This window comes from uncultured Endozoicomonas sp. (assembly GCF_947495845.1).
Taxonomy (GTDB): Bacteria; Pseudomonadota; Gammaproteobacteria; order Pseudomonadales; family Endozoicomonadaceae; genus Endozoicomonas.
The window spans coordinates 1-115,343 of record NZ_CANMAO010000005.1 but is presented as its reverse complement, the minus strand read 5'-3'; the positions used below and the strand labels follow the sequence as shown (position 1 = coordinate 115,343).

Annotated in this window: 101 protein-coding genes and 4 tRNA genes (1 of these 105 running past the window's edge); 66 read left to right on the top strand and 39 right to left on the bottom strand. The window is 48.3% G+C overall.

Translation table 11 applies throughout. The annotated features are described in order from the left end of the window. From trpA to folC, 3 genes are all read left to right on the top strand, one after another. Positions 1 to 20: the end of a tryptophan synthase subunit alpha gene (gene trpA / locus Q1B11_RS05990; RefSeq protein WP_299729126.1), read on the top strand. Its footprint begins 790 nt before the window's first position; the window shows 20 of its 810 coding nt (coding positions 791–810); its start codon lies off the left edge, out of view; the stop codon is at positions 18 to 20. After that, complete coding sequence (gene accD, locus Q1B11_RS05985; RefSeq protein WP_299729123.1) at positions 21 to 935, top strand: acetyl-CoA carboxylase, carboxyltransferase subunit beta; 915 nt, start codon at positions 21 to 23, stop codon at positions 933 to 935. 314 nt (positions 936 to 1,249) lie between these two features. Then, a complete protein-coding gene (gene folC / locus Q1B11_RS05980; protein WP_299729120.1) occupies positions 1,250 to 2,551 on the top strand; it encodes a bifunctional tetrahydrofolate synthase/dihydrofolate synthase in 1,302 nt (433 codons plus the stop codon). Between the two features lie 155 nt (positions 2,552 to 2,706). Here the strand turns inward: folC and xerD are convergent, their stop codons facing one another. The 5 genes from xerD to Q1B11_RS05955 form a co-directional block, all read right to left on the bottom strand. Continuing rightward, a complete protein-coding gene (gene xerD, locus Q1B11_RS05975; RefSeq protein WP_299729117.1) occupies positions 2,707 to 3,603 on the bottom strand; it encodes a site-specific tyrosine recombinase XerD in 897 nt (298 codons plus the stop codon). Positions 3,604 to 3,713: 110 nt separating this feature from the next. Then, positions 3,714 to 4,193 (bottom strand): hypothetical protein, encoded by a 480-nt coding sequence (locus tag Q1B11_RS05970; protein ID WP_299729114.1) that lies wholly within the window; start codon positions 4,191 to 4,193, stop codon positions 3,714 to 3,716. 178 nt (positions 4,194 to 4,371) lie between these two features. Next, positions 4,372 to 7,227, bottom strand: coding sequence for a valine--tRNA ligase (locus tag Q1B11_RS05965; RefSeq protein ID WP_299729111.1), 2,856 nt, complete (start codon positions 7,225 to 7,227; stop codon positions 4,372 to 4,374). A 254-nt stretch (positions 7,228 to 7,481) separates the two neighbouring features. Further along, positions 7,482 to 7,934: a DNA polymerase III subunit chi gene (locus Q1B11_RS05960; RefSeq protein WP_299729308.1), complete on the bottom strand. Its 453-nt coding sequence runs from the start codon at positions 7,932 to 7,934 to the stop codon at positions 7,482 to 7,484. 140 nt (positions 7,935 to 8,074) lie between these two features. Beyond that, the gene (locus Q1B11_RS05955) at positions 8,075 to 9,562 is read right to left on the bottom strand and encodes a leucyl aminopeptidase (protein ID WP_299729108.1); all 1,488 of its coding nucleotides are present in this window, start codon (positions 9,560 to 9,562) and stop codon (positions 8,075 to 8,077) included. A gap of 206 nt (positions 9,563 to 9,768) precedes the next feature. Here Q1B11_RS05955 and lptF point away from each other — a divergent pair, with 206 nt between their 5' ends. Both lptF and lptG read left to right on the top strand, forming a co-directional pair. Beyond that, positions 9,769 to 10,884: an LPS export ABC transporter permease LptF gene (gene lptF, locus Q1B11_RS05950; RefSeq protein ID WP_067520929.1), complete on the top strand. Its 1,116-nt coding sequence runs from the start codon at positions 9,769 to 9,771 to the stop codon at positions 10,882 to 10,884. Continuing rightward, on the top strand, positions 10,877 to 11,935 hold the full coding sequence (gene lptG / locus Q1B11_RS05945) for an LPS export ABC transporter permease LptG (protein WP_067520933.1): 1,059 nt from the start codon (positions 10,877 to 10,879) through the stop codon (positions 11,933 to 11,935). The genes lptF and lptG overlap by 8 nt, the downstream gene beginning before the upstream one ends. Before the next feature lie 92 nt (positions 11,936 to 12,027). Here lptG and Q1B11_RS05940 read toward each other — a convergent pair whose 3' ends face one another. Both Q1B11_RS05940 and Q1B11_RS05935 read right to left on the bottom strand, forming a co-directional pair. Beyond that, positions 12,028 to 12,177, bottom strand: a complete 150-nt coding sequence (locus Q1B11_RS05940; protein WP_157674243.1) for a hypothetical protein — start codon at positions 12,175 to 12,177, stop codon at positions 12,028 to 12,030. 155 nt (positions 12,178 to 12,332) lie between these two features. Next, a complete protein-coding gene (locus tag Q1B11_RS05935; protein WP_299729093.1) occupies positions 12,333 to 12,803 on the bottom strand; it encodes an RDD family protein in 471 nt (156 codons plus the stop codon). Positions 12,804 to 12,985: 182 nt separating this feature from the next. On the opposite strand from Q1B11_RS05935, the gene Q1B11_RS05930 reads away from it, so the two are divergent. Both Q1B11_RS05930 and Q1B11_RS05925 read left to right on the top strand, forming a co-directional pair. Next, complete coding sequence (locus Q1B11_RS05930; protein WP_299729090.1) at positions 12,986 to 14,284, top strand: anaerobic C4-dicarboxylate transporter; 1,299 nt, start codon at positions 12,986 to 12,988, stop codon at positions 14,282 to 14,284. A gap of 87 nt (positions 14,285 to 14,371) precedes the next feature. Continuing rightward, positions 14,372 to 14,911 carry a hydrolase gene (locus tag Q1B11_RS05925; RefSeq protein WP_299729087.1) on the top strand — a complete coding sequence of 180 codons (540 nt, stop codon included), beginning with the start codon at positions 14,372 to 14,374 and terminating at the stop codon, positions 14,909 to 14,911. Positions 14,912 to 14,987: 76 nt separating this feature from the next. Here the strand turns inward: Q1B11_RS05925 and Q1B11_RS05920 are convergent, their stop codons facing one another. From Q1B11_RS05920 to Q1B11_RS05905, 4 genes are all read right to left on the bottom strand, one after another. Beyond that, positions 14,988 to 16,358, bottom strand: a complete 1,371-nt coding sequence (locus Q1B11_RS05920; protein ID WP_299729084.1) for a YjiH family protein — start codon at positions 16,356 to 16,358, stop codon at positions 14,988 to 14,990. Positions 16,359 to 16,635: 277 nt separating this feature from the next. After that, on the bottom strand, positions 16,636 to 17,757 hold the full coding sequence (gene gcvT, locus Q1B11_RS05915; protein WP_299729081.1) for a glycine cleavage system aminomethyltransferase GcvT: 1,122 nt from the start codon (positions 17,755 to 17,757) through the stop codon (positions 16,636 to 16,638). A gap of 3 nt (positions 17,758 to 17,760) precedes the next feature. Beyond that, on the bottom strand, positions 17,761 to 20,712 hold the full coding sequence (gene gcvP, locus Q1B11_RS05910; RefSeq protein ID WP_299729078.1) for an aminomethyl-transferring glycine dehydrogenase: 2,952 nt from the start codon (positions 20,710 to 20,712) through the stop codon (positions 17,761 to 17,763). 94 nt (positions 20,713 to 20,806) lie between these two features. Next, positions 20,807 to 22,186 (bottom strand): L-serine ammonia-lyase, encoded by a 1,380-nt coding sequence (locus Q1B11_RS05905; protein ID WP_299729075.1) that lies wholly within the window; start codon positions 22,184 to 22,186, stop codon positions 20,807 to 20,809. 287 nt (positions 22,187 to 22,473) lie between these two features. Between Q1B11_RS05905 and Q1B11_RS05900 the strand changes: the two genes are divergently transcribed. The 4 genes from Q1B11_RS05900 (at position 22,474) to sthA (ending at position 26,073) form a co-directional block, all read left to right on the top strand. Then, complete coding sequence (locus Q1B11_RS05900) at positions 22,474 to 23,142, top strand: XRE family transcriptional regulator (RefSeq protein ID WP_299729072.1); 669 nt, start codon at positions 22,474 to 22,476, stop codon at positions 23,140 to 23,142. Between the two features lie 66 nt (positions 23,143 to 23,208). Beyond that, positions 23,209 to 24,309: an FAD:protein FMN transferase gene (locus Q1B11_RS05895; RefSeq protein ID WP_299729069.1), complete on the top strand. Its 1,101-nt coding sequence runs from the start codon at positions 23,209 to 23,211 to the stop codon at positions 24,307 to 24,309. A 14-nt stretch (positions 24,310 to 24,323) separates the two neighbouring features. Further along, on the top strand, positions 24,324 to 24,557 hold the full coding sequence (gene nqrM, locus Q1B11_RS05890; RefSeq protein ID WP_067521393.1) for a (Na+)-NQR maturation NqrM: 234 nt from the start codon (positions 24,324 to 24,326) through the stop codon (positions 24,555 to 24,557). A gap of 121 nt (positions 24,558 to 24,678) precedes the next feature. Continuing rightward, positions 24,679 to 26,073, top strand: coding sequence for a Si-specific NAD(P)(+) transhydrogenase (gene sthA / locus Q1B11_RS05885; protein ID WP_067520957.1), 1,395 nt, complete (start codon positions 24,679 to 24,681; stop codon positions 26,071 to 26,073). 43 nt (positions 26,074 to 26,116) lie between these two features. Here the strand turns inward: sthA and Q1B11_RS05880 are convergent, their stop codons facing one another. Further along, positions 26,117 to 26,419 carry a hypothetical protein gene (locus Q1B11_RS05880; protein ID WP_299729060.1) on the bottom strand — a complete coding sequence of 101 codons (303 nt, stop codon included), beginning with the start codon at positions 26,417 to 26,419 and terminating at the stop codon, positions 26,117 to 26,119. A gap of 29 nt (positions 26,420 to 26,448) precedes the next feature. Next, a complete protein-coding gene (locus tag Q1B11_RS05875) occupies positions 26,449 to 26,982 on the bottom strand; it encodes a DUF2062 domain-containing protein (RefSeq protein WP_299729057.1) in 534 nt (177 codons plus the stop codon). 297 nt (positions 26,983 to 27,279) lie between these two features. On the opposite strand from Q1B11_RS05875, the gene Q1B11_RS05870 reads away from it, so the two are divergent. From Q1B11_RS05870 to murB, 8 genes are all read left to right on the top strand, one after another. Continuing rightward, a complete protein-coding gene (locus Q1B11_RS05870) occupies positions 27,280 to 29,577 on the top strand; it encodes a DNA internalization-related competence protein ComEC/Rec2 (protein WP_299729054.1) in 2,298 nt (765 codons plus the stop codon). Between the two features lie 108 nt (positions 29,578 to 29,685). Further along, positions 29,686 to 30,327, top strand: a complete 642-nt coding sequence (locus Q1B11_RS05865) for a MotA/TolQ/ExbB proton channel family protein (protein ID WP_299729051.1) — start codon at positions 29,686 to 29,688, stop codon at positions 30,325 to 30,327. Next, positions 30,324 to 30,752 carry a biopolymer transporter ExbD gene (locus Q1B11_RS05860; protein WP_299729047.1) on the top strand — a complete coding sequence of 143 codons (429 nt, stop codon included), beginning with the start codon at positions 30,324 to 30,326 and terminating at the stop codon, positions 30,750 to 30,752. The genes Q1B11_RS05865 and Q1B11_RS05860 overlap by 4 nt, the downstream gene beginning before the upstream one ends. Then, positions 30,749 to 31,789 (top strand): tetraacyldisaccharide 4'-kinase, encoded by a 1,041-nt coding sequence (gene lpxK / locus Q1B11_RS05855; protein ID WP_299729044.1) that lies wholly within the window; start codon positions 30,749 to 30,751, stop codon positions 31,787 to 31,789. Before Q1B11_RS05860 ends, lpxK begins: the two co-directional genes overlap by 4 nt. A 6-nt stretch (positions 31,790 to 31,795) precedes the next feature. Then, complete coding sequence (locus Q1B11_RS05850) at positions 31,796 to 31,987, top strand: Trm112 family protein (protein WP_299729041.1); 192 nt, start codon at positions 31,796 to 31,798, stop codon at positions 31,985 to 31,987. Next, complete coding sequence (kdsB, locus tag Q1B11_RS05845; protein ID WP_299729038.1) at positions 31,987 to 32,769, top strand: 3-deoxy-manno-octulosonate cytidylyltransferase; 783 nt, start codon at positions 31,987 to 31,989, stop codon at positions 32,767 to 32,769. Before Q1B11_RS05850 ends, kdsB begins: the two co-directional genes overlap by 1 nt. A 30-nt stretch (positions 32,770 to 32,799) precedes the next feature. Continuing rightward, entirely contained in the window at positions 32,800 to 33,270 is a 471-nt protein-coding gene (locus tag Q1B11_RS05840) for a low molecular weight protein-tyrosine-phosphatase (RefSeq protein WP_299729034.1), read from the top strand. An 82-nt stretch (positions 33,271 to 33,352) separates the two neighbouring features. Continuing rightward, positions 33,353 to 34,384 carry a UDP-N-acetylmuramate dehydrogenase gene (gene murB / locus Q1B11_RS05835; RefSeq protein WP_299729031.1) on the top strand — a complete coding sequence of 344 codons (1,032 nt, stop codon included), beginning with the start codon at positions 33,353 to 33,355 and terminating at the stop codon, positions 34,382 to 34,384. 85 nt (positions 34,385 to 34,469) lie between these two features. Here the strand turns inward: murB and Q1B11_RS05830 are convergent, their stop codons facing one another. Both Q1B11_RS05830 and rne read right to left on the bottom strand, forming a co-directional pair. After that, positions 34,470 to 34,814 carry a hypothetical protein gene (locus tag Q1B11_RS05830; RefSeq protein ID WP_299729028.1) on the bottom strand — a complete coding sequence of 115 codons (345 nt, stop codon included), beginning with the start codon at positions 34,812 to 34,814 and terminating at the stop codon, positions 34,470 to 34,472. 197 nt (positions 34,815 to 35,011) lie between these two features. After that, positions 35,012 to 38,209 (bottom strand): ribonuclease E, encoded by a 3,198-nt coding sequence (rne, locus tag Q1B11_RS05825; RefSeq protein WP_299729025.1) that lies wholly within the window; start codon positions 38,207 to 38,209, stop codon positions 35,012 to 35,014. An 845-nt stretch (positions 38,210 to 39,054) separates the two neighbouring features. Between rne and rluC the strand changes: the two genes are divergently transcribed. After that, entirely contained in the window at positions 39,055 to 40,185 is a 1,131-nt protein-coding gene (gene rluC / locus Q1B11_RS05820) for a 23S rRNA pseudouridine(955/2504/2580) synthase RluC (RefSeq protein WP_299729022.1), read from the top strand. 22 nt (positions 40,186 to 40,207) lie between these two features. Beyond that, positions 40,208 to 41,191: a S49 family peptidase gene (locus Q1B11_RS05815; protein ID WP_299729019.1), complete on the top strand. Its 984-nt coding sequence runs from the start codon at positions 40,208 to 40,210 to the stop codon at positions 41,189 to 41,191. 36 nt (positions 41,192 to 41,227) lie between these two features. On the opposite strand, the gene Q1B11_RS05810 is transcribed toward Q1B11_RS05815, so the two are convergent. Continuing rightward, the gene (locus tag Q1B11_RS05810) at positions 41,228 to 41,809 is read right to left on the bottom strand and encodes a Maf family protein (RefSeq protein WP_299729016.1); all 582 of its coding nucleotides are present in this window, start codon (positions 41,807 to 41,809) and stop codon (positions 41,228 to 41,230) included. Positions 41,810 to 42,004: 195 nt separating this feature from the next. On the opposite strand from Q1B11_RS05810, the gene Q1B11_RS05805 reads away from it, so the two are divergent. From Q1B11_RS05805 to nqrF, 19 genes are all read left to right on the top strand, one after another. Beyond that, complete coding sequence (locus tag Q1B11_RS05805; protein WP_299729012.1) at positions 42,005 to 42,562, top strand: YceD family protein; 558 nt, start codon at positions 42,005 to 42,007, stop codon at positions 42,560 to 42,562. A gap of 45 nt (positions 42,563 to 42,607) precedes the next feature. Continuing rightward, positions 42,608 to 42,781 (top strand): 50S ribosomal protein L32, encoded by a 174-nt coding sequence (gene rpmF, locus Q1B11_RS05800; RefSeq protein ID WP_067521010.1) that lies wholly within the window; start codon positions 42,608 to 42,610, stop codon positions 42,779 to 42,781. Between the two features lie 17 nt (positions 42,782 to 42,798). Beyond that, complete coding sequence (gene plsX, locus Q1B11_RS05795; RefSeq protein WP_299729004.1) at positions 42,799 to 43,848, top strand: phosphate acyltransferase PlsX; 1,050 nt, start codon at positions 42,799 to 42,801, stop codon at positions 43,846 to 43,848. A gap of 246 nt (positions 43,849 to 44,094) precedes the next feature. Further along, entirely contained in the window at positions 44,095 to 45,030 is a 936-nt protein-coding gene (fabD, locus tag Q1B11_RS05790; RefSeq protein ID WP_299729001.1) for an ACP S-malonyltransferase, read from the top strand. A gap of 17 nt (positions 45,031 to 45,047) precedes the next feature. Continuing rightward, positions 45,048 to 45,809, top strand: coding sequence for a 3-oxoacyl-ACP reductase FabG (fabG, locus tag Q1B11_RS05785; protein WP_299729305.1), 762 nt, complete (start codon positions 45,048 to 45,050; stop codon positions 45,807 to 45,809). A gap of 202 nt (positions 45,810 to 46,011) precedes the next feature. Further along, positions 46,012 to 46,245, top strand: a complete 234-nt coding sequence (gene acpP, locus Q1B11_RS05780) for an acyl carrier protein (protein ID WP_020582918.1) — start codon at positions 46,012 to 46,014, stop codon at positions 46,243 to 46,245. A gap of 283 nt (positions 46,246 to 46,528) precedes the next feature. Next, entirely contained in the window at positions 46,529 to 47,776 is a 1,248-nt protein-coding gene (fabF, locus tag Q1B11_RS05775) for a beta-ketoacyl-ACP synthase II (RefSeq protein ID WP_299729302.1), read from the top strand. A 4-nt stretch (positions 47,777 to 47,780) separates the two neighbouring features. Next, on the top strand, positions 47,781 to 48,614 hold the full coding sequence (pabC, locus tag Q1B11_RS05770; protein WP_299728990.1) for an aminodeoxychorismate lyase: 834 nt from the start codon (positions 47,781 to 47,783) through the stop codon (positions 48,612 to 48,614). After that, positions 48,607 to 49,680, top strand: coding sequence for an endolytic transglycosylase MltG (gene mltG / locus Q1B11_RS05765; RefSeq protein WP_299728987.1), 1,074 nt, complete (start codon positions 48,607 to 48,609; stop codon positions 49,678 to 49,680). The genes pabC and mltG overlap by 8 nt, the downstream gene beginning before the upstream one ends. Positions 49,681 to 49,702: 22 nt before the next feature. Further along, on the top strand, positions 49,703 to 50,344 hold the full coding sequence (gene tmk / locus Q1B11_RS05760; RefSeq protein WP_299728984.1) for a dTMP kinase: 642 nt from the start codon (positions 49,703 to 49,705) through the stop codon (positions 50,342 to 50,344). A gap of 12 nt (positions 50,345 to 50,356) precedes the next feature. Further along, positions 50,357 to 51,376, top strand: coding sequence for a DNA polymerase III subunit delta' (locus tag Q1B11_RS05755; RefSeq protein WP_299728981.1), 1,020 nt, complete (start codon positions 50,357 to 50,359; stop codon positions 51,374 to 51,376). Between the two features lie 20 nt (positions 51,377 to 51,396). Then, positions 51,397 to 51,738: a PilZ domain-containing protein gene (locus tag Q1B11_RS05750; protein WP_299728978.1), complete on the top strand. Its 342-nt coding sequence runs from the start codon at positions 51,397 to 51,399 to the stop codon at positions 51,736 to 51,738. A 102-nt stretch (positions 51,739 to 51,840) separates the two neighbouring features. Next, positions 51,841 to 52,623: a TatD family hydrolase gene (locus Q1B11_RS05745; RefSeq protein ID WP_299728975.1), complete on the top strand. Its 783-nt coding sequence runs from the start codon at positions 51,841 to 51,843 to the stop codon at positions 52,621 to 52,623. A gap of 643 nt (positions 52,624 to 53,266) precedes the next feature. Beyond that, positions 53,267 to 54,616, top strand: coding sequence for a Na(+)-translocating NADH-quinone reductase subunit A (locus Q1B11_RS05740; RefSeq protein WP_299728972.1), 1,350 nt, complete (start codon positions 53,267 to 53,269; stop codon positions 54,614 to 54,616). A 3-nt stretch (positions 54,617 to 54,619) separates the two neighbouring features. Further along, positions 54,620 to 55,819, top strand: coding sequence for an NADH:ubiquinone reductase (Na(+)-transporting) subunit B (locus tag Q1B11_RS05735; protein WP_299728969.1), 1,200 nt, complete (start codon positions 54,620 to 54,622; stop codon positions 55,817 to 55,819). Further along, a complete protein-coding gene (locus Q1B11_RS05730) occupies positions 55,819 to 56,616 on the top strand; it encodes a Na(+)-translocating NADH-quinone reductase subunit C (protein WP_299728966.1) in 798 nt (265 codons plus the stop codon). Before Q1B11_RS05735 ends, Q1B11_RS05730 begins: the two co-directional genes overlap by 1 nt. Then, positions 56,616 to 57,281, top strand: coding sequence for an NADH:ubiquinone reductase (Na(+)-transporting) subunit D (locus Q1B11_RS05725; protein WP_299728963.1), 666 nt, complete (start codon positions 56,616 to 56,618; stop codon positions 57,279 to 57,281). Before Q1B11_RS05730 ends, Q1B11_RS05725 begins: the two co-directional genes overlap by 1 nt. 3 nt (positions 57,282 to 57,284) lie before the next feature. Then, positions 57,285 to 57,881 (top strand): NADH:ubiquinone reductase (Na(+)-transporting) subunit E, encoded by a 597-nt coding sequence (nqrE, locus tag Q1B11_RS05720; protein ID WP_067521063.1) that lies wholly within the window; start codon positions 57,285 to 57,287, stop codon positions 57,879 to 57,881. Between the two features lie 15 nt (positions 57,882 to 57,896). Further along, entirely contained in the window at positions 57,897 to 59,123 is a 1,227-nt protein-coding gene (gene nqrF, locus Q1B11_RS05715) for an NADH:ubiquinone reductase (Na(+)-transporting) subunit F (RefSeq protein ID WP_299728956.1), read from the top strand. 401 nt (positions 59,124 to 59,524) lie between these two features. On the opposite strand, the gene Q1B11_RS05710 is transcribed toward nqrF, so the two are convergent. Further along, positions 59,525 to 59,998 carry a hypothetical protein gene (locus tag Q1B11_RS05710; RefSeq protein ID WP_299728953.1) on the bottom strand — a complete coding sequence of 158 codons (474 nt, stop codon included), beginning with the start codon at positions 59,996 to 59,998 and terminating at the stop codon, positions 59,525 to 59,527. Between the two features lie 170 nt (positions 59,999 to 60,168). Then, on the bottom strand, positions 60,169 to 60,387 hold the full coding sequence (locus tag Q1B11_RS05705) for a hypothetical protein (protein ID WP_299728950.1): 219 nt from the start codon (positions 60,385 to 60,387) through the stop codon (positions 60,169 to 60,171). A gap of 212 nt (positions 60,388 to 60,599) precedes the next feature. Between Q1B11_RS05705 and Q1B11_RS05700 the strand changes: the two genes are divergently transcribed. Next, positions 60,600 to 62,327, top strand: a complete 1,728-nt coding sequence (locus Q1B11_RS05700) for a ShET2/EspL2 family type III secretion system effector toxin (RefSeq protein WP_299728947.1) — start codon at positions 60,600 to 60,602, stop codon at positions 62,325 to 62,327. 211 nt (positions 62,328 to 62,538) lie between these two features. Here the strand turns inward: Q1B11_RS05700 and Q1B11_RS05695 are convergent, their stop codons facing one another. The 4 genes from Q1B11_RS05695 to Q1B11_RS05680 form a co-directional block, all read right to left on the bottom strand. Then, positions 62,539 to 63,432 carry an ABC transporter permease subunit gene (locus Q1B11_RS05695; RefSeq protein WP_299728944.1) on the bottom strand — a complete coding sequence of 298 codons (894 nt, stop codon included), beginning with the start codon at positions 63,430 to 63,432 and terminating at the stop codon, positions 62,539 to 62,541. A 2-nt stretch (positions 63,433 to 63,434) separates the two neighbouring features. Beyond that, positions 63,435 to 64,286, bottom strand: coding sequence for a taurine ABC transporter ATP-binding protein (locus Q1B11_RS05690; protein WP_366139435.1), 852 nt, complete (start codon positions 64,284 to 64,286; stop codon positions 63,435 to 63,437). 77 nt (positions 64,287 to 64,363) lie between these two features. Continuing rightward, positions 64,364 to 65,392: a taurine ABC transporter substrate-binding protein gene (tauA, locus tag Q1B11_RS05685; protein WP_299728941.1), complete on the bottom strand. Its 1,029-nt coding sequence runs from the start codon at positions 65,390 to 65,392 to the stop codon at positions 64,364 to 64,366. Between the two features lie 116 nt (positions 65,393 to 65,508). Beyond that, on the bottom strand, positions 65,509 to 66,861 hold the full coding sequence (locus Q1B11_RS05680; protein WP_299728938.1) for an aminotransferase class III-fold pyridoxal phosphate-dependent enzyme: 1,353 nt from the start codon (positions 66,859 to 66,861) through the stop codon (positions 65,509 to 65,511). A 204-nt stretch (positions 66,862 to 67,065) separates the two neighbouring features. On the opposite strand from Q1B11_RS05680, the gene Q1B11_RS05675 reads away from it, so the two are divergent. The 3 genes from Q1B11_RS05675 to Q1B11_RS05665 all read left to right on the top strand — a co-directional run bounded on the left by Q1B11_RS05675 (position 67,066) and on the right by Q1B11_RS05665 (position 70,217). Then, positions 67,066 to 68,571 carry a PLP-dependent aminotransferase family protein gene (locus Q1B11_RS05675; protein WP_299728921.1) on the top strand — a complete coding sequence of 502 codons (1,506 nt, stop codon included), beginning with the start codon at positions 67,066 to 67,068 and terminating at the stop codon, positions 68,569 to 68,571. A gap of 107 nt (positions 68,572 to 68,678) precedes the next feature. Then, positions 68,679 to 69,413, top strand: coding sequence for a sulfite exporter TauE/SafE family protein (locus tag Q1B11_RS05670; protein ID WP_299728918.1), 735 nt, complete (start codon positions 68,679 to 68,681; stop codon positions 69,411 to 69,413). A 39-nt stretch (positions 69,414 to 69,452) separates the two neighbouring features. Next, entirely contained in the window at positions 69,453 to 70,217 is a 765-nt protein-coding gene (locus tag Q1B11_RS05665; RefSeq protein WP_299728915.1) for an SDR family oxidoreductase, read from the top strand. 59 nt (positions 70,218 to 70,276) lie between these two features. On the opposite strand, the gene Q1B11_RS05660 is transcribed toward Q1B11_RS05665, so the two are convergent. Beyond that, positions 70,277 to 71,044, bottom strand: a complete 768-nt coding sequence (locus Q1B11_RS05660) for a DsbC family protein (protein ID WP_299728912.1) — start codon at positions 71,042 to 71,044, stop codon at positions 70,277 to 70,279. 246 nt (positions 71,045 to 71,290) lie between these two features. Between Q1B11_RS05660 and Q1B11_RS05655 the strand changes: the two genes are divergently transcribed. From Q1B11_RS05655 to purF, 3 genes are all read left to right on the top strand, one after another. After that, the gene (locus tag Q1B11_RS05655) at positions 71,291 to 71,809 is read left to right on the top strand and encodes an SPOR domain-containing protein (RefSeq protein WP_299728909.1); all 519 of its coding nucleotides are present in this window, start codon (positions 71,291 to 71,293) and stop codon (positions 71,807 to 71,809) included. Between the two features lie 107 nt (positions 71,810 to 71,916). Then, positions 71,917 to 72,411 (top strand): CvpA family protein, encoded by a 495-nt coding sequence (locus Q1B11_RS05650; protein WP_299728906.1) that lies wholly within the window; start codon positions 71,917 to 71,919, stop codon positions 72,409 to 72,411. Between the two features lie 342 nt (positions 72,412 to 72,753). Next, the gene (gene purF / locus Q1B11_RS05645; protein WP_299728903.1) at positions 72,754 to 74,256 is read left to right on the top strand and encodes an amidophosphoribosyltransferase; all 1,503 of its coding nucleotides are present in this window, start codon (positions 72,754 to 72,756) and stop codon (positions 74,254 to 74,256) included. Positions 74,257 to 74,298: 42 nt separating this feature from the next. Here the strand turns inward: purF and Q1B11_RS05640 are convergent, their stop codons facing one another. Next, positions 74,299 to 75,105 carry a 5'-3' exonuclease H3TH domain-containing protein gene (locus Q1B11_RS05640; protein WP_299728900.1) on the bottom strand — a complete coding sequence of 269 codons (807 nt, stop codon included), beginning with the start codon at positions 75,103 to 75,105 and terminating at the stop codon, positions 74,299 to 74,301. A 145-nt stretch (positions 75,106 to 75,250) separates the two neighbouring features. On the opposite strand from Q1B11_RS05640, the gene Q1B11_RS05635 reads away from it, so the two are divergent. From Q1B11_RS05635 to Q1B11_RS05620, 4 genes are read left to right on the top strand one after another with little or no spacing between them, the layout of a single operon-like run. Further along, positions 75,251 to 76,486 (top strand): O-succinylhomoserine sulfhydrylase, encoded by a 1,236-nt coding sequence (locus Q1B11_RS05635; RefSeq protein ID WP_299728897.1) that lies wholly within the window; start codon positions 75,251 to 75,253, stop codon positions 76,484 to 76,486. A 33-nt stretch (positions 76,487 to 76,519) separates the two neighbouring features. Next, positions 76,520 to 77,422 (top strand): AAA family ATPase, encoded by a 903-nt coding sequence (locus tag Q1B11_RS05630; protein ID WP_299728894.1) that lies wholly within the window; start codon positions 76,520 to 76,522, stop codon positions 77,420 to 77,422. Between the two features lie 4 nt (positions 77,423 to 77,426). Next, the gene (locus Q1B11_RS05625; RefSeq protein WP_299728891.1) at positions 77,427 to 78,419 is read left to right on the top strand and encodes a DUF58 domain-containing protein; all 993 of its coding nucleotides are present in this window, start codon (positions 77,427 to 77,429) and stop codon (positions 78,417 to 78,419) included. Then, positions 78,409 to 80,454 (top strand): DUF3488 and transglutaminase-like domain-containing protein, encoded by a 2,046-nt coding sequence (locus Q1B11_RS05620; RefSeq protein WP_299728888.1) that lies wholly within the window; start codon positions 78,409 to 78,411, stop codon positions 80,452 to 80,454. The genes Q1B11_RS05625 and Q1B11_RS05620 overlap by 11 nt, the downstream gene beginning before the upstream one ends. A gap of 13 nt (positions 80,455 to 80,467) precedes the next feature. On the opposite strand, the gene Q1B11_RS05615 is transcribed toward Q1B11_RS05620, so the two are convergent. Together Q1B11_RS05615 and acnB are read right to left on the bottom strand one after the other, a co-directional pair. Then, complete coding sequence (locus tag Q1B11_RS05615; RefSeq protein ID WP_299728885.1) at positions 80,468 to 80,932, bottom strand: YiiD C-terminal domain-containing protein; 465 nt, start codon at positions 80,930 to 80,932, stop codon at positions 80,468 to 80,470. Between the two features lie 97 nt (positions 80,933 to 81,029). Next, complete coding sequence (gene acnB / locus Q1B11_RS05610; protein WP_299728882.1) at positions 81,030 to 83,621, bottom strand: bifunctional aconitate hydratase 2/2-methylisocitrate dehydratase; 2,592 nt, start codon at positions 83,619 to 83,621, stop codon at positions 81,030 to 81,032. 395 nt (positions 83,622 to 84,016) lie between these two features. Between acnB and Q1B11_RS05605 the strand changes: the two genes are divergently transcribed. After that, positions 84,017 to 85,522, top strand: a complete 1,506-nt coding sequence (locus Q1B11_RS05605; protein WP_299728879.1) for a hypothetical protein — start codon at positions 84,017 to 84,019, stop codon at positions 85,520 to 85,522. Between the two features lie 96 nt (positions 85,523 to 85,618). Here the strand turns inward: Q1B11_RS05605 and ppnN are convergent, their stop codons facing one another. Beyond that, a complete protein-coding gene (ppnN, locus tag Q1B11_RS05600) occupies positions 85,619 to 86,998 on the bottom strand; it encodes a nucleotide 5'-monophosphate nucleosidase PpnN (RefSeq protein ID WP_299728876.1) in 1,380 nt (459 codons plus the stop codon). Positions 86,999 to 87,341: 343 nt separating this feature from the next. On the opposite strand from ppnN, the gene yfcD reads away from it, so the two are divergent. Both yfcD and Q1B11_RS05590 read left to right on the top strand, forming a co-directional pair. Beyond that, positions 87,342 to 87,899, top strand: a complete 558-nt coding sequence (yfcD, locus tag Q1B11_RS05595) for an NUDIX hydrolase YfcD (protein WP_299728873.1) — start codon at positions 87,342 to 87,344, stop codon at positions 87,897 to 87,899. Positions 87,900 to 87,928: 29 nt separating this feature from the next. Next, complete coding sequence (locus Q1B11_RS05590; RefSeq protein WP_299728870.1) at positions 87,929 to 88,534, top strand: riboflavin synthase subunit alpha; 606 nt, start codon at positions 87,929 to 87,931, stop codon at positions 88,532 to 88,534. Positions 88,535 to 88,891: 357 nt separating this feature from the next. On the opposite strand, the gene lon is transcribed toward Q1B11_RS05590, so the two are convergent. Next, a complete protein-coding gene (lon, locus tag Q1B11_RS05585; protein WP_299728867.1) occupies positions 88,892 to 91,333 on the bottom strand; it encodes an endopeptidase La in 2,442 nt (813 codons plus the stop codon). A 343-nt stretch (positions 91,334 to 91,676) separates the two neighbouring features. On the opposite strand from lon, the gene Q1B11_RS05580 reads away from it, so the two are divergent. The 3 genes from Q1B11_RS05580 to rarD all read left to right on the top strand — a co-directional run bounded on the left by Q1B11_RS05580 (position 91,677) and on the right by rarD (position 93,830). Further along, positions 91,677 to 92,279: a chalcone isomerase family protein gene (locus Q1B11_RS05580; RefSeq protein ID WP_299728864.1), complete on the top strand. Its 603-nt coding sequence runs from the start codon at positions 91,677 to 91,679 to the stop codon at positions 92,277 to 92,279. Positions 92,280 to 92,428: 149 nt separating this feature from the next. Next, positions 92,429 to 92,713, top strand: a complete 285-nt coding sequence (locus Q1B11_RS05575) for a helix-hairpin-helix domain-containing protein (protein WP_067521149.1) — start codon at positions 92,429 to 92,431, stop codon at positions 92,711 to 92,713. 199 nt (positions 92,714 to 92,912) lie between these two features. Further along, positions 92,913 to 93,830 (top strand): EamA family transporter RarD, encoded by a 918-nt coding sequence (rarD, locus tag Q1B11_RS05570; protein ID WP_299728855.1) that lies wholly within the window; start codon positions 92,913 to 92,915, stop codon positions 93,828 to 93,830. Positions 93,831 to 93,835: 5 nt separating this feature from the next. Here the strand turns inward: rarD and Q1B11_RS05565 are convergent, their stop codons facing one another. Beyond that, entirely contained in the window at positions 93,836 to 94,039 is a 204-nt protein-coding gene (locus tag Q1B11_RS05565) for a hypothetical protein (protein ID WP_299728852.1), read from the bottom strand. A 613-nt stretch (positions 94,040 to 94,652) separates the two neighbouring features. Between Q1B11_RS05565 and Q1B11_RS05560 the strand changes: the two genes are divergently transcribed. Beyond that, positions 94,653 to 96,140 (top strand): MATE family efflux transporter, encoded by a 1,488-nt coding sequence (locus Q1B11_RS05560; protein WP_299728849.1) that lies wholly within the window; start codon positions 94,653 to 94,655, stop codon positions 96,138 to 96,140. A 54-nt stretch (positions 96,141 to 96,194) separates the two neighbouring features. Here the strand turns inward: Q1B11_RS05560 and folD are convergent, their stop codons facing one another. After that, positions 96,195 to 97,049, bottom strand: coding sequence for a bifunctional methylenetetrahydrofolate dehydrogenase/methenyltetrahydrofolate cyclohydrolase FolD (gene folD, locus Q1B11_RS05555; protein ID WP_299728846.1), 855 nt, complete (start codon positions 97,047 to 97,049; stop codon positions 96,195 to 96,197). A gap of 561 nt (positions 97,050 to 97,610) precedes the next feature. Here folD and Q1B11_RS05550 point away from each other — a divergent pair. The 7 genes from Q1B11_RS05550 to clpX all read left to right on the top strand — a co-directional run bounded on the left by Q1B11_RS05550 (position 97,611) and on the right by clpX (position 102,378). Next, positions 97,611 to 97,687, top strand: a tRNA-Pro gene (locus tag Q1B11_RS05550). 14 nt (positions 97,688 to 97,701) lie between these two features. Beyond that, positions 97,702 to 97,778: transfer RNA gene (locus Q1B11_RS05545), tRNA-Arg, on the top strand. A gap of 82 nt (positions 97,779 to 97,860) precedes the next feature. Next, positions 97,861 to 97,936, top strand: a tRNA-His gene (locus tag Q1B11_RS05540). An 86-nt stretch (positions 97,937 to 98,022) separates the two neighbouring features. Then, positions 98,023 to 98,107, top strand: a tRNA-Leu gene (locus tag Q1B11_RS05535). A 437-nt stretch (positions 98,108 to 98,544) separates the two neighbouring features. After that, positions 98,545 to 99,888 (top strand): trigger factor, encoded by a 1,344-nt coding sequence (tig, locus tag Q1B11_RS05530; protein ID WP_299728843.1) that lies wholly within the window; start codon positions 98,545 to 98,547, stop codon positions 99,886 to 99,888. 193 nt (positions 99,889 to 100,081) lie between these two features. Beyond that, entirely contained in the window at positions 100,082 to 100,729 is a 648-nt protein-coding gene (gene clpP, locus Q1B11_RS05525; protein ID WP_299728840.1) for an ATP-dependent Clp endopeptidase proteolytic subunit ClpP, read from the top strand. Positions 100,730 to 101,076: 347 nt separating this feature from the next. Beyond that, positions 101,077 to 102,378, top strand: coding sequence for an ATP-dependent Clp protease ATP-binding subunit ClpX (gene clpX / locus Q1B11_RS05520; protein ID WP_299728837.1), 1,302 nt, complete (start codon positions 101,077 to 101,079; stop codon positions 102,376 to 102,378). A gap of 804 nt (positions 102,379 to 103,182) precedes the next feature. Here clpX and Q1B11_RS05515 read toward each other — a convergent pair. The 9 genes from Q1B11_RS05515 to Q1B11_RS05475 all read right to left on the bottom strand — a co-directional run bounded on the left by Q1B11_RS05515 (position 103,183) and on the right by Q1B11_RS05475 (position 114,047). Then, positions 103,183 to 108,444 (bottom strand): RecQ family ATP-dependent DNA helicase, encoded by a 5,262-nt coding sequence (locus Q1B11_RS05515; protein ID WP_299728834.1) that lies wholly within the window; start codon positions 108,442 to 108,444, stop codon positions 103,183 to 103,185. Next, positions 108,431 to 108,808 (bottom strand): hypothetical protein, encoded by a 378-nt coding sequence (locus tag Q1B11_RS05510; RefSeq protein ID WP_299728831.1) that lies wholly within the window; start codon positions 108,806 to 108,808, stop codon positions 108,431 to 108,433. The genes Q1B11_RS05515 and Q1B11_RS05510 overlap by 14 nt, the downstream gene beginning before the upstream one ends. Continuing rightward, on the bottom strand, positions 108,805 to 109,998 hold the full coding sequence (locus Q1B11_RS05505) for a PcfJ domain-containing protein (RefSeq protein ID WP_299728828.1): 1,194 nt from the start codon (positions 109,996 to 109,998) through the stop codon (positions 108,805 to 108,807). The genes Q1B11_RS05510 and Q1B11_RS05505 overlap by 4 nt, the downstream gene beginning before the upstream one ends. Before the next feature lie 164 nt (positions 109,999 to 110,162). Next, positions 110,163 to 110,738: an AAA family ATPase gene (locus tag Q1B11_RS05500; protein WP_299728825.1), complete on the bottom strand. Its 576-nt coding sequence runs from the start codon at positions 110,736 to 110,738 to the stop codon at positions 110,163 to 110,165. Continuing rightward, the gene (locus Q1B11_RS05495; protein ID WP_299728822.1) at positions 110,738 to 111,994 is read right to left on the bottom strand and encodes a radical SAM protein; all 1,257 of its coding nucleotides are present in this window, start codon (positions 111,992 to 111,994) and stop codon (positions 110,738 to 110,740) included. Before Q1B11_RS05495 ends, Q1B11_RS05500 begins: the two co-directional genes overlap by 1 nt. Before the next feature lie 274 nt (positions 111,995 to 112,268). Beyond that, complete coding sequence (locus Q1B11_RS05490) at positions 112,269 to 112,511, bottom strand: hypothetical protein (protein ID WP_299728818.1); 243 nt, start codon at positions 112,509 to 112,511, stop codon at positions 112,269 to 112,271. A gap of 79 nt (positions 112,512 to 112,590) precedes the next feature. After that, positions 112,591 to 113,268: a hypothetical protein gene (locus Q1B11_RS05485; RefSeq protein ID WP_299728815.1), complete on the bottom strand. Its 678-nt coding sequence runs from the start codon at positions 113,266 to 113,268 to the stop codon at positions 112,591 to 112,593. A gap of 4 nt (positions 113,269 to 113,272) precedes the next feature. Continuing rightward, positions 113,273 to 113,596 (bottom strand): hypothetical protein, encoded by a 324-nt coding sequence (locus Q1B11_RS05480; RefSeq protein ID WP_299728812.1) that lies wholly within the window; start codon positions 113,594 to 113,596, stop codon positions 113,273 to 113,275. Further along, the gene (locus tag Q1B11_RS05475) at positions 113,589 to 114,047 is read right to left on the bottom strand and encodes a hypothetical protein (RefSeq protein ID WP_299728809.1); all 459 of its coding nucleotides are present in this window, start codon (positions 114,045 to 114,047) and stop codon (positions 113,589 to 113,591) included. The genes Q1B11_RS05480 and Q1B11_RS05475 overlap by 8 nt, the downstream gene beginning before the upstream one ends. A gap of 296 nt (positions 114,048 to 114,343) precedes the next feature. Between Q1B11_RS05475 and Q1B11_RS05470 the strand changes: the two genes are divergently transcribed. After that, positions 114,344 to 115,141 carry a hypothetical protein gene (locus tag Q1B11_RS05470; protein ID WP_299728806.1) on the top strand — a complete coding sequence of 266 codons (798 nt, stop codon included), beginning with the start codon at positions 114,344 to 114,346 and terminating at the stop codon, positions 115,139 to 115,141. Positions 115,142 to 115,343: the final 202 nt, after the last annotated feature.

Below are 115,343 nucleotides of genomic sequence, written 5' to 3'. Positions count from 1 at the left end.
ATAGTTTACAGGATAAATGAATGAGCAACTGGCTAGTCAATAAACTGATTCCGTCGCTTTCTCGCTCTGCTGCTGAGCAGAAGAGCAGTAGTGTGCCGGAAGGTCTCTGGCGCAAGTGCGTGAAGTGCGAAGCCGTGCTTTATCGTCCTGAATTGGATCGTAACCTTGGGGTGTGTCCGAAATGTCAGCATCATATGCGGATTTCAGCGCGCACCCGGTTGGATTACTTTTTTGATAAAGAAGAACGTGAAGAGCTTTTCACTGATCTTGAACCTGTAGATTTGTTGAAGTTCAAAGACACCAAGAAATACAAAGATCGCCTGGCAGCAGCCCAGAAGCAGACCGGTGAAAAAGATGCTCTGATCGCCATGCGTGGTACGGTGGAAGCCTTACCAATGGTGGCCGTGGCCTTTGAATTTTCGTTCATGGGTGGTTCCATGGGCTCGGTGGTGGGCGAGAAGTTTGCCCGTGCGGCGGAGTTGGCTTTGGCTGAGCGCATCCCGTTGGTGTGTTTCTCTGCCAGTGGCGGCGCCCGTATGCAGGAAGCGCTGTTTTCTCTGATGCAGATGGCAAAAACCAGTGCTGCGTTGGAGCGAATGAAGCAGGCCGGGATTCCTTATATCTCCATGATGACGGATCCGGTTTACGGTGGTGTGTCTGCCAGTCTGGCCATGTTGGGTGATATCAATATGGCGGAACCTGGTGCGTTGATCGGTTTCGCCGGCCCTCGTGTTATTGAGCAGACCGTTCGTGAAAAGCTGCCGGAAGGTTTTCAGCGCAGTGAGTTTCTGCTGGATCACGGTGCGATTGATATGATCGTGGCACGATCTGACATCCGTTCTACCATTGGTCGATTGTGTCGCAAGATGCAGTATCAGCCGCAGCCGGATACCCAGTTTCCGGATGAGGTGACGAGTGAGGCAGTGGTTGCCTGATAACCCATAAGGGGCACGGAAATTAAGATTATATCTTCATCTTGTTCCTGCGCTTTTATGCCTTTTGCGTATTTTTAAGTTGTGTCAAAACTCTCAAACCACCTCGTTCCCACGTAGAACGAGGTTGTCGCGAAACCTGTAGGTCGGTAATTCTGTAAGAATTGCCGACATTCCGAAGGCCTCTAGGTGCTGATTGTCGGCAACCCTTTGGGTTACCGACCTACGATATCTGCTTTTAATGGTCTTTTGCGACACCCTCAAAGCATGGGAACCAGGGATTTTTCGACAGCCTCAGAACCATGGGAACGAGATGCTTGGCTTTCATTGGAGAGATGTCGTTGAAGTCTGAAAAAAACCTCGAACAATGGCTTAAGTGGCTGGAAGAAACCCGTCCTGAGCATGAAATTGATTTTGGCCTGGATCGTATTCGTCTGGTGGGCGAAAAGCTGAACCTGCTAAAGCCAGCGCCTTTTGTCCTTATGGTGGGCGGGACAAATGGCAAAGGATCAACCTTGGCGGTGCTTGAGTCTATATTGCTGGCTGCTGGCTACAAGGTTGGTCTCTTCACATCACCGCATCTATTGAAGTTTAATGAACGCATTCGGATTAATGGGCAGCAGGTCTCTGATGAATGGCTTTGCGACGCTTTCGAAAAACTGAATGAAGGGCGGCAGACCACATGGTTAACTTATTTTGAGTTTGCCACTTTAGCTGCCGTTGATTGCTTCCAAAGAGCAGAAGTCGATTTTGCCCTGATGGAAGTGGGCATGGGCGGGCGCCTTGATGCGACCAATGTCGTTGATCCTGATATTTCCATTATCACGACGGTGGGTTTGGATCATCAAGAGTACCTGGGCTTCAGCATTGAAGCGATTGCCAAAGAAAAAGCAGGGATAATGCGATCAGGAAAACCTGTGATTTTTGGCAGTGATCCGGTTCCAGACTCTGTGGTGGAAGCAGCGTCGCGTCTTGAGAGCCAACTGTATCGACGTTCCGTTGATTTCGATCTAAACAAGAGTGATAAAAGCTGGAGCTGGTCTGGTTTGACTCGAGCGGGTGAGGCTTTGCACGTCGATGATTTACCGCTTCCAGATGTAGTGATTGATAATGCTGCCACGGCACTTCAGGCACTACAGTTTGTACCAGAAGCTATTAGCATCGAGGCAATTCGCAAAGGTTTGTCTAGCGCGGCAGTGAAAGGGCGATTTCAGCGGGTCACAATGAAAAACGACGCTGGTAATGACATCGAGTTGGTTCTGGATGTCGCTCACAATCCTCAGGCCGCAGAGAAACTAAGCCAGCGATTGCAAGAGAATCCAGCTGCTGGTGTTACTCGCGCAGTCATTGCCATGTGCAAAGACAAAGATTATATGACGGTGGCAGACTGTCTAAGTGCTCATGTTGATGAATGGCGGGTGTCTGAATTTGTTTCGCCAAGAACATTGAATACCGCAGAGTTTGCCGAAAAGCTAAAAGCCAGAGACTTTGTTGTCTTTGAGTTTTCGTCAATTCACGAAGCGCTGAATGATGCGTTGAATCACTCTAAGCCCGGTGACCGCATATTGGTCACCGGCTCATTTATGACCGTATCAGCGGTGCTTGCGTTAGTGGCTTAGGGTTTGTCCTGAAATAATATCCGTTGTCCGTTGTCCGTTGTCCGTTGTCCGTTGTCCGTTGTCCGTTGTCCGTTGTCCGTTGTCCGAAAAAGCTTGAGCCACTCGGGCTTTTTCGGATCACGGATTACGGACTACGGATAGCGGTGGCTTAAGGGTCAGCCTCGGGGATGATGTTCTTTATGTAACTCAGTCAGGCGATGGTTGGCAATATGGGTATAAATCTGTGTTGTTGACAGGTCGCTATGACCGAGTAGTAACTGCACAACTCGAAGATCCGCTCCGTGATTTAATAGATGGGTCGCAAAGGCATGGCGAAGCACATGGGGTGATACATCGGACTTTATTCCAGCAATGGTGTTGTACTGTTTGATACGGTGCCAGAAGGTTTGTCGCGTCATTGGTCGCCCATAACGGCCGGGAAACAGAGTTCTGCTTTCATAGTTGTTTAACAATTCACCGCGAGCCTGTTTCAGGTAACTTGCCAGCCAGTCGATGGCTTCCTGCCCCATGGGAACCAGCCTTTCCTTACTGCCTTTTCCTGTCACGCGAATCACGCCCTGACGTAGGTTGATGTTATCCAGATTCAGATTGACCAGTTCGGATATTCGCAAACCGCAGGCGTAGAGCAGTTCCAGCATGGTTCGATCCCGCAGGCCGATGGTGGTGTCTGTGTCCGGGCTGTTCAGCAGTGCATTGACATCGTCTTCTGATAAGGTTTTGGGTAGAGCTTTGCCTTGGCGGGGCATTTCTATGTTGGCAGTGATATCAGTGAGTATTTGATGATTTTGCAGCATGTGGCGATAGAATGCCCGGAGGCTTGAGATCTGACGAGCCGTGGAACGAGGATGATATTTTTGGTCGAAACGCCAACCAAGGAACGCTCGAAGGTCATCTTCTGAAGCGTCCAATAAATCATTTTCCTGTTCTTTCAGCCAGTTGCTGAAAAGCAATATGTCTCTTTGATAAGCCTCCCGGGTGTTTTTACTCAACCCTCTTTCCAGCCAGAGATGTTGAAGGAATTCCTGAATGATGGGCGATGAAGGGGAGGGCATATGTCTGAATGGTCTCTCAAATTTCTCCAGATAGTGTATTCGCTTTGGACGTGTAAACGAAAGGTTTAAGGGTGCTTCTTGTAATCGAATTTCTCACAGATGGTCGCTGCCTAAATCTTGGCAGCCGTCCATTGAGTCAGAAATTGTCCCGCGTTATAAGCGATATTTTCCAATCGATCGCAAGTGCCCACGGTCATATAGGAAGCAATGGACTTGGTGATCACTTGAGGTGGCTCATTGTTATAATGCAGTGTGGCTGTGAAAGTCGCGACGGAGCCTGGTCTTATTGCTTTGGAGCGCCAGTGATGAGAAATGACATCGATAAAATCCACGGTAATGCGGGCATTTTTAAGGGTCGGCTGGTGGTTAGCTGAGTCGTTAGTTTTCAGGTTGTTTGATTGTGCAGCAAACAAAACACTTCTTTCCATGCTGTCGGACATTTTGCATTCAGATTGCATGCGCTTACTAAAGTTGCTTGCGCTGTAGCTAATGGATTCCAGTTCAATGTCTGGCGTGTGCTGGCTGGGTTTTGTTTTGAGGGCTAATGAGTGAGACTCGCTATTTTTATGATTGTCTGAAAAGCTGCTCATTAATAAAGCTAATGGGAAAGCAGATATTCCTTTTAGTATCACTATGTTGTCTCTTTTATTTTTATGGTTGGTGTTATTAAATGTTTCACGAACAGTGCGGCCAATAAACAAGGATGTGTTGTACTTGAATCACACCTCAGACTCAGTAGAAGTCTGAGGTGTGATTATCCACTGATGTTTATAGCGCTTTGATAGCCTCCAGTTGCTCTTCCAGTTTGGCTTTTGCTGCCTGTGCTTCAGCCAGTTTGGCTTTTTCACTGTCAACGACGGCGGCAGGTGCTTTGCTGATAAACTTCTCGTTATTCAGCTTCCCTTCAAAACGAGCGACTTCTTTACCGTATTTCTCAACCTCTTTGGACAGTCGGGCTATTTCTTTATCCTTGTCGATTAAGCCAGCCATAGGTACCAGAACTTCCATAGAGCCCACTAGTGCCGTGGTTGCCATTGGTGCTTCTTCACCGGCTTCCAGAATACGGATATCGTCCAGTTTGGCCAATGATTTCAGGAAGGTCAGATTGTCTTCCAGGCGAGCGATGTCGTCTGTAGATGTATTACGCAGCAGCACATTCAAAGGCTTGCCCGGGCCAATGTTCAGCTCGGCACGAATATTTCGGATGCCGGAAATAAACGACTTCAGCCATTCAATGTCGCGCTCTGCGGTTTCATCAATTTTGCTGGCGTCAGAAACCGGATAGTTTTGCAGCATCAGGGTTTCGCCTTCTACGCCGGCACTCTGCTTGATGTTCTGCCAGATCTCTTCGGTGAGGTAAGGCATGAACGGATGAGCCAGACGCATAATGCTTTCCAGTACTCTCACCAGCGTGCGACGGGTGCCCCGCTGGCGTTCAGCCGGTGCGTTCTCATCCCACAGTACAGGCTTGGAGAGCTCCAAATACCAGGCGCAGTACTCATTCCAGATAAAGTCATAGAGATTCTGGGAAGCGTGATCCAGTCGGAAGTCTGCCAGGTTCTTCTCGATCTGGGCTTCTACCCGCTGCAGGCGTGAGATGATCCAGCGGTCAGCCAGGGTCAGATCAACCGGCTCATCATTTAATCCGGTGTCCTGACCATCAATGTTCATTTTTACATAGTTGGCAGCGTTCCAGATCTTGTTGCAGAAGTTCCGGTAACCTTCCAGACGATTCATATCCCAGTTGATATCACGACCGGTGGATGCCAACGAGTACAGGGTGTAGCGAAGGGCATCTGTACCGTGGGCAGCAATGCCTTCCGGGAACGCTGCGCGGGTACGTTTTTCAATCTTGGCAGCCAGCTGAGGTTGCATCATATTGCCGCAGCGTTTCTCAACTAGCGATTCCAGATCGATACCGTCGATCATGTCCAGCGGGTCAAGGACGTTACCCTTGGACTTGGACATCTTGTCGCCGTTTTCGTCGCGAATCAGGCCGGTGACGTATACATGTTTGAATGGTACTTGCGCCTTACCGTCTTCATCTTTCATGAAGTGCATGGTCATCATGATCATCCGGGCTACCCAGAAGAAAATAATGTCAAAACCGGTCACTAGAACATCTGTTGGATGGAAGGTGTTCAGGCGATCCGTCTGTTCTGGCCAGCCCAGAGTACCGAATGTCCAGAGTGCTGAGGAGAACCAGGTATCCAGCACATCCGCATCCTGTTTCAGAACCACTGGGGATGGGATGTTGTGTTTCTCGCGAACTTCTTCTTCGTCACGGCCCACATAAACATTGCCAGCATCGTCATACCAGGCTGGAATACGATGACCCCACCAGAGCTGGCGGGAGATGCACCAGTCCTGAATATCGCGCATCCAGGAGAAGTACATGTTTTCGTATTGCTTTGGTACGAATTGAATACGGCCATCTTCGACTGCTTCAATCGCCGGTTCCGCCAGAGGCGCTGCGCGAACAAACCATTGGTCGGTCAGTAGCGGTTCGATAACGACACCGGAACGGTCGCCGTAAGGCACCATTAACGTGTGGTCGTCTATTTTTTCCAACAGACCCAGTGCATCAAAGTCGGCAACAATCTGTTTGCGAGCCGCGAAACGTTCCATGCCGTGATAGGCTTCAGGAATAACGGTGTCGACGGTTTGGTTCACGGTGCCGTCATGGTTGAAAGCTTCGCCTTGCTGACGAATATCACCGTTCAGGGTCATGATGTTAATCATGGGCAGGTTACATCGTTTGCCCACTTCGTTGTCATTAAAGTCGTGGGCTGGTGTGATTTTTACACAACCGGTGCCTTTTTCCATGTCCGCGTGTTCATCGCCCACAATAGGAATACGACGGTTGACCAATGGCAGGATGATCTCTTTGCCAATCAGCGCTTTATAGCGCTCATCTTCAGGGTTAACCGCAACGCCGGTGTCGCCCAGCATGGTTTCCGGACGGGTGGTGGCGACCACAATGTAATCTTTGCCTTCAGCGGTTTTCTCACCGTCGGCCAGCGGATAACGCAGGTGCCACATGTTGCCTTTGATTTCTTTGTTTTCCACTTCCAAGTCAGAAATGGCGGTGTGCAGTTTTGGGTCCCAGTTGACCAGACGTTTGCCGCGATAAATCAGATCGTCTTCGTACAGACGAACAAACACTTCCTGAACGGCGGCATAAAAGCCTTTGTCCATGGTGAAGCGTTCGGTATCCCAATCCACAGATGCACCCAAACGACGAAGCTGGCGGGTGATGGTGTCGCCAGACTCTTCTTTCCATTCCCAGATTTTGTCGGTGAAGGCTTCGCGGCCATAGTCGTGACGGGTTTTGCCTTCTTCAGCCAGGATTTTTCGTTCAACCACCATTTGGGTTGCGATGCCTGCGTGGTCCGTTCCTACCTGCCACAGGGTGTTATGACCTTTCATGCGATGGTAGCGGGTCAGGGCGTCCATAATGGAATCCTGGAACGCATGACCCATGTGCAGGCTGCCGGTGACATTCGGAGGCGGGATCATGATGGAGTAAGGCTGACCTTCTCCGGAAGGTGAAAAATAACCTTTCTCTTCCCAGTTTTGATACAGGGTGCGTTCGATGGCTTGGGGGTTGAACGTCTTTTCCATAACTGCTGTCCAGTCAGTATTCGATCATTAACCTGAGCGGTTGCACTTTCTCACTTTCTTGGAGTCTTGGAGAATGTGCCGTTGCTTACGGTTTGGATATGGGCAAACCGAACATTATACACGGCGAGCGTTTATCTCGTAAGCGGGGATGTGTCGATAAATTTGGATTAAAGTGCACCCTCAGGCGATCTCTAGTGGATGGGCATAAGGAGGGAACTCAGGGTGCTCTGTGGTTTCATGATGGGTATGAGTGGTCAGGTTTTCATGTTGTGCATTTCAGGCTCGATACCCTGTTGGCGGTAAGCACGAAATTTGGCTCTTGATATCTCTTTTTGTTCAGGAGTGACCATCACCACTTCACACACGCGGTCAAATCGGGTGAAAAATTGCGGAACTTCTGAATTCAGATTGATTAATAGGCGATTTTGCGGAATGGAGGGGGTGTCAAAGCCCAGTGTGATGGGAAGGTTGTTTATTGAGGTTGAATTGTCTTCAGAGTCAGCGGTTCCCGTAACTATCCCGTGAGGCAGGAAACTGTCCTCCCGCCAGACCCACAATAATTTGTCCATTGCAATACAACTGCTTTCATCTTCTGTGTGAATATGCATTGGCAATCCACCACGCCATGCTTTTTCAACCAGTTTGCAGGCAAATTGTTCAGCGCTTTGCTGGCTGTTTTCAAGAAGATAGAAAGTGACTCGAGTCATTGGCTGCAAGTGTATCTCTGAGAGTGGAGAAGTTGATGAGACAAATGTTATCAGCCAAATAAAATTTCGGATAGAGATGGGTGGGAAATAAGGTAGGAAACAATCCGGCATTTGCTAATGCCGGATTGAAGATTTGATGATTACTGGTTGATACGGTTCAGCAGGAATTGCACCAGCATTGGCACCGGACGACCGGTAGCTCCTTTGTCTTTACCAGATTTCCAGGCGGTACCCGCAATATCCAGATGCGCCCAGGGGTAGGCTTCTGCAAACTTGGCCAGGAAGCAACCTGCGGTGATGGTGCCAGCACCTGGGCCACCAATGTTGGCGAGATCGGCAAAGTTACTGTCCAGCTGTTGGGCATACTCCTCGCCCATTGGCAGTTGCCATGCTTTATCCATGGAACCTTTGGAGGCATCCAGCAATTCTTCCGCTAATGCATCATTGTTACTGAGCAGGCCGGTAGTGTGATGACCAAGTGCAACAATGCAGGCGCCGGTCAGGGTGGCGATATCAACCACGGCTTCCGGCTTGTAGCGTTCTGCGTAGGTGAGTGCATCACACAATACCAGACGGCCTTCCGCATCGGTGTTCAGAATTTCGATGGTTTTGCCAGACATGGAGGTAACGATGTCTCCAGGGCGGGTCGCTTTGCCACTTGGCATGTTTTCCGCTGCAGCCACCATACCAATGACGTTTAATGGCAGATCCAGATCGATAATGGCATTCATAACGCCAAATACACTGGCAGCGCCGCACATATCGAATTTCATTTCGTCCATGGCAGCGCCCGGTTTCAAAGAGATGCCACCGGTATCAAAAGTAATGCCTTTGCCAAGGAGAACAAGTGGCTTGGCGCCGCGCTTACCGTTTTTGAATTCCATGCAGATCAAGCGGGCTTCCTGTTCGGAACCGGCGCTGACGGACAGCAGGGAGCTCATGCCCAGATCGGACATTTGCTTTTCATTGAGGATTTTGGTGGTCAGCTTAGCGTGACGTTTGGCCAGTGCTTTGGCTTCATCGGCCAGATAGGTTGGATGACAAATATTGCCGGGAAGGTTGCCCAGCGTTCTGGCTACGTTTCGACCGCTGCCAATGGCTTGACCTTCTGCAAGTCCAGCTTTTACTTCGTCAGCGTTTTTACGATCGGTTAAAAGTACTACTTTTTTCAGTGCCGGATCTTTACCACCGTCGTTTTTGTACTGGGAGAATTGATAGAATGCGTATTCGACGGCTTCCACCAATTGACGAGTGACCCATTGATGAGATTTTTCAGCAACCGCAAGTTCGTCAATGGCGATGGTAATGTCTTTGGATTTGATCGCTTTAAGCTGTCCAGTCAGGTTGGCAAGCAGTTTACGGAAGTCGGCTTCGGACAGAGGAGTATTCTTTTCACCGAGAGCAACTAATAGTAAGCGCTCAAAAGGCGCATGATGCGTATGCAGCAGCATGAGCGAATGACCGGCTTTGAACTCCAGGTCGCCTCGCTTTAATAGGCCGGCCAGATACCCTTCGGTCAGGGTGTCAATGGCCGTGGCGGAGGCGGGTAATTCTTTTTTTGAGACGGCAATAGCAAGACAGCCGGTTTTCTGTTTTTCTGCGGCGCCGCTTTTAACTACAAATTCCATAGTCTCTCCGGGAGGACAAGTTATCCGATTTCATGGATAATAATACGGTTGAGCCATTTCAACCAGAGTCATAGTGCAATTGCATCACTGTTTTGATACTGAATTCAAGTCTTACGACGATGATCGTTCAGTTGGTATTCTGGTGCTGTGCCGGGGGTTACGGCTTATTTCGACTTTTTTGTGACTTTTATAAATAGTGTCAGGGCATGCCTTTAATTATCTATCGCTACCTCTCACGCCAGATGCTGCAGGTGATGCTGGCCATCACTGCTGTCGTGTTATTGATCATCATGAGCGGCCGCTTTGCCAATTATGTGGCTCAGGCGGCAACCGGCACTCTGAAGGCTGAGTTTCTCTTTGCCATCATGGGCTATCGAATTCCGGAATTCCTGGTGATGATTCTCCCTCTGGGTTTGTTTCTGGGAATTATTCTGGCCTATGGTCGTCTTTATGTAGACAACGAGATGACGGTGCTCAGCGCCTGTGGGCTAAGTCGCAATCAACTGTTTGGCATGACATTGCTGCCATCGCTGATGGTGATGGTGGTGGTGGGGGTTTTAAGCCTCTGGATTGCACCGGCCGGGGTCATGAAAGTTGGGCAGATTTTTGATCAACAGGACTCATTAACCGAGTTTGATACACTGGTTCCCGGCCGGTTTCAAAATATAGGTAAGGGGCAGAGAGTGACCTACGCTGAGTCACTGTCCGATGATAAACAGCAAATGAATCAGGTGTTTATCGCAAACCGCAACACCGACAGTAATAATGTTGGCGCGATGACGATTCTGGTTTCTGAGTCGGGCAAGTTAGAAGAAAACGTGGGGCAGGATGGGCGGCGCTATTTGTTGTTAAAAGATGGCTATCGTTACGATTTGACGCCGGGTATTCTGCCAATCAGAGAGACTTTGTTCAGCAGTTATGGTTTTCGAATGGAGCAGAAGAGTGCTGCCAAATGGTCAGGGAAGGAGCAGGCGTTACCAACTGCCCAGCTGATAAACTCTGACAAATTAGCTTATCGTGCCGAGCTGCAATGGCGGTTGTCTTTGCCGCTGTTGATTCCGGTGATTGTTTTGCTGGCGTTGCCTCTCGCTCAAGTGAATCCAAGGCAGGGGCGTTATGTGAAATTATTGCCCGGTATTCTGCTGTATCTTTTTTATCTGTCGTTGTTGATGAGCGGGCGAGGGGCTATTGAAGATGGGCGGTTACCTGTAAATATTGGTCTCTGGCCGATTCATGGCTTGTTTTTGTTGATTGCTTTGACGTTGTATTTCTTTGAGCCGGGCAAGCTCTGGCTGTCACGCCGGAGGGCTCGCCATGCGTAAGCTCGATCGTTATATTTCCCGCAATGTACTGGGTTCTACGGTTCTTGTTCTGCTGATACTGGTGTTTCTGGAAGCGTTGTTTTCGTTTTTGGGGCAGCTGGAAAATGTCCGTGGTAATTATCAGTCCGTGGACGCCTTACTCTATACGCTGTTGATGATCCCGCGAAAATTGTATGAACTGATCCCGGTTTCGGCATTGGTTGGTTGTCTGGTTGGGCTTGGCTCCATGGCATCGAACAGTGAACTGGTGGTGATGAGGGCGGCAGGTATCTCTCTCTGGCGGATGCTGGCTTCTGTTATGAAACCCGCGCTGCTACTGATTTTGACCGGACTGCTGTTGGGTGAATATCTGGCACCGATGACTGAACAGATTGCTGAAACTCGCAGAGCCATCGCCCGTTCCGTTGATGGTTCTTATTCCGGTGAAGGCTTCTGGCATCGGGAAGGCAATGAATACATGTACTTCAATGCGGTTGAACCCAACGGTGTATTGTATGGTGTCAGTCGCTATGAGTTTGATGAGGATATGGTGCTGCAGGAAAGCTCTTTTGCCAAGCGAGCTATTTATCAGGCAGATCATTGGTTGCTGGAAGAAGTAACTACCCTTAAGCGGGATGGAGATCGCTTTGTGACCGAGCAGCAGTTGATCGAACCCTGGGAAACCAATCTGACCACTACGTTGCTAAAGGTCGTGGTGGTTAAACCGGAAGCGTTGTCTATTTCGGGCTTGATGACCTATTCGGACTATCTGGCGCAGCAGGGTTTGAATTCTGGAGAGTATAGCCTGGCCTTCTGGGAGAAGGTGCTTCAGCCTTTGTCTATTCTTTCTTTGGTGCTGGTGGGTATCTCGTTTGTTTTCGGTCCTTTGCGCTCGGTAAGCATGGGGTACCGGGTGTTTGCCGGAGTGATTACCGGTGTCGTCTTTATGGTCGTGCAAAACCTCATGGGGCCATCGAGCCTTGTGTTTGGCTTTCCGCCAGCGATCTCTGTGTTGATGCCCATTGTCGTCTGTTTGGTGATTGGTGCTGTGATGTTGAAAAAGGCCGCCTGATCGTTATCAGGTTGAGCCTGAAAGCAAAAAGCCATCCGATTGATACAACCGGATGGCTTTTTCATTTTGAACATTGCAAAACAATGAAATGATTAGCGGCGAATTCTGCGCTCTCTTTCCGCAGGGTGCTGAGTTTCAACTTTCACCGGGCAGTACAATCTGCTCTCTTCCTGTTGGCCACACAGGCGACGAAATGTCTCCGTAAGCTGTAACAGAATTTGTTCAAATAATTGGGTGTTCATACTGACATCTCCTCTCGTCGTGCATGACCTGATATGCGCTCATGGTTATTGAGCGTTCTCATGAGGGGCATATGTGACCCGCATACTTATTCTAATACGGATAGGTATAAATACCAATCCGTTTTCGTTTATTGTCTATTCGTACATAAAGTTTACTACTTTGCTTTTTTAGGTAGCAGTATGACTTTTGATCGAGAAGCCATGTCTTGCCAGCTTCGTTTGTCCTTGTCCAGGATCGCCCAGGCGAGCCCAACGCCACCCATTAGCAATGAGGGTATAGCAACGATAAAGCGTAGTAGGCTTTGACCGGGTGATATTAATTGATTGTGCTCGCTCACGACTTTTATTCGCCATGCCAGCATGCCGAGAGTCTGTCCATTTCGGGTCCAGAAAAAGCCATAAAAACCATAGATCAGCACCAATAGCGTGGTGTAATAAAACGGGCCACCCAGGCTGTAGCCTTCTGACGTCATTTGTCGTAATTGTTCATCGCCGTATATCTGAATCTGGATAAACAGGTTGATGAACCCCACCAGAAAGAGAAGAGCAAGGATCAGAAAAGAATCATAGAGCATAGAAGCAACTCTTCTCCAAAGAGGCGCTGGAGTGACGTTTATGGCGTCCATTGTGTTTTAGCCTTGTTATTTCAACAGAGCCTAGTTTATCTGGAAATGAGATATGAATGAAATGAAGTTGTTGTCTATGCTTTGACCAGTGGTTGTCCAGTTGTACACAGTTTTTCCATTCGTTGGTCGATACTTCTCCAAGATTACCTTTTCCTTTTGCAAATAGCTTTGTGAGGTCCATTATGATGTGGCTTGAGCTCTGTGTGGTGCTGGGTTTTATCTATCTGGGGGCCAGATTGGGCAGTATTGGTATTGGGTTTGCCGGTGCTGCCGGAGTCATAGTGCTGACTCTTGGTTTTGGGCTCGAGCCCGGGTCCATTCCGGTGGATGTTATTTTGATTATCATGTCGGTCATTGGTGCCGTGGCAGCCATGCAGGTGGCCGGTGGATTGGGTTATCTGGTGCAGCTGGCGGACGGCCTGCTCCGCAAACAGCCAAAACAAGTGACTTTCTTCGCGCCTTTGATTAGCTATTTTATGACGCTCTTGGCGGGCACCGGGCATACTGCCTATTCAACATTGCCAGTGATTTCTGCGGTTGCTCAGGAAAATGGTGTTCGACCTTCTCGCCCTTTAAGTATCTCTGTCATTGCATCACAGGTTGCAATCACCGCATCACCGGTGTCTGCAGCGGTTGTCGTATTCAGTGGTCTCCTTGAGCCGTTGGGAGTGGGTTACCTTGATCTGCTTTTTATCTGTATACCCACAACACTGGCTGCGGTGATGCTGACGTCGCTGGTTTGCAATTACATGGGGTGTGAACTTAAGGATGATGAGGTGTATCAGCAGAGATTGGCAGAGGGGTTGATCAAAACCCATGGTAAGGTTGAGCAACGTGTCTCCTCCGGAGCCAAATACTCAGTGCTCATTTTTCTATTAAGTATTATTGCAGTGGTTATTTATGCAACACTCATCAGCGACAAAGTAGGCATTATTCAGGACCCGATTTTACCCAGAGACAGTGCAATTATTTCCATTATGCTGACGGCGGGTTGTCTAATTACGTTGGTGTCGGGAATCAATACCGGAGATATTCTTAATGCCCAGACGTTTAAATCCGGTATGAGCGCCTGTATTTGTGTGCTGGGAGTTGCATGGTTGGGGAATACGTTTGTAGGCGCATATCTTGATGATATCAAGATGGTGGCTGGTGATCTTCTTCAGCGTTTGCCGTGGCTGTTGTCCGTCGCTTTGTTTTTTGCTTCCATGCTGCTTTATTCTCAGGCGGCAACCACCAGAGCGTTGATGCCAGCTGCACTGATGCTGGTGGATCCGGTCACGGCCATTGCTTCTTTTGCCGCAGTCAGTGCCTTGTTTGTTCTGCCAACGTACCCAACGTTACTGGCGGCGGTGGAAATGGATGAGACCGGATCAACCCGTATTGGTCGTTACGTATTTAATCATCCATTTTTTCTTCCTGGCGTGATCTGCCTGACGCTGTCCGTTACGCTCGGATTTTTCTGGGCACCGGTTATTTTGTAATTCAGCGATTAAAAAAGAAGGCTTGGCTAAATTTTAAGATCCTCTGTTATGCTGGAACGATAAAAATAACAGTGACAGGGGATCGGTATGCTGACAACGGACAACACTCTGCTGGTTATTGTGGATGTTCAGGGAAAGCTGGCCACATTGATGCATGACCATGAGGCGCTGTTTAAAAACTTGCAGGCTTTGGCTAAAGGCTCGGTGTTGCTGGATATCCCCATTCTCTGGCTCGAGCAACTTCCTGAAAAACTGGGCTCTACCATTCCGGAACTTCAAGATATTCTTTCTGATCTTACACCTATCGAAAAATCATCATTCAGTGGTTGTGGTGCCCAGGCGTTTACTTCGGCTCTAAGAGCCAGCGGACGACAAAAGATTCTACTGGCAGGTATTGAGGCGCATATTTGTGTGTATCAGACAGCAGCAGATCTATTGCTTCAGGCGTATGAGGTTGAGGTGGTGGTTGATGCGGTGTCATCCAGAACGCTGCAAAGCAAGGACGTAGCCCTGGATAAAATGTCGGCGTTGGGTGCGGATTTAACAACGGTGGAAATGGCGTTGTTTGAGTTGATGGAAACCGCTGAAGCACCGCAGTTTCGGGAGATTGCCCGCTTGATTAAATAGGCCTGATTAAATAGACCTGGTTAAATAGCGCTGAGCGAGTGACGGTCTCTCTGGAAAACCGTCACGTTAAGTCTCATCAGAACAGTATATGAGCGACACCGGCGATCACTGGAAGGGTAACCAGTGTTCTCAGAATGAAGATGATAAACAGCTCCAAAAGGGTGACAGGGATTTTGCTGCCCAGCAGCAGCGCACCCACTTCAGAAAGGTAAATCAGCTGTGTTAAAGAGAGCGCGGCAACCACAAAGCGGGTCATTTCATTTTCAATTGAAGCGGCAAGAATAGAAGGCACGAACATATCGGTAAAGCCGATCATCATCGTGGTTGATGCGTCCTGAGCTTCAGGGATTTGCAGTAGATTCAACAGCGGCACAAAGGGCATGCCTAAATACTGAAACACCGGCGTGTATTCCGCAATCATAAGTGCAATGGTACCGACGCCCATAACCACTGGTAAAACACCAAATACCATATCAACGGCATTTTTTATGCCTTCCTGAAAAACAGTGATTGGATTTTTGATCTTTGCCGCTTTTTCCAGAGCCATTTCCATGCCCCAGCTAAAGGCGGTGCTACCTTCAGGAATGACTTCACCATCTTCGGTGCGTGCTTTGCCGCAGATGAAAATATCTTTCTTGCGGGATAGTGGTGGCAACTTTGGAACAATCATGGCGGCAACGATACCTGCCAGACATACGGTCAGGTAGAACTGGGCAAACATATATTCCAGCCCAACTTGAGCAGCAACCACCAGAGAAAATGTGATAGATACCACTGAGAAGGTGGTGCCAATAATGGCCGCCTCTCTCTGAGTGTAATAGGAGTTTTCGTACTGTTTGCTGGTCATCAGAATGCCAACACTGCCATCACCCAGCCAAGAAGCAATACAGTTGATGGAGGAGCGACCTGGCAGATTGAACAATGGACGCATGACCTTTGTCATGAGCGCGCCAAGCAGCTCCAGTAAGCCAAAGTCCATCAGCAGTGGTAACAGAAGACCAGCAAAAATAAAGACAGAGAACAGGGTGGGCATTAAGTCATTCAATACCATGCCTCCGGTGGCGCTGGACCAGATCGCTTGGGGGCCTGCGTTGAAATAGGTGGCCAGTATAAAAATCATTCCTATCACTCGAACCAGGCACCATGGTGCTGAAACGTTCAGCAGAGAAGCAATAAATGGGTATCGGTTAAGCCAGCGAGGCTCAATGGCTTTGATAAGGAGTGTCATGACGCCGGTAATGGTAACCGCAATAGTGATAATCGTGGTGAGTTCATCTTGCAGGGTGGATTTCAGGCCGTTGGCAAGGATGGCCACAGGAATGGTGAAATCGCCATTGTAGCTGACGGGAGTAATGAACAGCAGAATGCCAGTCAAAGAGGGGACAAGAAAGGTGAGCCAGTCTGTCAGACTGAGTTCTTTTTTGGGTATAGCGGTAAACTGCTTCATAACACGCCTTGGGTTTGGAGTTATATCCAAAAATCGTATTCAGACAGTGTAGATTTTCTGCCTAATAAGTAAACAAAGGAATATGTTCGGTAAATAACTACGCATATCTGTATATGTCACAAACAAGTTGGTGATATATATAACGATATATTGAATTAATATGCATTTTAATTCAATAAATAATAAGCTTTGGGGAAGGTGTTTTGTACTTGATAGTTTTGTACTTGATAAATAACGCCTTGCCGGTATTCATTACCAGCAAGGCTCGGTAGATCACTTAGCCTCTGTGATAACGTTGTTCTACAAAAGGCATTTTACTTACCGTCATTGCCAGCTTTTTACCCCGAACAACAGCATATACTTCCGTATCCATTTTGGCGAAACCGGAATTAATTAATGCCATGGCAATTGGAGATCCAATCGTTGGTCCGAAAGTACCTGAAGTAACCCTGCCAATGACCTCATCCTGCTCATTGACCAGCTCGGCGCCTTCACGAACCGGTGCCCGGCTATTACCAATCAAGCCGACACGGCGTGTTGAAACATCTTTGGTGTCAATCTGATGGAGTACGTGGGCGTGACCAATAAATCCACCGGCTCTTTCCCCGCCGGTACGGCGGCATTTGCTGATGGCCCAAATCAGACCACCTTCGATAGGAGTGGTGTTTTCATTGATGTCGTGTCCGTACAGGCAAAGACCCGATTCAAGGCGCAAGGAGTCACGAGCGCCAAGGCCGGTCAGTTCTACTTCTGGCTGATCCAGTAGGAGCTGGGTGACTTTCTCGGCATCCTTTTCCGGAATGGATATTTCAAAACCGTCTTCGCCGGTGTAGCCGGAACGACTGATAAAACAGGTGATGCCATCAATGTCCAGATGCAGTGAATCCATAAACACCATATTGGCTACTTCTGGCACCAATCGTTGTAAAGCTGTCACAGCTTCAGGCCCTTGAATGGCAATCAAGGCGCGATCGTCCAGACGCTCCAGAGTGACATCATCGGGAAGGTGCGCTTGAATATGAGCAATGTCCTGTTCTTTGCAGGCTGCATTGACGACTAAGTACAGGTATTGCTCATAACGGGTGATCATCAAGTCATCGAGAATGCCACCGTTCTCGTTGGTGAACACTGCATAACGCTGTTTGCCCACTGGTAGATCAATAACATCAACCGGAACCAGTGTTTCCAGGAACTGATCGGCTTTTTTGCCAGTCAGTGTTAACTGTCCCATATGAGAAACATCAAACAGTCCGGCTTTATCGCGAGTGTGCAGATGCTCACCTTTAACGCCCAGAGGATATTGAACCGGCATTTCATAGCCCGCAAACGGCACCATCTTGCCTTGGTTGGCTACGTGGAGGTCAAACAACGGTGTTCGTTTAAGTGTCTCGGTTGACATGAATCAGTCCTCCATATCCTGATAGCTTTCGATGCTCGGGCATGAGCAGATTAAGTGACGGTCGCCGTACACGTTATCAACGCGATTGGCAGCAGGCCAGTACTTACTGAGTTTGGTGGCCTCGGATGGGAAGGCGGCCACTGTTCTGCTGTAGGGGCGTTCCCACTGGTCATCAGCAATGTCTGCTTGAGTGTGTGGGGCATTGACCAATGGGTTGTTATCGGCTGGCCAGGCACCGCTTTGCACCTGATCAATCTCGTTTTTGATAGAAATCATGGCTTCGATAAAGCGATCAATTTCTTCTTTGGATTCGGACTCTGTGGGTTCAATCATCAGGGTGCCCGCCACGGGGAACGACATGGTGGGAGCGTGGAAGCCGTAATCCATTAAACGTTTGGCAATATCTTCTTCAGAAATACCGCTGGCTGCTTTGATGGGACGAATATCAATTATGCATTCGTGAGCAACCCGATTGTTGCGACCCTGATATAGAATATCGTAATGGCCTGCCAATTGGTTGGCCATGTAGTTCGCGTGCAGGATGGCTTCTTCCGTTGATCTTCTCAGCCCACGGCTGCCCAGCAGAGTGATGTACATCCAGCTGATTGGCAGAATGGAAGAGCTGCCGAAAGGCGCGGCAGATACAGCGCCAATGTCGTTTTCACGTTCTTTGATCGGACTGATTTTATGGTTGGGCAGATAAGGCGCCAGATGACTTTTAACACCGATGGGGCCCATGCCCGGACCACCGCCGCCATGAGGAATGGCAAAGGTTTTGTGCAGGTTCAGGTGAGAAACATCGGAACCAATATCCCCTGGCCGTGAAACGCCCACCATGGCGTTCATATTGGCGCCATCCATATACACCTGACCGCCATGGTCGTGAATGATCTGACAGATGACTTTTATTTCTTCTTCGTAGACACCGTGGGTTGATGGATAAGTAACCATCAGCGCCGACAGGTTGTCACTGTGCTCTTCGGCTTTGGCTTTCAGGTCTTCCACATCCACGTTACCGCTGTCGTCACAAGCCACAATGATGATTTTCATGCCCAGCATGGCAGCGGATGCCGGGTTAGTGCCGTGGGCAGAGGATGGGATCAGGCAGATGTTGCGGTGACTCTGACCGTTGGCTTTCTGATAGTTACGAATGGCCAGAAGACCGGTGTATTCGCCTTGGGCACCAGAGTTTGGTTGCATTGAGATGGTGTCATAACCGGTGATCTCAACGAGGGAGGCTTCCAGTTGACGGATCATGGTCAGATAGCCCTGCACCTGATCGCTGGGGGCAAATGGGTGAATGCTGGAAAATTCTGGCCATGACACCGGCAGCATTTCGGCAACGGCGTTCAGTTTCATGGTGCAGGAACCCAGGGGAATCATACCGTGAACCAGTGAGTAGTCTTTGTTCTCCAGACGTTTCAGGTAGCGCATCATGTCGGTTTCTGAATGATGGGTATTGAACACTGGGTGGGTAAGAATGTCATCTGTACGACGATGATCTTCTGAGAGGCCTGAGGCAGGCTTGCAGTGAGTGCTTTGATGGTTGTTGCTGGCGATTTGGCGATCGATTGAATCAATGTTCAACTCTTTACCTTCACCCATAAAGATATTGAACAGTTCGATCAGATCGGCTGAAGTCGTCGTTTCATCCAGACTGACGCCGATACGATTACGGCCAATTTGTCGTACATTGCAGCCTTGTTTTAAAGCTCTTTTTACCACTTTTTCCTGATCGCTACCCACTTTGACGGCCAGAGTATCGAAGAAGGTGTCGTTGCAGCTGAAGCCCATTTCAGTCAGGCCGTGATGCAGGATTCGGGTCAAACGGTGAACCCGTTCAGCAATGGTTTTCAGACCTTCCGCTCCGTGATAAACCACATAGCTGGCGGCCATATTTGCCAACAGAGCCTGTGCCGTACAAATATTGGACGTGGCCTTTTCCCGGCGAATGTGTTGCTCACGGGTTTGCATGGCCATGCGTAATGCCTGATTGCCACGGCTGTCTTTGGAAACACCGATGATGCGCCCGGGAATGGAGCGTTTCAGTTTTGCGGTGGTGGCAAAGAACGCAGCGTGCGGGCCACCAAAGCCCATTGGGACACCAAAACGCTGACTGTTACCCAGTACGATATCGGCACCCAGTTCGCCCGGGGATTTCAATAAAGTCAGTGCCAGTAAGTCGGAAGCCACAGAAACCATAGCGCCTTGCTGTTTGGCGAGAGCGGTGATGGATTCGACGTTAGTGATTGAGCCATAAGTGCCTGGGTATTGGATTTGTACCCCGAACACATCGTGGTTATCGAGGTCGGTCAGTGGGTTACCAACAATGACGTTGATGCCTATCCACTCTGCACGGGTTTTGATCACATCAATGGTTTGTGGGTGAACGTCATCGGCAACGAAGAAAGCGTTGGATTTGGCTTTTTGGCGGCCAACGCTGCGCAGACAAAGTGTCATGGCTTCTGCGGCCGCTGTCGCTTCATCAAGCAGAGAGGCGTTGGCGATTTCCATGCCGGTGAGATCCATCACCATTTGCTGATAGTTCAGCAGCATTTCCAGTCGGCCCTGGGAGATTTCTGGCTGGTAGGGGGTGTAGGCCGTGTACCAACCTGGGTTTTCCAGCAGGTTTCTCAGGATGACATTGGGCACGTGGGTGTTGTAATAGCCCATGCCAATATACGACTTGTTAACGGTGTTTTGTTTTGCCAGAGCCTGGAGTTCAGCCAGTGCTTGCGGTTCTGTCTTTTCACCGGGCAGGTCAAGCTCTCTGCCAAGTCGAATTCTGCCCGGTACCGTTTCATCAATCAGTTCTGATAGGTGTTGGTGACCAAGCACTTCCAGCATCGCATGCTGTTCTGCAGAGTCAGAGCCAAGGTGTCGGTGAGTGAACTGTTCGTTGTTTTCCAGTTCAGCCAATGTTGGCAAGGTGACAGGTTCTTTATTAACGGCCATGTTGCTGTCCTGTTTTAGTCTTACGTTGGTCTTAATGTTGTTGCGGTTTTAATGTTTAAAACTTGCGTTTGAATCCGGTGTCAGTGGGCCTGGATCAGCAGGCCACGACGTTCACCGCCAGTCCGCCCATGGCGGTTTCTTTGTATTTATCCTGCATATCCATACCGGTCTGGCGCATGGTTTCGATCACATGATCTAAATGAACGTGATGAATGCCATCACCCTTCATGGCAAGACGCGCTGCATTGATTGCCTTGATGGCGCCCATGGTGTTGCGCTCGATGCAGGGGACTTGAACCAGTCCGGCGATTGGATCGCAGGTCAGGCCAAGGTTGTGTTCCATGCCAATTTCAGCGGCATTCTCGATCTGTCGGTTATCGCCACCCATCACCGCACACAATGCGCCAGCGGCCATGGAGCAGGCGACACCTATTTCTCCCTGGCAACCCACTTCAGCGGCCGAAATCGATGCGTTCTTTTTGTACAGCATGCCGATGGCGGAAGCGGTGGTGAGGAACGTGCAAATACCGTCTTCATTACTACCGGGCACAAAGCGATCATAATAGGCCAGTACAGCGGGTATCACGCCGGCAGCGCCGTTGGTGGGTGCTGTGACGACTCGACCGCCCACCGCATTTTCCTCATTCACTGCGATGGCGAACAGGCTGACCCAATCCATCACTTCCAAATGGTCTTTCTGTTCTTCAGGCTTGTTTAATAATTCCTGATGTAACTGATGAGCACGGCGGGGGACGTTCAATCCGCCGGGGAGAATACCGGTTTGCTGGCAGCCTCGGTTAATGCTGCTTTCCATAACGTGCCAGATGTTGAGCAGATCGGCCTTGATGTCTGTCGTTCTGCCCAGGTGCTTTTCATTTTCAGACACAATTTCAGCGATGGACAAGTGAGTTCTGTCGCCAATATCAAGAAGGTCTTGTGCGTTTTGGAATGGGTGAGGAATGGTGGTTGTCGAAGTGGTGGGCTGACTTTTCTGTTCCGTTTCTTGTTCATTGAGAACAAAGCCGCCACCAACAGAGTAAAAATGGTTTTGATAAAGCTCTATGCCGGCTTCATCCAAGGCTCTCAGCGTCATACCGTTGGGGTGTTTGGGGAGCGATTGGCCTTTTAAAAAGAGCAGGTGTTGATCTTCGATAAAAGCAATGGTTTTTTCTTTACCAAGGTTTAACAGGCCGGATGATCGAATGTTATCAATAATGACCGGAGCCGCATCAGGATCGATCAGGTCTGGTTGTTCGCCGGACAGCCCCAGCATGATGGCGGTATCCGTGGCATGGCCATGACCGGTCATGGCAAGGGAGCCGTAAAGCTCAATCCGAATTTGTTGAGTTTTATCGAACACAGCCTCAGCTTTGAGTTCAGCCAGAAAGCGATTGCCAGCCACCATGGGGCCAACCGTATGGGATGACGAGGGACCAATACCGATTTTAAACAGGTCGAGAATACTGAGGGGCATCACCAAGACTCCATTTTCCAAATCCTTCATTTATTTTGTTAGCATTTGTACTTTTGTTATAAATTATTACGGGGAAACGGTTATATGCGGCAGATTTATTTAGAAGGATTTGTTATATCTGCTGGTGCTGCGTTTGTGTTTCCTTATAAAAAGCGTAACAAGAGCCAATGGTTGCTTCAATAGAAAAGTTTCCAATAAGAAACAAAGTCTCACATTGAGTGCTTCCTGCTGATTGTAGTGTATTATGGATTTCTCGCTGTGTGATGCGAATGGAACAGGGGCAGGGTATGGCAGAGTCAACGGAATTTCTCAAACAAAATCAATATAATAAGCCATCAGTCGTGATTAATAGACGGGTTGGGGTGGATCACCCTGGTGAGGGGAAACCTGAGTCAAAAGTCACGCCGCTTGAGCTGGGCAAGCGAGTGAGAGACATTCGTTTAAGCCAGAGTTTAACCTTGGAAGAAGCCAGTTTGAAAACCGGGTTGGCTCGCTCGACCCTGTCAAAAATTGAAAATGAGCAAATATCCCCCACCTTTGCGGCAGTGACCAAGCTGGTGGATGGGCTTGGGGTTGATTTGCCGCAGCTTTTTTCCCCGGCACCGGAAAACAGTGGTGCAGGCGGCCGTCGTGATATCACCCGAAAGGGTGAGGGTAAGATTCATCCAACCACCACTTACGAACATGAGCTGCTGGCGACTGAGCTCTCTGGGAAGAGAATAATTCCTTATCGAACCACGGTGAAAGCCCGTTCTTTCGATGAATACGGTGAATGGGTTCGACACGATGGGGAAGAGTTTTTGCTGGTGCTTTCAGGCAGCCTCGAACTCTATACGGAACATTATCAGCCCGTAGAGCTGTTTGAGGGGGACAGTGTTTATTACGATGCCCAGATGGGGCATGCCCTGGTATCGACCAGTGAATCCGATGCGGTCATTCTCTGGGTAACCGCTTGAATCCCTGATGAAAATAGTGGCTTTAGGTGGTAGAATTCTCCGGCTTTTTACCGGGAGGTTGTTCGCTTGCTGTCACACTCACTGAAACGATATGTGTTCCCGGCCGTAGTACTGGTTATTGCGGTGCTGGCTGTACTGGGAACCCGCCCAAGGCTTAACAGCTTTCAGGGGCAGATCATGGGGACAACCTATAACGTCAGTTATGTGTCTGACCTGTTCAGCCATCCGGTGGATGACATTTCGAAAAAAGTCCATGCTGCGCTGGTGGATGTGGATCAGAGAATGTCCACCTATAAACCCGATTCAGAATTGATGCAGTTCAACCGTTCGGAAGTTGGGCAGCCTTTTAAGGTATCGCCGGATCTGGTTGATTTGATTGTTCAGGCGAAAGCCATTTCGGTGATGTCTGATGGTGAGTATGACGTCACCATCGGCCCGCTGGTTAATCTCTGGGGGTTTGGGCCTTCCGGAGACGTATTGGATCAGACAGAAACGGTTAAAGATGCCATTAATTCTACACAGTTCCAGGCGTGGGTAAGAACTCAGTATGGCGAGCTTCCCAGTGAAAACGCTATTAATGAAGCACTGGCAACGGTGGGTTACCAGCATCTTGTAGCCAATACGCAGGATTCAACGTTAACCCGCGAGTTACCACTGTTTGTGGATTTAAGCTCAATTGCCAAAGGTTATGGGGTCGACAAGGCGGCTGAAACACTTCGTAAAGAAGGGATTGATGACTATTTGGTGGAAGTGGGTGGAGAGGTTGCCGTCCACGGTATGAAACCCAATGGTCTGCCCTGGCGGCTGGCAGTGATTGGGCCGGAAATGGGCAAAAACGGGGTTTCTGCCCTGGTGGAGCCCGGCGATAAATCGCTGGCAACTTCCGGTGATTATTTGAATTTTTTTGAAGTGGATGGTCAGCGCTATTCACATACGATTAACCCGTTAACGGGCTGGCCAGAAGCCAAGCGAGTGGCGGAAGTGGCGGTCATTGCAGACACCACAGCCCGGGCCGACGCTCTGGCGACCATGTTTATGGTGCTAGGGGATGAAAAAGGCCTCGAACTGGCGAACCAACTGGGTATTGCAGCCCGTTTTGCCTATTATACGGGTGAAGGATTTGAAACCGTGACCAGTGAGGCGTTCAAGCCTTATCTGGTCCACTAATGGAGGAATCAGCAATGACGATGATGCTGATTACATTCGGCGTATTTTTAACCCTGATTGCTGCCATGTCGGTGGGAGTGATTTTTGCCAACAAACCCATCAAAGGTTCTTGCGGTGGTTTAAGCACGCTTGGCTTGAAAGACGGTTGTGTTATTTGTGGAGGCGGCGATAAAACCGATCCACTGTCTGAAATGAATGAAGACCTGTTTTATGACGCCTCAGCCGCGGGCGATAAAACCAAAGCGTAAAACCAAAGCGTAAAAAATTGTTCAGCACAAAAGAATGCAGTCCGGAATAAAAGACGCCTTATGGATTTTTCATCAAGGCGTTGGCCAATAAAGCTGATAATCAGCCGGGGGAATCCAATGTATGGGTGTCAATAAATACGACCTGGTCATTCTTGGGTCAGGGCCAGCAGGTGAAGGGGCGGCGATGAACGCCGTCAAGCTGGGCAAAAAAGTGGCTGTGGTTGAGCAGTATAATTTTGTCGGTGGTGGTTGTACTCACCTTGGCACCATTCCTTCCAAAGCGCTTCGCCATTCCGTTAAACAGATCATGGATTTCAACACTAACCCCATGTTTCGGGAGATTGGTGACCCGCGCTGGTTCAGTTTCCCAAAAGTATTGAAGCGGGCGGAGTCGGTGATTCAGAAACAGGTGCAGTCTCGCACCATGTATTATGCCCGCAACCGGATCGATCTTTATTTTGGTCGTGGTGTCTTTCTGGATGAGCATGTTCTGGAGGTCACTGAGTCTAACGGCAATACTGAAAAACTCTATGGTGCCAATTTTCTGATTGCCACCGGTTCTCGACCTTACCATCCACCGGGTGTGGATTTTCATCATCCGCGAGTCTTTGATAGCGATACTATTCTTGAGCTGTCGTCTACACCGCGGCGCATGATTATTTACGGAGCTGGTGTTATTGGTTCCGAGTACGCATCCATTTTCTCCGGCCTTGGTGTGCTGGTGGATCTGGTGGATACGCGGGAACGGTTGTTGTCGTTCCTTGATAAAGAAATTTCCGATGCGCTGGGTTATCAGCTGCGGAAAATGAACGTGATTATCCGTCACAATGAAGAATTCCAGAAACTGGAAACCTTGGATGACGGTGTTGTGTTGCACCTGAAATCGGGCAAAAAGCTGAAAGCAGATATGCTGCTCTGGGCCAACGGCCGAACCGGCAATACTCAGGCCATGGGGCTGGAAATGCTTGGCTTGAACCCCGATGGTCGAGGTCAGTTAGCGGTAAACGAAAGCTATCAAACGGCACTGCCTCATATTTATGCGGCGGGGGATGTGGTTGGCTGGCCAAGCCTTGCCAGTGCAGCATACGACCAAGGACGTTCAGCAGCTGCCCACTTGTGTGGCAGTCAAGACTGGCACTTTGTCAATGAGGTGCCCACGGGGATCTATACCATTCCTGAGATCAGTTCGCTTGGTAAAACGGAAGAAGAGTTAACGGCAGATGCGGTGCCTTACGAAGTCGGTAAAGCGTTTTTCTCCCGGTTAGCCCGGGCGCAAATCACCGGCGAAGTGGTGGGTATGCTGAAGATTCTCTTTCATCGGGATACTTTGGAAGTGCTGGGCATTCACTGCTTTGGTGACCAGGCTTCTGAGATTGTGCACATCGGCCAGGCCGTTATGCGACAGAAAGGCGATGCCAATTCGTTGCGCTATTTTCTGAATACCACATTCAACTATCCGACCATGGCAGAAGCTTATCGTGTGGCCTCGCTGGATGGTTTGAATCGTTTATTTTAAGCCCAATCATCACCGGAGAGCTTTCTCCGGTGGCTTTTAAAGATTAGTTATTCTGCATGTACTGGCTTGGGTCGATGTAAATGCCCAGGGAGCGTTTATCAATACGTTTCTCTTTCTTCTCGGTTTTTCCCACTTCCTGGTATCTGAACACCACGGTATCCCCGACGCCAACGTCGAGTTTGCTGTCAGCGGATAAGTACTTAAATTCGTCGCCAGCAACGGTCAGGGTGTGGATGTAATAGTCCGGCATACCTAACCAGTCACTGTGTGGCCCCTCACTGTTGACCGCTTCAAGCAGGCCACGGCCTTCCAGCTTAGGCTGGCGCTTTTGAAAGTTTCTTTGCATAGGACTTTTCTCAGGATGAGTGTGTGCGGTTAGTTGGTTTGATTGGATCTTGAACGGCGTTTGTTGCGTTGACGCCAGTTAACAATCACATTCCAGCGCCAGGCAATCCGAATCATCGTGTAGCTAATAAAGCCAAGAACGACACCGGAGACCGCAGATCCAAGATAAAGCGGCTTCCAGATCCTCGCCAACCCTGAACCAAGCCCCTGCAGGGTGAGTTCAAAGGAAGACTCGCTCACCGGTACCTGAAGGATAAGACAGCCTATTTTATAAGTAAAATAGAATATGGCGGGCATGGTCAGAGGGTTTGTGATCCAGACCAGGGCAACAGAGAGTGGTAAGTTACAACGAAACAAAATGGCCAGACAGGCCGCCAGTACCATTTGAAATGGCATGGGAATAAAGGCAACAAAGATGCCTACAAAAAAAGCAGTTGCAGCGGATCGACGATTCAGTTGCCAAAGGTTTGCGTTGTGAAGCGCGCTGCCCAGAAACCGGAGGTAACGGTTTTCTTTAATCGTATGGGGTTCGGGCAAATACCTTTGAATCAGTTTTTTCGCCATGGGTTACCAATTGGGTTACATCATAAAATCAGACTGGAATGCTATGACTTTAGATCATGGTCGATGAAAGTTACCAATTTTCTTCCAACGCTTGATCAATCATTTCAGGCACTGCCAGACAGGCAAATCCATTCACTTCAACTAAGCTTGCATCTTTATCGACCCCATCAAAAAGAATTTACAGGGTCAGGCGGCGATAAGTTTTCCGCAACTGTGTGCGGGAACTTTGTGCGGGAGCTCACGCTTTAAGCAAAGCCAAAGTCGGCAATTATGCACTGAAAGAACTATCAACACCACGTGGAAAATACATCCTTTACGTTTAATACAACCTGCGGTGCTTTGGTTACGAGTATCGCGTTGATGGTTGCTTCTATTGCGATCGACGGATCTGAGTGGTCGATGGTGCTGATGTTGCTATCAATGCTCGGAATAGTGGTGCTCGTTCGTCGTTATCTGCGTGCTTTATTCCCCTACTGCTTTATGGCGCTGGCAGGTTGTGTGATCGCCGTTGTTGCGATTAAGCACTTTCAACAAACACATATTCATCCAATTCCTGGGGGAGATCTTGAATTGATCGGGGAGGTTGTCAGTGCGCCATTGCAGCGTGGAGAATCCACCCGGTTTGATTTTGAGGCGAATAAGGGTGTTGCAAGGGATGAGTTTATCGGAAGGGTCAGGCTCAGTTGGTATGATGCGCCGGCGTTGCAGGTGGGGCAGCGTTGGTCTTTGGTCGTTCGGCTCAGAGAGCCCCATGGTTTTGCCAGTGCCGGTGCTTTTGATTATGAGGCGTGGTTGGTTCGTGAGGGAGTTCATGGCGTCGGTTATGTTCGCGAAGCGACGTTGTTGGGCGAAAGTGAGTATTGGGGGTATCGGTTTCAGCAATTAAAACAGAGGTTAAAGCATTGGTTGGTTACTGAGTTGTCAGAAGATGTCTCAGGTGTTTTTTCGGCACTGCTGCTTGGCGATAAATCGGGCGTGCCCTCTGATCTCTGGGATTTGTATAACCGGACAGGCACGACGCATCTGTTGGTAATCTCCGGATTGCATATTGGATTAATGGCATGGCTTGGTTTTAACCTGGCGTCACTGTTGGCAATATCGGGCATGCTTCCGTTAAAGCGCATTCCGCTGATTTGGTTTAAATCGTTTTTTGGTATTGGTCTGGCCATGGTTTATGCGCTGCTGGCCGGTTTTAGCATTCCTGTGCAGCGGGCGTTGGTGATGACGGTGGTTGCCTTGCTCTCCTGCTGTTTTGGATTAAGGGCTTCATTGATAACGTTATGGGTGTTTGCGCTCACAATTGTACTTATGCTGGACACGTTGGCGTTTACCAGTGTCGGGTTCTGGTATTCGTTTATTGCGGTGGCGGCATTGTGCATTGGTTTATCCGGCAGGCCGGGCATTCCCTCTAAGTGGCAACGAATACTGAAGCCTCAGTGGCTGGTGTTTGTGGTGCTGCTTCCTTTATTGCTTACGAATGGGCAATCGGTTTCTTTGCTGTCTCCTCTGGTGAATTTAATAGCGATTCCGGTGGTGGGTGTGGTGATTGTTCCGTCACTGTTGTTAGCTGGAGGTCTGTTTATATTTGTGCCAGATATCGCTACTCAGATAATTCATTTTTCTGGAGCGCTATTAGAATTTTTGCATCAGTTTTTGCAATGGATAGATCATTGGCGTTTGTTAATTCCACCAAGACCAACCGTGCAAACCGCAGAAATGGTTCTGGCGATGTTGGGTGTGTTGTTACTGATACTGCCAGCAGCTTTGAGGCTTCGCTGGCTTTCTGTATTTATGTTGTTGCCACTGATATTCACCCGCGAGCGAATTCCGGAATATGGCGTCGCTGAAGTATCGGTATTGGATGTCGGGCAGGGTCTGGCCGTGGTGATCAGAACGAATCAACACGTCATGGTCTACGATACTGGTGATCGATTTTCGGAAAGCTTTACGGCTGCAGACAGTGTGATGATTCCGCTATTAAATCGCCTCGGTGTGCGAACTCTCGATAAGGTGATGATTTCCCATGGCGATCGTGATCATGCTGGCGGCGTTGGTGCGTTGATTCAACGGTACGGTGAATTTGATTTGATCGCTGGTTCAGAGTTGCCTGCCTATAACAACAAAGCCAGAGCATGCGGCAAGGGTGAAACATGGAGTTGGGATGGTGTTGAGTTTCAGGTACTTTCCGGTGGTAATCAACGGCGCAGCAACGATGCATCCTGTGTGCTGAAAGTCACTGCCGGCGATAAAAGCATGTTATTGCCGGGGGATATCAGTCATCGAATTGAACGACAGCTGATGGATGAAAGTTATGAATGGTTGAAATCGGATGTATTGCTCGCTGCGCATCATGGTAGCCGCTATTCATCCGGAGATGGTTTTCTGGCGGCGGTGAAGCCAGAGGCGGTTATTTTTTCCGCCGGCTTTGCCAATCGATTTAATCATCCCTCGCCGGAAACCGTCAGTCGGGCAGTGGCGGCTGGAGCGAATACGTTCAATACTGCTGAAGATGGGACGCTGAGCTTTCATTTGAGTACTGATTCATTGATCATCTCCGCCTATCGAAAAACACACGATCGTTACTGGTGGCGATAATGGCGTCGCAAAAATGGTACTGAAGTATGTTTTTGTTGCTTAAACGGTGCAGATCTCTGTGATAAAGTCATGCCGTAATTATGATTCTTCACTTTAAGGGAAATAACTGTGTTCGAACTGGTGAAATCCGGCGGTTGGTTGATGTTGCCTATCCTGCTGTCTTCAGTCATTGCCATGGCCATTATTTTCGAGCGCCTCTGGACCCTCAGGCCTTCACGCATCACGCCCAAAAATACCTTGTCGACGGTCTGGAAGTGGATCAAGAACAATAATCTCAGCAGCAAAAAACTGGAGCAGCTGAAAGAAGGTTCACCGTTGGGTGAAATTCTGGCCGCTGGCTTGAGTAATGCCGGCAGTGGTCGTGAGATCATGAAAGAGAGTATTGAAGAGCAGGCCGGTAAGGTTGTTCATGACCTTGAAAAGTATCTGAACACTTTGGGTACCGTAGCTGCCATTGCGCCACTATTGGGTTTGCTGGGTACGGTTATCGGTATGATCGATGTGTTTACCGTGATTATGCTGGAAGGTACGGGTAATGCCGGTGTTCTGGCTGGCGGTATTTCCAAGGCGCTGATTACCACGGCAGCCGGTTTGACTGTGGCGATTCCAGCCCTGATTTTCCATCGTTACTTTACCCGCCGTATTGATGAACTGGTGGTGAGTATGGAACAGGATGCCATCAAACTGGTCGAAGTGATGCAGGGCGATCGCAAAGACGCCGGTTACAAAAGTCATGAGGTTCGGAAATGAATTTCCGTCGACAGATGAACCAGCAGGAGGTTTCCATCAATCTGACGCCTCTGATTGATGTGGTTTTCCTGTTGCTGATTTTCTTTATGGTATCCACCACGTTTACCAAAGAAACCCATCTGGCCATCGATTTACCGCAATCCAGCGGTGAGCAGCGGGCAGAGCGTCCACAGCAAATTGAAATCACCATCAGCAAAGCCGGTGATTTTGCGGTGGCGGGGCAAAGCCTGGTTAATGGTCAGCTGGAAACATTGAAAAACGCCCTGAGCAAAGTCAGTGATGGCGATAGCCAGTTACCCCTGATTATTACTGCGGATGCTAACACACCGTATCAATCGGTCGTGACGGCAATGGATGCGGCGGGGCAGCTCGGGTTTGTCAACCTGAGTATGACAACCCGCAAAGAGTCTGAGTCTGATCAGTGAGCCTTCGACAACGCTTCAATCAATCGGTGATTGATTCCTGGTATAACCCAGGCGGTGGCTGGACGCTCTGGCTTAAGCCGCTGAGCTCTATTTTCTCGATGCTGGCGGAGTATAGAAAGCATCGCTATCTCGACAGCGTGAGATGGACGCCGCCAGTGCCCGTGATTGTGGTGGGAAACATCACTGTGGGCGGTACCGGGAAAACGCCGGTGGTCTCTGCGCTGATTCACCTGTTGAAAGAGCAGGGTTATCGACCCGGCATTATCAGTCGTGGATACGGCACTGAGCATCAAGAAGATTCCGTGGTGGTGACGGTTGATTCAGATCCTGCCATGGTGGGAGATGAGCCGGTCATGCTGGCAAAGCTGCAAGTGCCATTGGTGGTGGATTCTGATCGGGTTCGTGGGGCAAAACATCTTTGCACGCATTTCGATTGTGATGTCATGGTCGCTGATGATGGTTTGCAGCACTATAATCTTCAGCGGCATATAGAACTGGCGGTTTTGGATGGTCAGCGTTTGCTGGGTAACGGTTTTTGTTTACCTGTAGGTCCTTTAAGAGAGCCGCAAAGCCGATTAAATACTGTCGACTTTGTGCTTGTGAACCGTCCGGAAACTGTTTCCTGTGAAGTGTATGAGCAAAGGCTGGAACGGTCGGATTTGATTTGCTTTTCACTGGTACCTTCCCGGTTAAGGCGTGTGAGTGATGACCATGAGGGCGCAGCGTTCTCTGGTAGAGTGCATGCGGTGGCGGGTATTGGTAATCCGGATCGATTTTTCAGTACCTTGAAATCGCTTGGATACGATGTGATCCCGCACCCGTTTGCGGATCATCACGGTTTTACTGCAGAAGACTTAAATTTCGAAGATGATTTGCCGGTTATTATGACGGAAAAAGACGCGGTGAAGTGTCGCTCTTTTGCCGGTGATCATCATTGGTATTTGCCGGTGACCACTGAGTTGCCGGATGAGCTAATTGACTCGTTGTTGCAAATGATTGAAGCCCGTAAACCTATAGCGCCTGACAATAAAGGCTGAATAAATATGGACAAAACATTGTTTGAAATTCTGGCCTGCCCTTTGTGTAAGGGACAGGTTCGTATGGATAAAGAGCGTCAGGAACTGGTGTGCCGCCCTTGCGGCGTTGCATACCCTGTTCGTGATGGTATCCCGGTGATGCTGGAAGGGGAAGCCCGCACGCTTAGCGCAGAAGAGCGATTAAACGAGGCTTCCTGATGTCCCAGCTATCTACGGGTTTTACAGTAGTGATTCCCGCCCGTTTTGCGTCAACACGTTTGCCTGGTAAACCGTTGGCGGATATCTGCGGCAAACCGATGATACAGCACGTTTACGAGCGGGCTAAGCAGTCGGATGCTCAAAGGGTGATTATTGCCACGGACGACCAACGCATCCAGACGATTGCTGAAAGCTTTGGTGCTGAGGTGTGTATGACGTCGCCGGAGCATCCGTCAGGCACTGACCGTTTGCAGGAAGTGGCGGCGCACTATGGTATGGCGGATGATCATATCATTGTCAATGTTCAGGGCGATGAACCATTGATTCCGCCGGCGGTGATCAATCAGGTGGCTGAAAACTTAAGTGCAGCTCAGGAAGCAGGCGCCGCTACGTTGTCGAATCCGCTGAGTGATTTGGATCAGATCTTTGATCCTAACGTGGTCAAGGTGGTTGCTGATGCCAATGGTTATGGGATGTATTTCAGTCGTGCGCCGATTCCCTGGGCAAGAGACGCCTTCGCCGGTGAGCAGAAAACGCTCCCAGAAGGCGTGGACTTTCAAAGGCATATTGGCATTTATGCCTATCGAGTTGCTTTGCTGAATCGATATGTGACCTGGGGTGTGAGTCCCGTTGAGCAATTGGAATCTTTAGAGCAGCTTCGCTTGATGTGGAATGGTCACCGAATCCATGTGGCGCAGGCGGTTGAAACACCACCTCATGGTGTTGATACTGAGCAGGATTTGAACGCTGTGAGAGCCATACTCTCCAAGAGATCTGAATAAAGAGGGGTTGTAATATGAGTAGGAGGAGCCATGGTTAACGTTCTGTTTGTTTGTCTCGGTAATATTTGCCGATCACCAACAGCCCATGGCGTCTTCGCTCATCAGGTGGCCGAATCTGGGCTTTCATCTACCATCCGAGTGGATTCTGCGGGCACCAGCGGCTGGCATAACGGTGCAAAACCGGACAGCCGCTCCATGGCTTATGCTGCGCAGAATGGATACGATTTGTCGTTTATTCGTTCTCGTCAGGTGTCGGAAGATGATTTTATCCGGCAGGATTTAATTCTTGCCATGGATGCAGAAAATTTTGAAAATCTGAAATCTATCTGTCCCCCAAAGCATCTCCATAAGGTGAAGCTGTTTCTGAATTATGCGGATTTACCCGTTAATGAAGTACCAGACCCTTATTATGGTGGCGATGATGGTTTTCATCGCGTGTTAAACCTTGTGGAGCTCGGCGGCATCGCTTTGCTGGAGCACATCAAACAAGGGTTGGAGTGATTGTCTTTGATTTATTGCTTTGATTTATTACCTAGATTGTTGAACCTTACGTTATCCAATTACTGTCGTTTTTAAGGCTTACATGACTTTGCCGGTTACCATTCACCAGAATTACTCACTGATTCACCAGAACACCCTTGGGCTTCCGTCCATTGCCCGATATTACGCAGAAGTGAATACGGTTGAAGGATTGCAGGAAGCCCTTACTTTTGCCAAAGAAAATGGCTTGGTCATTCTTCCGCTGGGAGGTGGCAGTAATGTGGTTTTGGGTGATGTACTTGATGCATTGGTGATTCACATTAACTTGAAAGGCCTGTCAGTTGTTCGTCGTGATGAGCGACAGGTGACTGTCACTGCCCAGGCTGGCGAAAACTGGCATGAGTTTGTGCTCTGGACCATTCATCAAGAGGCCTACGGTCTTGAAAATCTATCACTGATTCCGGGTTGTGTTGGAGCGGCACCGATTCAGAATATTGGTGCCTACGGTGTTGAGATAAAAGATTATTTTGTCTCCCTCGATGCGGTCAATATTTCTACTGGAAACGTAGAGCAATTCGATAACCTTGATTGCTGTTTTGGCTACCGTGACTCAGTCTTCAAAGGTGAGAAAAAAGATCAATATATCATTATCTCTGTGACGTTTGCGCTGGATGCTGTACTGAGCCCCAGGTTGGGTTATGGGCAGCTTGCGGATAGTTTGTCGAAAGAGCATGGAGATTCAGTGCTGACAGCATTGCAAATCAGTCAGGCAGTGTGTGACATTCGACAGGAAAAATTGCCGGACCCAAAAACCATCGGAAATGCCGGAAGCTTTTTCAAAAATCCGGAAGTGGATCAGCAAACCATGGAGCGCCTGAAAAAGGAATATCCAGACATTGTTGCTTATCCAGTGGGTGAAAAGTGGAAACTGGCCGCTGGCTGGTTAATTGATCGCGCCGGATTGCGTGGTGTTCAACAGGGTAGTGTAGGGACTTACCAAAAGCAGGCGCTGGTGTTGATCAACCACGGTGGCGCAACCGGTTCGGATATTATGGCTTTTTCTCAATACGTTTTGGAAAAAGTGAAAAATCAGTTTGGGGTTGAGCTGGAAAGAGAGCCCAGGGTTTACCGTTGATCATTGGTTTCTATAAACAATGGGTTTCAGAGTCTTGAAGATCCTGAAACCTTTATGATTAATTTTCAATTCCCTGTCTTTTACATCATGAGATGATTTCTATCGGTCCATGATCATCACAATGGTCGCCATGTACATGGTGCAGGCGGCCATCCACCAGATAATCAAAATGATCCCCATGGGGTACGATTTCGTGCCCACAATCCGGTCCATGTTTGTGCCCATTTTGGTGGCAGGTTTTTAGCGGGCTGCACTCGGCAGGGTTGGTGGCGCTGACTTCAATGACGTGTTCGTCGTAGTGACCTTCATGGGGGTGATGCAAGTGGCCGTCATGGATGTAATCAATGTGGTCGTTATGTTTTATGGCTGTGTGACCACAGTCTTTCCCGTGGGTGTGTTCAGGATGTGAGTGAGTTTCATGTTTGCTCATTATCATGCTCTGTCTCATGAGATGGAGTATTTAACATATACAGTCATCTTCATATAAACAAATATTGATAATGAATATCGTTAAATGATGCGCTTGGAAATGGCTATAAGGAGTATGGATTTATTGTTTTTTAGATAAAGAAAAGCCGGGTAAGGTCACCCTTTCCCGGCTTTTTTGATGATTAAATCATCCGCTGTTTACAGATTGCTTTCTTCAGTGTGTGACGGTTCGGTCTTTTCACTGGTTTCAATATTGCTATCTGCTTTTGCTTCTGAGCTTTGCTCTGCCTGCTGAGCTTTGCGTCTTGCTCTTGGGTCGTTATGAGCGCGACTGCGGCGCCGGCGAGGCGCTTCTACAGCAGCAACCTCAACCGTGGTGGCTTCTACTTCAGCAGTCTCCGGCTTTGCTTCTGCAGATACTTCGGCAGGTGCAGGGTCAGCTAGAAGCTTAGGCAGAGAAGGTTCAGGTTGTCTCGCCGGTTTTGTCGCTCTTGGGGTTTCAGTCTTTGGCGCAACAGGTTCCGCCTTTTCAGCTTCAGGTTTAACCGTTGCTGTTTCTTCGTTTTGGTTCAGCGCCTTTACCAGCATTTCTTCTGCTTCGCTGGCGGTAACAGACGTCGCTGCTTCCTGCGGCTCAGGCGTTACTTCTTTCTTCTCAAACGGAGGAATTGAGTTGAACGAAGGTTTTTCCAGGTTGTGAGATGCCGCAACGGCTTTAGCCATTTCGGTCATTTGAGGGCGGCCATGGGATTTGGCTGGCTCAAACGCTTTTTCTGGCTGTTCGTCGCGCTGGTTCGTGTCGGTTGGATTTCCGGCAGGCTGATCAGCATGAGTCGCAGGTGTTTCACTGGTGGCCGGTGTTTCTTCAGAAGCGGCTGCTTCTTGTACTGGCGCTGGATTTTTCTGCTCTTCTCTCTGACGACGCGGGTCGTTTTTAATGCGACGTGAGCGGCGTGGTCTTTGAGCGTCTTCAGTTTTTTCTACTGTTGTTTCCCGAGTTGTTTCCTGAGTCGCTTCAGCGGTTACTGTTTCTGCTTTTTCTTCAGAAGCGGCAGGTGTTGGCTGCTTAACTTCTGGAGCGTTTGCTTCCGCAATGACCGGTGCTGATTCAACAGCGGCAGGCTTTGTTGCGTTTTCCTGAGCAATTTCAGTCGGCTGCTGTTCTTGCTTGGCAGTGACCTCGGTAGCGACTTCTTCTTTAACAGGCGCCTGAGGTGCTGCTGTTCTGCTATTTTCTGGTAGCAATGGCTGCAGCTGCGGCTCGCCCTGAGGCTGACGCTGGGATTGACGATTGTTGCGACGACGTGGTGCAGAGTTTGGGCGACGGCGACGATCACCGTTCTGTTCAGTCTCCTGATCCTGCTGACGATCCAGGTTGTTGTCCAGATCCTGATTGTCTGTTTTCTCCCGCGGACGACGCTCCTGTTTCTCGAAGCGGTTGTCAGTGCGATTGTCGGAACGATTGTCGCGATCAGAGCGTTCTTTCTGATTGCGAGGTTTACGATCTTTCTGATTGCGCTCACGGTTTTCGCGGTTATCACGACTCTCGTTGTTGCGAGTCTCATTGCGATTGTCGTTACGACCATCGCGACGTTGTGCATCGGAGCGTGGTTTTTTGTTGCGGTTCTGGTTTCTGTCCTGATTTCTATCATTGCCGCGACGATTTCCAGACTGCTGGCCAGAGCGTTCACGCTGGGCTGGTTTTTCGTCGTTATCAGAACTGAACAGGTTGCCAATGGATTTCAGCAGGCCGCCAATAAAGCCGGGCTTGGCTTCGGCTTGCTTAACCGGCGCTGGTTGAGCGGGGGCAACGTTACGAACGGCAGCTTGTGGTCTCTGGACTTGAGGCTTGGAGGCTGTGGTGTATTCTTCCACCGCTGCTTCTTCGTTTTCCAGAATGATTTCGTAGCTGCTACCAACTTCCTGAGGGTTATCGTCACGCAGACGCTGAACATCGTAATGAGGTGTTTCCAGATTGGCATTTGGAATCACGACAATGCGAGCGTTATTGCGCTTTTCGATTTTGGCAATGTTTTTGCGTTTTTCGTTGAGCAGGAATGCAGCAACAGAAACCGGTACCTGGGCACGGATTTCAGAGGTCTTGTCTTTCATAGCCTCCTCTTCCATTAAGCGCAGGATGGAAAGAGCCAGAGATTCGATATCCCGGATGGTGCCTTGACCAGAGCATCGTGGGCAAACGACACCACTGGTTTCACCCAGAGATGGCCGCAGGCGCTGACGGGACATTTCCAGCAAACCAAAGCGGGAAATACGACCGGTTTGCACCCGGGCGCGATCCACCGACAGTGCTTGGCGAATGCGGTTTTCCACTTCGCGCTGGTTGCGGTTGTTGCTCATATCGATAAAGTCGATAACGATCAGGCCGCCGATATCACGCAGACGCAGCTGGCGAGCGATTTCGTCCGCCGCTTCCAGATTGGTGTTGAAGGCGGTTTCTTCGATATCACCACCACGGGTTGCCCGGGCAGAGTTGATGTCGATGGAAACCAATGCTTCTGTTGGATCGATAACAATGGAGCCGCCTGAAGGCAGTTTTACTTCACGCTGGAACGCCGTTTCGATCTGGCTTTCAATCTGGAAGCGGTTAAACATGGGCACGGTGTCACGATACAGCTTCAGCTTATTCTGATACTGCGGCATGACCTGATTAACGAAGTCCAGAGCTTCTTCGTAGACAGCCGTTTTATCGATGAGCACTTCGCCGATGTCCTGGCGCAGGTAGTCACGGATCGCGCGGATAATGACGTTGCTTTCTTGATACAACAGAGCTGGAGCCTGACTTTTGCCGGAGGCTTCTTTGATGGAGTTCCAGAGGTGTAGGAGGTAATCCAAATCCCATTGAAGATCTTCGGCGGAGCGTCCAAGGCCAGCGGTACGGACAATAACACCCATTTCGGAAGGGATGTCCAGCTTGCTCATGGCTTCACGAAGCTCGGCACGCTCATCGCCTTCAATGCGGCGGGAAATACCGCCGGCACGAGGGTTGTTTGGCATCAATACCAGATAGCGGCCGGCAAGACTGACCAGTGTGGTGAGAGCCGCGCCTTTATTGCCGCGTTCTTCCTTGTCCACCTGGACAATGACTTCAGTGCCTTCTTTGATGACATCTTTGATGTTCGGGCGGCCGCCACTGTGACCCGTAAAGTACTCACGGGAGATTTCTTTCAGGGGGAGGAAGCCATGACGCTCTGCGCCGAAGTCAACAAACGCTGCTTCGAGGCTGGGCTCAACACGGGTGATTTTGGCTTTATAGATGTTGGCTTTCTTCTGTTCGCGGGCTCCGGATTCAATATCCAGATCGAACAGGCGCTGCCCATCAACGAGTGCAACTCTCAGCTCTTCTTGCTGGGTCGCATTGATTAACATTCTCTTCATAGAGTTCCAAATTGCTAATGGCTACTCTAATCAGTCAGAGTTGTTTGTACGTTTGGCTTTCCGGTGCATCCTTTACGGGCAGGCAGCGCATTATTCATGCGAGTCAGGCCTGGCTTTCTGGCAGAGCGTCAGACCGGGGAGTGTTTAGCCTCGGCGGTCGGTCGGTCTTTTGTGCACCGGGTTTCCTTCGGTGTTTTACAAACTCTTTTGTTGCCTGCGTTAACAGGCCGAATGCCGTGTGTTTCAGGCGGTTCGGCTGCTGCGCTCATTGGCTGGCAGTCGGTTTTGTAATAAGCCGAATCTGCTGCTTGTAGCGTAATCATCCGCGGTATTGTCTGACGGATGTTTTGCAGGAGGAGGTTGCATAAATCAGGCGCCCTCTTGGCTGACTGCCGATAAACTCTGGGCAGTTCAGACCGTATACTGGCATATGACCTGTTCGCTTGTCCTCGACCCATTAACGGGCACGCAACCACTGATTAAATGTGGCACTGTTTATTTATCGCGACCATTGTCGCGGTCTTTCGTTCTTCAATACCCACGTTCAGAGACCGGTGCATTGTTGTTCAGCAAGGGTGTCTAACGTGAAATATGCCTGAATATGTCTTGCTGATAATGTACAACCCTTCACAGTATATCGGGTAATACGAACATCATCAGTCTATTCTTCGGACCGGTTGAAAGGAATTTAAGTGGAATCCACTCTTGTTGCGTCTTTCCAGTCTTACTCAGGCGTAGTAAATCGTGCTGTCTTCTCGGTAGTTAGCAAGACAGTCTTGCAACTATATCAGTAAACTATGAGTGCTTCAAACCGTTGAAAGCTGGTAGTATTCGGCTAGTTGCTCATGGTATGTGAGAAGGCATTGGAAGGTATTAATAGTGTTGTGGATAATCGATTGAAGCAAAGACGTAATGTGAAACGCTCCGGCTCTGCCGGTACAAAATCTCAACGTGTGCAGGCGCGTCGGCCAGAAACCGTGCGTGAAAATATCGTGCGTGCGAAAAAAGCAGCGCCTGCGGAAGTGGTTGAGGTTGTGCCCACGGTTCAATGGTTGGATATTGATGACGACACCGCTGGCCAGCGCATTGATAACTTTTTACTGCGGATTCTCAAAGGCGTCCCGAAAACCCGCATTTACCGCATTCTTCGTAAGGGTGAAGTGCGGGTCAATAAAAAACGCATTACCGCGGATTATCGTTTGCAGTCTGGGGATGTGGTTCGGGTGCCGCCGGTTCGGGTAGCTGAAGCCAATGCGCCAGTCAGACCGTCTGGCAATGTGATTGAACAGCTTGAGCAAGCAGTGCTGTATGAAGATGAATTGTTGCTGATTATCAACAAACCCTCTGGCCTTGCGGTGCACGGCGGCAGTGGTCTTTCTTACGGTGTGATTGAAGCGTTGCGGCAGTTGCGCCCCGATAATAAAACCCTTGAGTTGGTGCATCGATTGGATCGTGATACCTCTGGCTGTCTGGTGATTGCCAAGCGCCGCAGTATGCTGAGGCATATTCACAACCAGCTGCAGCAACGAGATAAAGTGGAAAAACTGTATCAGGCGCTGGTGATCGGCAAATGGCCGACCAGAAAGCAGTTGGTTAATGCGCCGTTACAGAAGAATGTGTTGCAATCCGGTGAGCGGATGGTGCGAGTGCATGTAGATGGTAAAAAGTCTCGCACCGCGTTCCGTGTTCTGGAACGATATCCCAATATGACATTGGTTGAGGCGTACCCAATTACTGGTCGAACCCATCAGATTCGTGTTCACTGTTTGCATGCGGGTCACGCCATTGCTGGTGATGATAAATACGCGCTGGACGAAGATAATCAACGATTTAAGGCGTTTGGTTTGAATCGCCTGTTCCTCCATGCGGCCAGTATTCAGTTTGAGTTACTGGATGGAAAGACGTTGAAGGTAGAAGCGCCGCTACCGAAAGAATTGCAGGATGTCTTAACAACATTAAAGCAATCCAGTCATTAATGACCATAAGTTAGGAGTGAGTATGCAGGATAACTGGCAAGAGCCTTCAGCGGATGAAAAGCAGCCGGAAAATGATCGTGCCTGGGGGTTGGTAGAAACGCTGGCAAAAGGCGCGTTGCTGGAGCAGCGGCGAGCCCGCCGCTGGGGGATCTTTTTCAAGTGCCTGACCTTCGGCTGGTTGTTTTTCTCCGTGGCGGTCTTTTATAAGGCGACGAATATTGCGGACGCTGAAGTGTCCTCCAGCAGTGGAGAGCACACGGCTCTGGTGGATATTGATGGCCAGATTGGTGGTGGCGAAGTAGAGGCGGATGCGGTGATTACCGGCCTGCGCTCAGCTTTTGAGGATGAAAACACCAAAGCTGTGATTCTGCGGATTAATAGTCCCGGTGGTAGTCCGGTTCAATCTGGCTATATCTATGACGAAATCCGCCGGCTTCGTGATATCCATGAAGAGATTCCGCTCTATGCCGTGATTATGGATATTGGAGCGTCCGGAGGTTATTACATTGCTGCGGCAGCGGATGAAATCTATGCGGATAAAGCCAGTCTGGTCGGCTCTATTGGTGTTATTTCTGCGGGTTTTGGCTTTGTCGGCACTATGGAAAAGCTAGGCGTTACCCGACGTGTTTATCATGCGGGTGAGGATAAAGCGTTTCTGGACCCGTTCCAGCCTGTTGATAAAGAGTCTGCTGCCAAGTGGCAGGTTCAGTTGAACACCATTCATCAGCAATTTATTGAGGTGGTTAAAGCTGGGCGTGGTGATCGACTGCAAGATTCTCCAGATATTTTCTCCGGCATGGTTTGGTCAGGTGAGCAGGCAGAAAAGCTTGGCTTGATCGATGGGTTGGGCAGTGCGGGTTATGTGGCTCGGGAAGTGATTGGTGAAGAAGAAATCGTCGATTATACTTTCCGCCTAAGCCCTCTTGAAAAATTTGCCCGTGATTTTGGTGCGGGTGTCAGTTCCACCTTTGTTGAAGCGATGGATGGCGGGCTTCAATTAATGTAACCCTTTAAAGGCTTCCAATCGGAAGCCTTTTTCTTGTCAGTTTCCTAAAGAGAAGATTCCTTCGTTTATCAGCATATTGGTTAGCGCAATCAAAGGTAGGCCGATCAGACTGTTAGGATCATCTCCACTCATTTTTTCAAACAATGTCACCCCAAGTCCTTCGCATTTGAAGCTACCGGCGCAATCCAGCGGGCTTTCTGCATCTATATAGTAAGTGATTTGTGATGGGGTGAGTTGTCGAAACCAGACGGAATACTCGATGCACTCCAGTTGGAATTGTCCGCTGGCGGTGTTTAGAAGGCAAAGACCTGTATAAAAGGTCACTTGTTTTCCGCTGCAGCTTGAGAGTTGTGCAATGGCTTTTTCACGAGTGCCGGGTTTGCCCAGGATCTTATCATGCAGTGAGGCGGCCTGGTCTGATGCGATGATCAGAGTGTTTGGGTGCTCATTGGTCAGTGCTTGTGCTTTTTCCAGCGAGAGGCGTGTCGCCAGCTGCTGGGCGGTTTCATGGCTTAGTGGTGTTTCATTAATGTCGGGTGATTGTTGTTGGAAGGTCAGGTTTAATCGCTCAAGCAGCTGTTTGCGATAGAGTGAGCTGGAGGCTAAGAGGATCTTCATGGTTATATCGTGGTCCGGATGTGAAGGATGCGAAGGGTGCGATGCTTTCTACATAACCCGGATTCGGTCTTTTTCGTGATCCGGGAGAGTTTTGTGTAAAGTACGGTCTTGTATGAAGATTATCACGGTGTTGTTTGAAATCCGATGCAAAGGGTGTTTGACAGTCAGTGTTCATCCCCCTATGATTGCGCGCTTATGTTATCAGGGCAATTACCCAAAACTTTTGACCCCCGTAAATTGGCGCGTCAAGGGTTGCAGTTTGAAGGTACACTGGCACTCAATAAATTTGAGCAGCTGGTGGCCAGCCTCGCTGATGATCAGGGTGAGGTGAAGATTTCTCTTCATTTCTATATGAGTGAAGACCATCGGGTGGTTTTGCAGGGGCATGTTGAAGCAAATCTGAAATTGATTTGCCAGCGGTGTCTCGATTTAGCAGAGCTGCCTGTGCGTGTTGATCTCAACCTGATGGGTGTACTGACGGATGAGCAGGCAAAAATGTTGCCGGAGGAATTTGAACCCTTGATGCTCCAAGAGGAGCCGATGGAGTTGATCCCTCTGCTAGAGGAAGAGCTTTTATTAAGTCTTCCTATTGTGGCCTATCATCCACCTGAGGCCTGTCAGGTTCAGCAGAGTTACACTACTGAGTCTGATGAAGAGTTACGGGATTCTGATGCACAAGCAGAAGAAGAGCGTAAACGCCGTAACCCATTCAGTGTTCTGGCTGGTTTGAAAAAAGACATCGAACCGGAATAGATTCAGATAGAAACTTCTGGTTATAGAATAGAGGAGAGTTGACACATGGCTGTTCAACAAAATCGTAAAACCCGTTCCAAGCGTGACATGCGCCGTTCCCACGACAGTCTGACTGCTGGCCAGTTGTCTGTTGATGCGACTTCCGGTGAAACTCACCGTCGTCATCACATGACTGCTGACGGTTTCTACCGTGGTCGTAAAGTGCTGGAAGGCAAATAATCTGAGTGATTTTGTCGATGCCAGGACGGTCACCCAATTCAGGGCAGGCAGCTCCAGGACGGAGAATATCGCTTGATATCATGAGCGGGGACGAAAGTCCCCGTTCTCGTATCCGGGCGGCGCTTCGTGCATTGGATGCTTATTCAGATCTTCATCTCATTCTGGTGGGTAATCAAAAACTGATTACAGAACACCTGTCTTCTGCTTCTTTCGATCAATCAAGACTCCATATTGTTCATGCTGAGAAAACCATTGGTATGGATGATAAGCCTTCGGCTGCCTTACGAGGTCGTGAGGGCAGTTCCATGTGGCTGGCGCTTGAGCAAGTGGCAGATAGTCATGCGGCGGCCTGTGTCAGCTCTGGTAATACCGGTGCGTTGATGGCAATGGGTCGCTTTGCCTTGAAAACCTTTGTGGGTATTGATCGTCCTGCTATTGCTGCGGCAGTTCCCTGTAAAGGTGGGAGTGCGCTGCTGCTGGATATGGGGGCGAATGTGGATTGCTCGGCAACCAACCTTTATCAGTTTGCTGTGATGGGCTCGCAGTTAGTCGCTTCGGTCAACGAGTTAGATGCCCCGAGAGTGGGTTTGCTCAATGTTGGTACGGAAGACATTAAAGGCAATGAGCAGGTTCGTCTGGCGGATCGCTTGTTAAAGGAAGATGGCCGGCTGAACTACATCGGTTATATCGAAGGTCACGATGTCTTTGCTGGTAAGGCGGATGTGGTGGTTTGCGACGGCTTTGTTGGTAATGTCACTCTGAAGACTGGTGAGGGTGTGGCCAGCCTGATTCGAGATACGTTACTGGATGCCTTTCAACAGACGCTCTGGCGTCGCTTTCTTGCTCTGATTGTTGCGCCGGTATTGCGCAAGGTTTACCGCAGTATTGATCCGGTGGTTTATAACGGCGCCAGTTTTCTTGGGTTGCAGGGTATTGTGGTAAAAAGCCATGGCCATTCCGATGAAGAAGGGTTTTATCGGGCAATTCAGGAGGCGGTTCGTGAGGTGGATAGTGATGTTGCCGGGCGGCTTTCAGAAGAAGTTGAGTCCATGCTTAAAGGCGACTAATTGATAAAACAATCGATAAATTAGTACGATTGTTTTCCTGATTTTGCCATCGGAAACATAATTTTACTTACCTTGTTGTCTGTTTTTTCTATAATTGCCCCGATTTTCTAAGGAAGCGTAGTTCTGCGCAGGCATAATTCATGAATTATTTCGGAATATGCTGTTGTGCTCTGGCTCGCTTTGACTCCGGTAGAATTGTGGGCTTTGTTGTTGATTGTGCGAAGCCAAAGGAAAGAGCGAGTAATCATGTCGAGCAAGCTAGCTTTTGTATTTCCCGGGCAGGGATCCCAGCAGGTTGGCATGCTGGCAGACTATCTTTCTGAGCCATTGGTTCAGTCTACGTTGAAAGAGGCTTCAGATGTACTCGGTTACGATCTTCAGGCGCTGATTTCAGAAGGTCCGGCGGATCAGCTGAATCGTACGGAAAATGCCCAGCCTGCGCTGTTGGCTGCCAGTGTCGCCCTGTGGCGCCTCTGGTGTGATCGTCAGGGTGAGGCGCCGGCGGTGATGGCGGGCCATAGCTTGGGTGAGTACTCCGCGCTGACCTGTGCGGGCGCCATTAATTTTGCAGATGCTATTAAGTTGGTGCATCTTCGCGGTCTTTATATGCAGGAAGCAGTCGCAGCTGGCGAAGGTGCCATGGCTGCGATTCTTGGTCTTGATGATGCGGACGTTGTCGCTGTCTGTGAGAAAGTAGCTGCAGAAGATGTGGTCGAGGCGGTTAACTTTAATGCGCCAGGCCAGGTTGTTATTGCAGGGCGGGTGGTGGCTGTGCAGCGTGCTATCGAAGAAGCAAAGGCGATGGGTGCGAAAAGAGCAATTGAGCTGCCTGTCAGCGTCCCTTCTCACTGTGCTTTAATGCGGCCTGCTGCAGAAAAACTGAAAAATGAATTGGCCGGTATTCAAGTAGTTGCGCCGATGATTCCCGTGGTGCAAAACGTATCCGCAGACTTTTGTTCTGATCCTGAGCAGCTAAAAGCAAATTTGGTGGCACAGCTTTACAGCCCTGTTCGCTGGGTTGAATCTATTGAAGCAATTATTGCTACGGGTGTTGGTCGCTTTGCAGAGTGCGGTCCGGGTAAAGTACTGGCCGGCCTGAATAAGCGCATTGCACGACGTGCACCGATAGCCACTCTTGAGTCCGCAGATGTCATGGCTCAATGGCTGGCTGAAGCTAATTAATAGAAACCGGTTTGGAGATAACAGCTTTGACAGTAAAGCATCTGGAAGGAAAGGTTGCTCTGGTGACCGGGGCGAGCCGCGGTATCGGCAAGGCGATTGCCTTTGCCCTGGGTCATGCGGGTGCGACGGTGATCGGAACAGCGACCACGGACTCTGGCGCTGAAGCCATTACCGAAGCGCTGAAGGCGGAAGGTATTCAAGGTCAGGGGATGGCGCTGAACGTCACCTCTAATGATGCCTGTCAGGCGGTGGTAAAAGCAGTGGCTGATCAATACGGTGCGCCGTTGATTCTGATCAACAATGCAGGTATCACCCGCGACAATATTCTGATGCGCATGAAAGTGGATGAGTGGGATGATGTGGTGAATACCAATCTCAGCTCTATCTTCCGCATGAGTAAAGCCGTTATGCGCGGTATGACCAAGGCGCGTGAAGGTCGTATCGTTAATATCAGCTCTGTGGTTGGCTCTATGGGCAATCAGGGGCAGGCAAACTATGCTGCAGCGAAAGCCGGTGTTGAAGGTTTTACCCGTGCTATGGCCCGTGAAGTGGGTTCCAGAAACCTGACGGTGAATACGGTTGCCCCCGGTTTTATCGAAACCGATATGACTAATGAGTTGCCCGAAGCACAGCGTGAGTTTCTGCTGGGGCAGATTCCTCTGGCAAGACTTGGTCAGCCAGAAGAGATTGCAGCGGCCGTGCTGTTTTTAGTGAGTGAGCCTGCGGGTTACATCACTGGCGAAACATTGCATGTCAATGGCGGCATGTACATGAACTGATTGCCCGTTTCCACGGTTCAGAAACTTGAAAAAGTGTTGTGAAAGTGGAATGGATTTTGTTTGTTTTTTATAACTGATGTCCGTTTTCGAGGTTTCTCTCCGGTTTTCAAATAACCGGCTTGAAATTCTTATAAATGACCATATAAACTAGTTCACCTGTAGCCTCAGGCTGCACTGAATATCGACAGGAGCACAACACGGTATGAGCACCATTGAAGAGCGCGTTAAGAAGATTGTTTGCGAACAGCTTGGCGTGAAGGAAGACGAAGTTACTAACAGTGCGTCATTCGTAGAGGATCTCGGCGCGGACTCTCTGGACACTGTAGAGTTGGTGATGGCTCTGGAAGAGGAATTCGAAACCGAAATTCCTGATGAAGAAGCTGAGAAGATCACCACCGTTCAGGAAGCTATTGACTACGTCGTTGCTCACTCCTGATTCTGACTGGCCTCTTTTCACTTTGTGACATTCTCATTCTGAAAGGTAGGGGCTTGCAGGACTTTGTAAAATCACAAAAGCCGTATGACGTCAGTCTACGGCTTTTGTTGTATATAGGTTTTGGCAACGCATCTTGGGCGCTTTTTACTCTTGTTTTAAACGCCTGTGTTGATAGAAGAATGGATGACAGTGCTACAATAATGCCTCATGTCATTTATACGACAGGCTACTAGGAGCTTCCGTCTTGTCGGATACAAAGAATACAGGCAGATCGCAGCAGCGGATGCGCAGAAGAGTGGTTGTCACTGGAATGGGGGCGGTAACTCCGGTTGGCAACAATGTGAAAACCAGTTGGTCCTCTCTTTTGGAGGGCGTTAGTGGTATCCATCCAATTACACACCTTGAAGCAGACAAGTTCGGTGTACGCATTTGCGGTGCCATTAAGGACTTTGATCCATCAGAGTGCATGGATTCAAAAGATGCCCGGAAAATGGATGGCTTTATTCAGTATGGTTTTGCTGCAGCGGCAGAAGCCATCTCTGATGCGGGGCTGATAGTGCCTGACGAAGACGCTCATCGTTATGGTGTTGCGATTGGTTCGGGGGTTGGTGGTCTTACCACGATTGAACAGAATCATGAAACGTTGCTAAAAAGCGGCTCTCGACGTATATCTCCGTTCTTTATTCCAGCGGCGGTTATCAATATGGCGGCAGGTTGGGTGTCCATGAAGTTCAATTTTCAGGGGCCGAACTTTGCTACCTCAACAGCCTGCGCCACAGGGAGTCATGCCATTGCCATGGCTGCTCGCATTATCGCTTATGGCGATGCCGATGTAATGGTGGCTGGCGGCGCAGAAAAGGGGTCTTCAGCTCTCGGCATTACTGGTTTTGCTGCCGCCAGAGCGTTGTCTGCACGCAATGAGGCGCCAGAGAAAGCCAGTCGCCCCTGGGATGCGGATCGCGATGGATTTGTGTTGGGTGATGGTGCGGGTATTCTGGTGTTGGAAGAGTACGAACATGCGGTTGCCCGTGGCGCAAAAATATACGCAGAGCTCAGCGGCATTGGTATGAGTGGCGATGCCTGGCACATTACATCGCCACCGGAAGATGGTCGTGGTGCAGCTCGTGCCATGCAGTCCGCTATTGAAGATGCGGGTTTGGCACCGCAAGATGTGGATTATATTAATGCTCACGGTACATCAACGCCCACCGGTGACGTTGCAGAAACCCGGGCTATTCACACTGTCTTTGGTGCACACGCTAATCATCTTGCCGTGAGTTCAACAAAGTCCATGACCGGGCATTTGCTGGGCGCTGCTGGTGCTGTGGAGGCTGTGTTCAGTATTCAATCATTGATGGATCAAGTGGCACCGCCAACGATTAATCTCGATACGCCTGGAGAAGGGTGTGATTTGGATTACGTTCCCCATGTGGCCAGGCCGATGGTGATTAATCACGTACTTTCTAACTCTTTCGGCTTCGGCGGAACCAATGTCACATTGGCGTTCTCCAAGCTGGAAAATCAGGGGTAAGCTTTTGAGTACTCCGCTGATATGGGTTAATGGCCAGCCTCAATCCGAACTCTCGGTATCGGATCGTGGATTGGCCTATGGCGATGGGCTTTTCGAAACAATCAGGGTATCTGGCGGGTTGCCAACTCTGGCGGGATTACACTGGGAGCGTTTGGTTCAGGGTTGCCGTCGTCTAACTATCAATCTGAATCTGGCTGAGTTAACTCGTGAGGTGGATGCTTTTCTGGCGTCGTCATCAGTGGAGACTGGTGTGTTAAAAGTGACGGTCACTCGTGGCAGCGGTGGAAGAGGGTATAATCCGGAAGATTGTCATGATATAAGGCGAATTTTGTCTATTCATCCTCTTCCGATTAGAGATCCAGATCCATCCATTTGTGGCGCAAAGCTGTTTGCTTGCGAGCTCCGGCTTGGTCAAAGCGCGCTGGCGGGTATAAAACATTTGAATCGTCTTGAGCAGGTGATGGCAAGAAGTGAGTGGTCGGGCACCGCTTACGATGAAGGTTTGGTGTGTGATTTTTCCGGCCATGTCATTGAAGGCACAATGAGCAACCTGTTTGTAGTGACTCACGATGGCGAACTTATTACACCAGATTTGTCGTTTAGTGGTGTAAAAGGCGTGTGTCGTCAGCTTATTATGAATATCGCCCATGAAATGGGATTATTGGTTTCGGAGCAGCATCTGGCAGAGAGTCGTTTGGCGGACATTGCGGCAGAGTTGTTTCTTTGTAATAGCGTGAATGGTGTCTGGCCGGTAGTGGAATATAATCAGATAAACTGGGAAATGGGGCCGGTTACCCTTGAGATACGTCGTCGGGTTCAGGAAGAATTGAATGCTTAAAAAGTTATTGTTACTGGCTGCTGTTGCTCTGTTGCTGGCCATGATGGCTGCGGGAGCTGGCTGGTATGGAATGAGCTGGTACAGTCAACAGAAAGTATTGTCCACCGCTGATTCTGAATTTGTGGTTGAACGGGGAGACTCTCTGGGGCGAATTGTGCGACGCCTGACTAATGATCGGGTGATCAAGTATCCGGGGTTGTTTGAGTTGTTGGCGCGAGTGCGTGGTGTGGCCACGGATATTCATGCGGGTGAGTACTTGATCGCACCGGATATCAGTAATGGTGAGCTGTTGACCATGCTCGTGCAGGGCGATGTGCATTATTATAATGTCACGCTGGTGGAAGGTTTTACGTTGAAGGAGTTGCTCGCTGACTTAAATCAGCAGCCGAAACTGAGTAACCCTGTTCAGTTGAATGAGTTGGCTACTGTGATTTCAGATTCTATCGAGGGGGCATCGAAAGGCAGTCACCTTGAAGGGCAGTTTTACGCGGATACTTACAGTTTTGAATCGGGCGCTTCTGTCGCTTCTATTTTGCAGCGCGCTAATAAAAAATTGAATGCGGTATTGCAGGAAGAGTGGCAGGCTCGGGTCAAAGGGGTACCTTATAAGACACCTTATGAAGCGCTGATTATGGCCTCCATTATTGAGAAGGAAACTGGTGTGCCTTCTGAGCGGCCTGATATTGCGGGTGTGTTTGTTCGTCGTCTTAATAAAGGCATGCGTTTGCAAACAGATCCTACCGTTATTTACGGTATGGGCGATCGTTATCAGGGTGGGTTAAGTCGTCGTCATCTGCGGGAGGCAACGGATTACAATACCTATGTGATTCATGGACTACCACCGACGCCTATTGCCACCGTTGGGCGTGAAGCGATTCAGGCGGCGTTAAATCCATCCGATGGCAGTGCATTGTATTTTGTTGCCCGGGGAGACGGTACGCATCAATTCTCGAACACTTTGGTTGAACATAACCGAGCTGTTAGAAAGTACCAAATTACCGAGCGGCGCAAGGATTACCGTTCCTCGGTGCAAGAGCTAACGCAAGACACTACCATCGATCAATAAATTGAGTGTATAAGAGAATTTAATGGGTTTTTTTCTGACCATAGAAGGCTGCGAAGGCGCTGGTAAAACCACGGCCAAAGGTGTGGTGCTGGAGTGGCTGGCCAAGGCGGGGCATGATTTTATTGAAACCCGCGAACCGGGCGGTACACTGTTGGCGGAGCAGTTGAGAAGTCTGGTGCTGGCGGAGCACGATGAGCGAGTGAGCGATACCACAGAGCTGTTAATGGTGTTTGCCGCACGTTGTCAAAATCTGAATGAGAATATTGAGCCGGCTTTAGCCAGTGGCAAAGTGGTGGTGTGTGATCGTTTCACCGATGCCACTTATGCCTATCAGGGTGGTGGTCGTGGTATTGATGCGTCACGCATAGCGACATTGGAACAATTAGTACAAGGCGATCGTCGTCCGGATATGACCTTGCTGCTGGATATTGAGCCAGAAGTAGGGTTGGCTCGCGCCAGAGGGCGGGCAGAGCAGCAGGGTGGATCACTTGATCGTATTGAGCAGGAAGCCATCGACTTCTTTTATCGGGTGCGTCAGGTTTACCTGGATCGTGCCAGGCGATTTCCAGAACAGTACATTGTGATCAATGGTGGTGAGTCCATTGCCCAGGTACGTGAACAGATTATCCGGGCATTAAGTGTACGATTGGCTGGTCGCGAATAAAGGTTATTGGTCTTGAGTAAAGATAAAGCAGAAGCCGTCAGTTACTTTGCGCAGAAGCCGCTGCCCTGGCAGGAAAGTCAGTGGAAGTCGCTGTTGCGCAGAATGCGATCAGACGCATTGCCTCACGCCTTGTTATTGAAAGGGGCTTTGGGTGTGGGCAAAGGTGCTTTTTCTCAGGCATTGATGTCGCGGGTTTTATGTCATACACCTTCTGGCGGCTACGCTTGTGGACATTGCAAAAGCTGCGACCTGTTGCAAGCGGGCACTCACCCGGATGTTTTGGTAATTGAACCAGAGTCTTCTGGTAAGCCCATAAAAATTGACCAGATCCGATGTATTAACGAGTTTGCCAGAAAAACGGCTCAGCAAGGTGGGCGACGGGTGATTATTATTAATCCGGCAGAAGCCATGAATGTGAACGCTGCCAATGCGTTGCTAAAAAGCCTTGAGGAGCCGGGCGATAATACACTGTTTCTTCTGGTCAGTGCCCGAGCCGGGGATATGCTGGCCACCATTCGCAGCCGCTGCCAGCTGGTGATGTTTCCAGTGCCGGATCTATCTCTGGCAAAACAGTGGCTGAGTGATCATATTGCAGATGCTCAAACTATTGATCAGCTATTGTCGTTGTCCTGTGGTTCGCCGGTGCTGGCGAGAAATATGTTCGACCAGAATGTACTTGAGCTTCGCGGGCACCTGATCAATGTTATGCCTGAGCTGTTTCGTGGTAATTTAACGCCGGTGGAACTGGCCAAAGAGCAGCATGCCGGTGACCTTATTTCATTGCTTGGCTGGCTCGGAAGTTGGCTGGATGATGCTGTAAAACTGAAGCTGACGGCCGATGAGAGCCTTGTCAGGAATCGTGACGTAAATCGGATGATTGGTTATCTCGCTAAAAAGGCAGATGCGCCGAGGCTGGTTAAGGTTCGAGATCGTATTATGCTGCAGCGGCAGCAATTGCAGGAAGGCGCTAACCTCAACAGCCAGATGCTGCTGGAGGGCGTGTTCAGTGATTATCTGGAATTGGCACTTTAAGGTTAAAGAGGAGAGGGGAGATGGGAAAAGGAATGCAGGGGTTGATGTCGCTGACCATCAGAGACACGGCATCACTTTATGAATCGTATATGCCATATATCACCGGTGGTGGTCTGTTTGTACCCACAGCCAAGCGCTATGCATTGGGGGACGATGTTTTTATTCGTCTGACTCTGATGGACGAAGCGGAAAAGATTCCGGTGCCGGGTAAAGTGGTGTGGATTACACCGGCGGGGGCTCAGAGTGGCCGTCAGGCGGGTGTGGGTATTCAGTTTAATGACCCTACTGATAACGTCAGAACTAAGATTGAGACGTATATTGCTGGTGCTCTGAATTCGGATCGTCCTACCAATACCATGTGATTTCGGACCCTTCTCATGCCTTGGGCTTTTATCTATTGTGGTAAAAGCTCAATTCTCCTTTATTAGTCAGCTAACCGACCGTGTTTTTCATTAGGATTCATTATGTATATCGATTCCCATTGTCACCTTGATCGTCTGGATCTCACTGCTTACAACGGTGATCTGGATCTTGCTGTGCAGGCAGCAAGAGATGCAGGTGTCAGTCGGATGCTTTGTATCGGTATTGATCTGGAAAATGCACCAACAGTGGTTGCTTTGGCTGAACAATACGACGATGTATTTGCTTCCGTGGGGGTTCACCCTCTGGATTGCAAAGAGTTGGTACCCGATATAGAGGTAGTAAAAAAACTGGCCACTCATAAAAAAGTGGTGGCAATTGGTGAGACCGGGCTTGATTACTACTACGCCGACAGCGAAGGTTTGCAGGCTATTCAGCGGCAGTCGTTTATTAATCACTTACAACTGGCGTCGGAACTGAAGCTGCCCGTGGTTGTTCATACTCGGGATGCCAGAGAGGATACCATCGACTTTATTCGAGAGCATGGCTCAAGAGAGAGTGCTGGCGTTTTGCATTGCTTTACGGAAAGTCTTGAAATGGCCACTGCTGCGCTGGACTTGGGTTACTATATTTCCATATCTGGTATTGCAACGTTTCGAAATGCGTCAGAACTAAGAGAGGTTGTGAAATATCTTCCTATGGATCGTCTTTTGATAGAAACAGACTCACCCTATCTCGCGCCAGTGCCTCATCGTGGGAAGCCTAATGAGCCAAAGTTTGTTGTTGAAGTTGCTCGCTATATCGCTGAGTTGAAAGGTGTTGATGAAAGAGAGTTAGGGCGAGTGACGAGTGAGAATTTCTTTAACCTCTTCAATACTGCAGTCTAAAAATGTGTTTATGTCTTGACGTTGGTGTGCGGTGTGGTAAACGTGTTTCGTTGCAAGGCTTTCGAAAAATGTCCTCAGAATATAAGTGTCTGTGTAAATAAGTACTGCAGGTGAAATAACCTGTCACTCAGTATGGCATATCCTCTCCAGTCTCTTTATAATTGCGCCACCAATTTCATCGGTGATGTTGCGAATTACGGCTCAGATACGGAATTTCCGATCATGTTTCCACTAAAGATAAGGAACATAAGTTCTAAATTGCGGTGCATGTCTATCTGATTGCCAATAGAGACCTGCTGCTTTGTGGCGGGTTTTGTTATGTCTGTACGGATGGTCAGTGGCTTTCCGGTATGGCCGCGCAGCAGTAGCCTTGAGAAAGGGTATAGAGATGGCACTGCTGTAGTCCCTGTCGTAATTCAGGGTTTGATATTGCCTGTAAACTCTTCTCCCATTTCTCAAGCCTACTTCTGACGACGTCCCCCGGAATTACTCTGATTTTGTGACGCAAGTTCTATTCGTGGTTGAGCGCTTATTGAGCACACTCAATACACAGAACACCTGTCGTAAAACCCTGTATGGCAGTTCCAGCACACCGGAGAGACGGGTTACTCCTGACCTCAACTTGATTGATTAGGCGAAAGGTATGATCAAAATCAAACAGGGGCTGGATCTCCCGATCTCAGGATCGCCTGAGCAGATTATCTCGGAAGGCAGAACAGCACGTTCTGTCGCCGTAATCGGCTCGGACTACGTAGGCATGAAGCCTACGATGGCGGTTGCTGTGGGAGATCGAGTTAAAAAAGGGCAACTGCTCTTTACCGACAAGAAAACACCGGGTATCCGGTACACCGCCTTGGCTGGCGGTACAGTTGCTGCCATAAATCGTGGCGAGAAACGGATTTTGCAGTCCGTGGTGATCGACGTAGAGTCCTCAGAAAGCGGCCAGGAAGAAGAGGAAACTTTCACTTCCTATAAAACAGAAGAACTGGCTGGCTTAACGGCTGAGCAGGTTGAAGCGCTGCTGAACGAAGCCGGTCTCTGGACTGCTCTGCGCACCCGCCCTTTTAGTAAGGTGCCTGCGCTGGAATCTCGTCCTTCTTCTATTTTTGTGACCGCGATTGATACTCATCCGCTGGCGGCAAACCCGGAAGTGGTGATTAAAGAGCACGCAGAAGCCTTCGAACAGGGTATCAATATCCTGGGCAAACTGAGCGGTGGCAAAATCTTCCTGTGTAAAGCACCGGGCGCCAGCATTCCTGCCGGTATTGCCAACAGCGAAGAGTTTGCGGGACCACACCCTGCCGGTTTGCCAAGCACGCACATCCATTTCCTGGATCCAGTGTCTGCCACCAAAACCGTATGGCAGATTGGTTATCAGGACGTGATTGCCATCGGCAAATTGTTCACTACCGGTAAACTGTTTACGGATCGTGTTGTTGCTCTGGCCGGTCCTCAGGTTGAGAAGCCTCGTCTGGTTCGCACTCGTCTGGGTGCTAATACTGATGAACTGACTGCGGGTGAATTGAAGTCAGGTACTAGCCGGGTCATTTCCGGTTCCGTATTTGGTGGTCGTACTGCCAGTGGTGCGTTTGCGTATCTGAGCCGCTATCACAACCAGCTGTCTGTTCTCGAAGAGAGCGATGAGCGTTTGTTCCTGGGCTGGGTGAATCCAACGGTTGATCGTTTCTCCATTCTGCGAGTAATGACGTCTGGCCTGAGCAAGAGCCGTCTGTTCAACTTCTCTACTACGACTAACGGTGGTGAGCGTGCCATGGTGCCAGTGGGTAACTATGAGAAGGTGATGCCTCTGGATATTCTGGCCACGCAATTGCTGCGCGCCATTATCGTTGGCGACACTGAAGTTGCTCAAAAACTCGGCGCACTGGAGCTGGAAGAAGAAGATCTGGCTCTGTGTACTTTCGTTTGTGCAGGTAAATACGAGTACGGCCCCTTGCTGCGTGACAACCTGACCCGAATTGAGCTGGAGGGGTAATCTGTGAAGCCATTAAGAAAACTCCTTGACTCGATGGAACCCCATTTCGTCAAGGGCGGTAAATACGAAAAGTTCTACGCGCTGTTTGAAGCCGCAGACACACTTTTCTACACGCCGCTGGATAAAACACACACCACCAGTCACGTGCGCGATGCGGTTGACCTCAAGCGCATGATGGGTATCGTTTGGTTGTGTACTTTCCCGGCCATGTTCTTCGGTATGTGGAACGTGGGTTATCAGGCGAACACGGCCATTGCCGGTGGTCTTTCTGCACCTGCAGACTGGCACGGTATGCTGATCGCCATGCTGGCAGGTAATGATCCGGCCAGTATCTGGGACAACCTGATCTACGGCGCGGTTTACTTCCTGCCTATATATGCAGTCACCTTCTTTGTGGGTGGTTTCTGGGAAGTGCTTTTTGCCATAGTGCGTAAGCACGAAGTGAACGAAGGTTTCTTCGTAACGTCGGTGTTGTTCGCCCTGATCGTTCCGCCTTCAATTCCTCTGTGGCAGGTGGCTCTGGGTATTTCCTTCGGTGTTGTCATCGGTAAGGAAGTGTTCGGTGGTACCGGTAAGAACTTCCTCAACCCGGCATTGACGGGTCGTGCGTTCCTCTTCTTCGCCTACCCAGCGCAAATCTCTGGTGACCTGGTGTGGACCGCCGTTGACGGTTTCTCCGGTGCCACCATGCTGAGCATGGCGCAACAGGGCGGCGTTGAAGCACTGCAACAGACCATGAGCTGGATGCAGGCCTTCGTCGGTGTGATGCAAGGTTCTGTGGGTGAAACCTCCACTCTGGCTATTTTTGCCGGCGGTGCGGTTCTACTGTTTACCGGAATTGCTTCCTGGAGAATCGTTGCAGGCACCATGATCGGTATGATCGCGCTGTCGACCCTGTTCAACATGATTGGTTCTGACACCAACATGATGTTCCAGCTGCCGTGGTACTGGCACATGGTTCTGGGTGGTTTTGCCTTCGGTTTGATCTTCATGACCACTGACCCGGTATCCGCGTCCATGACCAACACCGGTCGTTGGTTCTACGGTATCCTGATCGGCATCATGGTCGTTCTGATTCGTGTGGTAAACCCTGCATATCCAGAAGGGATGATGCTGGCCATTCTGTTTGCCAACCTGTTTGCGCCGCTGATTGACCACTTTGTGGTTGAGGCCAATATCAAGCGTCGGGAGGCTCGTGCCTGATGGGAAACGATTCGATTAAAAAGACGCTGCTGGTCACGGTGGTACTGTCACTGATCTGTTCAGTGCTGGTGTCTGCGGCGGCAGTGTTCCTGAAGCCGATTCAGGATCAGAACGTCAAGCTGGACGTTCAGCGTAACATTCTGGCTATTTCCGGTCTGACTCAGGACGCGAAAGCCCTGAGCGTGGATGAAGTGGCTGAACTGTACAAACAGATCAAACCGCGTCTGGTGGATCTGAAAACCGGTAAGTTCATCACTGAAACTGCCGAAGGCAAAAACGTTGATCAATACGATCAGCGTACCGCCGCGAAAGACCCGAAAGTGTCCAAGGCTCTGGCTGGCAGCGACGACATCGCTGGCATCAAACGTCAGGCTAACGTGGCTAAAGTTTACCTGGTAGAAAAAGACGGCAAGATGGATACCCTGATCCTGCCGGTACACGGCTACGGTCTGTGGTCTACCATGTATGGTTTCCTGGCGCTGGAAAACAACCTGAACACGGTGAAAGGTTTTGGTTTCTTCGAGCAGGCAGAAACCCCGGGGCTGGGTGGCGAAGTCAGCAACCCGATCTGGAAAGCCAAGTGGAGCGGCAAAGAAATTTACGGTGTTAATGGTCAGGTTGCTCTGCAAGTGATCAAAGGCGCTGTGGACACTTCCAGCCCGAAAGCGGCAAACCAGATCGATGGTCTGGCTGGCGCAACACTGACGTCTAATGGTGTCACGAACCTGATTAAATTCTGGCTGTCAGACGCTGGTTTTAAACAGTTCCTGACTAACTTGAAAGCGGGGAATGCATAATGTCTGTTAAGACCAAAGATATCCTGCTGGAACCGGTAGTAAAGAATAACCCCATTACCCTGCAGATCCTCGGTATCTGCTCGGCACTGGCGGTGACCACCAGCATGCAGGTTAGCCTGGTAATGGCCCTGGCTGTTATCGGCGTAACCACTTGTTCCAACTTTGCTGTATCCCTGATTCGCAAGCAGATTCCAAACAGCATTCGTATCATCTGTCAGATGACCGTTATTGCTTCTTTGGTAATCGTGGTGGATCAGATTCTGAAAGCTTACGCCTTTGACATCTCCAAGCAGTTGTCAGTATTCGTAGGCCTGATTATTACCAACTGTATCGTTATGGGTCGTGCAGAAGCCTTCGCCATGAAGAACGGCCCTGCTATGTCGGCGCTGGATGGTTTCGGTAACGGTCTGGGTTACGGTGCGGTTCTGATGGTTGTGGCTTTCTTCCGTGAGCTGTTCGGTGCGGGCAACCTGTTCGGTATCGAAATTCTGAAAACCGTGAACAACGGTGGCTGGTATCTGCCTAATGGTTTGATGCTGCTGGCGCCTTCTGCCTTCTTCCTGATCGGCTTACTGATCTGGGCGATTCGCAGCTGGAAAGTTGACCAGGTGGAAGCGGCAGAATTCAAAATTGCCCCGAACACCAAATTCAGTGAGGCTCACTAAGTCATGGAACATTTTATTTCGCTTTTTGTGAAAGCAGTGTTCGTGGAAAACATGGCGCTGGCTTTCTTCCTGGGTATGTGTACCTTCCTGGCGGTGTCCAAGCAGGTAAAAACAGCCATGGGTCTGGGTGTGGCGGTGGTTGCAGTACTGACCATCACCGTGCCGATCAACAACGTTATCTATCAGAATATTCTGAAAGACGGTGCCCTGGTACCCGGTGTTGACCTGAGTTTTCTCGGCCTGATCACCTACATTGGCGTTATCGCGGCACTGGTACAGATTCTGGAAATGTTTCTGGATAAATTTGTACCTTCGCTCTACAACGCGCTGGGGGTCTTCCTGCCACTGATCACAGTAAACTGTGCCATCATGGGTGCGTCCCTGTTCATGGTTCAGCGTGACTACAACTTCGGTGAGTCTGTGGTTTACGGTTTTGGTGCAGGCATGGGTTGGGCACTGGCGATTGCTGCTCTGGCGGGCATTCGTGAAAAGCTCAAGTACAGCGATGTACCTGCGGGGCTGCAAGGTCTGGGCATTACCTTCATTACAGTGGGTTTGATGTCTCTGGGCTTTCTGTCGTTCTCTGGCGTACAGCTGTAAGGGGATAGGAACGATATGGATTTAAATATTATCTATGGCGTTGCCATGTTTACCATCATCGTGCTTGCGCTGGTGATGGTCATTCTGGCAGCCCGATCAAAGCTGGTGAGTACCGGCGATGTGACCATCGGTATCAACGAAGATCCGGGCAAAGCAGTCACCACTGCGGCCGGCGGCAAACTGTTGAACACTCTGTCCAGCGCTGGCGTATTCCTGCCATCGGCCTGTGGCGGTGGTGGTACCTGTGCTCAGTGTAAGTGTAAGATTCTGTCCGGCGGTGGCGAAATGCTGCCAACCGAACGCTCTCACTTCACCAAGCGTGAAGAGAAAGAAGGCTGGCGTCTGTCCTGTCAGGTGGCTGTTAAGCAGGACATGGAAATTGAAGTTGAAGAAGAACTCTTCGGCGTCAAGAAGTGGGAATGTGAAGTCATTTCCAACGACAACCAGGCCACCTTCATCAAAGAGCTGGTACTGAAGTTGCCAGAAGGCGAAGACGTTAACTTCCGCGCGGGTGGTTACGTTCAGCTGGAATGTCCTCCTCACACCGTTGAGTACAAAAACTTCGATATCGCTGAAGAATATCGCGGCGATTGGGACAAGTTTAACCAGTGGCAGTATGTGTCTACGGTGACTGAAGACACCATCCGTGCGTACTCCATGGCGAACTACCCAGAAGAGAAGGGCGTGTTGAAGTTCAATATCCGTATTGCTTCACCACCTCCGGGCACTGACTTTGCGCCAGGTATCATGTCGTCCTACGTCTTTAACCTGAAGCCAGGTGACAAGATTGCTGTGTACGGTCCATTTGGTGAATTCTTTGCCAAAGATACCGACAACGAGATGATCTTTGTGGGCGGTGGTGCTGGTATGGCGCCAATGCGTTCTCACATCTTTGATCAGTTGAAGCGTTTGTCTTCCAAGCGGAAGATCTCTTTCTGGTACGGTGCACGTTCATTGCGTGAAGCATTCTACGTAGAAGAGTTCGACAAGCTGGCAGAAGAAAACGAAAACTTCACCTGGCATCTGGCGCTGTCTGATCCACAGCCAGAAGATAACTGGACCGGTAAAACCGGCTTTATCCATCAGGTACTGTTCGATAACTACCTGAAGGATCATCCGGCTCCGGAAGACTGCGAATTCTACATGTGTGGACCACCCATGATGAACGCAGCGGTGATCAAACTGCTGGAAGACCAGGGCGTAGAACCAGAGAACATCCTGCTGGATGACTTTGGCGGTTGATGCATTAGTCCCATGTTAAAAAAAGCGGCACCTCAGGGTGCCGTTTTTTTTAAGGGTTGGTATTGAAGCTTTACTGTCTAGCTTTAACAGCGTTATACAATCAATGAATAGTTCACTTCAGTGAAACCATCATCTTTCTTTATTTCTGTTTTTGTAAAACCGTACTGAGTTAATACGTTTGATAACTCGGGTTTACCGTTAGCTGAATTTTGTACTGGTACACCCCAAAATACATTATCTTCGTAGGTGCTACAGCCCTCAATTGGGGCTTCCCTAATCTCTACTTTAGGGAAGTCAGTATCACCATAAATAGTGCATTGATCGATTTTTACATTAGATTGTTTAAGGAAAGGGATCAGTCCTTGTCTGACACAGGCAGCGATCTCATGCGTATACTTTCCTCATTGCTCAGGAATTTCGCTAATACCACTGAAATCACGATGTAAACAACCTGAAATACTACAGAGAGAATGAGTGTTGTCTTTATTACCGGAATATACTGTTGGTGGCCCGGAAACATCGATATATCCAATAAAACCACTATCTTCTGCCATGATAGAATAACCTGAAATCAGGTTTTGCTCTTTCCATTTCTGTAACATCTTTCGCCATGAACGCTCAAGGTCACCTTCATTAATCTTGGGTATTTCTAGTGAAACCTCTCGGTCAAACAGTTTAACAGTATGGTGTCCGGGGGTTACTTCTTCTGAGTGATAGCTTTCAGACATTAAAACATAGTTTTGCAGGTCCTCTAAGTCTGCAGTTTGTATCCGTACATTTTTTGAGTGGATAAAAAGCTTTCCACCATCTTTTATGGCATCTGCACTAATATCGACACTACCGCGGTAAGCAGGGCGGTGGACTGTTGTAAACATTACAAAGGAACCGTTCTAAGCAAAACTTTTTAGAGTCTTTTCTGATAGAAAGTTCAAATAATTTTCATTTTTGATATTACGACCCGCAATCGCAATATCAGACGGTTAGAGTTTTATGAAAGAGTGGGTGCTTGAAAGACCATTCATTAATAGCCTTTCCATGGAACCAATCATTTTTCCAGATAGTGCATAAAAAGCTCAAAGCTGTAGTCAATCAAACCAATAATGATAATGCCTGCAATGGCAACATTAGTGACCATGAATTCAGTGGTATTAAGAACCATAAACCGAATGCCAGCTTCTGCTACGGCCATTTCAGATGCCACCAGGGTTGTCCAGCCAAGCGCGGTGGCTATTAGCCACAGAAGCAGATAGGCAATGGTGGTCATGACAATAATCAGCTGACTCCGAAAGACTGCGAATTCATCATGTGTGGAGCACCCATGATGAACGCAGCGGTTTTTAAATTGTTTGAAAATCACGGTGTTGAACCAGAGAACACCCTGCTGGATGACTTTGCCAGATAACCTATTGACTTCTATTTGTGAATAATAGGGGAACTTTTATGGTTCTTCAGTACTCATTTAAATAAGTTCTTTGAATGTCTGCAATTTTAAAAAATTGGCCAGGCCTATTGTTAACGGTGAAGGTTTCTTATATGGATGCAATTCAGCTTGGCGTATTACCGGCCATGTCCCACTCATGGCACAGGCATGAACAGTCGATGTTGATTGTTCGTGTAGCTAAGACTCTGGTTAATGGCGCTAAAGCATTGTTTGGCTCTTACACTGTAAATGCCGTGGATGCTGTTACACCCCGCCTAGTTTGTGCGCATAAAAATGCCAGGTTCTCGCAAGCACTTCAAAAGCCGCTGACTTTATATAAGGTTGACAGCCTGACTGAACGACTGGTGTCACCTTATGTAGCCAATAAGCTCCGAAAACTGATTGACGATAAGAGAACGGTTCAGTGCAGGCTGGTTTTTAATGATGATAATGTGAGTTTGTTACCTTCGTATCGATCTAAAGAAGGATTCGCAGCTGATTTAAATGGTCAGGTAGAACGAGCTGATAAGAAAGAAACGATTGTGTGTAGGCATTTGGCTCAAGCCTATTTGGACGGAGCCTTTGGTCGTGGTAAATCGTCATTTTCAAAGCTTAATAGTCATTCAAAGCTTAAAGCATTTTCTGCTCATATACCTAATGATGATACCATTATTGAAAGTTTGAAAAATATTCTTTCAGATGAGGCTTATTACTTTAGCATTGACTCTATTCAGGATGCTATTAAGAAAATTGCCGTAAAGTACTGGGGGATGCGAAATGGACAGGAAAAATGTTTTTATTTCTGTACTGATTCCCATCTAATGGCTCTGCGTTTTAAAAAGCAAAAAGAATGTCTTAAAGTGATTTTCTATGACCCTAATTTAACAGATGTGCATTGTACATACTCCTTATCTTCTCCGTCGGATGCTCATGGGCTTACGATAAATTGTCTAATGAGTCGTAGGGATTCTAGGGATTACTTTGAAAAGTCGAAAACTGCATGTATACGGAGTTTGTCGGATGTCAAAGATGGACAGCCTTCAGTACATTTATTTGGGAAGCTTGATGCAAATGTAATCTACAGCTCTATGATGTTTAGTCATTTTGGTTATGGTGCTTTATCAACAAAGGACATTTTAGATATGGTAAAGGGGATGTCATATGAAAAAAAGCTCAATTTAATAATAGCTAGAAACTCGGTAGGCGTAACTGCTATTCAGCATAGCGTTACATGCAGATATGCTCATTCTTTCATAAGTTACCTTGATTTTATTGATAAGGTAGGATTATCGTCTTCGGATTTTGAGCGGCTGTTAGATATAGGTGTAGATCTAAACGGTGTCAGTATTTTTGATGTTTTATTTATTGGGTTTAAACGTTTTGATCTAGGTGTTCAGTATATTAAGAAAGTTTTGGAATGTAATTCGCTGGATTTGTTGTCTAAAAAAAATATTCTTAAAGGTTTCAGTGATGGTAAGCCATTGATGTGCAAGTTTGAGATTCCACTTTCGCTTAGTGATATTAGTGTTGATGAGGCAATGAAAATAATTGAATGTTATGCTCAAGTCATTGCAGATAGCCATTTACCTTATAGCTATAAACAAGAATTATTATTGTCTGTTTTTCCTAAAGATGCTCAATATGATCTATGTAAGCGAGTTGAATTAAGCGGTGCCTTTATAAAGGCTGTGGAAAAAAGTTCTTTGGAAGGACGACAGCAGCAGGAGGTTATCATGAAGGTTCCAGCTATAATCAAAACTCAAGGTGCGGCTGCAGGCGGCTAATGCTGTTTGAACTACTTAGCCTTGGTAATCAGCCGCTATTCTATTTTTGGGGGAAAGCAAACCTTCGGGTTAAGTGCTTTCGAGAAATCCATTGTATGCTTATCATCTTTTTAAGATAGTGCCATTTGACTGAGCTTGGTGGAAGTCACTGCTTTGTCTGAACCACTTCGATCAATTGCTTATAGCAATTGATCGAACATCGCTTCATATATTAATAACCTTTCCAAGGTACCAGTTTCGTTTCTAAGTGTCGCATCAACATATCAAAGCTGTAGGCAATCAAACCAATAATAATGATCCCAGCAATCACAACATCCGTCACCATAAATTCAGCGGCATTAAGAACCATAAACCCAATACCGGCTTCAGCCGCCACCATTTCTGAGGCGACAAGTGTCGTCCAGCCAAAACCAATACCAATTCTCAGGCCGGTCAGTATTTCAGGCATGGCGCTTTTGATAATCACATGGTAGAGCACCTGCAATTTGGTGGCGCCCATGGAGTAGGCTGCTTGTATCTGTTCACTTCTCGCCGCACTGACACCCGCTCTGGCGCTGAGCGCAATGGGGGCAAACATGGCCAGATAAATCAACGTCACCTTACTTGCTTCATCAATGCCCAGCCAGATGATAATCAAGGGCAGGTACGCCAGAGGAGGCAATGGTCGGTAAAATTCAATGATGGGGTCAAATATGCCTCGAAACCAGACATTGCAACCGATCATAATACCCACAGGTATCGCTGTTAATGCGGCCAGAAAGAAAGCGCCGAATACACGACCAAGGCTTGCGGTCATATGTTCAGTCAGAGACGCACCGGCAAAACCATCACTGGCAAGATCACCCATTCGCAGAATGACATCTACCGGGGAGGGCAGAAACAGCGGTTTGATCCAGCCGAGCTCGGTGGCTATTAGCCACAGAATTAGACAGGCAATGGTGGTCATCACAGCAATCAGCCGGCTATCCCCCTGACCTGGTTCTCCGTAGTAACTGCCCGGTTTCACGGTACTGGCGATGATTCTTTGTTTCACTCGTGTCAGTAGAGGAGGCTTTTGTTCATTTGTTTGAGGTTGGCTGGTGATGGCCGAAGTGTTGGTATCCATGATTAAATTGCCTCCCTGAGATCGTCCTGATGGATAATGGACAGTACTTTTTCTCGCATCGCGATGAAATCCGGCTCGGATTTCACGGCTCGGGCATCTCGGGACTTTAAAAAGCGGTGATTGAAGTTCAGGTCAAATGAGTGAGTAATACGCCCTGGACGGGGTGACATAACAATCAGTCTGGATGCCATAAACAAGGCTTCTTCCACACTGTGAGTGATAAAAAACATCATCTTGCTGGTGGCCTGCCAGGCATCCAGTAGCAGTTCCTGAAGGGTTTCTCTGGTTAATGAATCCAGGGCACCCAAAGGCTCGTCGAGTAATAGAATGCTGGGGTCGTTCGTTAATGCCCTGGCAATACCTACCCGCTGTTGCATACCGCCAGACAGTTGGTAGACCTTGTGATCATGAAAGTCTTCCAGCCCGACCAGTGCAAGGTATTTTGCCGCTCGCTGCCGACGTTCTTTTTTCTGGATGCCCTGCAGCTTTAACCCGAACTCGGTATTTTCGATCACATTCATCCAGGGAAACAGAGCGTTTTTCTGGAACACCACGCCTCGCTCTGCGCTGGGGCCTACGATTTGATCACCAATCTCTTTCCCCATGGTAACCCTCGGGATTCCCGTGAGGGTTGAGCTGCCCAGAGTCAGATATCCTGCCGTTGGCTGGATAAAACCGGCAATTAGATTTAACAGAGTGGTTTTGCCACAGCCCGAAGCCCCCAGAGCGACCACCAGTTCCCCCTGTTGAATATCCAGATTGACGCCAGACAGGGCGGTGACCGGAGTGCCTCCCTGTAACCCGGGGTACTCCACAGAGACATCCCGGATTTTCAATACCTTGTCCATACTCATTATTATCTCCTGGGCTGAAACCGATGTCTGAACCCGATAGGGCTCAGACATTGTCGTTTAGCAATTGTTGTTCCAGATCAGTTGGTAAGGGTAAGGGCCATGTTGGCGTAGGCGGGATTAACAAACGCACTGTAGTCTTCCTGCAGGGCGTTGATTTTTTTCTCTTCCAGCAAAAACTCAGAGGTATAGAGCAATGCTTTTGCGGCACCACCTTCCATTTTACAGCCTAACCACTGACAGGAAACCTGAGTAGGAATCGTAGGGAAATCGTAAAGTGCCATGGCTTCGACCACCTGCTCTGGTTCGCCCCCTACAACCTTATTGACGGACTTGGCAATAGGGTGGTCTACGGAGAAAGTTACGCCAGCCTGACGATACATTTCATCAGTTTCCGCAATGATTTTGATCAGTTTGGCTACAAATTCAGGAGACTCGCTGGTGAACTCTTTGCTGGCAATGAGTCCATCAAAAGTGGGCTTACCCCAGCTGCTGAGTTCTTTTGAAGATATCAGTACGGAGCCGTCTTTCTTAATGCTGCCCAGAACCGGATCCCAGATGAAAGCGCCGTCTATATCGCCTCGTGCCCAGGCGGCATTGATTGCATTAGGCTGCATATTGACCAGTTTGACGTCTTTCTCCGTAAGGCCAAATTCCTTCAGGGCGAAGAGCATGTGATAGTGGGTTGTGGATACAAACGGCACGGCAATGCGTTTTCCTTTCAGGTCTGAAGGGGATTTGATCCCACTGCCGTCACGAACCACCAAGGCTTCTGCTTCGGCTATGTTTTCCATAATCCACACCAGCTCCACATCCACGCCACGGCTGACGGCCGTTGCAATAGGGCTGGAGCCTGCAACAGTAAGATCCACACTGCCTGAGGCAATGGCGGATATGGCTTTGGCGCCGGAATCAAATTTGCGCCATTTGATCTCAACGCCGGTTTCTTTTTCGACCAGTTCCTGATCAATGGCGTACTTCCAGGGGTTGAACATGCCTTGGTAGCCAATGGTGACTTCTTTAGCAAAGCTCGCTCCGGATGCAATAGTCAGCCCAATGGATAATGCGGTCATACCCAATGTGCGTTTTAATGATGGACGTTTACTCATGACGGATTCCTTTTTATTGTGGTTATTTCTCGTTGCACCAAGACAGTGCTTTAATGACGACGTTCGTCTTGTAATGCACCGTTTGAATACGGTGTCTTCTAATTAGTGCCTTCAAATTAAATGGATATTTCTGCAAATGCCTCATTGAGAGTGTTCAGAATCTGCTCGACCTCTGATTGTTTAATGGTTAGAGCAGGGCTCAGGCAAAGTGTGTTATTAAAATGGGTCATTGAGCGGTTCGTGCGACCAATAAGCAGGCCTTTTTCAGTACACAGTGATGCTACTTTTATGGTCACACTTTCATCCACAGGCTCTTTAGTGGTGAGATCTTTGACCAGTTCAATGCCAAGGAAAAGGCCTTTCCCTCGAACATCACCAATGACCGGGTATTGGTTTTTGAGGTTTTGTAATCCGGCCATGAGGATTTCACCCATGTGGCTGGCATTTTCCAACAAGTGCTCGTCTTCCAGAATACGAAGGTTTTCCAGAGCTGCGGCTGGGCCTGCCGTGCAACCTGCAAAAGTACTGATATCCCGGAAGTAATCTTCTCGCTCGCCAGGGTTTTCCTTAAACAGGTTGAAAACGGCTTCAGTCGTCACGGTGCAGGAGATAGCGGCGTACCCTGAGGCAACCCCTTTTGCCATGGTGACAATGTCCGGTTGAATACCGTAGTGCTGATAACCAAACCATGTGCCGGTTCTGCCCATGCCACACACCACTTCATCAATATGGAGCAGGATGTCGTATTTACGACAGATTTTTTCTACCTTTTTCAGGTAGTTTTCCGGTGGAGGGATCACACCACCACCGGCAGTGATCGGCTCAATGACAATAGCTCCCACAGTGTCTGCTCCTTCACGGAGAATGACTTCCTCCATCGCTTCAGCGGCTCGGGTACCGTAATCATCGATATCGCCGAACTGGCTGCGGTATTCACAGCAATGGGGAAACTCAACAAAACCCGGGGTAAAAGGTCCGTACTGGGAGCGGCGTTCATTTTGGCCGGTAGAGCTTAAACAGGTGATTGTCGTTCCGTGATAGTCACGCTCACGGTATAGGATTTTGTATTTCTTGCCGTTGTATTTCTTATGGGCAATTTGTCGTACGATTTTGTAAGCCTTTTCATTAGCTTCAGAACCAGAGTTTGAAAAATAGACTCGTCCCATACCGGGCATCTTTTCCAGTAACCGTTTACTGAACTCTGCAGCAACCGGTGTGCCAGTTGTTGAGGCAAAGAAATTTAGTGTCTCTATCTGTTTTTTCACCGCATCCGCAATGGACGTTCTGCCATAACCCACATTGACCGTCCAGACACCACCAGCAGAAGCATCCAGGTACTCTTTGCCGTTAATATCCCAAACCTTAAGTCCTTCACCTTTCACCATGACAGGTGGCGCTTTATCGCCATAACTGGCGTGTTGAGTCAGATGGAGCCAGATGTTCTGTCGGCTTAGTTCTGCAATATCCATTAGTGGGTTACCTTTTGTTTTGCGCTTATTTTCAACATATGAAATTACGAGCAGGCAGTTGTAGGGACAGATTTGATTTTTTTTCAGGCCAGCAAAATATAATGATTGGCAGAAAAATTGCAGGGAGTAATTTTAGTAGGGAATTTATGCGTCCGTGCTGAGATTGAGAATCTTTGCACTGGAAAAAGATAGGGCAGATGTCTTATGACTGACCATTTACTTCACATTGACTTTGCCAAAGGCCGAAGCTTGCAAGTTCAACTGCGAGAACATCTGGTGACCATGATCCTTGGGCAGCACTTCAGCGACCAGGCCCTGCCATCCTGTCGAAAACTATCCGACATGCTTCAGGTGTCCAGAAATACGGTGGTGCTTGTCTATGAGAAACTGGTAGACGAGGGGTATCTTGTTTCACGCGAACGAAGTGGCTATTTTGTGAGCCCGCACTATGTTGAGCAAGATTCTCACCTTTATTCGACTAAATGTTCTCTGTATCCGGCAGCTGAAAATGTCAGACATTCCCTGAACTGGTCATCCCGTTTGCAAAGTGACCTAAGTCATTATCGAAATATACAAAAGCCTGAAAATTGGCAGGGCTTTCCTTACCCTTTTGTTTTCGGGCAAACCGATCACTCTTTATTTCCGATCAGCCAGTGGCGAGAGTGCAGTCGTTTAGCTCAGAGCCAGCATGAAATAAATACATGGATGCCCGATCTGATAGACAGTGATGATGAGTTTCTTGTTGAGCAACTGAGAAAACGGGTGTTGATCAAGCGGGGTATCAATGTTCGGAATGATGAAATATTGATCACAGTAGGCACACAAAACTCGTTGTATCTACTTGCTTCACTGTTGGCTGGTAAGAATACTCGACTGGGTATGGAAGAACCCGGATATCCGGATGTTAGAAATATTTTCACCCATCATGGTGCAGATGTTGTGCCTCTGCACCTTGATGGTGATGGCGTTACATTGTCTGATACGATGGGTAGCTGTGACTATGTGTATGTCACGCCCAGTCATCAAGTGCCGACCAATGCCACCATGCCTATGGCGCGTCGTAAAGCTTTACTCAAAAGAGCAAATGAACAAGATTTCGTGATCATCGAAGATGATTATGACAGTGAGGTGAACCTTCAGGAACGCCCTCACCCGGCGCTGAAAAGTCTGGATGCCCATGGTCGTGTTATTTATGTGGGCAGCCTGTCAAAATCCCTTTCTCATGGTTTAAGGCTTGGTTATCTGGTGGCTGATGCAGAGGTGATTACCCAGGCCCGAATGCTTCGGCGCATGATGTACCGTCACCCGCCTGCAAATAATCAACGGACAGCAGCCTTGTTTATTTCCATGGGGTATTTTGACAGTTATCTGCAACGATTACGAAAAAGCTATTTTGAGAAATGGCAGATAATGAAGGCATCACTGAATTGCTATTTGCCAGATATGTTGGTCAATCCGGAAGCGGGTGGTTCTTCTTTCTGGCTGAGGCTGCCGGACACGGTAAACTTATCGGAGCTTGTCAGCCGCTCTATGGACGATGGCGTTATTATTGAACCGGGTGACGTCCATTTTATGGATGAAAAATCTACGCGGCCATTCATCCGTTTAGGTTTTTCAGCCATAGAGAAAGAACAGATCGAGCCTGGTATAAGAAAACTGGCTTTTCATGTTGAGCATTCTGCAAGATCGGGCATTGCTGTCGCGGTTTAATTGATCAAACCCTCTCTGTCACCATCGAAAACGTCAACTGTGTCTAAATACGTTCTTCATAGTGAGTTACACTGTCATCAGTCTTCAATGGTGGCGCTGTAATTTTGATGGAATGGTATCTGGTTTCTCCCGTTTTTTTGGCGGCATTGATTCGTGGTTATACCGGCTTTGGTTTTGCTGCTATTGCCATACTTGTACTTGGTCAAAGTTATTCAGTGGCTGAGTCGGTACCTGCTGTGTTGATGCTGGATGCAGTTGCTGGTTTACCGCTGTTATTAGGCAGCTGGCGGCATTGTTGTCCTAAAACGCTGAACTCATTGTTGATAGCCAGCAGCGTAGGCATTCCCATTGGTCTTTTCTTACTGTTTACCCTGGATGAACCAGCGTTGCGGCTGCTGGTGGCTGTTGTGATATTGGCTATGGGATTGCTCAGTTATTTGCCATCTCAGCGTGCCATACTATTAACTCGTTCGCGTTGGCTCTGTGGTGTGATGTCAGGTTGGACAACGAGTGCCGTATCAGCCGGTGGTATTCCGGTTATTATGTACATGATGAGTTCGTCACTTTCCCTTGAAAAGCAACGTGCGACGTTAATCGTTTACTTTATTTTGACGTCTATACTCTGTGCCACCTTAATTCTGTCGGGTGCTACTGATCTCGATGCCGTGTTTAGTCTCTTTTTTATGCTGCTACCATTTTGCATCGTAGGGGCTTTGGCCGGTAAAGTGCTTTTTCATCTGTATACTACAGCGATAGTTCAACAAGTTGCGTTTTTGACTATGATGCTGCTTGCATTTTTTTCGCTGATCAATACTCTGCAGACGATGATAACGACTGCTTAGAAGCTGCTCACAATAAATGAAGAAACGGAGTGACAGGGTATGAGTTCAACCACAGTATTGATTACGGGCGCCACGTCAGGATTTGGTCTGGCCAGTGCCAGATTGTTTGCCCAGAATGGATACTCGTTAATTATCACCGGTCGACGTGCTGAGCGGCTACAACAATTGGCGGATGAGCTTAAGGCGATGGTGCCTGTCCATTGTGTGACTCTGGATGTCAGAGACGCAGAGGCAGTGAGTGCCATGGTGACAGAGTTGCCAGAAGCGTTTCGGAACATTGAAGTGCTGGTCAATAATGCAGGGCTGGCATTGGGCACTGAGCCCGCCTGGGAAGCCAGCCTTGACGATTGGCATACCATGATTGACACCAATGTCACCGGATTGGTAAACGTCACTCACAAACTGCTGCCCATTCTTCGTGAACAACCAAAGGCGTCTATTATCAATTTGGCATCGGTGGCCTCTAACTGGTCTTATCCCGGTGCCAGTGTTTATGGCGGAAGTAAGGCGTTTGTCGCACAATTTTCCCGTAACCTTCGCTCGGATCTTGCGGGAAGCGGTGTTCGTGTGACCAGCCTTGAGCCGGGTATGTGTGAGACTGAATTTTCAGTCGTGCGATTCAAAGGGGATCAGGATAAGAGTGATAACCTTTATAAAGGGGTGAATCCATTATTGCCGGAAGACATTGCCAATATTATCTTCTGGATTGCACAACAGCCGGCGCACATTAATATTAATAGTCTTGAGGTGATGCCAAGCAGTCAGGCGTGGGATAATTTCAAGGTGGTTCGTCAAGCAGATTGAAGGTTGGATTGAGCTGTTAAGAAAATAGCCTGAATGTATTTCAGGCTATTTTTTATGGGCTATTTAATGTTCAGCATCTGGGCAATTGCATCTGCCGGGCGGTATCCGGGAATGACCTGTCCGTTTTCCAGAACCATGGCAGGGGTGCCGGTTACACCCATCTGCATTCCCAGCATGTACTGGTTGTTGATGATCTGTTCGCAGGCGGCTTTATCGCCTTGAACCTCAATACTGATGCTGCGACCGGATTTTAAATCGGTCATGGCTTGTTTACGGTCCGCAGTGCACCAGGCATCGGTCATTTTTCGAAATGCCGGTGATTGTTCACCGCCACGGGGAAAGGCCAGATAACGAAGTTCGATACCTAACTTATTCATTTGGCCAACTTCCTGATGCAATTTGCGACAGTAGCCACAGTCAACATCGGTAAATGCGTAGACGACGCCTTTGGTTTCGCCTTCAGGAGAGAAGACGATCATGTCTTCTTTATCCAAAGCGGCCAGGAGTTCAGCGTTAGCGTTGCTTTTCACTTCTTCTGTCAGGTTGACCAGCTGGTTGTCACGAATTTCCAGCATTTCACCTTTGATCAAATGTTTGCCAGAAGCACTGCTGTAAAGTACGAACCCACCTTTAAGGACGACTTCATAAAGGCCTGAGATAGGGCTTGGGGCAATAGACTCTACAGGAATGTTGCTGTCCAAAGTCATCAGTTCCTTTAGGATGACCGTTTCAGCATTCTTGTTGGCTGTGGCATCTGGCTCAGCTACCGCCCCCACAGAAATTGCGCTCAGCAGGCCGGTAATAAGCAGGGCGGAGAGTTTTTGCATAGGGGTTCCTCAAAATAAATAGCTCATGACCACTTCATTGAGCTATCGGCCAGTAAGTTTCTGGCTGGAAAGTCGTGTTTGAAACTTGGAAAAACAACGAGTTTAGCTTGATTTTTTCTGATTGTATTGAAGGTTATTGTCAATTGAACTTTACGTTTGCCTGATGAAGGTCATTCCCTGCTTGACCGGAAACGGCACACTTGGAATGATGTGGAGTATTAAGCCTTAATTTTCCTGGAGAATGCCTTGGGCGAAGGATTGAAACAACGGCTGTTTGGAGCTGTCGTATTATTGGCATTATTGATTATTCTTGCGCCAGCCCTGTTTAAGGGTGGAGAAAGCCACCCAATGCTGGCCTCAGACAATGATGCAGTGCCTTTACAGGCGCCATCAGTGCCGGTGTTTGTTGAGCAGCTTGATGTGCCGGCGGAACCGGTATCGGTTGCCGTCAGAGACGAGGCACAAGAGGTTGAGCCCGACCCGATCCCGACACAGAATACCGGCACTGATGAAAAAGGTCACTTGAAAGCCTGGTCTCTCAGGTTGGCTACGTTCTCTGATAAAAGCAATGCTGACAATCTTGTGAAAAATCTCAAGAAGAAAGGACATAGCGCTTATATCAATAAAGTGACAACGGACAACGGCAGTTATTTTTATCGGGTTTACATCGGGCCTGAAGCTCGCCCGGATGATTTCCAGCGGTTAAAGGCATCATTGAAGAAAGAGATGGGCTTGGATGGAATGATCGTTCGATTTCAGCCTTAGTCTTATGTCAGCCTCCTGACTTTAATTTGCTCAGCTCTCTGTCCGTCAGCCTTGTATATTCGCTATAATCTCTGGTTTTTCCTGCTTATCGTCGTGGAGAAGTTTGTTTGTCTTTTACCTGGATTGACTGGCTGATAGCCGGAATTATTATTATCTCAGCATTGCTCAGCTTAAAAAGGGGCTTTTTTAAAGAGGTACTGTCCCTCGTTACCTGGATCGCCGCTATCTTTGTGGCCTGGTCTTTTGGCGGAGCGCTGTCTGAACGATTCACTGATTACATCGCCACACCTTCCATTCGGGTTATGGCGGCCTGTGCTCTGTTGTTTGTGGTGACATTAATGCTGGGTGCACTGGTTAACCGCATTATTGCTGAGCTGGTTCAGGCCACTGGTTTGACGGGCACGGATCGTATGCTGGGCATGGTGTTTGGGGGGCTTCGTGGTTGTTTGCTGGTGACGGTGTTGTTGGGCTTGATGACGTTGGCGCCGCTGGAGCAGGATCAAGCCTGGCAGCAGTCGGTGTTATTGCCTCACTTCCTGCTGCTGGCGGACTGGTCAAAAGAAACGGTGGTGGGTTTGATGGGGCCGCTGATGCGTGGTTGACTATACCCGTCGCCTTTCAAGTTACTACCAAGTTACTACCAAGTTACTACTTTGTTGGCTGCATTCGCTCACCCCAGTCATCTACTATTCGTAGGCTCTTGCGCTTATTGTATTACTCCAGCCTTACTTGCCGCCGCGTAGAAACTTGAAATCCTTTTGGTATAGATCCGAAATTTTTTACATCTGAGCACTGAGACCGATTTCGGAATACCGTAATTTCACGTATGATTCGCCCCACACGGGTTATCAGGAAATGGATCTTCAGACAGGGAACAGGCAAATTCTTCATCTGGTCGGTCTTTTTGATAACACGCTTTACTGATCAATCCTGAGGGTGAGTACATGTGTGGAATCGTCGGTATTTCGGCAACGGTGAATGTTAACCAGCTGTTGTTCGATGCGCTGACTGTGCTACAACACAGGGGGCAGGACGCGGCAGGAATGGTAACACTGGACAATAACCGGTTCTTCCTGCGAAAAGACAACGGTCTGGTGAAGGATGTATTTCGCACCCGACACATGACACGGCTCAGTGGCGCTTCCGGCCTTGGCCATGTTCGATATCCCACCGCGGGTACTTCCAGTTCCGCAGAAGCCCAACCCTTTTACGTCAACTCTCCCTACGGCATCGCGCTCGCTCATAACGGCAATATCACCAATGCGGAAGAGATCAAACAATCACTGTTTGAGGCGGATTTACGCCATATCAACACCCATTCAGACTCTGAAATTCTGCTGAACGTCCTTGCTCACGAGCTGGCCAAAGCTGGCAAGCTCAAGCCTCAGGCCGAAGACTTTTTCAGCGCTGTGAAAGGGGTTTATGAGCGTTGCGAAGGCGGTTTTGCGGTGGTTGTGCTGGTGAACGGGCAGGGCATGCTGGGCTTTCGTGATCCCAACGGTATACGACCATTAGTGTACGGTAAACGGGAAACGGAGCAGGGCACTGAATACATGCTGGCATCGGAGTCTGTGGCGCTGGACGCTCTGGGTTTTACGCTGATAAGAGATGTGGCGCCAGGTGAAGCGATCTATATTGATGAGCAGCGGCAGTTGCACAGTTTCCAGTGTGTGCCCGGCAAGCTAACCCCTTGTATGTTTGAGTATGTCTATCTGGCGCGACCCGATTCAACAGTGGACGGTATTTCTGTTTACCAATCCCGTTTGCGCATGGGGCAAACGCTGGCGAATAAAATTCTGCGGGAATGGGGGGATCATGACATTGATGTGGTGATGCCCATTCCAGACACCAGTCGCAACTCTGCGTTGGAGCTGGCGACTCGTCTTGGCTTGCCATATCGGGAAGGGTTTGTGAAGAATCGCTACATCGGCAGAACCTTTATTATGCCGGGTCAGGCGATTCGCAAGAAATCCGTACGACAAAAGCTGAACGCCATCGGTCAGGAGTTCGCCGGAAAGAATGTACTGCTGGTGGATGATTCCATTGTTCGCGGTACTACCTGTGAACAGATTATTGAAATGGCGCGGGAAGCGGGGGCGAAGAAAGTGTATTTCTGCTCTGCGGCACCGGCGATTCGTTTCCCTAATGTCTATGGCATTGATATGCCCACCAGTGAAGAGTTGATTGCCTTCGATCGGACGATTGAGGAAATCAGCCAGCAGATCGGTGCGGATAAGCTGATTTTTCAGGAGCTGGATGAGCTGAAAAAATCCGTGGCGGCGTTAAATCCAGAGATCGAAGATTTCGATTGCTCGGTATTTGATGGCTGTTATCTGGCGGGGAATATTGATGATACGTATCTGGCTAAACTGGCTTCCCATCGGAATGACAGCAGCCGGGCAGCGGATAGCGATATTATCGATCTTCACAATGAGGATGATCTGTAATCGATCGGTTTGCCAAGGTTGGTAACCCATCGGGTTGCCGACCTACTTGTTCAGATACCTCATTTCTTTCAAGCTCATGCCCAAGTCAATATCCTCTTTAAGCGTTGCCATCTGCAGAGATAGTAAAGCGTGTTCTTTCTGATTCAGTACCTTTTTTAGAGGCCCTTTCGGTGCTTCAACGTTTGAACCTTCACTGAACAGGTTTTGCAGATTGCCAAATTGAGCCAGCAAATCACCAGCACCTTTTTTGCCAACCCCGTCGACGCCCGGGATATCACCGACCCCTGCCATACTCCAGTAATCCAGCAGCTGTTCTGGTTGAATGCCGAACTCTTTCATCACTTCTGCGCGGTCAAAATCAAGCTTCTGGAAATGATCTCTCTGGATGACCAGAGGCGATTGAAGCAGTTGGCGGTAAGCTTTGTCCGTCGACAGAATAATCGTGTTGATCTTTCCGGCAATAGCTTTATGGGTGATAGCACCAATTACATCGTCAGCTTCCACGCCATTACGGCGAAAAGTCATTAGCCCCATTTCGCGAAATGCTTTATTGAAGTCAGACAGTCGTCTTCGTAATGCGTCGGGCATCGGTTTGCGTTTGGCTTTGTAGTCCGGCAGTAATTCGTGACGCCAGGTGGGCGGATCACCATCAAACACGACTAATGCATGAGTCGGGTTGCACTCTTTAATGGCTCGCTGCACAGAGGACACGGTTGCCGACAGTGCGCCCTCAACCTGCTGAGCTTCATCATCATGATTGTCTTGGTTAGGGGCTTCTCTGCCGGGAACTGCTGCATGAATTCGGCGTATCAGGTTCAGGGCATCAATTAACAATAAGGTGGGGGCCATAGTGTGCGTTTATTCAGCAATCGTGTTGACGGTTCGACCATGATAACGAAAATTGGTTCAAGGCTGTGGATTTTGTTTGGCTTCTGTTATGTTTAGCTCCTCAAACAGGTATAACTCTCAAAAAAAAGCTGTCCCGGAATTACCCATGAAAAATCAAGACGTGAACGATCAACTTCCAGACATTGATGAAGCGCTGGGTTTCGCCACTCAGTCAATCCGGGGCGGTTCTTTTCGCAGCGATATGCGGGAGCACAGTGAAGCGCTGTATTTAACCTCCAGCTTTGTTTATGACAGCGCCGCCCAAGCTCAGGCCGTGTTTGCGGGTGATGAGCCCGGTAATGTCTACTCCCGCTACACCAACCCTTCTGTGCAGATGTTTGAAGAGCGCATGGCCACTCTCGAAGCCGGCGGCATGGAAGATATTATTGGCTGTGCAACGTCGTCCGGTATGGCGGCGATTTTGGGTAGCTGTATGGCGTTGCTGAAAAACGGTGACCATGTCATCTGTTCCCGCAATGTGTTTGGTACGACGTTTACGATTTTTGCCAAATACTTTGAAAAGTTCGGTGTGAAAACCACCTTTGTGGATCTGACCGATTATCAGCAATGGCAGGAGGCCATGACGCCGGAAACCCGTCTTCTATTTTTGGAAACGCCGTCGAATCCTCTGAGCGACGTCGCTGATATACAACGACTGGCAGATATTGCCCACAATACCTATAACAAGAGCGCACTATTAATGGTGGATAACTGTTTCTGTACGCCAGCATTACAAAAGCCGCTCCTTTTTGGAGCCGATCTGATTATTCATTCTGCCACCAAATATATCGATGGTCAGGGGCGTTGCCTTGGGGGCATGGTGGTGGGCAGAAAAGAACTGGTGAATGAAGTTCATTTGTGGCAACGGGCAGCCGGCGCCACGCTCAGCGCGTTTAATGCGTGGGTTCTGTTTAAAGGGTTGGAAACGCTCTCCATCAGAATGGAAGGCCACTGTCGTAATGCCGCCGCTTTGGCGAAATGGCTGGATGAACATCCGGCAGTAGACAAGGTGCATTACTCTGGACTGAGTTCCCATCGAAGTCATGAGCTGGCCAAAAAACAACAGTCGGCCTTTGGTGGTGTGCTGGCCTTTGAAGTGAAGGGTGGCCGAGCGTCTGCCTGGAAAGTCATCGACAGTGTCGCCATTATGTCCCGAACCGCCAATCTCGGTGATACCCGAACCACCATTACTCACCCCGCAACCACCACGCATTGTCGTCTTTCGGATGACGACAAACAGCGCTCTGGCATTACAGAAGGCTTGGTTCGTGTTGCTGTGGGGTTAGAAGATATTGAAGATCTCAAGCGGGATCTCGATAAAGGACTACAACAGTTGCTTTGATAGCACTGCCTATTATTCAATAATCAGGTTGATATGGACTCAATAATCAAGAACTGCCTGGAATCCATGTCGGGCGTTATTCGGGGGAAGGATAACGAAGTACGACTGGCGATTTGCTGTTTTCTTGCCCGTGGGCATTTGTTGATCGAAGATTTACCCGGCATGGGAAAGACGGCCATGGCGCTTTCTTTCTCTCGTCTGTTGGGTCTGGAATATCAGCGGATTCAATTTACCAGCGATTTATTGCCAGCGGATATTCTCGGTGTCTCGATCTTTGATCAGTCTGCCAGTGACTTTCAATTTAAACCGGGCCCGGTGTTTACCGGGATGCTGCTGGCCGATGAGGTCAACAGAGCATCACCCAGAACCCAGAGTGCATTGCTGGAAGCCATGGAAGAACGTCAGGTGACTGTTGATGGTGAGGCCAGAATGCTGCCAAAGCCGTTTATCGTTATTGCGACCCAGAACCCGGTATTTCAGGAAGGTACCTTTGCGCTTCCGGAATCTCAGCAGGATCGCTTTTTAATGCAGATTCATATGGGGTATCCCGATACCGAATCTGAAAAAGCCATCTTGAAAGGCGAGGCTGGTCGTCTTTGTCTCAATAGTCTTGAGCAGGCGATGACTGCAGAAGAGCTTCTGTTGCTGCAGGAAGAAGTGGACAAGGTCAGCGCCAGTGATTTGCTGTTGGATTACATTCTTCGATTGTTAAAAGCCACGCGCAGTGAAGAGCATTTTGAGGTTGGCCTGTCGCCACGGGCTGGCCTTGCTCTGCTTCAGGCTGCAAAAGCCTGGGCCCGTATTGACGGTCGAACTTACGTGGTGCCGGAAGATGTTCAAACGGTATTTCTGCCCGTGGCAAGGCACCGTTTGACCACCAGTAAGCATGGGATTTCACCTGGCGAATTACTGGCCCGTGTTAACGTGATGGTTTAAACGGATGCGCTCTCACAGTATGAGTGAAGGTCTGAAATCACCGGGGACGTGGCTATCGGAACGGTTTCGCCGCTGGATTGACAGCCGAAGCCCTCGCTCCCATCGCATCAGATTAAACCAGCGTCGTATTTATATTGTGCCCACAGGCTACGGTTTTTTCTGGCTGTTGATGGTGTTGTTGGTCTTTCTGGTGGCCACAAACTATTCCAACTCATTAGCATTTGGGCTGTGTTTTTTCATGCTCAGTCTTTTTCAGATTTCCATGATTCATACGTGGCGAAACCTGGCCGGTATTACGTTGGTGGTGCGGGGCGCTGAGTCGGTTTATGCGGGCGAACCGGTGCCGGTGAATTTGGAATGCCTGACCGAAGGTCGCCAGCGCTTTTCCATTTTGATGGGCTGGCCAGAGTCCGAAATGGTGTCTGCCAGTTTTTCCCATGATCATGAGCAGTCACTGTTGGCGCCAGAAGAGCAAAGAGGGCGATTTCGACCGGGCAGGATGCTCATCAAAAGCATTTATCCATTGGGTTTTTTTCGTGCCTGGACTTGGGTTCGGTTGGATTACCACTCGTTGATTTATCCCGCGCCGGAGGAAGATGTACCATTACCAGAGGGGAGCTCCGGTAAGGACGGTGAAAGATCGCTGGTGAAATCCGGTATTGATGATTTTCATGGTTTTCGCGGTTATCAGGAAACCGACAGCCCTTCCCATGTTTACTGGCAGGGTTTTGCTAAAACGGGGGAACTGCTGACCAAGCAGTTTGATCAGCCCGTTGGTAGAGAGTTGTGGTTTTCTTTGGATCAGGTTGCTGGTTACGACCTTGAAAAACAATTGTCGATTTTGACCGGCTGGTGCCTTCATTGTGAACGACAGCGTTTCAGTTATGGCTTAACCCTGGGTACACAGAAGCTGTCGCCTGCCAACGGCGCAGCCCATCTGCATAAAGCATTGGAATTGCTGGCACTTTACAACGTTGATGACAGTGATGAACGCTAAAAAGAAAAAAGTCATGAGCCCGGCGGTATCGCGCTACGCCACGTTGTGGTTGCTGTTGGCTCAGGTTATGGTGGCGCTGCCGGTGTTTGATGTGTTGCCCGCAACGGTGCTACCGCTGATTGCTCTGACGCTATTGTGGCGCGTGTTGATTTGGTTTGGTCGTGGCTTCTGGCCGAATGTTGTTATCAGAATAGTGCTGGTGGCCTGTTCTTTTGGGTTAATTATTACCGGTTTAGGTTGGACGTTTAGCCTGGAGATGGCGGTGACTGTTTTGGTCACCGGCTACGCATTGAAAATGCTGGAAATGGTTACTCGACGAGACGCCATGATTGTGGCGTTTATTGGCTTCTTTGTGACCGGTGCCGCAGGTTTGTATTCTCAATCGTTGTCACAGGCCGCTTATCTGGTGCTTTGCATTGGTGTGTTGGTGGCGGCAGTTCATGCTATCTATTCATCGCCTGATCAACGTTCAATAAAAGTCAGTGGTCGCTTTGCTGGATTGATGGTGCTTCAGACGTTGCCATTAACCATTGTACTGTTTGTCTTTGTGCCTCGATTGGGACCCTTGTGGGCGGTGACCTGGCCGGACTCCTCAAAGCAAACCGGTCTTTCCGATACCTTAAAGCCTGGTGATGTTGCCAGCTTGAGCCAATCCTACGAGTTAGCATTCAGAGCGCAGTTTAAGGGGGGAATGCCTTTACCGGATCAACGTTACTGGCGAGCTCTGGTTTTTGATCAATACAATGATGGTCAGTGGTCGCAAACCAAACTGGATACAGTGCGCCGTCAATACCCTGATGTTGTCGTTAGTGATAGCGACTGGCAAGTAAAGAAGAGTTCCGCGGTCAGCTGGTGGCAGAATCAGCCAGACGGATATGATTACGAAATTTTACTGGAACCCAGTGGCAGTGAGTGGTTGCCTACTCTGGGGCCGGCTGCCAGTGCAATAGCTGATAGTACCTTGTTTCGTACCATGCGGATTGAGGCAGAACGCCCCGTGTTCGAAAGGAAGCTCTATCGTCCTTCATCGGAGCAAATTGATCCGGTATCCGTATCCATGCCAGCGTGGCTAAGAGAAGTGAACACAACATTACCTGACACAGGTAATGAAGAGAGTCGCTATTTTGCACGACAGTTGTTTGAGGAATCGGAGGGTGATCCTCTTGTTATGGGTTGGAGTATTTTGAAGTTCTTCAATCAGTCCACGTTTTATTACACTCTATCGCCGCCGCTGATGGGGCGGGATGAAGTGGATGATTTTATGTTCCGTTATCAAAAAGGTTTCTGTGAGCATTATGCCAGCAGTTTTGTCTTTATGATGCGCTCAGTTGGTGTGCCGGCTCGTATTGTTACGGGTTATCAGGGCGGTGATTTATTACCGGAAGACAATGTTATTCGGGTATTACAGAGAGATGCTCATGCCTGGGCAGAAATCTGGGTGGATGGTGAAGGTTGGATTCGTTTTGATCCAACGACAGCGGTCGCTCCTGAAAGGGTAGAGCTGGGCATTGATGAGATGATTTCCCGAGGACGGCTTGAGCAGACAGAGTTGCCATTGGCCTACCATTTGAGAAATACCCAAGTTCTGAAGTTTTTGAGAAACCAGTGGGAAGGATTGGAGTATCGCTGGCAGAAATCAGTTATCCAGTATCAAGAGGACACTCAGGAAGATTATATGCGTCAGTTGTTTGGTACTGCAGCTTATTATTGGCACCAGATGACAGTACTGGGTGGACTGATGGTTATCTTCCTTTCACTGTATGGTGTTTTCTTTTTGTTGAGCAAAAAGTCAGCGTTGAGCGTACATCAAAAATTATGGCTGTCATTAGAGAAAAAGCTAGCGCGCAAAGGCTATCACCGAGAACCCGGAGAAGGGCCGGCGGCGTTTGCTGATCGTATCTGTTTAGAAAATCCTGCTCTGGGGGAAAAGTTGAAGCCAGTTATTAGTCGATATATCCGCTCGGCTTATGGGAAAACGGACGATTTGGATAAGGCTGAATTTCAATCTCTCAAAAGTGCCATAAGCCAGATATGAATTGTTGTGGTAATCATGGGATTGCCACATAGAGCCCTTTGTAAGTCGCGATATGAATCTCATCCGAGAGCAGTGTGATGGTTAACTCCAGTTTGGCTTTACGCTGTTCGCCTAATCGCTCATAAAACGTTTCTGGAACCTGAGCCTGGCACTTTGCGATGATTCTGTCTGTGCCGGGCGCGTGATAGGTCATTTGTGAATCAGCAATCACGGCAGCGCATTCTTTTACTATTGTGCGTGCGTAAAGTGTCGTGTAAAGCCAGCCGCAAATGGTGGCCAGTGCAGCAATGCTTCCGCCAAAAGCAGTGCCTTTGTCGTTAATATTGGGCTCTAGCGGGCAGCTGATGGTTAGCTCTCCATCCTGAAACTGATCAAAGCTGACATCCATATTGTTCAGTAGTGGAATATTGTCTTTGATCCACCGAGTCAACTCCGGGGTAAAGAGTGATTCTGGTGTGGGTTTTTGGGTGTTGTTCATAAATGCTCTGTAATAAAAAGCTCTGCAATAAAAAGCGCTGTAATAAAAAGCCCCTGAAGATCAGGGGCTTTGGATTTACATTGACATCGTTGTCTGATTAACCAGCTTTGGCAATAATGTCATCTGCCGCTTTCTGATAAGACTCAACACGGTCAAAGTTCAGGTACTGATAGATGTCCGCAGACATGGATTTCAGATTGCTGGCGTATTCCATGTACTCTTCAGTAGTCGGAATCTTGCCCATAATCGCGCCCACAGAAGCCAGCTCTGCAGAGCAGAGGTATACGTTAGCGCCATCACCCAAACGGTTCGGGAAGTTACGGGTAGAGGTAGACAGTACAGTCGCACCGGGCTCTACGCGAGCCTGGTTACCCATGCACAGTGAACAACCCGGAATTTCTGTGCGAACACCGTTGTCGTTGTAGATTTCGTAGTAACCTTCTTCTTCCAGCTGCGCCTTGTCCATCTTAGTAGGAGGAGACATCCAGAAGCGGGTCTTCAGCGGCTCGTGATTCTGCTCCAGCAGTTTACCGGCAGCTCGGAAATGACCAATGTTGGTCATGCAGGAGCCCAGGAAGACTTCGTCCACTTTGTCACCGGCAACATCAGACAGTGTACGTGCGTCGTCTGGATCGTTTGGTGCGCAGAGGATTGGCTCTTTGATGTCGGCCAGATCGATTTCGACGATTTCAGCGTACTCGGCATCTTTATCTGCCCGCATCATGGTTGGGTTCGCCAGCCATTCTTCCATCTTACGTGCACGACGCTCAATGGTACGACGATCGCCATAACCTTCGCTGATCATCCAGCGCAGCATGGTGATGTTGGAGTTCAGATATTCCGTGATGGATTCTTCAGACAGGGTGATGGTACAACCCGCTGCAGAACGCTCTGCGGAAGCATCAGACAGTTCAAATGCCTGCTCAACAGTAAGGCTTTCAAGACCTTCGATTTCCAGTACACGACCAGAGAAGGCGTTCTTCTTGCCTTTTTTCTCGACGGTGAGCAGACCTTGCTTGATGCCGTACAGTGGAATGGCATGAACTAGATCACGGAGGGTGATGCCCGGCTGCATTTCACCTTTGAAGCGAACCAGAATGGATTCTGGCATATCCAGTGGCATAACACCGGTAGCCGCTGCAAAAGCAACCAGACCAGAACCCGCCGGGAAGGAAATACCCAGTGGGAAACGGGTGTGCGAGTCACCGCCAGTACCAACAGTATCCGGCAGCAGCATACGGTTCAGCCAACTGTGGATGATGCCGTCGCCAGGGCGCAGGGCAACACCGCCACGGTTCATGATGAAGTCGGGCAGTGTGTGGTGAGTTTCCACGTCCACTGGTTTTGGATAAGCAGCCGTGTGACAGAAAGACTGCATCACCAGATCAGAAGAGAAGCCCAGACACGCCAGATCTTTCAGTTCATCACGGGTCATTGGGCCAGTGGTGTCCTGAGAGCCAACGGTGGTCATCTTAGGTTCGCAGTATTGACCAGGACGAACGCCTTCAACACCGCAGGCCTTACCAACCATTTTCTGAGCAAGGGTAAAGCCGTGAGTGGACTCTTTTGGTGCCACTGGACGACGGAAGATGTCTGAATGACCTAACTTCAGCGCTTCACGGGCTTTGTCAGTGAGACCACGACCGATGATCAGGTTTATCCGGCCGCCTGCCTGAACTTCGTCCAGAATGACGTCGGATTTAAAGGTGAATTCGGACAGAACTTCGCCGGACTCAGATAGAATCTTGCCGTCGTATGGACGGATTTCAATCACGTCACCCATGTTCACTTTGTCTACGGGTGCTTCGAAAACCAGTGCGCCAGCATCTTCCATGGTGTTGAAGAAGATAGGAGCTACTTTGGCACCGATGCAGATACCGCCAGCACGCTTGTTGGGTACGCCAGGCATATCATCGCCGAAGAACCACAGTACAGAGTTAGTGGCGGACTTACGGGAAGAACCGGTACCCACAACGTCGCCCACAAAAGCAACGGGCAGACCTTTGCTCTTGATCTCTTCGATTTGCTTCAGAGGGCCGGTCACGCCGTGTTCTTCTGGCTCAAGACCATCGCGGGTCATTTTGTAAGCAGCGCGAGCGTGCAGAGGGATATCTGGGCGGGACCAGGCGTCTGGAGCAGGGGACAGATCGTCCGTGTTGGTTTCGCCGGTGACTTTGAATACCGCCACTTTGATGCTTTCTGGCACCGCGTCACGCTTGGTGAACCATTCAGCGTCCGCCCAGGATTGCAATACTGCTTGAGCGTGCTGGTTACCGGCTTTGGCTTTTTCTTCCACATCGTGGAAAGAATCGAATACCAATAGTGTGCTCTTTAACTGTTCTGCAGCCAGTTCTGCCAGTTCGGCGTTGTCCAGCAGTTCAATCAGAGTTTCGATGTTGTAACCGCCCAGCATCATGCCCAGTAATTCAACGGCTTTTTTATTGTCGACCAGTGGGGATTCTGTTTCGCCCTTGACGATGGCGGACAGGAAACCGGCTTTTACGTAAGCGGCTTCATCAACACCGGGAGGAATACGGTTTTCCAGCAGGTCAAGAAGGTACGCTTCTTCACCGGCGGGTGGGGTTTTCAGCAGTTCAACCAGGCCTTGTACCTGTTCTGCGCTCAGGGGCTTAGGTGGGACACCTTCCTGTGCACGCTCTTCGACGTGTTTTCTGTATGCTTCTAACACGAGTTCTACCCTCATCATCTGTGGCAGGCTCTTGGGCGATCCTTCGACGAACCATTGTGATTATTGGGTAGGCTCGTCAGACGTTCCAAGGTGAAATCTTGGCCAGTGCTCACGCAATGATGTTGATAATTATCAGGCAGTTAAAGCACTGGCGGCGCGGGCAGTATAGCGGAACGTACATTTCAAGTTAAGTAAAGACCGAAATAACCACTATTTTTTTAGTGAATGGGGTGTCAGCCAGCGTCTGGTCTGATAGTTACGAGTATTGTTGATGAAAGGTGGCCAAACGGGGAACTTGTTTCTGATCATCTGATCAATATAGAAGATATTAATGCCGGTTTAAACAATTTGAACCAGTCAATAGAGAGGTCAAAACTGAAATGCTAGTAAGTTTGATGGGTAATCATTCGTCTTTTGGTATTGCCTATACCTCGCCCCCAAAGAAATTTACGACTGGTGATCCAATAAATCCAAAGGGTAAGTGTTTAGGTGATAAGTACTTTTCAATTGCCACCTTTGATGTGCCTAAAGATCAGGCTTATTTCGTTAATGTGGTACATATATCGGGATCCAGGATAGAAAGAGGTGCGTTGTCATTTGGTGATGTGGTAAAAATAAGAGGTCAGACTTTATCTTGTTTGAATTCTGAGATCCAATTTATAGATGAAAATGAACTCCCAAAGTATGGGCGATTGCCTATCAAAGAATTGAAGGATAGAAATATAGCTGTAATCCATAGCGAAGAGGGGCATAAAACGGTTGGTGATCTTGGTGTGAAGGCGCGACAGGATTCATTCTACTGCGAGCAAGTTGCTTTTCACCCGGATTTGTCTGATCAAACGATCAGAGAGCTGGCTGAACAGGGATATTTCAGAGCTCCAAATCTGAATGGACAATATCCAGAAAAAGATAATAGGCTAAAAGCGTATGGCGCTACTGGGTATTCGGTGACTAGCTTAAATATGATGTCAGGCGCTAGCGAAAGCGTTGGGTGGCTTAAAAACGAAGGCTCCGAGGGAGAGCTTTCATTGGGTTTGCATCAAAGTGAGATCGTGCGATTTCATGACACGTCAGAGAATAGTAAGTCCGTTCAGGCTCTGAATTCTCCTTTTATTTCATTGGGTAAAACTTCGCCGTGCTCGGGTATTTTGTCAAAGATTTATTCCCCAGATGCGGGTAATTTTTTAATGTTAATGCGTCACCCTGATACAAAGCTACCGCTTTTGTCTAAAGAGAGGGCGGTCAGTGAGCTGCGGTTGGCGTATCTGGAGAATTATAAAAAGTTTCCGGAAAACCTGTCTGCTTCTTCTCGGTTAGCCTTGGGTATAAAAGATGCGATTCTATATAATGAGCCTTATAAAGAGGCTAGTGACTTCTGTAAAGATGCCGTTGATCAATTGAAAAAATATCAAACCGGAGCAGAAGCTGGTGAAAGTAATGACGTGATATCTGGAGAAGCTTCTTCAAATGCTGGCAGTGAAATAGTGGTGAAATCTATAAAGACGTTAGAGTTTGCCGGAGAATACCTTGACCAGATGCGTGAACCTGTAAGCGAAGTTATTTATGCAGACACATTGGCAGCTCAGGGTGGCTCAGCTAATAAAGAAGAAACGGCGCTTGATAAGATGAACAAAGAACGTAAATTGAAAAGAAATATTCTTGAGTGTGAGAGAGATCTTGTGAGGAAGGGAATTGAACAAGATGTTATTACAGAAAAAGGGGATCACTTTCCTCTTTTCAATCATATGCTGATTTGTGTGGCACTAGTGCCATTAAGGTCTATTGGCGGGTTAGAGGTTTCTGCTCTTTCTAAGCAGGCTGATGGCATATGCAGCAAAATCAATGAAAACCAAACGAAAACTTTGAAAGTATTAGCTGGTAATTCATTTTATATCGGTTAATGCTGTCGGCTCTCCTTGGTTAATTTGTCAGGCTGTTTTTTCAGGGAGTCTTGCGCTGCCTGAAAAAACAGCAAATATTTTACAAGATATTTTGTATCACCCTTCAACTATTTCGTAGCAGGGTTCGTAGTGGCTGCCCGGTAGCTTCATACGATGCTGGTCTACAAACGACTGTAGAAGCTTATCCATTTGCTTCATCAGCTCTGGTTCGCCGCTCAGTCGATAAGGTCCTTTTTGTCGAATCAGATTGACCCCGTCTTCTTTTATATTGCCGGCAACAATGCCGGACATCACACGGCGAAGATTGGCCGCCAGTTGGTGTGGTGGCAGGTTGCTGTGTAAATCCAGTGCGGCCATGTTCTCATGGGTTGGATCAAAAGGATGTTGGAATTCCTGATCCACCTTTAACAGCCAGTTGAAGTAATAGGCATCGTTCTGGCTTCGGCGGAAGCGGGTGACTTTTTCCAGTCCTTTGGCCATAAGAGTTGCCACTTTAGCAGGATCGTTAACGATGATTTCGTATTTGTTCTGGGCTGCAACGCCGAGGGTGTTGCCAATAAATTCATCGATCTGTTCAAAATAGGCTTCAGAGCCTGCCGGGCCAGTGAGTATCAGGGTGAGGGGGATATCCTGATTATCCGGATGTAAGAGGATTCCCAGCAGGTAGAGGATTTCTTCGCAGGTGCCCGGGCCACCGGGAAATACAATGATGCCATGGCCGAGACGGACAAAGGCTTCCAGACGTTTTTCAATGTCCGGCATAATGATCAGTTCGTTAACGATGGGATTCGGAGATTCAGCCGCGATGATGCCCGGCTCCGTTAAACCGATAAAACGGCCTCTGCTGATGCGTTGTTTCGCATGGCCAATATAAGCACCTTTCATTGGGCCTTTCATGGCACCGGGGCCACAACCTGTGCAGATATTCATTCTGCGCAGCCCCAGCTGATAGCCAACCAGTTTGGTGTATTTGTACTCGTCTCGACCGATGGAGTGACCGCCCCAGCAGACAACAATATCCGGCGTCTGTTTGGTGATAAAGGCATTGGCGTGACGAAGGACCTCAAACACCTGGTGAGTGATATCGGAGGAGCTGACGGCTTCATCGTTCTCTTTGTGCGGTACCAGCGAGGAGACGTAGAGAATGTCTCGCAGAACAGAAAACAGGTTTTCTCTGACGCCGCGAATCAGTTTGTTATCGACAAAGGCGGAAGCGGGGGCGTTGATCAGTTCGAGCTTAAGCCCGCGGTGTTCCTGAATAATGCGAATATCAAAATCGGTATAGGATTGCAGCAGCTCTTCAGCGCTGTCGCCTTCCATTTCATCACTTAACACGGCCAGAGCACACTGGCGAAACAGTCGGTGCAAGCCCGCTTTGGAGTTATCCTGCAGGCTGTGAACTTCCCGGCTCGATAGCACGCGCATGGTGCCAACCGGATTGACGGTGGTGGAGACTACATTATTGGTTTGGCTCATTCTGCCCCCTTTGGAGATGCTGAATCAATCATTCTGCCGTCTGATAAATGTAGAGTGCAGAACGTAGTTTGTATCGGTTCCTTTGCGCTGTTGTGGAGTAAATTGTGGAGTAAGTCGTGGAGTAAAGTGTGCAGTAAATGATGCACTTGCCTGTTTTATCATACTGTTTTTATTGGGTGTTGGTCAGTCTTGAATATGATCCGTTACTCTGTCATCTTCATAGGGATCAACGTTAATCGAGCCATCAGGCCAATTTTTCTTCTTAATTTCTCTTTCCGCTCAATATTCCCTTGATATAAGATGTTGTCATAATAAAAAACGATGACAGCAACAGGAGATCTCGATGCCTGGTCAGCAAGAGGTACAACCGTCTGTGGAAACGTCTGTAGACTCTTTAGTAGAGAGTGTGGTGGTCGTAGATGATCACAATTTTGTCTTAGGGGCGGTGCCCAGAGGGCAAATGCGAGAAGAGGCGCTTTGTCATCGAGCAACATACGTGTTCGTGTTTAACAGCGAAGGTCAGTTGTATGTTCAGGAACGCACTCTGAACAAAGATATCTACCCGGGCTACTATGATCCGGCAACTGGCGGAGTGGTCACCGAAGGGGAGAGCTATGATCTGGCTGCCTCCCGGGAATTGTCTGAAGAGATGGGGATTGAAGGTGTCAAGATTACTCCCCACTTCCACTTTTATTTTCAGAATGATGATTGTCAGGTCTGGGGCAGGGTGTACACCTGCTGCTATGATGGGCCTCTGGTGTTGCAGGAAGAAGAAGTGGCCAGTGTGGTCATGGAATCACCAGAAGATATTTTATCAAACCGGAATCACCGAAATTATACCCCAGACAGTCTGGTTGCTCTTGAACGATTGGTGCATTGTCTGCGCTCAAGACGGCCATAAGATTTATTAAGTCATAAGCGAAGTAGTGTATGTTTACAGGCATTGTGAAAGGCTATTTTCCCGTTAGCCGGATTGAAAAGTTTAATGAGCTTAATCGTATTACGGTGCAGCTGCCGCCAGAGCTTCTGGACAAGCTTGAGATCGGTGCGAGTATTGCGGTGAATGGTTGTTGTCTAACGGTTGTCGCTTTTGATCAGAACGGTGTCAGTTTTGATGCGATGAAGGAGACATTGCGGGTCACTAACCTTGGTGTTATTGAGGAAGGCAGTAAGGTTAATATCGAACGGGCGGCACGGTTTGGTGATGAGATTGGCGGACACCTGTTGTCTGGTCATATTCACGACACAGTTGAGATATGCGACGTTATTAAAGAAGAAAATAACGTCACCATCTTCTTCAAATTTGATTCGAAATGGAAAGATTATATTCTTTCTAAAGGTTATGTTTCCTTAAATGGTTGCAGTCTTACCATTGGCGATAAGGTGGAAGATGATCGTTTCTGTGTGCACTTAATCCCCGAAACGCTAAAGGTGACGTGCTTTGGCACTTCTCAGGTGGGTGATCGAATCAACCTTGAAATTGACAGCCAGACGCAAGCGATTGTTGCGACGGTAAAAAGCTATCTAGGAGGCTGACCGAGAATAGGTTGCCCTACTGCGGTGGTAGTAAATTGGTCTAAAGATTCCGTTTTGTTCAGCAAATAGCACCACTATTCACTTCACAAAACAGAATTTTTATCCTCAATTTTCTACCATCCTCGCTACGGGCGCTATTCTCGGTCAGCCTCCTAGCGGCAGCAAAGCACTGAACCTGATTTCAGGTGTTTTTTATAGACGATAAATGTCTTATAAAATGTGGCGGGATTTATGAAGTGGGACCATACTAAGGATGCTCACTAGCGTGTCCAAACGGTATTAGTTACCGCTGCTATGATAGTGAAGTAAAAAGCGCCATCTTCGGATGGCGCTTTTTTAATGGTGATTTTTTAACATTTATTTTTTAATGCGCTTACCGGCACTTTTCTTAGCGCTTGGGCTAGGGAAGGCGACTTTAAACACATCGTCGTACTTTTGGGCGAAATGCACGGTGAGTCCTTCGCGGATGTAGTCGGGCAGTTCGTCAAAGTCTCTGCGATTGTCATCTGGCAGTATCAGGGTTTTGATATTCTGTCGCCGTGCAGCAATGACCTTTTCCCGAATACCACCGACAGCCAGCACTTGACCGGTCAGTGTCAATTCACCGGTCATGGCAAGATTCTTTAACGGTTTGATGTCGCGAGCCAGTGAGATCAGTGCAGTTGTCATGGTAACGCCGGCACTGGGGCCGTCTTTTGGCGTGGCACCTTCCGGTACGTGCAAGTGGATAAAGGCATTCTTGAGAAAGTCTTCGGGCACGCTGTATTTTTTGGCGTTGCTGGTCATGTAGCTGTGAGAAATCTCAGCAGACTCTTTCATGACATCGCCAAGCTTGCCGGTCAGTTTGAAGCCAGCCCTTTGTTGATGAATTAAGCAGGCTTCCACCGGTAATGTGGCGCCACCCATCGACGTCCAGGCAAGGCCGGTAACGATACCAGCACCTTCCAGCGTTTTATCCGGGCGGAAGTAAGGCGCGCCCAGAAATTCCTCAAGGTTTTTGCCAGTGACGCTGAGTTTGCTCTCATCGTTTTCCAGAAAGCGAACGACTGTTTTACGGATAATTTTTTGCAGTAGCTTTTCCAGATGGCGCACGCCGGATTCACGGGCGTAGCCATCAATGATCTTGCGGAAAATGGCGTCCGATATTTTTAGCTGGCCTTTCTTCAGACCTGCTTTTTTCAATTGCTTAGGCCATAGATGATTTTTGGCTATGGCGACTTTTTCTTCTGCAATGTAACCGGATAGACGAATGACGTCCATTCGGTCTCTTAACGGGCCGGGGATGGTATCCATCTGGTTCGCTGTGCAGATAAAGAGCACTTTTGAGAGATCAATGCGCATATCCAGATAATGGTCCAGAAACTCCGCATTTTGTTCGGGGTCCAGCACTTCCAAAAGGGCAGAAGCAGGATCGCCGCGATAAGAAGCACCGATTTTATCAATCTCATCCAGCATGATGACCGGATTAGCCACTTCGACTTCTTTAAAGGCCTGAACCAGTTTTCCGGGCATAGCGCCAATATAAGTACGACGATGTCCTTTTATTTCTGCCTCATCCTGCATGCCGCCCAAACTGAAGCGATAGAATTTTCGATCCAATGCCTTGGCAACAGATTTGCCAATGGAGGTTTTGCCCACACCGGGAGGGCCTACTAGCAGCATGATGGAGCCGGCAATTTCTTTTTTGTAAGCACCGACCGCAAGAAATTCAACAATACGATCTTTGACGTCTTCAAGGCCGTCGTGATCTGAGCTGAGTACCTGCCGCGCCTGAGGCAGATCAAGGTTGTCTTCTGAATAGATGCCCCAGGGGATAGAGGTAGCCCAGTCCAGATAATTCCGGCAGATGGCGTATTCTGGAGAACCCGTCTCCAGAATGGACAGTTTTTTCAGTTCATCATCTATTTTACTTTTGGCGTGCTCGGGCACCACCATGGGTTCCATGCGCTGCTGAAACTCTTCGATTTCAGCGGTGCGGTCGTCTTTGGAGATGCCCAGCTCTTTCTGAATAACTTTGAGCTGTTCTTTTAGAAAGAACTCCCGCTGGTGGGTGCTGATTTTGCGATTCACTTCCGCATTGATTTCACTTTGCAGTCGGGCAACTTCCTGCTCTTTACGAATCAAGACCAGTACTTTTTCCATGCGTCGCTGGACGGGAAGGGTTTCCAGTACTTCCTGCAACTCCTGGCCAGGCGCAGTAGTAATAGCGGCTGCGAAGTCAGCGAGTGGGGATGGGTCTTTTGGGCTGAACCGGTTGAGATAGTTTTTCAGCTCCTCACTGTAGAGCGGATTCAGTGGGATCAACTCTTTGATCGCCTGAATCAGTGCCAGCGCATAAGCTTTGACTTCATCGCTGTTGTCTTCGGTGTTATCGAGATACTCCACCTGAACCAGATAAGGTGGACGACGGCGGAGCCATTGCCGAATTCTGAATCGTTGCATGCCCAGGGCGATGAATTGCACCTGATCATGTTCGGACACAATATTATGGATTTTGACCACGCAGCCCACTTCAGGGAAGTCGTCTGGCGCAATATCATCCTCCGACATTCTGCTGACAAAGCTGAGGCCTACGGCTTTATGAGTGCTCTGACCCACGCGTTGGAGAGTTTCTCCCCACTCTTTGTTACTGAATACCAGTGGCTGAACCTGAGCAGGGAAGAATGGCCGGTTTGATACCGGAATAAGGTAAAGTTTGTCAGGCAAAGCCTGATTTGGGAGAACCAGTCCTGTACCAGGTTCCTGGTTTTCTTCATCCCCGAGTAGTACTTCGGGATTGTTGGAGTCCTGATCTGTCATGATATATCTGCAATAAGCTGGTTAAGAGAAAAAACGTTGGGAGTTCTGTTGCTGATGGCGTCAGCGATCTGAATAACGGTTCTAGCTATCAATGTTGAGCCTTATTCAGGTTTTTCAATGGGTGGTATTATTTATTATGGTCGAGTTTGAAAGCTCTGGCTTAAGGCAGTTTGATAAGATGACCAGTGGTCATCAATCAGCATTTTTATGCGTTGGTTTGCATTACAGTTCTGGCAATTAACTGACGCTCTCCGTTAAAATGTGCTTGTCAACAGAGGGTATTCTGTTACCCAGTGAGTACCTGTGCAGTACTAATGGTACCAATAATAATAAGGAACGATGTATGTTAGTCCAGATGACTCGTCAGCTTCTGCTCGGTGCAATTTTTCTTATCACGTTGCCCATGTCGGCAAACGCCTTGATTGTTAATGATTATGATCTGCCGGATGTTATCTCTGCGGATGGAGGAGACTCTGAAATCTACCTGCAAGGGGCCTCCGTCCGCTCCTGGTATTTAATGGTGAAAGGGTATATCGGTGCCCTGTACCTTGCAGAGCCAACCAGTAATCCTGAAGAGATCTACGCATCTCAAGGTTATCAGCGCATGGCGTTTGTGATGCTGGTTTCCAAAATGAGTGCTCGTCGTATTGCTAATGCTTTTTATGAGTCAATTCAGCTGAACACTCCGCCTGCTGAGCAGGAAGAAATGAAAGATGAGATCGCCGAACTGCTTGCGCTAGTGGATGGCTCGATGAAAAGGGGTGATCAAGCAGTGTTTGAGTATTTGCCAGATCAAGGTGTGAGAATCGAGATCGCAGGTGAAGAAAAAGGAATGATTGCTGCCGATAAACGCCTGTTCAATTTGATTTTGCGGGTATGGATTGGAGAAACTCCACCCAGCAAGACCTTTAAGGATGAGATTCTGGGCTTGGCGCCAGTGGGTTGAGGTTTCAGACCTCTGGTCAAAACAGCGCAATCTGTCATTGATCTTAATGGTTAGGTTGCTTTAATGATTTTAGAAGGAGCAATGAGTCAAGATGACGTCAATTGCTCCTCAGGGTAACAGTTCATTATCAGAATCAAGGAGTATTTGAGATGAATTTAAAATCATTAGTTTTTTTGATCGTTACATTCTTTAGTGTCAGTTCTTTTGCTGCAGGGCCCAAGCACTCACACGATAAGACGAAGATTAATATTAACGAAGCAACGGTAGAGCAGCTTGATGATGGTTTGCTCGGTGTTGGCCCCAGAATTGCCATGGAGATTGTGAAGCACCGTGATGCCAATGGCCCATTCAAATCTATGGATGATCTGGATGAGGTAAAGTACGTTGGTGATAGAATGCTGGATAAGAATAAAGGTCGAATCATCTTTGAGTAACGATTCTTCTTCGCAGCCAAGCCCGCCTTAAATGCGGGCTTTTTTGTGGGTGAGCCCCAGAGAATTATAAATAAACAATGGGTTTGTAGTGCAAATGTCCACCCTGTGATATACAGGATAGGGTTTTATACCATAAAAATATTTTCTGTTATTTCTTTTATCTGGTTCATGGTCCTATTAGCCAGAATTCGGGGGACGGGTGAAACTCGCTGAGAATCAATCAGGCCTGGCGTCTGCTGCTGGTGCTTTTGTTTTATGGGGCCTTATCCCTATTTATTTTAAATTTTTGGAGCAGGTGCCTCCCCTTGAGGTATTGGGGCATCGAGTTTTCTGGTCATCGATATTGCTGTTGGTGTTTTTGTTGTGCCGACGGCAACTGAGTGTGTTGATCGATATTCTTAAAACGCCCAGGTTACTGGGTGGTCTGGCTCTGACATCCCTGTTGATTGCGGCAAACTGGCTCATTTTTATCTGGGGGGTCACTAACGATCGAATTTTGGAGACCAGTCTGGGGTATTACATCAACCCACTTTTTATCGTTTTGATGGGGTACTGCTTCTTTGGTGAGCGTCTGAGCAGGGCACAGGCTCTCGCGGTGTTTTTTGCCTTAGCTGCCGTATTATTGCAGATTTTCTATTTGGGTAAATTGCCCTGGGTTGCTCTTGCTTTACCGCTGTGTTTTGCATTTTATGGGTTGCTTCGAAAAAGGCTTAATGTGGATGCTGCTGCAGGTCTGGCAGTGGAAACGTTGCTGCTGATGCCAATAGTGGCTGTTTATTTTATCTGGCTGGCAGGTAATGATGAGCACTCGTTCAGGTTCGCTGACCCCGAAAACGCCTTATTGTTATCGTTGGCTGGATTCATCACAACAGTGCCTCTGGTGTTGTTCAACATAGCAGCGAGAGCACTTTCAATGACCGTTTTGGGCATTATGCAGTATCTGGCACCTTCTATATCATTTTTGGTGGGTGTTTTTCTTTATGGAGAGCCCCTTGGGCAAGTACAGCTGATGAGCTTTGGCTTAATTTGGACTGCCCTGATCATCTTCACCATTGATGGCATTACCCGGCAAAGACGACTGGAGCGGCAATTGGGTTCAGATGTAACGGGCTCATAGCGGGTTTACCGGGCAATATTTGTTCTGGTTTGTGCGTGCCGGCGGTTGGCGGTTTTGGTTGTGGGTATGGTTAGAGCCGTTTCCCGAGATTGTACCTTGTAAATCTGGCGGTAGTACTCTTTTTCAAGCTCTTGAGGGTTCGCTGGCAACTTCATAATGCCCATCTGTCTCAGGTAGGCTTCCATGCAGCTGCGTGTTGGTTTGTTCATTACTGAAATACTCAAAATTTACGAGGGTATTATGTGTCGGCTCTGAATTTATTCCCTTAAATCCCAATCGACACATTACAAAAAATGTAAGCATGAGCTATGCCATTTTTTTGACTTCAGGGTCTTGGGTGTATGGAAAGGCTTTTATGATAGGCTCATCAGGAATTTTCATGGTTTGCATTTCGTTCATAAGCGTTGTGTTATTTGGGAATGTTTGATCTATCGATGTTACTTTCTGAGGTTCGATTGATGAGAGGTAACATTTTCTAAAGTGGATCATATGCCCAGAACAAAAAAAACGTCTATCGCAGCTTGGTAATGATTTTGAGACTGCTTCCCCGCGACTGCAGTTTGTAAGATGTATGCTGACCAGTGTTCTGAATGAGAAGTTGGTGCTATGTTCAGTAAGAATTTTTAATATACCCAGCGCCTTTCAAGTTGCTACTTTGTTGGCTGCGCTCGCTCACCCCGATCACCTACTATTTGTAGGCTCACGGGACCCGAGGGCCTAAAGGCTTCGCTCACTTGCCGCCGCGTAGCAACTTGAAATCCTTTGGGTATATCGTCACTCCCGATTTCATCCTTTCAATGTTGATAACACGACAGGCCGATTATGCCTCATGCCCGTTTTACCCGCGGCTCAACCATGCGGCATATCACTGTAATGAGCTTGAGTAATGCCGTTGGTATTACTGCGCTTTTTGTGGTGGATATGCTGGATCTGTTTTTTCTTAGTCTGTTGGGGGAGAAATTTCTTGCAGCCGCTGTTGGGTATGCGAGCACCGTCTTATTTGTCACCACATCAATTGGTATCGGGCTCTCTATTGCCACGGGGGCATTGCTGTCAAAGTCGATCGGTGCTCGTGAGCGGGATCGTGCTTGTCAGTTTTTGGCAAATACGGGCATTCTTGGCGCGCTGTCCACCAGTGTGATTGCTTTGGTGGTCTGGATGTACATCCCGGAACTTTTGGATCTGGTGGGTGCTCAAGGTGAGGTTCATGCTCTGGCTGTTCAATACCTGAATATCATGATTCCTTCGATGCCTGTGTTGGCAATTGCCATGTGTTTTGGTGCAGCACTAAGGGCTGTGGGGGATGCAAAACGATCGATGGCATCCACGTTAGCCGGTGGGGCTGTCAATGCAGTGTTGGATCCGGTGTTTATTTTCATGCTGGATATGGACATAGAAGGTGCTGCGATCGCTTCTGTTTGTGCTCGACTGACTATTTTCTGTACATCTGCTTACGGCGTTATCAAGGTTCACCAGTTGCTGGGCAGGGTAAATCTGCAGCAGTTTTATCGGGATATAGGCGACATTCTGCGTATTGCGATACCCGCTATTCTCACCAATCTGGCAATGCCAATCAGCTCTGTGCTGGTTATGCGGGAGATTTCAGGCTTTGGTGATGGTATCGTCGCAGGCTATGCGATTATCGGGCGTATAACCCCTGTCGCTTTTGGGGTGGTGTTTGCCCTGTCGGGTGCCATTGGTCCGATCGTTGGCCAAAATTATGGTGCCCTGTTAATCGATCGGGTAAAGCAAAGCCTCAAAAACGCCTATCTTTTTTCAACGGTATATATAACCGTTGTTTCCATAGTTGTATTTCTAGTGCAGGACTCTCTTGTTGTGCTTTTCAGTACGAAAGGGGAGGCGTCACAGATTATCCATTTTTTCTGCACATGGATTGCCATCAGTTTTGTCTTTAACGGTGCTTTGTTTGTTGCAAATGCGTCGTTTAATAATCTGGGTAAGCCTGGCTGGTCCACGTTATTTAATTGGGGGAAGGCCACTATTGGTACGGTGCCGTTTATCATGGTGGGCGGGAAAATGGATGGTGCCTTTGGTGTGTTATCCGGGCAGGCGATTGGTGGGGTTGTGTTTTCCCTGCTGGCTGTTTTCTTTTCGTTCAGGCTTGTGAACCAGATTGGTCAGTCAGTTGCAGTAGAAGAGACTGTCGAACCGGTAGATCAGGTTCCAATTGAAGAAGAGATAGTGATTCCCTGTCCTCTGAGTCCGCTGGCATCAGACTCTGCGCATTTGGGGCAGATTGCACAAGAGGCAGAATGTCAGGAAATTGCTGAGGAAGAGCGGGTGAGGTAATTTAAAAGGAGAATTTGTCTGAGTTGACTTGCCAATCAACTCAGACAAAGCACGTTAATCGTGCAAATGTTCGGCGGCGTACAGGGTGTTCTCCAGTAGAGTGGCGACGGTCATTGGGCCAACGCCGCCCGGTACTGGTGTGATCCAGGAGGCTCTTTCCTTGGCAGTTTCAAACTCAATATCACCCACCAGTCGGCCGTCGTCCATGCGATTGATGCCAATATCAATAACAACAGCGCCTTTCTTTACCCACTCACCTTTCACTAAGCCGGGTTTACCTGCACCGACTACCAGAATGTCGCCCCGGGCCACTTCGGCCGCCAGGTTGTCAGTGAATCGGTGAGCTGTGGTGGTGGTGCAGCCTGCCAGCAGTAGCTCCATGGTCATCGGGCGGCCAACAATATTGGAGGCGCCAACGATCACCGCATTTTTACCGCGGATAGCTTCGCCGGTGCTTTCGAGTAGGGTCATTACTCCTTTTGGCGTGCAGGGACGAAGAAGAGGGATGCGTTGAACCAAGCGACCAATGTTGTATGGATGAAAACCATCAACATCTTTATCCGGGCGGATGCGTTCTATGACCAGCTCGCTATTAATATGTTCAGGTAAAGGCAGCTGGACAAGAATGCCATCAATCTCTGAATCATTATTCAGTGCATCGATCAGATCCAGTAAATGTTTTTCGCCGGTGCTGGCGGGCAAGTCGTGAGAAATGGATTTGAAGCCCACTCGTTCACAGTCTTGACGCTTTTTGCCAACATAAATTTTTGAAGCAGGATCATCTCCAATCAAAATAACAGCAAGTCCGGGTGGACGAAGCCCTTGCTGGGTGCGTCGGCTAACCTTTTCGGCAATGGAATCGGTTAATTGCAGGGCGATGGCTTTGCCATCAATAATTCTTGCTGTCATAGATGCTGGGGCCTGTCTCTGACATCATACCAATCGAACTTCCTGACCATGCTTCTACCTAACTAATACCAATTCTGTTTTTAAATTATGGGCTGTGCAGCCATTTTGGGCGACTGGATCTGCGTTGAAGTTCCTCGCCATAGCTACGGCTATGACTCGTCGCTTTGCCTTGCCCAGTCGCCCAAAATAACTTGCTCACTCCACAATTTAAAAACGACATTGGTATAACCACGCACAGGATGGTTGTTAGAAAGCGCGAAATTGGTATTCGTTATCATTAAAATCGTAGAGCACGTAAGTTTATCAGTGACTGCCGCTTTATGGCATTCCTTTTAAGTACCCGATCATATGAAATATGATTTCATGTGGTTTGGTGCTTACCCTTGAAAATCGCGTTGGCATTCCGACAACCAGATTGATAACCTGATAACACTAACCTGTTGGTTGGTTAACTCTTAAATTTTGACAAGGGAATTGACGAACTATCCGCTTGTGAGTAGTATTCGTCGCCGTTGTCCAGCGAACATTTCTTAGTGTTTTGCAGGAGTTTCGTAAAGATAACGGGGTATAGCGCAGTCTGGTAGCGCGCCTGCTTTGGGAGCAGGATGTCGGGAGTTCGAATCTCTCTACCCCGACCAATTTTAACGGTTAAGCGCCCGTAGCTCAGTCGGATAGAGCATCCGCCTTCTAAGCGGATGGTCGCAGGTTCGAATCCTGCCGGGCGCGCCATTTTGGTAGGCTATAAAAGAGTTTGATAATCAGCTCTTGATTCTTTGAAAGAATTTGAATAGTCTGCACTTCGCTTGCAGTGGTGGGCGTAGCTCAGTTGGTAGAGCTCCGGATTGTGATTCCGGCGGTCGAGGGTTCGATCCCCTTCGTCCACCCCAAATTACACTTTTATCTCTCTATGTAACTGTAAGAGATGGAAGCTAGAAAATTACAGTGTTTCGCGTGCGCTATGGAAGCATTGTGAGCGGATGTGGTGGAATTGGTAGACACGCTGGTTTTAGGTACCAGTGCCGAAAGGCGTGAGAGTTCGAGTCTCTCCATCCGCACCAATCATTAACGGGGATAAGCATGCTTATCCCCGTTTTTGTATGTTTCATCCAAAGAAACTGCCCTGATGGGGGCGTATGGACCTACTAGTCCTTGGCTTCGGAGAAACGTGACAGATTGATGGGTAGAAAGCTGGGCCAGGGCTGCTGTGTCAGGGGTCTAAGAAGTGGTTCATGATCGTTTTCGGCTCGCAGAAAGATTATGAACAGCTTCTAAACGTTGCTTATCATTAACAGCCTTTCAATCTGACGGTTTTTGCTGGAGAAAAGTGAGAGTAGTGCACATTCTGCAGGGAGCCGGAATGAATAATAATTCCTGACCTTTCTGCAATCTGTGTAGTAAGTGATGCCTGAAAAGTGCCTGTGCATTATCGGTCATCTTTGCTAGCCTATGCGCCTTTTGACCCTTTGCTACACAGGTTTGGTGTTGAGGAACAAAAATGCAATTCTCTCTTGAAGAAACCACCGGTATTGAGCGTAAGCTGACCATCACTGTTGCTGTTGAAGACATTAACAACGAAGTGAACAAGCGTCTGCAGGACCTTTCCCGCCGCGTGCGTCTGGACGGCTTCCGTCCAGGTAAAGTCCCGATGAAAGTGGTTAAGCGTCGTTACGGCGAAGGCGCCAGACAAGAAGTGCTTGGTGAGATGATGCAATCCTCTTTCATCGAAGCCATCACAGAACAGAAGCTGAATCCAGCGGGCGCACCTTCTGTAGAAGCGAAGTCTGATAACGATGAAGGTTTTACTTTCGTTGCCACTTTCGAGGTGTATCCAGAAATCGCTCTGAACGAATTCAAAGACATTATCGTAGAGCGTCCGGTTGCTGAAGTTCAGGAATCCGACATCGACGAAATGATCGAAACCCTGCGCAAGCAGAGCAACACCTTTGAGGTGGTTGAGCGTGCTGCTGAGCAGGGCGACCGTCTGACTTTTGATTACGTTGGTACTAAAGATGGCGAAGCCTTCGAAGGTGGCAGCGCTGAGAATTCTACTCTGGAACTGGGTTCCGGCCGTATGATTCCAGGTTTTGAAGACGGTCTGGTTGGTGTCTCTGCCGGCGAAGAAAAAGTACTGTCTGTGACGTTCCCTGAAGATTATCAAGCGGAAGATCTGGCTGGTCAGGCTGTTGAGTTTGCCTGCAAGGTACACAAGGTTGAAGGGCCGGCTCTGCCAGAAATGAACGATGAGTTCTTTGCTCGCTTTGGCGTAAGCGAAGGTGGTCTGGAAGGCTTCCGTACTGAAGTTTCCAAGAACATGGAGCGTGAACTGCGTCAGGCCATTAAGAGCAAAGTGAAAAATCAGGTAATGGACGGTCTGCTGAATACTCACGAAGTAGAAGTGCCTTCCTCTCTGGCTGCTCAGGAAATTGACCGCATGCGCGAACAGGCTGTTCAACAGTTTGGTGGTGCTCAGGGTGGTTTCGATCCTAAGCAACTGCCTGCTGAACTGTTCGAAAGCGATGCTAAGAAGCGCGTTGCTCTCGGCCTGCTGATCGGTGAAGTGGTTAAGCAGCGTGAAGTAAAAGTGGACGACGAGCGTGTTCGTGCCATGATTGAAGAAATGGCTTCCGCTTATCAGGAGCCACAGCAGGTTATCGACTGGTACTACAGCAACGATGAACAGCTTTCTCAGATCAAGTATGTTGTTCTGGAAGAGCAGGTGGTAGATACTATTCTTGACGCAGCTCAGGTTTCCGAGAAGTCCTGCAGCTATCAGGAAGCGATCAAGCCAGCAGAACGTGTTGAAGAAGCTGCTGAAGAAGCAGAAGAAGCCGCTGAGTAAGGCGACTTCTGATTTGAGCGGATAAAACTGTGTTGTTATAAGACGATGTCGTTATAAGACAAAGTCGCTAAAAGCTAAGGTTTTATCTGCTCTGGTCGTTTTAATCTGGTATGCAAGCGGCTGTTTCAATGATTGAAATGGCCGTTTTTTCTTCGATTCTTTTTACGACTCAGGCAAGGAGTGAAGACAGGATATGTCCAATCTGAATGACCCATACGCCGTGGCAATTACCAACTCTGGGCTGGTGCCTATTGTCGTTGAGCAATCGGCCAGAGGTGAGCGATCTTACGATATCTACTCCCGCCTCTTAAAGGAGCGAGTGATTTTCCTGGTAGGCCAGGTTGAAGATCACATGGCGAACCTGGTGGTTGCCCAGCTGCTTTTCCTGGAATCTGAAAACCCGGATAAAGATATTCATCTCTACATCAACTCTCCAGGTGGCTCTGTGACTGCAGGTATGTCAATTTACGACACCATGCAGTTTATCAAGCCAGATGTTTCCACCATGTGTATTGGTCAGGCGGCCAGCATGGGGGCGTTGTTGCTGGCGGGTGGTGCTGCAGGTAAGCGTTACTGTCTGCCACACTCCCGTGTGATGATTCATCAGCCATTGGGTGGCTTCCAGGGGCAAGCGTCAGATATCGAAATCCACGCCAAAGAAATCCTGAGCATCCGTCACAAGTTGAACCAGGTGCTGGCTCACCACACCGGTCAGCCTATGGATATCATTGAGCGTGATACGGATCGTGATAATTTCATGAATGGTGAAGATGCGGTGAAATATGGCCTGATCGATCAGGTAATGAGTGACCGCTCTGCAGGCAGTAAAGCCAAGAAGTAAACTTCTGACTTTTCTTCCATAACCGGTATTGAAAATACACATTTTCTTTACCGGATACTCCTTTCAGGTTGATTTTTGCACGAAGTCGTTGAACACTAATTAGCGAGTTTGGCTTTCAGGGTTGGTCTATTTTGCACAGTGATCGTGCAGAGCAATCGTGCAAAGTCAGGCATTGGGCCGGATCAAGCTGTGAATTTTAGGTTCTCAGTGGTCAGGCACTTGAAAACATGCCCCGATGCCTGCATCTTACCTATATGACACCATGAAAGTTGTTTGGATTGGTAAATAGGGCTAATTTCCAGAATTTAAGTGCAGGGCAGGCATTGTCCGTATAACAGGGTAATCGAATGACCGACGAAACAAGCGGTAAGGGCGAAGATAGCAAGCTGCTGTACTGCTCTTTCTGCGGAAAGAGTCAGCATGAAGTTCGCAAGCTGATTGCCGGCCCGTCCGTATTTATCTGTGATGAATGTGTTGACCTGTGCAACGACATCATACGTGAAGAAATTCAGGAGGGTAGCAGCGAAGAATCCTCTGATAAGCTGCCTATCCCCCGTGAAATCAAGGACACCCTTGACGAATACGTTATTGGCCAGCCACGAGCCAAGAAAGTCCTTTCTGTCGCCGTTTATAACCATTACAAGCGTTTGCGCTTTGGTGAAGCAAAGGGCGACAAGAATAAAGACGACGTTGAGCTGGGTAAAAGTAACATTCTGCTGATCGGACCAACCGGTAGTGGTAAAACGCTGCTGGCAGAAACATTGGCAAGAATGCTGAACGTACCGTTCACTATTGCTGACGCGACTACACTGACCGAAGCTGGTTACGTGGGCGAAGATGTTGAAAACATCATTCAGAAACTGCTGCAGAAATGCGATTACGATGTAGAAAAAGCCCAGATGGGTATTGTTTACATTGATGAGATCGACAAGATTTCCCGCAAGTCTGACAATCCATCCATCACCCGCGATGTATCCGGTGAAGGTGTTCAGCAGGCGCTGCTGAAACTGATTGAAGGTACAGTGGCTTCTGTTCCTCCTCAGGGTGGCAGAAAGCATCCTCAGCAGGAATTCCTGCAGGTGGACACATCCAATATTCTCTTTATTTGTGGCGGTGCGTTCGCCGGTCTGGATAAAGTGATTAAAGGGCGTACCGAGAAATCCGGTATCGGTTTCTCTGCAGAAGTTACCAGTAAAGATGACAAAAAAGATCTGGGTGAAACTTTCAAAGAAGTGGAACCAGAAGATCTGGTGAAATTCGGTCTGATTCCAGAATTTGTTGGTCGTCTGCCGGTTATCGCCACGTTGGAAGAGCTGGACGAAGAAGCGCTGGTGCGTATTCTGATTGAACCAAAAAATGCGTTAACCAAACAGTACAGCAAGCTGTTCGATATGGAAGACGTCGAAGTGGATTTCCGTCAGGACGCCTTACAGGCGGTTGCCAAAAAAGCAATGGAACGTAAAACCGGAGCTCGTGGTCTTCGTTCTATTCTTGAGTCAGTGTTGTTGGAATCCATGTACGAGATTCCTTCTGATGAAAGTATCTCAAAAGTGGTTATTGATGCTTCTGTGATTAATGGCGACTCTGAGCCGTTGTTGATCTACGAGAATGCAGAACAGCCCAAGGCTGCTTCCTCAGACAACGGTTGATATAGAAAACTCCGCGCTCAGCGGAGTTTTTTTAGGCAAATTTTTATATAAGCTTGGGTCCGCTTTTGACTTGTATATCTATTTCGCCAACTTTTCTTGCCTTAAGAGGCGATCTCACGCTCCAAGCCAGTGATTTGAATGCGCGTGTACAGACCGCTTCGTTGTAGCGAGCAAGTCTTCCATAAGATGTTATGTGTCTCGTTGAATCGTTGGTAGTGCTATGTGGAGCTTTAAGGTAGATATTAGGAAGGGATGTTGACCCTGACTCTTTAGTATCTAATCCCATGATAATCTTTCTCTGGCTTTTTGAAGAGATAAAAGAATACAGAGTGATATATTCAGAATAGGTTCAAAGATAAGCTGGGTAATAATAATTAGAATATCCATAATGACAAAAAGTGTCACAGCTTTTCACCATAAAATGTCCGCTTTTCTCCCTTGAAACCCTGATTCTACATTTCGTTACACTTGATAAAATGTCCATAAATCCTACTTTTTGAGGATAATATGTCCAAAAATAAATTTCGTAAAATGTCCAAAAGTTTGCAGTAAAAAATGTCCATTATTTCAGTCGACTTTTTGAAAGGTGAAATCCTTATAAATCAGTTACTTATGGTTTTTTGTTGTTGTGGTTGAGTTTTTGATGGCTTGATACGGACATATTGCCCATCGTTCAGGAGAGTGGGATGGTTTTGCTTGTTTCAAGAGTTAAGCCAGGATGATGACAGATCAAGGAGTAGGGGCTGGATGAGGTAAGTTGGATTATTGGATGACTTTCTTTCATCTGGAGTCAGAACTGACTAATCAATAAGTCAGCTCTATGACAGGCACTTCCCACTCCTCACACTTATGGCTGGCCTGGTACTCTTCTTCAGAATCTTGTTTAAAGCGTTTCACCATAGCAATAACCCGCCCCTGATATTGGGTAATGTTGCGTTTGTTCCAATACTCGTTTTGTTGTCTGGACAGTGCAACCACCGGTTGACCTTGGCTGATAAACTCAATGAATTTTCCAGATTGTTTGATTGGCACTGTATCGCCAACATTCATAATGCCAAGCTGCCTGTGAATCTGGTGTGATGTTTCCATACGCCCGGCGTAGCTCAGATAGAGGTCTTTCATTCCCAGCAATGAGTAGTGTTTTGCTGTGTAATGGCCTTCTATACATGCGGCACGTTGTATGCAGTTATCCTCGTTTATGGGTGCAGAGAGGTGCGGATTATTCTGATCCTTTCTTTTCAGAATCACGAGTTGCTCCATTGCCCGGGTCATGCCTACATAAAAAAGACGACGTTCTTCTTCTGTATTATTCTCGTTTCGAAGTTCCCAGCCTCCGTCCAGAATAATGACGACTTTAAATTCCATGCCTTTTGAACCATGAACAGTCCCGAGGTGAACGCCTTCACCCAGCCGTTGTTCCCGGCGGGTTTCGCGCAAATAATCAATGAGTGATGCAGTAAATGCAGAGACGGGCAGTTCAATGCCACCACTTTCGACGGCCCAATGATCCAGCACATCATACAACCTTTGTCGCCAGGTGGAATCCGGTAAGGCCAGTTCATCAAGCCAGGTTGTGAGTTGGTGGATGTCTGCCAGCTCGTGTTGATGCTGATTCAGTTTTGCCAGCGCCTGATGGAACTCCCGAACCCGGGTCAATGGCAGACTTTGGCCACTTTCAAGCGGAAGGCTCAACGGCACACCATGCTGTTCAAATGCTGAGCGGATATGGCTGAGTTCTGGTTTACTGATACCGTTTCTTGCCAATATGGCAATATCCTGCCATTGGAGATCATCGGCAATTTCTTTTAGACGACGGACTTCATTGAGTGCGGCTAATGTCTGTTGAGCCAGATTCTCACAGGACAGCAGATGAACCTTACCCTGCACCAACGGATCTGACAGGGCGAGTGCGCCGCCTTCTGGTTGAGCACGACGACTGTCATTAATAGTAATGGCATGTTCGGTTTTCATTCGATCCTGATTATGAGCAATCAGTTGATTAGCCGCCTTAATAATATGTTGCGTTGAGCGGTAGTTTTGCACGAGGTAGTGGCGCTCTGCCTGATAATCGTCTTCAAACTGTCGGATAAATCGAACATTGGCTTGGCGAAAACCATAAATACTTTGGTCATCATCACCCACCGCCATAATGCTCAGCTTATCTTCGCCATCTTCCAAAGAACGACCAGCGATTGCTGAAATCATGTCGTATTGCAGTTCGTCGATGTCCTGGTATTCATCCACTAAGATATGTTGAAAACCTTCCAGTAATCGTTCCCTTGCCTGATCACCGGCAATGCCGGGCAGCAGAATATCGCCTCTTAACAATGCGGTTGCTTTAGGTATCAGCTCGTCAAAGTTAAAGTCTTGCTGTTTATTCTGCTCGATACTGGCTCCGGTCAAACGCATGGCAAGGCCGTGGAAGGTTTGGACTGTAATTTCCCGGGCTTCATTTCCCAGCAATGCCTGTAGACGTTTACGCAGAGTTAATGCGGCGCTGTGGTTATAGCAAAGCACCAGGATACTGAAAGGTCTCACCCGGGCAATACGCATCAGGTAGGCACAACGATGCACGACAACCCTTGTCTTTCCTGCACCAGGGCCAGCCAATACCAGCATATTCTTATCTACTGGTGCTTGAACAATGGCTTGTTGCTGAGGATTACCCAGATCGTCAACAATGGTTTTCAGGGACTGTTGACTGGTGGCCAGTTCCAGTAATTGCTTTCTGTCTTTGAAATAACGATTGAGAAAAGTGACGTTGTCCTGCTCAAAATAATCCTGAATCAGTCGAAGTGCTGCCACCATATTATCCTGGCCCAGTCGTACATACTCATTCATTACATGCACTTGGGTCACTCTTGCCTTATAGTGCCGATCCAGTGGATCGTAATCGCCTTTGTTGTAGCGCCGACCTTTCGCCTCACTGTTCATTTGCAGCGTCATGGCCTGACGAAATACGGCAAGTCCTTGCTGCAGAATAATGACGTTCTGTTCATGGAGAAACAGCAGCCCACGTTCAATAGCAGCCAATACTTTGTCCTGAGGGACATTCAAGGTCATGTCTCTGGTGATGGAATCACGAAGAGTTTCCAGTGAAAACTCTACTTTGACTTCACTTTGAGAGGATGTCTCACCGGATTTAAGCGCACGATACAGTTCTTCAAGAATGGCCAGAGAGAGCGAATGTCTCCGTTCCATAATCTGAATAAGTGTTTTCCAGGGTCTGGCCAGCTTGATGCTGTAATGATCCTTATAGATGTAGTTGAACTCCAGACTGCCTCGGGAGCCTGCCAGACCTTTGCCATCTTCCGACACACTTTTCAGCAGATTTCGCAGCAGGTCAGGATTGCTGTAATCCAGTTGCTTATCCAGCAGCAGTTGGTTTAGCTGTCTTAAATCCAGTGGAAGGGCATCTTGCTCATGGTCGTCCGGATGCGCTTCTTGCAAAACCGAGACCATCTGTCGTTCAAGTTTACAGAGCTTTTGAAAACTGCTTTTTGCGTTGTTCTTACCTTTGGGTCTGAGAAATGCCGTCATCAGCAGGCCGCTGGAAACCAGACCGGCATCGCCCATCTGGTTGAGTATGCCCATCACCAGCGTGGTGTCGATGCCGTTTCTTTGCTGTTCATCCTTGATCTCGCGGCCTATCTGTTCAGCCAGAAGGTCAGCGCTAAGACCTTCATCAGGATCTGCATTAATCAGGGCATGGATAATGAGTTCCCACTGGCGGCGCTTGTGGGAAGACAGCTGCAGTTTATCCAGTTTGGCGGTGGCTTCTTCAAGTGTTGCAAAAAGAGGTTTGCCCTGAAAAACCTGGTTAGCATTCTCGTTGCGCTCCATAAAACCACCACGCTCCAGCCAGGCGACAGCGGTTTTGACTTTAGTGTCCGCAGACTTGTCATCCAGATTAAAAGACGTGCTGACATGATCGGAACGCAGCAGTTCTCCGGTGGTAATGACCACGTCCTGCCCGGGCTTTTTCTCAAGGCGACGTAGGCCTTTCAGAATTTGCTGGATATCTTTCAGCCGAACTTCGGACAGTGCACCCAGTTTGAATTGGGTTTCAATATCCTGCTCATCAAAGAGTAAGACGCACTCTGCAGGTTGTTCATCCCTGCCGGCTCGTCCAGCTTCCTGCAGGTAATTCTCCAGGGAGCCCGGAATATCGGCGTGAACCACCAGACGTACGTTGTTTTTATCAACCCCCATACCGAAGGCATTGGTGGCACAGATGATGGGTGGTTCACCGTCAATGAAATGTTCCAGTACCTCTTTCTTTCTGGCTGAATCCAGACCTCCATGAAAGTAGGTGACCGACAGTCCCTTTTTTGCCAGAAACTCAGATAATGCTTCGGTGTTCTTCCGGGTGGCGCAATAGACAACACAACTACTGTTTTCCGGTAGCCGCTCTTCAATCAGTTCGGCGACGCGGCCAAACTTGGACGCCTGAGTAACAAGATGAACTTCATAGGACAAGTTAGTGCGTTCCACACCGCCTTGAAATAGCATCAGCTCCTGATCCAGTCGTTCACGGAAGTGCTGGCAGATATCGTCAATGACATCCATTTTGGCCGTTGCCGTATAACAGGCAACCGGGGGAACGGGCAGTTTCAACTGTTCTGACTGTTCCCGAATAAAACGGCCACAGTAGAGATAGTCTGGCCGAAAATCATGACCCCATTTGGAGAGACAGTGGGCTTCATCAAATACCCAGCAGCCAATCTCCCGCTGATTCAGTGTTTGAATAACCGATTTGTTGCGTAATTGCTCTGGAGAGATATACAGAATACCAATGTCGCCCATCCGCACCTGTTCCAACATAGCGCCACGTTCCGGCGGCGTCAGCATGCCGTAGATGGCACCGACTGCGATGGAACCGGTTTTCTTTCTTAGATTGTCGACCTGATCTTTCATCAGAGCCTGGAGTGGAGAGATAACGACTGTAAGCAGCCCTCGGCGATGGTAACGAACCAAAGCAGGAATCTGGAAGCAGATCGACTTACCACCGCCAGTGGGTAGAATGCCCAGAAGGGACTGATCGTTCATGCCTTCCTGAACAATGTTGTGCTGCAGGGGTGAGCCATCTTTGCTGCGACGAAAATCAGGATAATTAAAGTACTGCTGCAGTTGTTTAACCGGGTTGTGATTGTCCTGACAGTAGATGCACTCATCATTCCCGCAATGCATATCCCTTAGCTGTTTTAACAAACCGGGGATTTCCGGGAAACGATGGCGCACCCATGGCGGTAATACGGAGTTGCCGCCAGATACTTTCAGCCAGGCGATGCAGTAGGGTAACATCACCCGCATATCCGACTTTGGTAGATGGCGCATGGCAATGCGATTGATCTGTTTCGGGCAGGCCAGCCCTTTACAGAGCTTGATCAGTGCCATTAATGCTTCGCGATCATTATGGAATGGTTGAGGAACCAGAGCCTGAAAAACAGCCGCAAGCCCCGCACAGTCCTGTTCACCGGAAACCACCTTGGCGGTGGTAAAGCAGTAATGATAAAAGCGGAGAAGGTCAGGCTCTGATTCAGCCATGTCGGCAAAAGACTGAAACTGCTCTTGAAAAATAGACAAAGCCAGTCGTGCGTCCGCGACGGGGTCGTTGATGGCATCACGAACCAGTTTGTAATCCTTGATAAGGCGATGATACGGGTTACGAGGAAATGCCAGGGGCGAGAGAAATAGCGTATCAATGACTGGTTTTGTCAGCAGCCCCAGCTCCGGATTGATGGCCTTGAGAACAGGAAAATCATGAGCGATCAGGTTATGGCCAAGCACAAAACGACAGTTGTTGGAAAACTGATCGAGTTTACACAAAGTGTCACTCAATACATGTTGATCGCACTTTCTGGATTGCCAGGTATCGCCGCTGGAGTTCATGGCCCCAATATGACGAATGTCTCCCTGAAGAGTCGTTTCGAGATCGATAGCGGTGATGTTTTTCAGCTGTTCAGGGAGAGAACATTCGGGTGTTTCAGGCATATTCTGTCGTCCATTAACCTGACGACAGTTTATATAAATGAGGCGATATTGGAAGTGATTATATTGACTCATACCCAAAGCTGAAAAGTCGCGCGTTTGGTTGCTTTTGTGCCTCCATTGTCTGCCGCCAGATAAAATCAGTTTCTATTCGTTGTATAAAGGTTTTTGCGCTAAACCCTTCAGGGTAAATTGAATTTGGAACAGAGGGACCTTCGTAGTCTGGAATAACAGAGCCCACCAGAAGGTGTGCTTCATCCTTTAATGCAATCATCACCTCTTGCATTGAGACTTTCAGTGCTCCTGAAAATAACTCGTGATCATGTTCAATGGTTGTATCAACAATCCAGTGATGGAATTGGAGCTTAGAGGTGTCGCCAATATTGAGTGTTTGAAAATCTGTCGGTTGCTGAGCCAGCAATGTCTGAACTGCGTTCATTTCGCTTTCCATTCACTGGTGACCTGAAGAAACCATCCCTCAACTCTGTCTTTTGCTTCTTTCGAAGGCTGGCGATTACAGGGGCCGGCTACCTGCTCGAGTATTATGGGTTTGCCGTCTTTTAATTTGATACTGATAGTAAGACGTTCCGGGTCGTCCATGTGGTAAATATAATGAGTTCCGGATTGGACATTGCGAACATAGGCCCCAACGCAATGCTTCATAGAGCGACCTTCGTCAATCAAAGCATCAGAGGTAAGAACCGGTTTGATCCATTCATTACCAGGGTGAGGTGGCTCAGGAAATGGCAGAGGGTTACCGCCTTCATCCCTGCGTACTTCCATTCGATTGATGTAGTTTTCATTTCTCAGGGCAACAACTCTGTCATGGATGCGTTCCAATTCGGCAACGGATCTGCAATTGGCAAGCTCTCTGTCAAGTCTGAGGTTCATGCGCTGGCAGTCCAGGATCATATTCATGAGTCGAGCCCTTGCCCAACGGCATTCTGTGTCTTTCAGCACATTCAACAATTGTGAATGTATCAGCTCAGGAATGGCGATCAATTCATCAATATGTCGCTGGTTTAACTCGTGAAAATGGCGAAGTTTTTTCAAAAAATCCGGTCTGGTCATCATTGCCAGCAATTTGCTGGCAAAGTATCGCTGGATGCTATCGACCTTCACCTTTTTAAGGAGGCGGTTCAAAGACTTGGTGTCTGAATATCCCATGGTTGCAAGAATATGGTGCTGCTTCAGGGAGAGCATGGCCCGGGCGGTATCAGCATCCAGCTTACGTTCAATACAGAAATCCACCCAGTACCAGAGCAGGACAGGGTTGCTGAAAAACAGATCTTTCGCTTCCTGCCATTGGGCAACCAGTTTCAGTACGAAGAATTTATGAGCACCAAAGAAATCGATTTGATGGCTAACGTCTTTGGGTATGGTCTCCAGCCAGGCTTTGATATCGTCGCTGTGTGCCATGGAAGAAAGGTCAAAGGCAATAGTGTTATGGAATTCCGGTTTTTCGACTTCATTGTCAATGATGGACACCCAATCCAACTTCTTCTCCCAGCCGCCTACAATAATTTTGCAGGGATAGTTCAAGTGGTGGGAACAATCGATAGAAAGAAGATGATGGTCGTGGAACCAGGTAAATTCTCGGCTGTCCGTCAGTTGCGCAGTGCTTTGCATTAATCATCCATTTTATAAACATTGAGTGTTGTAACTTTGCTGCCGGATTGTCTTTTCACCATGGCAATAATGTGGGAGAACATTTCCTCCCACATTATCAGGGATCTTGAAAAGATCAGAAATACTTTTTGTTGATCAGTAGTAAGCAGCATTCCAGTTGTTTGTTATCTGTTCAATACATCACAAATATGCTGAACCAGTTCACGGGTGGGGAGTGTTCCATCAACTTCAAACCACTCACCAACAACTTTGCTGTTGCCTGCGATCACCCGATAGAATTCATTCAATGTGCTATCAGCCTCTGCCGTTAACGTCTTGTTATCTTCAGTGGTGTTGTCATTGCGTGAACTTATGCGATGCTTCCTTTCCTGAAAGGGCACATGAATAAAAATGGTAGCATCAGGGACTACAAGCCTGGACTCAACATCTTTCAGGGGAAAGCTATTTCCCTGAGTTTTCCAATGATGGTACACCTGAGTTGACAGCCAGTACCTGTCCACAATCGCTGAGCGCCCGCTTTTCATCATCTCGCTGACCGTATTGGACAGCTGCATGACAGTGGAAGCGTAAAAAAGCTGTCGGGCAAAGGGATCATTATTATGAATCCGGTCGACTTCCGCTCTTACCATTTTATATTGCGTGGATGGTGTCGTCAGATGCTCAATATTCAGATGTCTGGCAAGAGCGGTTGTTACTGTTGACTTCCCGGAACCGTCCAGCCCCTCGATAGCAATAAACATTATGCAGCTTCCATATTGTTGGTTAGTGATTTTGCGTGATTGTGCATTTTTTGCCATTCCTGGCGGGTAAAGCTGTGGCTTTCAACAACGTGTGGGATTTTGCTTTCATCAATGACGTCCTCCTTTAAACCAAACTTGTCTTTCTGATTGATCAGCTCTGTTCCTTCCAGAAGCATTAATGGGAAAGCTTTGATAATGCAGTTGCAACGATCGGTCAGGTATTGAATGCTCTGTTTAAAACTGTTGAATGTCTGTTCAGGCAAGCCATAAATAAGACTGACCTCAAAGGGTTGCTTGAATTGTGTCAATAGGGAAATAGCTTTTCCAACAGAAGGCATATGATTTGGTCTTTCTATAATTCTGTATTCTTTTTCAATGGCTGTCTGCAGGCCAAATTCAAGTTCAACGTTTAGCTGTTTGCATAGAAATAGAAACTCTTCGTCAATCAGTTCGAATCGAACCTGAAGAGACAGTAATGACTGTAAATTGATAGAAATTGCGTATTTCAATACCTTTTTATTTAAATCTCCGCGGTTAAACACTGGGTCCAAAACGTTGATCTTTTTGACATTGAATTTTTTGAACAGGTCTAACTCCGCTTTAATCTTATCAAACCCCATTGGGTGCACTCTGTCCTTGCTGGTTTCTACCAGATCCCTGTGGGCGCAGAAGTTGCATTTGAACTGGCAGCCTCTGGAGGTTTCCCAGTGGATCATGTCCATTCCATATTCCAACTGGAATGATCCATCCAGAAATGGAGATGAAATATGTTCAAAGTCTACTTTTTCCTCAACGACCTGAGAGGTGATATGTCTGTCCATTAAAATGGCTTTGGGAAGTGCAGCCTCTCCGTATCCGGGGATATAGATATCTCCATCAGGGTATAAGGTTTTGCAAGTTGCTCTGTGTATTTGATACCCACCCAAAATGATTTTTCCGGTAAATCCATTTTCCCTGCATTTTGCAATCAGTGGGTTGACGAGATCAGAGCTCCAGACATAACAAGCGATAATAAGACTATCTATGCGCTGAATGTCATTATGGGATGTTATCTGGTTGTATACGTCTATGTGAGATAGTCGCTTTTCTGGGTGAACAGGCATTCTAATTGGCAAATGTTCAATTAAGAATGATGTCCCATAATCTTCATGACTGCGGCAGGCTGATATTAAAGAGGCAGCGGCAAGCCCTGTACCGCTTTTTCCTCTCTGGCTAAAATCGAATGTTACTAAAAGCGACTGTCTGATTTTATTCATGATGAACCACGCTCAAATACTTTTATAAAATTTGTTGTATCTCTCATGGGTTAAAATCATGAGAGGAATAATGCGTTTTGACTTTCTTGCGCAAATTAGTCGGTATCGCTTTCCCAGACAGAATCGAATAATTTCCGGCCTGCGCACCAGTTTTCTCCCACCGAGTGATCGATACGTTCTTCCAGACAAAAGACCATCACAAATATTTACTGCCCTTTCTTTGTGTGGATAGGGTAATGCCTTCCACGTTTTGGCCTCAGTCTCCGGTGTTGGGTCATGGGGATTTTGAATCTTCCTTGTCTGACACCTTGTCATGTTGCATACCCTCGCTCTCCTTGTCCTTTCTGGCAGATAACGATTCCCCCCTGAGCAGTTCGTTTTTTAATTGCTCGTCCCGCTTGGAAAGTCGTGCCTTGCTCAGTAAGTGAAAGAGAATTAAATTTTTCATACGTATCAGCACCGTTGATGAACAATTACGGGCATTGCCCTCGTGTTCGTAAACTTCAGGAAACATCATCGTCAGTGCTCCTGATCACTGCTTGTCAGCAGTGATCAGGTTCAGTTTGAATTTGTGGAGCCCACAAAAAAGAGGAGGATTACAAATTTTTTAAAAAATTGTGATAAGACTTGGCACTGGCTATTTCATGCCGGACAAACTCAGCTAAAAGCTTATACTCAGGCTGGTTTGCGGTTGTCTCATCCAGCAGGTTGAGCATTGTGTCTACTTCCTGATATTTGCCAGTGAAGTACTCCCGCAGGATTTTATCGTATGAACTCAATTCATCATTGCCATTGCTTTCAATCTGAGCCAGTAGCAGGTCACCAATGGAACGTCCTCCACTAAATGGGTTGGGGAGTTCGGAGTGATGCAGGTCGAGGTTTTCCTGCAGTAGAAATGCTTTAAATGAACCAAGCTGTTCACTCAGTGCATTGAGAATACCCTTTTTGGCCTCAAGATCAGAGATCATGGCGGTTACCTCTTCAGCTTTCTTCTGTTGGCTGAGAGTACCAAGCATGATGGGTTTCACTTTTTGAGTATTGGCAAAAAGCGTATCAAGAATAATCAGGTTTCTAATATACGTCAGGTTGCCTTTCTTAAAATCAATGCTCTTATAATGGGTACTTTGGGAAACATCAAACATTTCCGGTGGGATGGTTTTATTGCCCTTATAGGTGTTGATTTTATTCCTGAGGGACTCAGGAATAAGTTTCTCATCTACCTGCAGGGCATCGGCCACAAGGCGAGTGGCGCTGTACTTTGTGACGGCCCCCATTCAGTTAATACCTTTCACAGCCAAGAGCGATACGAATATGGGTAGCAACGGATCGTGACGATGTGGACTCAGCAACCCTGATGGCAGCGTTAACCAATTTGCCGCTACTGATGTAGCAACCTTGACTATCAGCCACAATGGCTTTGATAGCCCCTTCGCAGCGTCCAGCCATAAATGCCTCTTCTTTTGACGTGCTCAGATTTTCAAACCAGGCTTTTTCTTGCTCAACGAATTGGCTACAGGCATGTTTTAGTTCATCAACACTCAGCTCTGCTAAAGCTGTTAGTGGGCTTAACATCAGCATCAGGCATATAAGAAAATTACGCATGATCACTCGCTCCCTCTGATGTAAATTCCGGATTTTCTTCTTGGTTTGAACTTTCACTGAGATCAAATGTTTTCCTGATCTTCCGGTGAGATAAAAAGACGCCAAAAATCAGAAAGGCATGGTGGATTAATAAAAGGTCTTCGCCATTGTAGGGAAATTGTTCACCCAAGGCGGAAGTGATTATAAATGAGGGAATGGCGATCATCGCCAACATTCTCAGGCCGAGAACAGACCAGCAGCCTAACCAGATAATCGGGTATCGCGACAGGTTGTTCTTTTTGATCAGCTGATAGCTTTCGGTCAGACAGTTTCCGGCATAGAAAATGAACCCGTAAAAGGTAATGGCAAAGCCGGTGGCCAGTGACTCGCCAAACTCGCTGGGTAGCAGCTTGGGGATGAATATTTGCAATGTGATTAATAACCAGCTTGGCAACGCGATCAGAAGGTACATGAGTCCGTGCCAGAGGGGGAGTTTTATGCCTCCGACGCCTCTGAAATGCGAAATATTCCACCAAACAAGTTCATGCTTGCTCTCTGAAGACATGACAGAGGGTTCCTTTCTCGTAGTTATTATTGCATGTATATTTTGTTCAAGGATTTTGGCAGTTTGGTATTTTTTTTCAATATATTCTGTCCACTATGAAGCTCCAGATGACTCGATGAACAATGTCGACTTGGATGTGTTTGCTTTGACTGGATGAATGTAAACTCCTATCAAATTGCCATTCTTGTGGAGCAGTCCAACATATGATTCCGCGCCAGGTTTCTATAGGGTACTGCTTCAATTGCGGGATTTTTCTTGGTCGTGGAAAGATCGGAGAACCAAAAGCGTTAACCCGGAAAGAAAAATATCTGCTAAACCTGCTTGATTGCTCAGTAGCTGCGGCCAAAGAAGAAGATTTGGATGTTAATCTTGTCAGGGGGCTTAACAGAGTTATGTTAGGCCTTGGTGTCACTTCCTATAAAAAGCTGGAAGGTGAAATTGGTTTTTCTAGCGAAACTATCTGTCAGTGGGGTGCCGATAAACTAAGCTCCCGGAAAACCAGACCAACACTCTCATCATTGATTAACTTTTGTCTTGCAGTTTCAGTGCCTCCTCAAACATTGCTCCTTGAGCCTGAAAAAATCAGACCGGAAATTACTGAAATTAATATTGCAGGCAGGCGCCAGTTTCCAAACAGTTCAAAAAAGGAATGGGTTCGGCATCAGGTCAATCTCACGCTGAACAAACTGCAGTCAGCATTGCCGTTGAAAGTTCTTGCCGGTCAACTGGATGTCGGGGTCGGTTATTTGCGATATCACTTTCCAGTTGAGGTGGAGGTATTACTATCGAAAAATAAAAACTTTCGATCAGAGGAACAGACGCAAAAACGTATACATAAACATAAATTGGTCAGAGAGGCGATTGTAGAAATTTCGAGCCAACAACTTTACCCTTCGCACGGTCGAGTCAAGAAGTATCTTGGCGAAGATTTCAAAAAATTCCAGTTTAAAGAGTTTGCTGAAGTCTGGAACGAAGAAATTGACCACCTTCTGAATCTGTAAAACTCCCTTCTGAGCTTTTCCTGTCATCCCAAGCGACTGGAATTATCTAAGTAAAATTTCTTGTCGAAACGATTTCGTCAATATTTCTTCACTATAATCTCAGCTGTTCCTCTGTCATTTTTTTTGCCTCGTCAGTAAAATCTGTGGGCAATTTCTGGTTCAGGTAGCTTGCCAAGTGCATGGTATAACGCAACTTCCGCGC

Bases quoted from the DNA above. Each gene is read 5' to 3' on its own strand.
- accD (WP_299729123.1), top strand. From the start codon at position 21: ATGAGCAACTGGCTAGTCAATAAACTGATTCCGTCGCTTTCTCGCTCT.
- xerD (WP_299729117.1), bottom strand. From the start codon at position 3,603: ATGCCCTCCCCTTCATCGCCCATCATTCAGGAATTCCTTCAACATCTC.
- Q1B11_RS05970 (WP_299729114.1), bottom strand. From the start codon at position 4,193: ATGAGCAGCTTTTCAGACAATCATAAAAATAGCGAGTCTCACTCATTA.
- Q1B11_RS05965 (WP_299729111.1), bottom strand. From the start codon at position 7,227: ATGGAAAAGACGTTCAACCCCCAAGCCATCGAACGCACCCTGTATCAA.
- Q1B11_RS05960 (WP_299729308.1), bottom strand. From the start codon at position 7,934: ATGACTCGAGTCACTTTCTATCTTCTTGAAAACAGCCAGCAAAGCGCT.
- Q1B11_RS05955 (WP_299729108.1), bottom strand. From the start codon at position 9,562: ATGGAATTTGTAGTTAAAAGCGGCGCCGCAGAAAAACAGAAAACCGGC.
- lptF (WP_067520929.1), top strand. From the start codon at position 9,769: ATGCCTTTAATTATCTATCGCTACCTCTCACGCCAGATGCTGCAGGTG.
- lptG (WP_067520933.1), top strand. From the start codon at position 10,877: ATGCGTAAGCTCGATCGTTATATTTCCCGCAATGTACTGGGTTCTACG.
- Q1B11_RS05940 (WP_157674243.1), bottom strand. From the start codon at position 12,177: ATGAACACCCAATTATTTGAACAAATTCTGTTACAGCTTACGGAGACA.
- Q1B11_RS05935 (WP_299729093.1), bottom strand. From the start codon at position 12,803: ATGGACGCCATAAACGTCACTCCAGCGCCTCTTTGGAGAAGAGTTGCT.
- Q1B11_RS05930 (WP_299729090.1), top strand. From the start codon at position 12,986: ATGATGTGGCTTGAGCTCTGTGTGGTGCTGGGTTTTATCTATCTGGGG.
- Q1B11_RS05925 (WP_299729087.1), top strand. From the start codon at position 14,372: ATGCTGACAACGGACAACACTCTGCTGGTTATTGTGGATGTTCAGGGA.
- Q1B11_RS05920 (WP_299729084.1), bottom strand. From the start codon at position 16,358: ATGAAGCAGTTTACCGCTATACCCAAAAAAGAACTCAGTCTGACAGAC.
- gcvT (WP_299729081.1), bottom strand. From the start codon at position 17,757: ATGTCAACCGAGACACTTAAACGAACACCGTTGTTTGACCTCCACGTA.
- gcvP (WP_299729078.1), bottom strand. From the start codon at position 20,712: ATGGCCGTTAATAAAGAACCTGTCACCTTGCCAACATTGGCTGAACTG.
- Q1B11_RS05905 (WP_299729075.1), bottom strand. From the start codon at position 22,186: ATGCCCCTCAGTATTCTCGACCTGTTTAAAATCGGTATTGGTCCCTCG.
- Q1B11_RS05900 (WP_299729072.1), top strand. From the start codon at position 22,474: ATGGCAGAGTCAACGGAATTTCTCAAACAAAATCAATATAATAAGCCA.
- nqrM (WP_067521393.1), top strand. From the start codon at position 24,324: ATGACGATGATGCTGATTACATTCGGCGTATTTTTAACCCTGATTGCT.
- sthA (WP_067520957.1), top strand. From the start codon at position 24,679: ATGGGTGTCAATAAATACGACCTGGTCATTCTTGGGTCAGGGCCAGCA.
- Q1B11_RS05880 (WP_299729060.1), bottom strand. From the start codon at position 26,419: ATGCAAAGAAACTTTCAAAAGCGCCAGCCTAAGCTGGAAGGCCGTGGC.
- Q1B11_RS05875 (WP_299729057.1), bottom strand. From the start codon at position 26,982: ATGGCGAAAAAACTGATTCAAAGGTATTTGCCCGAACCCCATACGATT.
- Q1B11_RS05860 (WP_299729047.1), top strand. From the start codon at position 30,324: ATGAATTTCCGTCGACAGATGAACCAGCAGGAGGTTTCCATCAATCTG.
- Q1B11_RS05850 (WP_299729041.1), top strand. From the start codon at position 31,796: ATGGACAAAACATTGTTTGAAATTCTGGCCTGCCCTTTGTGTAAGGGA.
- kdsB (WP_299729038.1), top strand. From the start codon at position 31,987: ATGTCCCAGCTATCTACGGGTTTTACAGTAGTGATTCCCGCCCGTTTT.
- Q1B11_RS05840 (WP_299729034.1), top strand. From the start codon at position 32,800: ATGGTTAACGTTCTGTTTGTTTGTCTCGGTAATATTTGCCGATCACCA.
- murB (WP_299729031.1), top strand. From the start codon at position 33,353: ATGACTTTGCCGGTTACCATTCACCAGAATTACTCACTGATTCACCAG.
- Q1B11_RS05830 (WP_299729028.1), bottom strand. From the start codon at position 34,814: ATGAGCAAACATGAAACTCACTCACATCCTGAACACACCCACGGGAAA.
- rne (WP_299729025.1), bottom strand. From the start codon at position 38,209: ATGAAGAGAATGTTAATCAATGCGACCCAGCAAGAAGAGCTGAGAGTT.
- rluC (WP_299729022.1), top strand. From the start codon at position 39,055: ATGGTATGTGAGAAGGCATTGGAAGGTATTAATAGTGTTGTGGATAAT.
- Q1B11_RS05815 (WP_299729019.1), top strand. From the start codon at position 40,208: ATGCAGGATAACTGGCAAGAGCCTTCAGCGGATGAAAAGCAGCCGGAA.
- Q1B11_RS05810 (WP_299729016.1), bottom strand. From the start codon at position 41,809: ATGAAGATCCTCTTAGCCTCCAGCTCACTCTATCGCAAACAGCTGCTT.
- Q1B11_RS05805 (WP_299729012.1), top strand. From the start codon at position 42,005: ATGTTATCAGGGCAATTACCCAAAACTTTTGACCCCCGTAAATTGGCG.
- rpmF (WP_067521010.1), top strand. From the start codon at position 42,608: ATGGCTGTTCAACAAAATCGTAAAACCCGTTCCAAGCGTGACATGCGC.
- plsX (WP_299729004.1), top strand. From the start codon at position 42,799: ATGCCAGGACGGTCACCCAATTCAGGGCAGGCAGCTCCAGGACGGAGA.
- fabD (WP_299729001.1), top strand. From the start codon at position 44,095: ATGTCGAGCAAGCTAGCTTTTGTATTTCCCGGGCAGGGATCCCAGCAG.
- acpP (WP_020582918.1), top strand. From the start codon at position 46,012: ATGAGCACCATTGAAGAGCGCGTTAAGAAGATTGTTTGCGAACAGCTT.
- fabF (WP_299729302.1), top strand. From the start codon at position 46,529: ATGCGCAGAAGAGTGGTTGTCACTGGAATGGGGGCGGTAACTCCGGTT.
- mltG (WP_299728987.1), top strand. From the start codon at position 48,607: ATGCTTAAAAAGTTATTGTTACTGGCTGCTGTTGCTCTGTTGCTGGCC.
- tmk (WP_299728984.1), top strand. From the start codon at position 49,703: ATGGGTTTTTTTCTGACCATAGAAGGCTGCGAAGGCGCTGGTAAAACC.
- Q1B11_RS05750 (WP_299728978.1), top strand. From the start codon at position 51,397: ATGGGAAAAGGAATGCAGGGGTTGATGTCGCTGACCATCAGAGACACG.
- Q1B11_RS05745 (WP_299728975.1), top strand. From the start codon at position 51,841: ATGTATATCGATTCCCATTGTCACCTTGATCGTCTGGATCTCACTGCT.
- Q1B11_RS05740 (WP_299728972.1), top strand. From the start codon at position 53,267: ATGATCAAAATCAAACAGGGGCTGGATCTCCCGATCTCAGGATCGCCT.
- Q1B11_RS05730 (WP_299728966.1), top strand. From the start codon at position 55,819: ATGGGAAACGATTCGATTAAAAAGACGCTGCTGGTCACGGTGGTACTG.
- Q1B11_RS05725 (WP_299728963.1), top strand. From the start codon at position 56,616: ATGTCTGTTAAGACCAAAGATATCCTGCTGGAACCGGTAGTAAAGAAT.
- nqrE (WP_067521063.1), top strand. From the start codon at position 57,285: ATGGAACATTTTATTTCGCTTTTTGTGAAAGCAGTGTTCGTGGAAAAC.
- nqrF (WP_299728956.1), top strand. From the start codon at position 57,897: ATGGATTTAAATATTATCTATGGCGTTGCCATGTTTACCATCATCGTG.
- Q1B11_RS05710 (WP_299728953.1), bottom strand. From the start codon at position 59,998: ATGTTTACAACAGTCCACCGCCCTGCTTACCGCGGTAGTGTCGATATT.
- Q1B11_RS05705 (WP_299728950.1), bottom strand. From the start codon at position 60,387: ATGACCACCATTGCCTATCTGCTTCTGTGGCTAATAGCCACCGCGCTT.
- Q1B11_RS05700 (WP_299728947.1), top strand. From the start codon at position 60,600: ATGTCTGCAATTTTAAAAAATTGGCCAGGCCTATTGTTAACGGTGAAG.
- Q1B11_RS05695 (WP_299728944.1), bottom strand. From the start codon at position 63,432: ATGGATACCAACACTTCGGCCATCACCAGCCAACCTCAAACAAATGAA.
- Q1B11_RS05690 (WP_366139435.1), bottom strand. From the start codon at position 64,286: ATGAGTATGGACAAGGTATTGAAAATCCGGGATGTCTCTGTGGAGTAC.
- tauA (WP_299728941.1), bottom strand. From the start codon at position 65,392: ATGAGTAAACGTCCATCATTAAAACGCACATTGGGTATGACCGCATTA.
- Q1B11_RS05680 (WP_299728938.1), bottom strand. From the start codon at position 66,861: ATGGATATTGCAGAACTAAGCCGACAGAACATCTGGCTCCATCTGACT.
- Q1B11_RS05675 (WP_299728921.1), top strand. From the start codon at position 67,066: ATGACTGACCATTTACTTCACATTGACTTTGCCAAAGGCCGAAGCTTG.
- Q1B11_RS05670 (WP_299728918.1), top strand. From the start codon at position 68,679: ATGGAATGGTATCTGGTTTCTCCCGTTTTTTTGGCGGCATTGATTCGT.
- Q1B11_RS05665 (WP_299728915.1), top strand. From the start codon at position 69,453: ATGAGTTCAACCACAGTATTGATTACGGGCGCCACGTCAGGATTTGGT.
- Q1B11_RS05660 (WP_299728912.1), bottom strand. From the start codon at position 71,044: ATGCAAAAACTCTCCGCCCTGCTTATTACCGGCCTGCTGAGCGCAATT.
- purF (WP_299728903.1), top strand. From the start codon at position 72,754: ATGTGTGGAATCGTCGGTATTTCGGCAACGGTGAATGTTAACCAGCTG.
- Q1B11_RS05640 (WP_299728900.1), bottom strand. From the start codon at position 75,105: ATGGCCCCCACCTTATTGTTAATTGATGCCCTGAACCTGATACGCCGA.
- Q1B11_RS05635 (WP_299728897.1), top strand. From the start codon at position 75,251: ATGAAAAATCAAGACGTGAACGATCAACTTCCAGACATTGATGAAGCG.
- Q1B11_RS05630 (WP_299728894.1), top strand. From the start codon at position 76,520: ATGGACTCAATAATCAAGAACTGCCTGGAATCCATGTCGGGCGTTATT.
- Q1B11_RS05625 (WP_299728891.1), top strand. From the start codon at position 77,427: ATGCGCTCTCACAGTATGAGTGAAGGTCTGAAATCACCGGGGACGTGG.
- Q1B11_RS05620 (WP_299728888.1), top strand. From the start codon at position 78,409: ATGAACGCTAAAAAGAAAAAAGTCATGAGCCCGGCGGTATCGCGCTAC.
- Q1B11_RS05615 (WP_299728885.1), bottom strand. From the start codon at position 80,932: ATGAACAACACCCAAAAACCCACACCAGAATCACTCTTTACCCCGGAG.
- Q1B11_RS05605 (WP_299728879.1), top strand. From the start codon at position 84,017: ATGGGTAATCATTCGTCTTTTGGTATTGCCTATACCTCGCCCCCAAAG.
- ppnN (WP_299728876.1), bottom strand. From the start codon at position 86,998: ATGAGCCAAACCAATAATGTAGTCTCCACCACCGTCAATCCGGTTGGC.
- yfcD (WP_299728873.1), top strand. From the start codon at position 87,342: ATGCCTGGTCAGCAAGAGGTACAACCGTCTGTGGAAACGTCTGTAGAC.
- Q1B11_RS05590 (WP_299728870.1), top strand. From the start codon at position 87,929: ATGTTTACAGGCATTGTGAAAGGCTATTTTCCCGTTAGCCGGATTGAA.
- lon (WP_299728867.1), bottom strand. From the start codon at position 91,333: ATGACAGATCAGGACTCCAACAATCCCGAAGTACTACTCGGGGATGAA.
- Q1B11_RS05580 (WP_299728864.1), top strand. From the start codon at position 91,677: ATGTTAGTCCAGATGACTCGTCAGCTTCTGCTCGGTGCAATTTTTCTT.
- Q1B11_RS05575 (WP_067521149.1), top strand. From the start codon at position 92,429: ATGAATTTAAAATCATTAGTTTTTTTGATCGTTACATTCTTTAGTGTC.
- Q1B11_RS05565 (WP_299728852.1), bottom strand. From the start codon at position 94,039: ATGAACAAACCAACACGCAGCTGCATGGAAGCCTACCTGAGACAGATG.
- Q1B11_RS05560 (WP_299728849.1), top strand. From the start codon at position 94,653: ATGCCTCATGCCCGTTTTACCCGCGGCTCAACCATGCGGCATATCACT.
- folD (WP_299728846.1), bottom strand. From the start codon at position 97,049: ATGACAGCAAGAATTATTGATGGCAAAGCCATCGCCCTGCAATTAACC.
- tig (WP_299728843.1), top strand. From the start codon at position 98,545: ATGCAATTCTCTCTTGAAGAAACCACCGGTATTGAGCGTAAGCTGACC.
- clpP (WP_299728840.1), top strand. From the start codon at position 100,082: ATGTCCAATCTGAATGACCCATACGCCGTGGCAATTACCAACTCTGGG.
- clpX (WP_299728837.1), top strand. From the start codon at position 101,077: ATGACCGACGAAACAAGCGGTAAGGGCGAAGATAGCAAGCTGCTGTAC.
- Q1B11_RS05515 (WP_299728834.1), bottom strand. From the start codon at position 108,444: ATGAGTCAATATAATCACTTCCAATATCGCCTCATTTATATAAACTGT.
- Q1B11_RS05510 (WP_299728831.1), bottom strand. From the start codon at position 108,808: ATGAACGCAGTTCAGACATTGCTGGCTCAGCAACCGACAGATTTTCAA.
- Q1B11_RS05505 (WP_299728828.1), bottom strand. From the start codon at position 109,998: ATGCAAAGCACTGCGCAACTGACGGACAGCCGAGAATTTACCTGGTTC.
- Q1B11_RS05500 (WP_299728825.1), bottom strand. From the start codon at position 110,738: ATGTTTATTGCTATCGAGGGGCTGGACGGTTCCGGGAAGTCAACAGTA.
- Q1B11_RS05495 (WP_299728822.1), bottom strand. From the start codon at position 111,994: ATGAATAAAATCAGACAGTCGCTTTTAGTAACATTCGATTTTAGCCAG.
- Q1B11_RS05490 (WP_299728818.1), bottom strand. From the start codon at position 112,511: ATGATGTTTCCTGAAGTTTACGAACACGAGGGCAATGCCCGTAATTGT.
- Q1B11_RS05485 (WP_299728815.1), bottom strand. From the start codon at position 113,268: ATGGGGGCCGTCACAAAGTACAGCGCCACTCGCCTTGTGGCCGATGCC.
- Q1B11_RS05480 (WP_299728812.1), bottom strand. From the start codon at position 113,596: ATGCGTAATTTTCTTATATGCCTGATGCTGATGTTAAGCCCACTAACA.
- Q1B11_RS05475 (WP_299728809.1), bottom strand. From the start codon at position 114,047: ATGTACCTTCTGATCGCGTTGCCAAGCTGGTTATTAATCACATTGCAA.
- Q1B11_RS05470 (WP_299728806.1), top strand. From the start codon at position 114,344: ATGATTCCGCGCCAGGTTTCTATAGGGTACTGCTTCAATTGCGGGATT.